Origin of the sequence: Lacibacter cauensis (assembly GCF_007830055.1) — a bacterium.
GTDB lineage: Bacteria > Bacteroidota > Bacteroidia > Chitinophagales > Chitinophagaceae > Lacibacter > Lacibacter cauensis.
Genome location: NZ_VLLE01000003.1, coordinates 1,038,085 through 1,126,121, shown reverse-complemented (window position 1 = coordinate 1,126,121; position 88,037 = coordinate 1,038,085). Strand labels below are relative to the sequence as shown.

The window sequence follows — 88,037 nt, the reverse complement described above, 5'->3', positions numbered from 1 at the left end:
GCTGCACTATATGGTGAAGTTGCGGCTGCACCGTTCACAGTAAACGTTACTGAGCCTTTTCCTCCTGTGGAGCTGAAGCTGATACTTCCGTTTTCACCAAAACACTTCGGATTGGTTCCGTTGGCTGTTAAGGTTACTTTATAAACAGTTATTGTTGCCTGATCACTGTTGCTGCAACCTGTTTGTGAATCGGTATAGGTATAAGTTACATTATAAGTCCCTGCAGTAAGACCTGCAGCATTAAATAAGCCTGAGGCACTTACGTTTGCACCGCTCCAGGTACCACCAGCAGGGGAACCTGTAAGCTGAATGGATGAACCTGCGCAAACCGATGCATCGTCTGCAGTAACTGTTGGCGGAGGAATGCTGGTTATATTAACAAGATTACTTGTAGATGTACAGTTAGGCAAAGCGCCCGCACCAACCACATAATACCCGTTGCCTGCCGGCAAATTGCTCCATGTTAAAGCTGCACCTGTACCGGGTTGTGCCGCTCCAACAGGTTGGTTGGAGCCATTGTACAATTGGTAACTCGCATTGAGTTGAGAAGTAGTAGATGTAATTGTGCCGGTATTGGGATTGGTAGAACAGATGGCACTACCGGTTAATACCAATGGCGGAGGAGTTACACTGAATCCACCGCCTACAAAATCATCCAGCGAAGCTGTAATTGATTGAGACGATCTTGTTTCCAACAGGAAACTGGTGTTACACAAATTCAATACACCCAATGCTGTAAGATCAACCTGACCTTCAAAGAACATATTTACATCGTATGTGCTCTTAAGAAAAGTCCATCCTGTAGGAATGGGAAATTGACCTGTGTTATTTTCTGCAACTGCACCTGTAAGACTTGTTGTGCGTAGATGATTATCTGTGTTCGGAACAATGGTTTGACCCGCAGGGGCAACGCCATCATCATCCCACTGATAAATAGTAACAGTTGCATTACGGCCACCACCGGTAAAATCGGCAAGTACCAACACATCACCATCCACATGAGGTGGACTGAATATATTGTTGCCCGATACTGTTACCGGTCCGGTTCCATTCAGGTATAACCAGAAACCGATCTGGGCATCACCGTTGTTCGAAGTACGATCGCCGGCGAAATATAAAATGCCATCTTTAATGATGGCAGCGCCATTGGCAATGTCGTTCTTTGCTTTTGTTTGACTGATAGACCAGACTAACTGATTGGCCGGAAAGAAATCTTTCGAGCCTTCCGTAAACTGGTTGTCTACAACACCATTACCAAAGGCATCACCCTGGTATTTTTTAATGGCGAAGAGATTAAAATTAGCAGCATTCCAATCGACAGGATTACCGTCAATTACGGGCAGCGTTTGGGCAAATGAATCTCCCGGACTGAATGCCAAAATGAGGATCAGCAGCATCAGCATCTGTCGCCAGAGCCAATTGCCTGCTAACTTGCTTTTCTCATCCTTTCGTTCAAAGGCATGTAGCAGTGTGTTCATTTTGTCGAATTTTTGAGTGAATAATAATCACAGGTAACTATTAGGGATCTTAAAGACAGGACAAAACATTTCACCCTCAGCAACAGTGCATAGAAATACAACCATTGCCGGAGCAAAAACAAATGGAATACTGGAGTTTTGAAAGGATTAATTGGTATTAAGCAAGCTCAATAGGGAACAGACACATAGGGAGGTTATCGGAGTGTTCAATGGGGGGTAGGTTGTTGTGTGGACAGTAAACCTAAAGACTATTTTTTACATCTGCAATACCCAAAAGAGGTTAGGTTCACATATTTTTTTTAGCCATCCATCTGCAATATCAACCGTCTGCACAGCTGCTTTTACCGGCTTCTAAATAACATTATCGATTTTTTGGCGGTATAATTTGTGCCGTTCTTTACTTTTGAATGATATCAATAACTCGTATGAACTACAGATTACTAGGCCTTGCTCTTTTGTTTGTTGCATGTAACAATGAATCAAAACCAAACAATGAAACAACATCGGCAACAACAATAGCCGCACCTGCACAGATCAATTATAAATTATTGAAAGATCACCCGCACGACTCATCTTCGTTTACCCAAGGATTGATCTTTTATAATAATACATTATACGAAAGCACAGGCAACCCGGGAGGCGTATTGCATAACGGTTCATGGGTAGGCACTGTGGACATTGCAACCGGTAAACAAAACAAAAAAGCCATGCTCGATTCTGCTTTCTTTGGCGAAGGCATTACCATCTTCAACAATAAAATTTACCGGCTCACCTGGCAAAACCGCAAAGGTTATGTGTACGATGCTGCAACTTTTAAACTGTTAAACGAGTTCAGTTACAATCATGAAGGTTGGGGTATTACACACAACGGCAAAGAATTAATTGTAAGTGATGGCAGCAGCAATATTTATTTCTGGGATCCGGCTACCTGCAAAGAAATCCGTCGCATCAGCGTGCAGGATAACAACGGACTGAAGAATAACATCAATGAACTGGAGTTCATCAACGGATACATTTATGCCAATGTTTGGCAAACCAACGATATTTTGAAAATTGATCCGGCATCAGGTAATGTGGTGGGCCTGCTAAACCTTGCAGCTCTCAAACAACAGTTCCCCGAACTGAGTGGAGTTTCGGAAAGCGACAAAGTATTAAACGGTATTGCGTACGACAGCAGCAGCAACCGGGTGTTTATTACCGGTAAAAACTGGAGTAAGTTGTTCGAAATTCAGTTGCTCAATTAAATAAGATAAGCGCCGGTTATTTCCGTATCCGTCAGCTCTACGTATATATGCTCTTCCAAGGTAGTGGCAACCGATAACCCAACATAATCGGGCTGCACCGGAAAGGTTTTGTGTGTACGTTCTACCAACACCAGTGTTTGTATTTTGCGTGGCTGAAACTGCAGAAACGGCTTTAACGCATACAGCATGGTTTTACCACTGTTGGCTACATCATCAATTAATAAAATAGATTGATTGTTGAAACCGATTTCCCGGTCGAGGGTTACTTCTACCGGGTATTTTTTATCAAGACTTACTTCTACCAGCTCAACATGAATATTGCTGATGTCCATTACCTGCTCGGCCAGCAGTTTTGCTACAATTAAACCACTCTGGCGGATGCCGGCAAAAAACAACTGCTGCTCATCGTAATTACGTTCTACAATTTCAAACGCAAGGCGGCGGAGTTTGCGGGCTGTACTGTCTTTATCTAAAATGTATTTCTTTTCCATGGTTGTATTGCTGCTGCAATTTACGCAGGAATGAAGAGATAAATTTAGTTTTGTGTGAAGTTGAAAAAGAAGCAATTTTTTGTAGTGAAGCTTTTTTAGGTTGGCAGGGACACCAACTGATTAGGCAAACCGATTAGATTAGTTCTTTGAATTAAGTGCAACGATTGATTTTCTTAGAACTTCTTTATACAATATTGCATCATAAGATTTGTCCCATGGAATTAGCTTATGATAAGCCTTTAGCGCATTTTCAAAACGAATAGGCGCATAACTCGCTTGATAGTTAAGCGTCTTGATCTCTTCGCTGGTAGCGGGCCTCAGACGTTCACCCAAATGATTAACTACGTATATAATTTCAGTCGGCAAACCAACTTTGTAATACGGGAGTGGATATTGGTTTAGATTTTCAATACTACTGCCAACAATTTTCCAATCATCTCCGTCATATAACAACGCATCCATTGTTTCTCCCATTAATAATGGAATTGGTTTTATAATTTCTTTTAGCTCGGGTATATGATTTTTATCATAAGATTCTGCAAATACAATAATAAATAACGTACCCTTTTTAATCAATATTTGACCAAACCCCACATGTTTATCGTCAAGTTCAATAGAAAAAATATCCCCTTCTTTTAATTTTATCCTCATAGTTTCTTTAGTTATGCTTTCATGCCAGCAACTTCTCTCCTTTCAACCTTGTGAAATTTTCTTTTTATCGATTGGTGTCGCCACCAACCTAAAGGAAAAAATTAATTTACCCTATACATAACTTTAATGCTACCTGTAGGCCTCCTTCTAATTTGAATTGCGTATTCAGACAAATCAAATGCAATATCCGAAACATTCTCTCTCTTACGAAAGACGTTTACTGTTTCGGTAACTATCAAGGTGTCCCCTTTAAAATAAATTGAATCTGGAATACGATAAAAATACCTGTGTTTATTGACTTCCCGCAAAAAAGAAATCTTAAGTGTATCCTTACTTAATCTAAAAGAATATTCTCCATCTGTGGAACGAAAATTCAACAATTTATCTGTTTTAACTCTTGCTGTTTCCTTAATAAAAACATCAGAAACAGAGTCACGTAGCATTATATAACAAGACTGCAAAAGTTTTACATTTTGTGTATCAGCATACCTTACACTTTTAGTACAAACTGAATCGTTAACTATTAGTTTGTCTGAACCCTTGACATCTACCTGCACTTTTCTATTTTTTTCAAGACACCCGTATAGCATTACAAGAAAGCTAACGATTATAACTGTTTTTATCATTTATCATCTATTTAGCAGTCCACTAATACTTGCAAAAAAGTTGTCGGATTCTCATATTTAATTTTTATCAGTTGGCGAAAATGCGAACCGATAAGGAGTTAAACCACTATGGCGGAAGCCTGCAAAACAACTTTTTTTTATCGGTTGGTGTCGCCACCAACCGAAATCAAATATCGTAAATTTAATACATGAACCTATTGCATGTACGCCAAGGACAAATGGAAACATCACTCTATTACTTTTATACAGATACGATCCATGATTTTAAACATTTGCTTGCTGATGATGATTGTAAAAGGATTTGTATTGACTCATGGAAATACCTGACAGAAAAAAATCTGATAAGAATTTACGGGTTTGTATAATGCCAAATCATATCCATCTACTGTGGATGATGAATGAGTTAAATGGTAAGGAAAGTCCGGCAGGTAGCTTTGCAAAGTTTACGGCTCATCGTTTCAAGGAGTTACTGCAACAAAAAAGTGAGTTGGCATTATTACCTTATCAATCAAACAAAAAAGATCGGAAATATCAATTTTGGAAAAGAGACCCGCTTGCTATTTCAATTACATCAAAGAAGGCATTGCTGCAGAAGCTGGACTATATTCACAATAATCCTGTGCAGGAAAAATGGAAACTGGCAGATTTACCCGAGAACTATCGTTGGAGTAGTGCAGCTTTTTATTTAACAGGGAAAGATGAGTTTGGTTTTTTAACCCACTATGACGAGTGATTGTTTCGGTCGGTGGAGACACCAACCGATAAGGAAAGCATTACCACCCATTTTTTAGTACACTATTAATCCATTGAAGCGAATCTGGCAGCTCTTTACCAAAATAAATAAAATCATCCCTGATAAATAAACCAAAATTAAGATCAGGATTTAATGTATCTACCGCAACCAGAATATTAAATGGAACTGTTGGCGGTTCTATCCTGTTTTTTACCAACGTACGTGTATTGCTATATTTTTTACCTGCGATAGAATAAGTATAGTGCAGATTAATTTTACGAGATTTTGAAACTGAAGAATACGAATCAACCTTTGCCGGTATAAAGAAAAGGTTATCACTTTCTTTTAAGCTTTTCTTATCCCGTTTTTCGTTAAGCCAATCATTAAATTGAGCAGCACCGATTATGATTACAAACAGCGCCAGCAAACCCAAAGCAACTTTTTTTACCATTATTATTCCTTTATGCTATTCTTATCTTTCTTCCCACTAACATCTTAACTTTCAACTTGCTGCAATTTTCATACTCCAATCTAAGGAAGACCTTATGTAAACGAAACTAAAATTAACTTCCCCCAACCATCTCAGCAATAAACAACCAACTCTTTTTCTTCCCCTCCCCATCTCCCCTTATCTTAGCAATACAAATAACGTTTGTATGCAACTTGTTCAGCAGCTTTTATTTGCCCTTTGCCTGGGTACAGCCGTGTGGCTCTTCAGCAAAAAAGTAAAAGAAATCCGCCATAATATTTTACTCGGTGTGGACGAAGACCTCACCGATAATCCTTCGCTCCGCTGGAAGAACATGCTGCTGCTGGCGTTCGGACAAAAGAAAATGTTCAAGAACCCCTTGGTAGCCGTTATGCATTTTATCATCTATGCAGGCTTCCTCATCATCAACATCGAAGTACTGGAAATTGTACTCGATGGTTTGTTTGGTACACACCGTTTGTTTTTACCCTTGCTCGGTTCGTTCTATACATTCCTCATCAATGCATTTGAAATACTGGCCCTGCTGGTATTGGTGGTTTGTGTAATTTTTTTGATACGCAGAAATGTACTCAAGTTAAAACGCTTCATCAGCAACGACCTCAATGGCTGGCCACGCAGCGATGCCAACTATATTCTCATTACCGAAATTGTGTTAATGAGTTTGTTCCTGCTAATGAATGCAACCGATCGTGCATTGCAGTTAAACGGAGCAGAGCACTATCACCAAACCGGCAACTTTGTGTTATCCGGTTTGCTGGCACCATCGCTAGCAGGCATTTCCGAAACAGGATTGATTGCAATTGAACGCAGTGCCTGGTGGTTACACATTATCGGCATCCTTGCGTTCTTAAATTATTTACCCTGGAGTAAACACCTGCACATTGTTTTGGCATTCCCCAATGCATGGTATGCCCGTTTAACCAATACCGGTACAATGGCCAACATGCCATCGGTACAAAACGAAGTTAAGTACATGATGCAGCCCGAACTGGCTCCAACCGATGCAGCCGCACCGGCTAAGTTCGGAGCCAAAGATGTAATGGACCTCAGCTGGAAAAGTTTGCTCGATGCCTACAGCTGTACTGAGTGTGGCCGCTGCAGTGCAAGCTGTCCGGCCAATACAACAGGTAAGTTGTTAAGCCCAAGAAAAATTATGATGAGCACCCGTGACCGTTTGGAAGAAGTGGGCCGCAACATCAACGCCAACAAAGAATTTATTACCGATGGGAAAACTCTCCTCAACGATTATATAACAGTGGAAGAGCTGCGTGCCTGCACTACCTGCAATGCCTGCGTGGAAGCTTGTCCCGTAAGCATCAACCCTTTAAATATTATTCTTGAACTGCGCCGCTCATTGATTATGGAAGACAGTAATGCACCCGGCGAATGGAATGCCATGTTTGGCAACGTAGAAAACAATTTTGCGCCCTGGAAATTCAGTCCAGATGAAAGGGATAAATGGGCTGAGGAAATGCAGCAAGCGTAAGATGGATATTGTTACCGGCAGAAGGTTTGCATGGCAGCTGCATGGGCGACGCTCCGTTCAACTGATGGAAGTATAGCATCAATGTGTTCTTACCGCTTACTTCCTGCCTTTTGCAATTCATCAGACGAAGACTTCAGACGATGATGCGTTTCTACATCCTACATCAGAAATCAGAAATCCTACATCCTAGTGAATGTTCTTCTCCAATCCTCCCGTAACATCTTCCGGGTGTTCAAGTTTATGAATAGCATCCTTCTTACGCAAGATGCGGTACAATTGAAACAATGCCGTAAACAGAAACACGCCACCAATGATCCAGTTGAGCATGTGTTGCGATGCGTTGAGTCGTTCAACCAGTAACCTGCCGCCAAAAATAAAAATACAGTTGCCGGCAAAAGTGCCCATACCAATACCCACAATATAACTGTTGTAATTCCATGCACCCGGCTTTAAAATATTCTTCGTAAACAAAACGGTACTCCAGCCAAACCAGAAAGGTATTTGCACAGGGTTAATCAAACTCATGGTAAAACCAAGCAAACCTCTGTGCATCGTATTGGAAAGAATCACATTTTTTTCAACCGAAGGATGTGCTGCTGCCCAAAAACTGGAGGCAGCCAATGCCAGTACAATAATTACCGTTACCCATTCCAGTGCCTTTAATAATTTTTCCTGCTTGCGCACCCAGTCCATCGCAACCAGTGAAATACGCACATAAATAATTTCGGCTGTAAGGGAGCCTGCAGAAAACCAGAGTGCAGGAGAAATACCATCGGTAATACCGATTTGCATGGCAGCAATATTGAGTGTTCCCAAGGGCAGCGAACCTAAAAAACTGATGATAAAGCCCCACATTAAAATTTTAACCGGCTGTGGCATAAAACAAATATAAATGCTTAGGGCTAATTTGAACGATTATAATTTCAGTGCAAGCGCATCGAGTTTTTGTACGTGTGCAGCATTGCGCTTAAACATGGCAACACCTTCTTTCAACGTCATATACCCATGGCCTTTTGCATGATTTCTTTTGCTGATGCGCCATAAAATAAACCAATGCCGGATGATTTCTTTCCAGGCAAAAAAGAGGCTGTGTTTAGGATCGTACATATGTGTTGGATCACTTCCGGCACCATTGAGTTCGATGATATGAAAGTTATTGCCCTGGCGCAGATCATCCCAATCATTATACATCACATCCAGTCTTCCGTAATAAAATCCATCAATCTGCTGACAAACAGCATCAATGCTTGCCACAAATGTTGCATCGACTTTCACTGTCCAGTCAACAAACTTCGAACCCCGTGCATGATTACCGTAAGGTGCCAATACTTTTACTTCTCCCTTCTTCAACACCTGCAGAATATCGCTGCCATACATGTGCTTCAATGCATCCATCTGTAAAATATATCTGGGCACATTCAGTATCAATTCGTACAAACTCGATACACCATCACCTACCACTGTCATTGGTTCTTTCGCTACAATACCGGTAATATGTCCCTTCGCTTCTCCCGGAATACGATAATAAAAGATACCAACCTCTTTTGTGTAGGGCGATAATTCCTGTATCATAAAATCAACCGTACAAATGGAAGCATAGCTTTGCAATTCCTCTTTTGTATTAATTTTCTTTACAGCTTTACCCTGCATACCAATTACAGGTTTGGCAATGAGCGGAAAGTTGAACTGATGCTGTTGCAGCATTTGTTCAATTTGCACAAACGGCGTATGCACCGGTACATGAAAAAATAAAGGATAATAACCTGCAGGTAACAGCGGATAAATTTCCTGCTTGGGCTCCATTAAAAAACCACCGTATTGTATTGTTGGGTTGGCTGCCGTAAAGAAAAACTTACCTCCTGCACGTACGCACAACAAGGCAAACACCGGATAGATCCAGCCGTATACTGCTGTAAAACTCCAATATTCCCAATGTAATAAACGAATGAAAAACGGGTGGTGTGTAAACAGCTTAGGTAGACGCATGCAGTTGTGAAATGGAATGGTTGAATTCCTGCGAATATACCTTGCCTTCTGCTAAATCGTGGTAATGCATAAAAGAAAGTTCATCCTGCCGGTGAATTTGCGTAATACTCACAGTGAGCATTTCATTGTTGCGGTTCATCAACACATCATTTGTTCCGTCGCCATCGCCTGCAAAACGGTGAAAATGCAGAATTTCTTTTGAGCCTGTTTCACTGTATTCTTGTTGAAATGCATCGAACCATGCTTTCCGTTTTTCAATTACTTCACTGCTGTACAATGTAACCGACGACCAGATGTGAGCTGAAGCAACATCGAGTTCTGTTATTGCTTTCTCCTGTCCATCCCATCTTGCTTCAAACAACTGTTCAGCCTGTCGTATAACCAGTGTAAAGGGTTCTATTTTCTGCAGGTGAATTTGTGTAAATGCTTCAACCGGACGGGGATGATCAAATACATCTAAAAAGATTAATCCACGGCTTTTGCGGTAAGGCGGTATCGAAACATGATTGACAAAACCACCGTTGAGCAGCACCATGGCGTTGCCGTTTTCGTGCAGGGCTATCCAGGTACCACCGGCATTACCATCTTTCGGAAACAAGAGATGACCACTTGCAAACTTTTGCCACTTAGGCTCTTCTGCACGCAGGCGCACCTGCTTCTCATCTCTGTTGGAAGTAAGATAAAACGATGACTGAACCGGTATGTATGTTACTGTGCACATTGTTCTCTGTGGCGGATGGTGGACGATGCGATACCAAAATCATCAGCTACAACAGCAGTACTCACTTCTTTTATTCCCACACGTATCAATGCCATGTGATGAATGCTGTGTTCGTAATTGTACAACAACTCACGGTAATAATTTGTTGCAATATGCAGTTGCTCTTTTGCTGTTTGATCGTACGTACCGGTAAGCTGCAGATCAATATTTTCTTTGCTGATGTTACAGGAAATATCATGCAAAAAATCCTTCGCCAATAAAATATCTGTTTCAATACGTACATCCCGCTTACGGTCGTCGTAACAAACAGATTGCTGATCGTATCCGTTTAACAGGCATTGATACAGTTCAATAATATGACGGGTGTGCTGACCGATTGTTGAACCCGACAAATAAGCAGACGGTTGCTGGTATTGTTCTGCTGTTAATTGGTCGAGCAACGCAGTCAATTGTTGCATAGCGTTTTTTACTGCAGTAAATAAGTGCATATAGTGAACACGATCTTTTTTAAAAATAGCCATTTTCCGGCAAGCCCATTCAATTTCCTGTTTAAATCAACAACAGGTTTATTTTTTCTACAAAGGGCGATTTCTGCTCTTTCAATGGTTGTTGCCGTTGCGAAACAATAGTCAAGCGACCTGTTTACTTCACCATCAGCAATCCCTTAGAAGATACGTAGCAGCTCAATAGAAAGTTTTATTTATGATGTTTTTACAGCAACGAGCCTGCAACAAAGTCATTGCTTTGCTTGCATTTTGGAAATCAACTCCTGTATGGTTCTGCGGTTAAAATAAAGCAGCAACAGACAAGCAACCATTACAATAACAGCATAAGTAAATAACAGACCGCCATCGCCTTTTACTTCTGTACCGAGTATGGTAAGATGTGAAACAATTGCTCCGCCCATAATGCCGGCTCCCAATAAAGCACCGAAGACGGTTGTTCGTGGGTACAGCAATAATAACGAAGCAATCAGCTCCATCACTCCGGTTGCAATTCGCCCCCACGGCTCAATCCCGATTGTTGAAAAAATATAAACCGATTCTTCGCTTGCAGAAAATTTAAAGAACAAGGTCTGCAGCATAATGAGTGCGGCAACTACACGCAGCACCCAATTAAAAACAGTTGTAATGTTCATACTTGATTTGTTTATTGAAATTTAACTTCTGGCCACTTACGGTTGGCCGAATCGATAAACCGTTGTTGCTCTTTTTGCCAGGTGGTTTTTACTTTTTGATTATAGTTGAAGTAAAGTTTGTTCTCCTGAATATGCCAGGTATCTGCCATGGTTGGCGCTTTATATCCTCTTGCCAAACCGTATGCGCAATAGCCTCCGTACTGCGGCTCGTAGTTGGCAGGGTTAGCTTTGAATAAAGCAAGATGTTCGGCCGAAGCAAACAGCCATTTTACGTTTTTCCAGTTGTACATAAACTTATCGGAGCCGGTTATTGCCTTGCCTTCGGTGTAAAATGCAACAACATCGTAACCACGCAATGCAATACTATCGGGAGCAAAAATTTCAGAAGTTTGTGCTTTCGTCTGCAGCGTTACAAACAGCAGCACAAGCAAAATATATTGTTTCATAAGTTTGTGTTTAATTGCTGATTTTTTTCCAGTTAATATCCGCTTTTGCTTTCAGGTTCGCTTCGTCTTTATTCCATTTAGGCAATGTATTGTTGAAAAAACGATTGTAAAAAAGATAGAGTTTCCCGTTTACAATCTTGAATGTTTCAGGATCAAAATCTACTTTTTCGCCGCTTGCCCCCATGGCATAGGCGCACCATCCACCGTATTGCGGTTCGTAGGCAACTGCATTATTTTTAAATGTTTCTTTATTGGCCGCCGAAGAAAAATGATACTTAATACCCTGGTGCATTACGGCAAATGAAGAAGAGCCCTTTACCGCCTTGCCTTGCTTAAAATAAGCCACTACATCGTAGCCTTTTACGGCTATTCCGTTTTCCAGATTAAAGTCTTTTTGTCGTTGCTGATCCTGCGCCTGCAACGGACCAAATCCGTAACATAGAAATAAAAGAAGAAGTACCTGTTTCATCTGTTTTAATTTATGAAACAAAAGTAGATGCCTGTCTGTGCAGGTTTTGTCGGTTAACTGACAGCTAAGCGCTTTTGCAGATTTTTAACGGACGGAATTTTTATCTGCTGCCTGGTTACCTGCACCAGGCCTGCAGCTTCGAGTTCGTTCAGTAAAGTAGTAACAGTTTGTCTGCTGCTGCCAATGAGTTGCGCAATGTCTTCATGGGTAAGAAAATTCTGAACGGTTTGTTCATCGCCCATAGTATTGTTACCATGCTCCTGTGCAAGCATCAGAAGGAAATTCACAAGCCTTGTTTTTACATCTTTGTTCAACAGATTCAACAGCCGGTTTTCAAGCTTTCGTAATTTTTGTCCAACCTGTTTGGTAAAATGAAAACCAATGGCAGGTTTTGTTTTCAACAGCTTTTCAAAATCTTCTATGTTAAAAGCACATAATGATACATCGGCTTTATAGGCCTGTGCAAACTCACCGTTGAGGTTATTGCGCTCCAATGTAAACTGGCCAAACACTTCGCCTTGCCGGATGATTTCTTTAATCACTTCTTTGCCATCCTCATCAACATAACCAATTTTAATGGTGCCGCCTTTAAGAAAGTATAATTTATTATGATAGGCTGAATCGAAATAAATATACTCCCCCTTTGCTGCTTCAATAAAATGATGATCGAGCCGTAGTTCTTCGTACTCTTCATCCGTTACATGTGCAAAAAGGTCGTAATTACGAATCAATAAAAATTTCTCATCGCTGCCCATAACAACATTCGGTTATGAAATTAATCATATTTCTGCAGCAGCTTAAAGTGTTTCTGCGATTGTTTAATAAAACGGTAACCCTTTGCAAAACTCCAGTAAGGGTGGCCGTTGTTATGGTTGTACTTACTTATTTCGTACAAAGCTTTCCAGTGTTTCAGTATTTCTCTGTACGCATCGAATAAACGCATGTTACAATCGTAAATATGGTTGGGTTCTGCACCACTGCCGTTGTATTCCAGTATCATGAAATTCTTTCCGGCCTTTAAATCTTCAATGCTGGTTGTTTTAATATCGTAGCGGCCGTAATAAAAATGTTTGGAGTACGCACTCAGCTCATCAAATACTTTGTGCAGCTGTTCATCTATTTCCGCATGCAGGTTGGTAAAATGTGCACCCCGGTTATGGTTACCCGCATAAGACAGATAAAAAATATGATCCTTTTCAATTACACGATCGAAACGGTGTGCATGCCGGTGCTCCATTTCTTCCATACGATGTTTCGCCCTCGGATGTTTCTGCACCAGCTGTTGAAGCGTGTCCTCACCATTACCAACTACATGCAACAGTTCTTTGTGTATGAATCCACTCACCGTTCCTTTGGTTTGCGCAGGATGGCGGTAATAAAACACACTCACTTCAACAGGCAGCTCAATTAAATCCTGCACAATGTACTCAACGGGTATACGTTCGTGATATTTACGCAACTGCTCTTCCGTATCAATTTTACGAAACAGGATACCTTTCATTCCCACATCGGGCTTTACAATAAACGGATATTGAAAGCCGGCTGCAGCAATCCGCTCACGCACTTCATCAAACGGCAGATCGTGCATAATATAAATGGTACGTGGTATGGTATGCGGTGGCAGCTGATCGTACATTTCTTTTTTTCCCTCGCCTTCAAAACCACCAAAATCGATGGTAGGATTCGATGGCGTAAAAAACCAGACAGCTCTGCTTCGTGCAATGTACCAGAGCCACACAAAACTGATGGGGAAATAGATTACTGCAAAAGGCCACAGTTCCCAATTTGTCAATCGTTCAAAAAATTTCTTCACCATGAAATTCAAAGATAACCGAGCAGTGTCATATACAGACAAACGATTGATTGCTTTTCATTTGTTTTCTCTTAGTTTTGAAACAAATTAAACCAATATGCGTATTCCTTCCATGGCTGAAATGATGGCGAATAATGAAACGCCCGACGTGCTGTTTTGGGTTGGTTGTGCAGGCAGTTTCGATCAGCGTGCGCAGAAAATTACCAAGGCATTTGCCGCAATTCTAGATAAAGCAGGAATTAAGTTTGCAATACTTGGCAAAGAAGAAATGTGTACAGGTGATCCTGCCCGCCGTGCCGGTAACGAATTTCTGTTTCAGATGATGGCGTACAACAATATTCAATTGCTGAACGGATACGGCATCAAAAAAATTGTAACTACCTGTCCGCATTGCTTCAACACATTAAAGAACGAATACCCTGCTTTGGGCGGCGAGTATGAAGTCATTCATCATACCACTTTATTGCAGCAACTGATTGACGAAGGAAAAGTAAAGATGAAAGAAGAAGGATCGTTCAAAGGCAAAAAAATTACGTATCACGACAGTTGTTATTTAGGACGTACCAATCATATTTACGAAGCCCCCCGCAAAGTGCTGGAAGCTTTAGATGCAGAATTGGTTGAAATGAAACGTTGCCGCAGCAATGGTTTGTGCTGTGGGGCCGGTGGTGCACAAATGTTTAAAGAAGAAGAGAAAGGAACTACCCGTGTTAACTGGGAACGCTCTGCCGAAGCGGTTGAAACTGGTGCTTCAATTGTTGCAGCGGCCTGTCCTTTCTGTAATACAATGATGACGGATGGCGTAAAAGTTGCCGAAAAAGAAGACGCAGTTAAAGTGATGGATGTTGCCGAGCTGGTTGCTGCAAGCATGCAATAGTTTGCAAAAACAAACTGGATGAAAAAACCTCTACAACAATTTAACTGGAAGAATTTCCTGAAAAGAACTTTTCTGTTCTTTCTCTTCATTACGGCCGTTCACCTGCTGTACGAGCTGTTTGGCGGTAACTATGCATTGCGCAGTATTTTCCTCACAAACCTTTACGGTAAATTGCTTACTGCCTTAGTTTTTGGTTTGGCAGATGGGAAAACCTGGAAAAAACAGCAACCAATCGAAAAAGACGAATCGGAGCCACAAACCTTTGACAGTATTGCAAGTGCTGTAAAATTTTACCTGTGGTTTGCTGTGTTCATTGCACTGATCTGCATTGTATTTGTTGCAGCGCTTACCGGGCTCACCTATTTTATATTATATATACTAGGCTCTGAACTCAGGGGGCGAATAACGGAAGTAATTAAACCCTCCCTGCTGCTCATTCTTATCATCAGCATTACATTTACAATATATGATGCTGTTCGTAACTACTATAGGCTTAAGAAAAGAGAACAGAGTCGCTGACAAATAGCCGCCCTGCCTTTAACTTTGCAGTATGAACTTAGCGTACAGCCATCTTTTACCTGCCGATTTTGCACCCGATTCCCGTGTTTGGATTTACCAAAGCAGCCGTATGTTTTCTATGGGCGAAGCTTTACAGATAGAAGATTTGCTGAACCACTTTACCGCTAACTGGAAAAGTCACGGTACACCTGTTAAAGGTTTCGGCACTTTGTTCTTCGGCCAGTTTATTATTCTGATGGCCGATGAAAACGCAACCGGGGTCAGCGGTTGCAGCACCGACAGCAGTGTGCGCTTAATTAAAGAAATTGAGCAATTATATAAGGTAGCCATGTTCGACAGACAAAACCTGGCTTTTGTGGTAAAAGACAAGATCCAGTTACTGCCGCTCAACCAGCTGCAATATGCTGCAGATAATCAATTCATCCAGGCAACCACCCTGTATTTTAATAACCTGGTACAGACCAAGCAGGAATTAGAACAAAACTGGTTAGTACCGGTAAGCGATAGCTGGCTGGCCAAACGCATCAAGCTTCAAAACGCCTGATTCAAAAACCGTTTATCCCGATTACCGCTTTCGGGTAGTCCGTTTCATCCCCGTTTTTGGGCCTTTCATCCGCACATACCTGCAGTTGGCAGAGCATAGTTTTGTCTTAACATTTCCTTCAATCCATCCATCCTCTTTTAGCTCCGTACACCGTAAAAACAAAAGAATTTTGCAGGGTCAATGTAACAAAAAGGCTCATTCCCCGTCACATTGATATAAGTTCTTTGATTGGCTGACATTATTAAAAACACCGAACTCTCAAAAAATATATAATTTTCAAAAATTTTTGAAAATTTAGTTGGAAGATCGCAGCACCTGATATACCTTTGCAGCGTCAAGTTAAGGTACCCAAAGCTCCGGTTAATATAGAAACACCGCCTTTGACAGTTTACTTCGAAAAACATCCCTGCTAAACTGCATTTTGAACAGGTACCAACGAACAACGATCGCAAACAAAACCAAACAAATTGCCTTGATGGCCGGTCAACAAGAAAAAATGACCATTCATCAGCTTAATGAGCCAAACAAGGTATTATGTATTGCAAAGTACCAGTTTTTGAGAGTATCTTTGTTATACAATCGAAAGAAAAGAAAACCCGAAAGGGATAAAATAAAAAGAACCTTAAACATCAAAAACCAGATGACAACAACATTAACAGTGAATTCCGCAAACGGAACACTTAAACAGAACAACAGCTTAGTAACCAGGATGATGCGACTGACAGCATCGTTTGTACTGACTGTGGTAGCATTTGCTACAATGTCTTTTACCCAAGACGACACCACCAAGTATGCTGAAGATGGCTTTCAAAATGCCGACAGCTGCTGCACTGTAACTTTTGTTTACGGCAACCAGCAAATAATGGTTAAAAATGCAAACGCATTTGGCGCTGCTGAAGTTCGTATTAACAATATGGACCTGAATACATGGGTGAACAGCCTGAAAGCTTACTCTTTCAAAAAGTTCAACTACAACATGATTGGTTACGCAGACCAAAAAATTGATGGTTCATTTGCATTGGCTGAAGCATTAAACAAAACAATGGCAGCAAACTACAGTAGAAACATGCAGGCTGAAGGAGAAAATGCTGACAATGCCTTGAACAATGCGTTCGATAAAACCGTAGCTGCTCCCCTCTTTGGAAAAATGCTTCAGTCTGAGATTGCAGCTACTGATGCGGCTACCGATAAATTGGCTGGTGAAGATGCAGACAACAAAGCAAAAGCAGCTGCCTTTACAAAAGCGGTTACCACCACCAGCACCCAGGCTGATGAATTGGTTGACCTGATGCTTTACGGCGCAGCAATTGAAAAAACAACAAGCTTCAGCACATCAGATGCTGACAAAAATATTGACGCAGCAATGTATAAAAGTACATTCAAAACAGTTCGTCCTGCTGATGCAACAGCTGCAGACAGCAACATCGACGCACTGCTCAAGTCAAAATGATAATTTCATGTTTTCTACATGCAGTTGGTTTAGGTTTCGGGGTTGATTTCCATCAACCCTTCTTTTTTTCTTAAACTTTTTCTAATTACAGCAGCGGCAACTGAATTTTACGAATAGCCTCGTAAATTAGCTCTCTCAAAATTTACAAAATGAAAGTGATTATCCCGGCGATTGCAATGCTTTTTATGGCAACGCTTGCAAATGCCCAACAGGTAGTAAACGAAGCCGCTCTTCAAATGAAGATCGAAACGACCAATCCGAATAACGACAATGGAAATGCAGTGAACAGCGATGGTGAAGGAAGAGTGATGATACGGATGGGTGATGGTGAAGTAAAGTCGAAAATGTATTTCAAAAATGGCATGACCAAGATCGAAAGCGATCTGGGTATGGGTACTAACCAGGTTATCATCGACAGCAAAGAAAAGAAAACTACTACCCTGTTTGAAGCAATGGGTCGCAAAATGGGTTTTTATACAACCGATGCTGATATGCAAAGAATGATGGCTGGCGGTACTGGTGGCGATTCTACCCGTCAGCAACGTATGCCCCAGCCGTTTACACCTGAAGTGTTTATTGAGTACCTCAGCGACACAAAAAAGATTGCAGGTATGGAATGCAAAAAAGCACTCATCCGTTATAAAGACCGTCGTGGACAGGAGGTTCAGCAGGAGGTTTGGTACAGTCCGGAGTTTGTTATGGGCGAAGGATTCCGCATCCGTGATGTAATGCGCATGGCCAACGTTCCCGGTTTGGAAAAGCTGAAAGGTTTTCCCATGGAATTTGAACTGACAAGACAAAATGGTGCAAAAGTGCATTACCAGGTTACCAAAGTAGATCTTACAGCGAAAGTTGATGATAAAACTTTTGTGGTTCCTAAAGATTACGATGTAAAACCCATGAGCGAAATGAACCAAGGCAGCCGTGGCGGCAATTTCCAGTTCCGTATGGGCGGCGGTGGCCAATAAAAATCACACAACAACTCTTTTTAAACCTCCTGAGACAGGAGGTTTTTTATTTTTGCAACAGCCGCTCCTGCCCTAGCCCCAATTCATTTATTTTTGCGGCTCAACTAAACAGCATGGCAATTCAGCAAGAGATACAAGAGGCAGCAATTAAAAGTCTGGAACAACTTTACAGCAAAACGTTTACAGCAAAAGATTTTCAAATCAACAAAACGAAACCGGAGTTTGAAGGCGATTATACGATTGTGTTATTCTCTTTGCTGAAACCATTGGGCAAAAGTCCGGATGCATTGGGCAACGAATTAGGCAAACACTTGGTTGAAAACAATGCAGAACTGTTTACCTCTTACAACATAATCAAAGGTTTTTTAAATCTTACAGTTGCTGATACTTATTGGCTGCAGATTCTTTCAAAAAACTACAAAGATGTATGCTTTGGTAAAGGCGCAGTAAAAAATCAGAAGGTGATGGTCGAGTATTCTTCACCCAACACCAACAAGCCTTTACACCTTGGTCATTTACGGAATAACTTTTTAGGCTGGAGTACAGCAGAAATTATTAAAGCAAATGGATATGACACAGTTAAGACTTGTATTGTAAACGACCGTGGTATTCATATATGTAAAAGTATGATCGCCTGGCAGCTGTTTGGTGATGGCGCTACACCGCAAAGTACCCAAACCAAAGGCGATCATTTTGTGGGCGATTACTATGTAAAGTTTAACGATGAATATAAAAAGCAGGTTGAAGAGCTGATTGCCCGTGGCATGAAAAAAGAAGATGCCGAAAAAGAAGCTCCCATTATGAAAGCAACACAGCAGATGTTGTTAGATTGGGAAGCCGGCAAACCCGAAGTAATGGAGCTGTGGAAAGAAATGAACAGCTGGGTGTATGCAGGTTTTGATGAAACCTACAAGCGCATCGGCAGCGATTTCGATAAAGTGTATTACGAAAGCAATACGTATTTACTGGGCAAGAAAACCGTTCAGGAAGGTTTAGCAAAAAATGTATTTATTCAGAAGGAAGATGGTAGTGTGTGGATTGATTTAACAGCCGATGGCCTCGATGAAAAGATTGTACAACGGAAAGATGGCACTTCGGTTTACATCACACAGGATATTGGTTTGGCCCAACAGAAATACGATGAATATAAAATTGACCAGAGCATTTATGTTATTGGCGATGAGCAGAACTACCACATGAAAGTACTGCAGCTTATTTGCAAAAAGCTGGGCTTACCGTACGCCGATGGTATTTATCATTTGAGTTATGGCATGGTGGAGTTACCAACCGGTAAAATGAAGAGCCGTGAAGGAACGGTTGTTGATGCCGATGATCTGTTGGATGAAATGGAGCGTGTGGCACAGCAAAAAACGGAAGAGCTGGGCAAGGTGAAAGATTTTACAGCAGAAGAATTAAAAGAATTGTACCGCACACTCAGCTTAGGTGCGTTAAAGTTTTACCTGTTGCGTGTTGATCCGAAAAAGAAAATGATTTTTAACCCGGAAGAGTCCATCGACTTTCATGGTTACACCGGGCCGTTTATTCAATATACACATGCACGGATCAAATCCATTCTGCGTAAACAAAAAGCCAGCGATACAAACAGTATTCAGCAAACGGTATTGCTTCCGTTAGAAAAAGAATTATTGATTGAACTGGAAAATTATCCAACCGTTATTGCACAGGCAGGTAACGAACACGATCCTTCGCACCTGGCCAACTATATTTACAACATTGCAAAAACCTTCAATTCATTCTACACCGAACATTCGGTGATGAATGCAGAAACAGAAGAGAAAAAGCAACTACGTTTGTTTATATGTGAATTAACAGCCAATGTTATTGCAAGTGGTATGCAGTTGCTGGGCATCAATGTCCCTGAAAGAATGTAAACGACGCATTCAATCCATTCATATAAAACAAAGCGGCCGAAAATTTCGGCCGCTTTGTTTTATGATCATCAATCAAGATTAAATCGCATTCCAACCATCACCCTCCTTCCCATCACCGGTGCATAGTTGTACGACGGATCGAAAGTATATCCATTCGGATTATTCAACGGATCATTCACCCGTTTATCAAACGGATCTTCCGGACGAAGAATGGGATTCTGTGGTATAAAATTCAACAGATTTTTTACTCCAAGATAAAGTTCTACCTGTTTACCGATACGTTGTGTCAACTGCAGATTGGCCAAAGTAAACCAAGGTGAATACTCGGGACGAAAATCGTTCGGTACAATGGGTAAACGCTGCGGACCGAATATTTTTCCTGTAAGATCTAAAGTGAATTTCCACTTAGGCACGCTATACGTAATGGCATAGTTACCCGAAAACCTTGGTGCAAATAATTGTTGTTGCTTTTCGATAACAGCTTGTGCATTGGGTTCTTTTGTAAACACATCCATCAAGGTAATACCCGCCAACACTTTAAAATGCTTCTTAAATGAAATGTCGGTGTTCAATGTAAAACCTTTCGATACAGCATACCCATCAATATTTTTATAAATGATTTTTTGCGGATCGGTATCGTAGTCAGGAATAATCTTGTTGGTAAAGTATGTATAGAATAATGTCGCATCAATCGTAACATAGCCAAACGAAGGAGTAAATGTGCCTGTATAATTTACATTACCATTCCAGCTGCGTTCGGGGTTGAGCGATTCCGCAATAATCACTTCTCTTGCGCCGCTTAATGCAGCATGATCTTCTGTAAATAAATTCACAATCCGAAATCCGTTACCTGCACTGAAACGAAACACCTGGTTATTGTTGCTGCTGAACTTCATTGCAACACGTGGAGAGAAAATGCTGCCCTGCATATTCGTTAATTCATAACGTATACCTGCAAGTAATGTCCAGTTCGGATGAAACTTCCACTCATCCTGTACAAACAAACCTTTCATTTGCTGTACGGAGGGATGATTGGTTGTACCATCGGGTTTCATAGTGGCTATTGTATTATCATCATACCACGTAAACCGATAAGGCAATCCGGCAGACAAACTATGTTTTGCTACATCTTTATTCCAACGCAGCTGTGCAAAACCTGCATGTTGCCTGGCATTGTAAGGAGTAACCCCATAATACGAATTCTGATCGTGCAGGTTGTACGAATATTCTAACAGCACCTGTTCTTTACCCGCTTTTATTCCATAGTTGCCAATCAGTTCAAGCCGTTTGGTATAAATACTTTCGCCATAAATACTATCGCTGCCACGCCATGTTTTATTCCATTGCAGTTCACCACCCCAACGATCTTCAGTTAATAAACGCACCGCAACCTGGAATGGTAATTTATTTTTCCGATCGAAACTCCATTTATTGAATAAAGAAATACGCTTTTGTAACGTTACATCAGTGAAGTTATCGTTATTGATATCGTATCGCTTATCAAAGTGAAACACATTAACTCCAAGCAATGAATGTGCTTTTCCTGCTTTGAATTTTGCACTTACATCTGCATTCAACTCATCGTACGAAGTATAATTGATATCGACATTCAATTGCGATGCAGAGCCGGGATCTTTGGTGATAATATTGATCAATCCTGCAACAGCTTCGCTTCCGTACAGAGTAGAGGAAGGACCTTTCACAATCTCCACACGCTTGATTAAACTTGCAGGAATACCGGAAAAACCATACACCGTCGCAAGATTACTTACCACCGGCATACCATCAATGAGCACCATCGTGTACGGACCTTCCATGCCATTAATATGAATATCGCCTGTATTACACACATTACAATTCAACTGTGGCTGAACGCCGTTCACAATGGATAAGGCTTCAAATACAGAAGCCGTAACATTCTTTTTAAAAAACTTGGGAGAATACGTTTCAACTGCAATAGGGCTGTTCGACTTTTTGATTTCTTTCAACGTTCCGCTGATCACTACTTCACCCAAAGATTTGGTTACAGGCTTCAGTTGAATCAGTACAAATTTTTGTGCGGCAGCAACAACAAGCGTATCAGCTGCATAACCAATTGCTGAAACAAACAACGAATCTCCTTCTGTTGCTGCTAACTTAAACCCACCTGCATGATCGGTTAATACCGATAAGCCGCTCTTCAGATTTTTCACGGTTGCATGCTTCAGTTGTTCTTCCGTCCGCAAGTCGGTTACCTCGCCCGATAAGGTAAATGTTTGCCCCAAAGCTGTTACCGACAACAGCATCAACCCCACAAAAAAGATGTTTTTCCGTTTCATTTTTTAGACTTGTCTAAATTTATGTTTAGACAAATATAGAAAATAGTTGAAAGGAGTCAAACTTATTTTTGAGTTCCGGCCTGCTTCCACAACCAAAGCAGTACAAAGGCGGTTACGGCCGCAGCGGCTGAAAACACCGCAACTGCACCAAAACGAAACCAAAGAAAACCGGCTAAACTGCTGGCTAACAAGGCGGCAATACTTTGAAAACCTGTAAATAACCCAATGGCCGATGCATTTTCATTTACAGGTACAAGGGTACTGATCCACGCTTTGGCAACCGACTCTGTAGCTGCCGCATACATCCCATAACAGGTAAAAAATAAGATAAACAGCCAGGTATTGTTTACAAAAGCAAACCCCATGTATGTAAGTATAAAAAAGAAAAGCCCTGCAAGAAATACTTTTTGCATCCCAACCCGATCGGCCAGTTTACCTGCAGGAAAGGCAAATAATGCATACACAAGATTGTAAAAGATGTACACGCCGATTAATACTGTATCCTGTAAACCGGCTTCCTTCATCTTCAATAACAGAAATACATCCGAACTGTTGAATAAAGCAAACAGCAACAAACCAATCACCAGCTTCCGGTATTGCTGAGGCGATTGTTTCCAGTAACTGAATGTTTGATGAAAAGGAATTGCTTTCTTACCCGCAGTAACTGTTTTCTTTTCTTTCAGCAATAAAGTAAATAATACTGCAACTATGCCCGGTATTGCAGCTATTAAAAACAAGCGTTGATAATTACCGGGATACAGATAAAGAAAACCAAGCGCCAGTAATGGACCCAGCACTGCACCCAACGTATCCATTGAACGATGAAAGCCAAACACAGTTGCTTTATTTGCTGCAGTTGCTTCTGCATTCAACATAGCATCACGTGGAGCAGTTCGTAAGCCCTTACCTGCCCTGTCGGTAAATCGTGCAACAAAGATCCACCACAACTGTGTGCTGAAAGCAAGCATGGGTTTCGATACGGCACTGAACAAATAGCCCAGCTGTACAAATGGTAATCGCTTACCGCTTACATCACTCAACCGTCCGAAATAACTTTTACCCAAGCCTGCAACCGCTTCTGCAAAACCCTCCAGTATACCAATTACCAACACTGAGTAGCCAATGCTTTTTAAATACAACGGCATAACCGGGTACAACATTTCGCTGGCCATATCGGTAAACAGGCTCACCAGCGAAATAAACCAGATCGTTCGTGTTATTCCTTTAAACATCTTCATGCTTACTAAAAGTAACAACAGTTATTGTAAACAAAAAGCCCCGCAAATGCGGGGCTGTATTATCTGCAACAATCTTTCTTGCGAAAGAGTGAAAGAATAAAAAGTAAGATTGGTTTTATCCGTTTCATTTTAATGCATTTAAAAAATAATGTTCGAGACTGATGAACACCGAACGGTTTGCCATACGATGTGCATTGCCCGTTAACTGGTAACGTGCACCCACATTAAACCTGGTAGAACTGTTGAAGATCAATTGTACAGCAGGTGCAATATCAATAAACCCAACTTTTACATCGGTGTTTTGCTGTGCCAGGAACTCACAATATAAATTGAGATTCGTTTGTTTATAGTTCTCGTACTTCAACGGAAATAACAAATAGCCCATTGATAAATTATACTGCAATGCATGATTTGAAAATTGCAATCCTAAATTTAATTTATCCTTTGTTTCCAACTGCCGTACATACGATACACCTGCTGATGCTGCAAATTTATTTACCAGCTGCGTGGCGACAACACCCAGCTGCAAACCGCTGTTATCACCTTCGAGGTTCAGTTCCTGGTAAACTAATGGATTATTGCTCCATGCGCCAGCTGCATATACAGCTGCACGAAAATGTTTGTGCACTTCATCGTTACTGTAAAACCGGTACTTGGTATAAAGCCGTGCACTTTCGAACTGTTGTTTCGATTGAAAGAACATGTTTGAAAAACTCATATTACCTGTAACCATCCAGTTTTTACTTAACCCTAACTGCAGCTCGGGCATAAAACGAAATTCCCGTTCGTTGTTGTGGTACGAACGCATGGTTTTAGTACTCACTTTTGCAACCAATGCCTTTGCCGGAATATTCGATGCCGGGTTTGAAAAAATATAGAGCTCCTGTGCTTTTGCTGCAACCATTGTTGCAAGCAATAAACAAGTAAATAAATAGCGCATAAAGAAAAAGGGAAGCAGAACGCTTCCCGTTTGTTTAAATAGTTACATGATAAACACGCATACCGTTGGCCTGTCCGCTTTTATAGCTTTCTGCTTTGGTAAGACCTGCGTATTTTTTATACTCTTTGGCAGGTAAAAAATTCTTATCAATAATGGTGAAGGTTTGCTCGCCACTCAGCTGTTGATTTTTCACTGCAAGAAAGTGTAATACTTTTCCATCTACAGTTACCTGCTGATCGTTTTGTACGGCAACATTGTTAAACACAGCTTTTACCTGCAGCTTTGCTACAGAAAAACCGGCATCTTCCACTTTCTTACGCAACTGATCAAAATTTATATCAGCACCTTCTTTGAATGTAATAGCAAAAGAGGAAGTTTTAATATCAGACTCTACGCTTTCAACAAACGAAAGTGTTTTCAACGATTTATTGATTGCATTGCTGCACATAGCACAGGTTAACCCACTTGCCTGCAAGCTGGCCGATTTAAATTGAGCCGATGCAGCAGTTACAGCCAACAGTACACACATAAATACAAGAAACTTTTTCATCGGAAATAATTTGGTGATTGAGAAAAACTGCTGATGGTGTTTACCATCAGCAGTAAATAAACGATTCAACTAGTTTAATTAACTGTGCTTGGCACATTTACCATCTTTGCAACAATCAGCCTTAGCTGTAGCGCCTTCTTTTTTGCAGCAGTCTGCACCTTTTTCGCATTTCATATCTGCGCAGCAGCCACCTTCTTTAGCGCAAGTGCCATTTGTACAACAATCGCTTTTGCCGGCTACTTTCTTACAGCAATCCATGTTGCCAGTACATTTACCATCTTTCATGCAACAAGCACCTGCTTCTTTTGCAGCGGTTGTTGTTTTACGATCGTATTTGCAGCACTCGTGTAAACCGTTATAAGCTTCTGCAGGAGCAGTGTACTTTTCATTATCATAACCTGCATCTGCAATTGATTTCTGAATTTTATCGTCAGATGTTTTTGCAGCAGCATATTTAACAGTCAGCATTTTGCTGTCTTTATTCCATTGTGCAAACGTTGCACCGCTTGATTTTGCAGCAGCTTCAATGGTTTCTTTACACATACCGCAGTTACCCCATACTTTAAATACAGAAGTTTTTACGGCAGCTTGTTTACCACTTGTTTTAGACTGTGCTGTTGCAGAAATGCCTGCAAACAAAAAGATGAATACGGCAATAATATTAATTGATTTCATTTTGATTAAGTTGTTGGATTGATAATACTGAATAAAGAGAACCTGTTGCATATACAACAGTATTCATGGAGATAAATCAATCTAAACTAAATCAGGAATGTTTGTACAGCGAGATACACTTTGTTATGTGTATTCGGAGGCGGAGAGGTATAAGCAAGGAACGGAACAGGTGATACACCCTGTTCAGGATCGCTGAGTACAATTGTTTTTTCCGGTAGTACGGCACTGATGCCGGCGAGTTCAAAAGCAAACGTAGAAAACTGGTGCGAATCGCTCAGCTTCACTTTCGTTACTTCATCTTTACAGCAATGGTTTTCGGTTTTGGCCATGCCGCATTTATCGCAGGCACCATCGTTATGATCCTGTTCGTGACCAAAGGATACAGAAGAAAACTTACCCATGCAGTAATGTACATTCACCACCATACCACTGGAAACAGTAAGGTAGAAAAAAGCCATCGTTGCTATGATTAATTTCTTCAACATCAATACAAAGATAAACAAAGTACGTAAGAATATACTGATCCGGATCAGTTAACGAAACCCCAATAAATACCCACCCGCAGAAAATAACCGGGTGTTGGCTGCAAAGGCGTGGCTAAATTATTGTTTAAGAAGCCTGTTGAGCTGCCCACCTGAAAGGTGTTGAGATTTTCGGCCCGCATAAAAATACTAAGGCTGCGGATGCGGAACTGCAGATAAGCCGCCACGTCGGGCAGGTTATTAATGGTTGTATCGTTTTGCAGAAAGAACTGACCAAGCACCGGCGAAAAACCATCGGCCTTGTAAGGCGTATGGTAACGGGCTTCAATACCTGTGCTGATGTTGAGCGTTCGGAAAAATTTTCCTTCAAAGGCAAACCGGCTTCGTGCAAATACCAACGGTACATTTATGGGTGCGTTGGCTGTTGTTTGTTGCACGTAAGCTTCGAGGTACCAGTTCCAGTGTTTACCTACGTGAAACTGCTTTTCCAGCTGCAGCTGCAGAAGATTAAACAACGTAGCTTCCTGTTCGGCCTGCGTATAATTTTTAAAATAGATATAGTTCGATGCAAGGAAATACTTTGCACCAATCTTTAACTGAAACTGCGGCAACTCATACATTGCTGATGCAATGGTTGTGTTTTCTTTTCCAAAGTTGGTTGCCCCGAGGTTGAACTTTTTAAAATTACTTCTGTCGTCGTGTATAAACGAAGGCGTACGGTTAACATTCTGGAATCCGAGTGTTAAGTAGCCCAGCTTCTGTCCGATCAATCGTTTTAATGATGCCTGCACATTGTAATCGCCGCCATTGAAACCGGCTAAATAAAACGTACCCGCCAGTTCCATATCCCATTTCTTGTTGCGGGTTTTGTTGCGGTATTCACCATTAAGAAAAATGTTGGTAAAGCCCGGCTCATTGGTTCCAAAATCGGCATTCAATTGCTGATGACCAGCTGCGGCTTTAAAAAACTGCAGCGGATTTTTAATATCGGGAAAGGTGTAAATGGCAGCTTCATTAGTAAGCACCTGCCAGAAATCTTTTAATCCAAAGGTGGAGGGAAGATTTGTTAACCCGTACAGCTTCTGATAACCTTCGGCATCAACTCTTGCATCGTTGTACTGAAAGGTATAACGGCTTAACTGTGCTGTATGCTGAAAACGGAACCGTGGATAAAAGAGATAGTTGGTTGTAGAATCATTTACAATAACAGAATCCTTTTTACCTAAATCGTAATGCTGACGAACTAAAAAACTATTGACTGTATAACGGTTGCCGGTGTTGATGGTATTGCTGAGCAAACCCGATTGTACTGCATCTGTACCACCAAGATTTGTGGGTATACTAAAACGCTCACGGAAATAAGGCAGACTATCAAGAAATGCAGTGCTTTTAATACCACCGTTCTCCGTTGCACCAATTTTATTACTTGCTGCTATAAAATAAATACTGTAACGCTTTTTAGGCGATGTGTACCAGGTGTTAAAATTGAGATTGCTGTGGTTGGTTTTCTGGTTTCGGAAAATACCCGGCGCATTAATTAACCGGAAGTTGAATGCAAAGTTCCAGTTATAGCGGATGTTTTGTGTATGTAACACACCTATGCTCTGCTCCTGCTGTGCACCCAGCACATAACTCAACTCCGAGTAAGGACGGGTGGTATTATAAAACTTCGTTTCTTCAATTTTAGGTATGTACGCATCGTATGCATGCATACCATGATCCCAGCCGGGCTTCATGTTTGGCGAAAACAGCAACGAACGGGAAGCACTGCCGGTATTGCCCAGGAAAATATGCGTCCAAGGTAAATGCCAACGCTTGCTGAAATCATTCACCGATGAATCCAAGGTTGAAAAACGGGCTGTATCAAGATAGCGAAACACGATTGTAACTGAATCTTCGAGCCCGGTGCGATGCAGCAAAGTGTCTTTAAATGGTCCGCTTGTTTGACCGCCACCACCGCCTCCACCTGGAAAACGTTGTAACATGCCCGGTCGCTGTGCCTGTACAGCTGCAACAGAAACCATAAAGAGTAAAACAAAAAATATCCGGACCATATAAGAAAAACGGGCTGTTAAAGCCCGTGCAAAAATAGTTGAATTGAATTTGTGCTTTACTAAAAGCAACTTAAAGTTCAAGAATAAGCTGTTTTACGATTGCCGTCATTTTTGGTTCGGCAGCCTTTGCAGCTTCCAGCACTTCTTCATGCGTAATTACATTCTCTTCTTCACGAATACCGATATCTGTAATAACACTCATGGCAAAAACAGGAATACTCATGTGTACCGCAACAATTACTTCAGGTACTGTACTCATACCTACCGCATCACCTCCCAGTGTATGAATCATTTTGTATTCGCTACGTGTTTCAAATGTTGGACCGGTTACGCCGCAATACACCCCTTCCTTCACCTCAATATCCATCTTCGCTGCAATGGCTTTTGCTTTTTGGATGAACTCCTTTTTATAGGGTTCACTCATATCGGGGAAACGTGGACCAAATTCGCTTTCGTTTTTACCAATCAACGGGTTTACTGTTAATTGGCTGATGTGATCGTTAATAATCATCAGATCGCCAACCTTGAACGATGTATTAACACCTCCGGCCGCATTACTGATGACGAGTTGCTGCACACCCAAAAACTTCATGACACGAATGGGATACACCACTTCCTGGATAGAGTATCCTTCGTAATAATGAAAACGACCGGCCATTACCACCACTTTCTTATCGCCCAACGTACCAAATACCAGTTTGCCTTTGTGTCCTTCTACAGTCGATACCGGAAAATGCGGAATTTCATTATAACTGATTTCTGTTTCAACCTGCAGTTCATCGGTAAAATGTCCAAGTCCGCTGCCCAATACCACACCTACTGTAGAAGCATCAGCATACTTACTGCGGATAAAGGCTACCGTTTCATTGATCTTGTTGAGTAATTCGCCCATCGTTTCAAATTTTTGTAAGGCGGCAAATATAAGCAAGAAGAACGAGGAAGACAGTACGAACGTTCTCTTTATAACTCGTTTATGCCAGCAAATCGGGGCTTTGGATTTCAGTATTTTTTTCACTGGTTTTTCTGTATTGCCTTATATCTGTTAGCTTATGTTTTTCGGTTTTCTCCATTCGTTCTTTCCTTATCTTCGCCAAAATTTTTTTTACGTATGAACCTCCACGAATATCAAGCGAAGGAATTATTGAAGAAATACAATGTTCCCGTGCAGGAAGGATTTGCCTGCAGTACTGTACACGAAGCTGAAGAAGCTTACCGCCAGATCAAAAACCAGAGCGGAAGCAGTTTTGCAGTTGTTAAGGCACAAATTCATGCAGGTGGCCGTGGTAAGGGTACTGTAAAAGAAAGCGGTATCAATGGTGTGAAGGTTGCAAAAAACATCGACCAGATTACTGAATTTGCAAAAGGCATCCTGGGTGGTACCTTGGTGACCATTCAAACAGGTCCTGCAGGTAAAGTGGTAAATAAAATTCTTGTTGCGCAGGATATGTATTACGATGGACCAAGCGAGCGCAAAGAATTTTACCTCTCTATTTTATTAGACCGTACAAAAAAGCAAAACGTAATCATGTACTCTACCGAAGGTGGTATGAACATTGAAGACGTTGCACACGATACACCTGAAAAAATCTTTAAAGAGTGGGTACACCCCGGTGGTCCGTTACAAGGTTTCCAGGCACGTAAAATCGCATTTAACCTCGGTTTAAGCGGTGAAGCATTTAAGAACTGCGTAAAGTTTGTAACCAATCTGTACAACGCTTATGTTGGTTTGGATTGCGGTATGCTTGAAATTAATCCATTGTTCAAAGCAGCTGATGACAAGATTATTGCCGTTGACTGTAAAATGAACATTGATGATAATGCCTTGATGCGTCATGCAGATGTTGCTGCAATGCGTGATACAACAGAAGAAGACCCAACAGAAGTAGAAGCAGGTAACCACAACCTCAACTTTATTAAGTTAGATGGTAACGTGGGTTGTATGGTAAACGGTGCAGGTTTGGCAATGGCTACCATGGATATGATCCAGTTGAGCGGTGGTCAGCCGGCCAACTTCCTCGACGTAGGTGGTACTGCCAATGCACAAACAGTTGAAGCCGGTTTCAAAATCATTTTAAAAGATCCGAACGTAAAAGCAATCCTCATCAACATCTTTGGTGGTATTGTTCGTTGCGATCGTGTGGCGGCAGGTGTAATTGAAGCCTACAAAACAATCGGCGATATTCCTGTTCCCATCATTGTTCGTTTGCAAGGTACCAATGCTGAAGAAGCGAAAAAGCTCATCGACGAAAGCGGACTGAAAGTACAAAGTGCAATCCAGTTGAGCGAAGCAGCAGAACTGGTGAAGCAGGCTGTAGCGTAACGACATGACAAAAAATAAACTTCCCGAACGCCATACGATAATTGTATGGCGTTCGTTTTTTATTCTTGTGTTTCTTTTAGCATATTGCAACAGCATGTGGCGATATTTTTGAAACAGTTACAGCCATTCACCATCAACCAAAATCGTATGACTATACAGATCCGTAAGCAATTCCTTTTTACTCTGCTTCTTTTTATCTCTTCTTCACTTATTGCACAAGACCGTTTTGAAGTAGTACATCACTACAAACCATTTGAAGTGGAATTAAATGCAGGTTATGCAAGACCGCAAGGCAAAGGAGCGAAAGTAGGTTTTCTGTTAGGCATGGAACCTCGGTTGAATGTGGTTGATAAAGTTTCGATTGGCTTGCGCATGGAAGCAACAGCTATGGCCCGTGGCTATGTTGGTGTAAACGGTACCACGCCCAATGGTAATGGCGAAGCAGGATTAGGTTTACACTTTACACCTACTGTTGAATATTATTTTACCAACCGTCTTGTTCGTCCGTTTATTGGCGGCGGTGCAGGTATTTATAATTTTATGAGCATTGAAGCCAACAGCGACAATGGCGGTACCGTACAAATTCCTACCTCTACCCGTTTCGGTGGCTTTGCCCGTGCCGGTATTGAAATATGGCACCTGCGTGCCGCATTCGAATACAACCTTGTTGGCAAAACCAACAACATCAACAACAACTATCTTGGTATTAAACTCGGCATTACACTTGGTGGTGGTTTGTATGATGAGTACAAAGGTGAATACTAAGCCATGTCTGATTTAGGATTGCTGATGTAGGATTTAGTTGAATCCGAACATGACAGAGGTGTTGGGAATTGGAATTTAGGAATTGGAGGATTGGATTTTCTTGAACCTGTTCCTTTCCCTTGGATTTTGCTTTTTTGGATTTTGGATTTTTCTCCACCGAGTGCCTTGTGCCATTCCTCCTTTATTTTTGCAACCATGTCAACAATTACTATCCGCAATATACAACCCGGCGATAATGCTGCACTGGCAGTTATCATACGCAATTCACTCGCAGAGTTTGGTGCCAATAAGCCCGGCACAGTATTCTTCGATCCAACAACCGATGCTTTGTACGAACTGTTTCAAACACCCGGTAGTGTTTATTTTATTGCCGAGGAAGAAGGAAAACTGTTGGGTGGCGGCGGTATTTTTCCAACCGAAGGTTTGCCAAACAAAACATGTGAGTTAGTAAAAATGTATCTGCACAAAGATGCCCGTGGCAAAGGCTTAGGCAAACGCATGATAGAAGAATGTTTGCATTGGGCGAAAGCGAACGGCTACGAACAGGTTTACCTCGAAACCATGCCCGAATTAAAACAGGCGCTGAAAGTATATGAGTTGTTTGGCTTTGAATATTTAAACGGACCGTTGGGCAACAGCGGACATTTTGGTTGCGACCGGTGGATGTTGAAGGAGTTGTGATCAGAAACTATAGTTAACCCTTAACAAGAAATATCGACCTACTCCCATAAATGTATTCTCTGATTTTGTGTTAGGCGAATTTACCCGTTGAACAAAACGCTTATTGTTTAGCAAATTATGCGCAACCAAATCAACATTTAATTTCTTTGTAAGCGTTAAATTCTGGAAAACACCCCACAAATGAAATTCCTGGTTTTCCGACAGACTTAGATAATTATATTGCGTTCCAATGTAATAATTGCCTTTGAATGCAGTACGGAGTTTAACTAAAACATCAGTGGTATTATTCTTATTAAAAAGGGTTTGTGATTCATTGAATTGTTTGTTTTCAAAGAAATCTTTCGAAAAATCGACCTGCCAGCTAACAGGTATTTTGAAAGATGGAACCCACGTAAGTGTGAAACGGCCAAAAAACATCCTGTTTTCAACTGCCTTACTATTCAACAACTGATTATTGATACTGAAGTTTGCATTACTGCTTAACCTGAAGGTTGAATTAAGCGGAAATATAAACGATCCTATATCAAAATTTACGCCAGCCTGTCTGTTATTTGTAACAAGCGCCCATTCCCTGAGAGTATATTGCGGCTGTAAAATGCTGTTACCAGTGTAATCAGTTTTTCCATACCGAATATTTATGCCTGCTAACAATGAAAACTTAGATACAATTTTGAAGTTTGAGAAAGATAATGCTGCCGTGTAATACTCTTGTGGTAAAACTCTTGTTGCTCCGCTGATGACTGAGGCATTGGCGGTAATCATATTTTGCGAATGAAAATACATAATTGAAGGCAACTCTCTTGCAGATAATAACGAAAGGCGTAAACCTGCAAAGACTTTCAGCTTATAAACATATTCTGCATTTGCCCGCCAAAGGAAAAATTGATCTTTCCCATGCATTGCATTTTTACCAGAACCAACACCACTATTCAAAAGAAATTTTACGGAGCTTTTTCCATTTAATTGATAAACTGTAAGAAAGCTTAAACGATTTTCAAAAAATGAAACACTATTGTCAGAAATTGAAAGTAAAGAATCGTTACTCAACACAGAATTTTCCATTGCTAATTTCTGCCAGTTTGTTTCATAACCAACCCTGTATGTAAGCTTTCCTTTTTTGTGCAGAAATGAAATATTATTTTGCTGGTTAGTGATTGTACCATTGGTTGTCTGTTCAAATAACCGGTATTGATTACCGATACCATAAACCAACTGAAGCCTGTTGGTATTCGTATTAAAGAGCTGCCTCTCAGGAATTACGCTGAAACTACTTTGCAAATTCAGCACACTAAACTCATTAAGTTTTAAAGCACCATTGTAGGTTGTGGCATAGCCATTTCTGTTTGCGCTTACACGCTCGTTTAGTGTATCAGAAAAAAAGCCCGACGTTTTATTCCTGTAAAGATCAGTTGTATTGGCCCATCCCCATTGTGCATTTAAGCTTCCTGCAAACCGCTTCAGGTTATCATGTGCCAGCTCAACATTACCAGCTACATTTTGCCGTTTCTTTTCACTTGACAATTCATTCTGCACATTCCATTTATTCTGCTCATTAAGAAACGTTTCCGAACTTCTTTGCCCGTTAAAAAACAGCGCATTTTCAACTGCATACATTCTTCCAGCCAGCTTAATTGATTTATTGATTCTGAAATGTAATAAAGGCGACGTAAAATAGTTTTTGTTATTAAGTACGTACTCCTTGGCTATATCCGGCGCCGATACAGTTCCGCTATTCACCAGCCCTAACCCGTTCACTATTTTCTTTGAGAGTTCTTCTCTTTGTTGTAAAGCAGAGGCGTTACCTTCTTCCTGATACCGCAACAAACCTGTAGCATCTTTTGCAATGTTATTCGTATTCGCCAGATATACCATTTTGAACCGGCTTTTTAACCAAACAAGCGTAGCATCCGCTTCGTATCTTCCTTCAACAGAACCTGATGCAGAAACACTCCCGTTCAGTTTACCCTCCATTCCTTTTTTCAACTTGAGGTTAATAGCCGCTTGGTTGCTTTCAAGCAAACCGCCCATGATCCTGTTCTTGTTGTAGTTATCAATTACCTGCAGTTTGTCCACCATTTCTGCATTTAAGTTGCGGGTTAGCAATTGATATTGATCTTGTGTTAGATCATCACCATCCAGCAACAACGCTTTTACTTCTTTACCTCGGTAAGTAATTCGTCCGTCAGACTCCACTTTGAATCCTTCAATGTTTCTTATTAAATCTTCAACTTTACGTGTTTGTGGCGTCTGGAAGCTATCAGCCGTATACTCAATCGTATCCTTTCTGATTCTGACTGGCTCCTTATTCTCAATGATAATTTCTTTTAACTGATTTCTAGAACGTAGGAGGGAAAAATCAACAACAAGGAATGTATCCTGACGCTTAAATTGAATTTGCTTTTTTTGGGATTCAAAACCAATATGTGACACTACAATAAAATATTCTACTGTATCATTCAACTCTACCATCAGGGAATATGTTCCATTTACCTTTGAAAACCCAAAGGCAACTGTTTTTTCCTGATCGCCTTGATTTTTTTGCTTTATTACGATCGTGGATTGAGATATTGTAGTAGTTATATCACCTTCTGAAAGTACTTTACCTCGAATTTCTATTTTATGTTGCGCAAACGAATATGGCACAATACCCACAAAAAAGAAAAAGAAGAAGGACCTTTTTATAAATTGTTCTACCCACATGAATCTATACTTACATTTCAAATGTACAAACAAACCAATGCAATAAACTATTTACGGCTATCTCACTTCTTCTCAGTTGTCTGTAAGTAAATCTTCAATTGTGTTTGACGTAAAGGTAGTAGAACCTTTGCAATCACTACAATTAGGATCTTCTACATTACCATGAGACTCGATCGCTCGTTTCACTTTTAAAAATCTTTCCTTGTATAACTTTTTGAAGTCGGCATAGTCGCCTTCAATTTTAGTAGGTACTAACGGCAGCACATCATTCGTCTTTTCAATTTTATGCAGCGTCCAGTAAACCGTGAATGTTTCATCATGAATTTCGGTAATTAGCCCAGGTAAGCCACCAAATTTCCATGGTCCGTTATTTAATGGAACTGTTTCTGCAAACCAAGCAACATATTTTCTGCCGCGAAACGACATAGTCGCTTTTTTACAAACTAAACCACCTATTTCCTTTTGTGATTCATGGATTACCCAATCAAACGGGTGTAGAGAATCAGTATAAGGTTTGCTAGCCCTAATGACAAAGCTAAATTCAGATTCAAATACAAGCCTGTTGTGAGCAAGTTCTTTATAGCAATAAACTTTAATTGTATCTTTTTCAGAATAATATTCGTATTTGGTGGCGCCTTGACTGGAAGAAACTTTTTTCATTCCTGCATTTTCAAAACGATAGGGCAGTTTATATGAAACAGATTGAGTTTCGCTACTAAGAAGTATTGCACTATACTTCTTGTCTTCAGGCATCAATGTATCGTTGAAATTATAGTAGGTTATTCGATACAACTTATTATCCTGAGCAAACGTAGAAAACGAATAAAGAAAGACAACCAATTTAAAAAGTGTTTTCATGTCAGTAAAATTAAAGGGACGTTTTCAGTCCCTTGGTTTTGAAAATTCCTTTAGTTTAAGGCTCGAATTCCATCATGGCGTCCATCAGACAGTCATGGGCTTTAGCTTGAGCACCATTTGGTCCATCCATTGTCTCTGCACAACGATAACAGACAATGGTTTCCCCCTGATAAGTAGTTGTTGCAGTTGCACACTCTTGCATTTGCTTAATACTGGCAGTTTTTGGTAATGAAATTTGTGGCTCGTCTTTTCTCATACGTTTTTCAGCTGCAAAGGACTCAAATGCAGCCATAAAAAGACAACCAATTAAAAATGCTTTTTTCATTTTAGCTTGTTTTGTGTTATAAATACGATTAACACTCTCAATAACAAAAAAAAAAAATGAAACTTCAAAATTTTTATTATAATTTTTATAAATGTGTTATCTTAAAGAATAAGTGTGTCATTCATTACCTATCACCTCCACCTCATACACCCCGCTGAACAAATAAACCGCACCGCTTTTTACATCAACAGCCTTATGCCGTTTACGCAGCTTTTCTTTCTTTTGAAAAATACGTCCGTCTTTTGTTTTGAATAATTGATCGTGTTGTAATTCTTCCACCAGCACTACTCCATCCTTCCGTGCATCGTAGTTACGTAACACACGCATCAAATGCTCTTCACCGCAACTGGTAGCCGATGGATTTTGCAGCGACTTCATCAACGCCTTTTCAATATCAGAGGGAAAGATTTTCTTCAGTAAAAACTGGGCAAGAATTTTTCCGTATTCATGTTTCCATTCTTTACCATGTGCAGCAATGCGGTGTCCGTAAAATTCAAAGGCAAGTAAGTGCGCAATTTCGTGCAGTAGTGTTACAAGAAAAGCATACTTGTTAAGATTACCATTTACACTGATGCGGTGATTTTTCTGGTTGATGGCATGACGGTAATCGCCGAGTATACTGTTGCGTTCTTTGGTAATGGTTAAGTGAATTTTGTACCGGTGCAGGTATTCCAGCACAGGTTCCAACGAACCTTCGGGAACATACGCAGCTAATGCATGTAAAGGAACTTCCTTTTTACTCATTTGCCTTTCTGCTGTTTCATCATACGGAAAATGGTCCGCACTTCAATAAAAGAGTAAATGAAATACAAACCCATGGAAATATATACAGCTGTGCGGTTAATTTTTGTGGCAGTAGATGCATAAATCAATACAGCTGCTGCAACAACAATCATTTTAATCATCAACGATGCATATACGCCACGCAGAAACACCTGTGCATTGTTGGTAGTAAATCCTTTGATATGAAAAAGAAGAGAAACCAATGTAACGGCAAACACAATCAGGTTGCCTGTCATGAGTACATTAAGATCGATATTGTTAGTTGCAAGCCAGTTTCTGCTTAATAAACTGATGCAGCTTACCGCTGCAAATAAACCAAGAATAGGAACGATCAACTTACTTTTTTGTGCATTCATTTCTTCTTCGATGTGTCTTTAACTACCCGCACAAGCAAACCTGTTATAACCAGCACGGGCAACACAAATGCAAATAAATGAAAATTCAGGTTCAGCCAGCCATCTGTTTTTATTCCAAGAAAAACGGCAATACCAAGCGCCGCCATAATCTGCATAGCTAAACCTGAATACTCCAGCAAATAAGCCGAAGTGCTTTTATATTTTTTAGGATCCTTATTGGTCGTTTGCTGCTGCATGTACCTGGTCTTTCGCAATATCTACCACGTTTGCCAGTGGTGCTTTCGATACAGCTTCTGCTCCCATGTGGCATTCGCCGTTAAAGGAAGCAGTTGCATCTACCTGTAACTGACCGGCATAAATATTTCCATTAATCTGGCAGCTGCCTTTCAGGTACAACAGCTCGGTAACTTTAATAGTGCCGGTAATTGCACCCAACACATCGGCTTGTTGTGCAATTACATCGCCGGTAATTTTGCCCGAAGGGCCTACTAATACTTTGGAAGAAGTGGTGAGGTTGCCCACCAATGTGCCATCAACCCGAATATCGCCTTTAGCGCTGATGTTACCTTTAATTTCGGTACCCTGTGCCACTATGGTAGCCACACCTGTTGCGTACTCTTTTTCCGAGGAACTGGATTTGCTGTTGAACATATGCGTTGGTTTTTATTGCGTTGATCGTTCTACTTCCGGTATTTTTAAGGTAGCAGTATCTAACACAGTTGTTTTCACATCGCCCGATAACACTTTTTTCAGGTTTTCAAGATACTGATCTTTATACAACATCGATTTCTCTAACGAATCAATTTTGGTTTTATAAAAGATCAACTCCTTCCGCTGACTTTGCGAACCATACCCCGGTAAATAATATTTGAGGTTGGTAAACGTAATCAGCGCTACCGTAAGCCCCACTAATAATACAAAAATGGTGCTAAGAGTAATATAAACGCTCAACCTGGATAATTTAAACGTCACCACTTCCTCGTACGTATCATCGTTCATCACCACCAAACGGTAACGGTTTCGTAATCGTTTCAACGTACTTTCTGCATCAATTCGTTTTGCCATAGCGTAAATGAGGGCTAAATTTACTGTTTACCAAGGGTAAAAAAAGAATTTCTTCCCTATTTTACCCCGAATTAAAATATTTTTGACCGTATTGAGTTATAAAAAAAAACAAGTAAACGCCTGCATGCAGCCAATTCTTGTACCAAAATTCCGACTGTTCTTCTTCTTGTTCCTGCTGGGCTGCTTTTCTGCATCGGCACAACCCGATTTTACATTGCCGCTGGTAAAACCCAAAAAATACGAGAACAAAACATTGGGTTCGGAAAAAACCGATGAAAAAAAGTTTACACTACCCCGTAAAATTTACCAGAGCACGGTAACGCATTATAACTTTTATTATAACGCTACCAATAAAATAAATGCCATCCTTGAAAGGGCAAAGGCAAGTCACAGGGATGATTATACGCAGCTGCTTCCTTTCTATAATTATTCAACCAACATTACCGCTGCCGATTCGGCCGAACTGGATTCGGTGATTTACAAAGCCACTGCCGGTATTGTACTGCACGATTTGCGCAACAGCTATATCGACGATATGTACCTGCTGATTGGTAAAAGTTATTACTACTGGCAGAAATACGATTCGGCTTACCGCATCTTTCAGTTCATTAATTATAACTTTTTCCCGAAAGGAAAAGACGAATACATTATTGTAGTTGGTGCCAACGATCGCTCTACCAAAGGCGATCTCAACATTGCCACCAAAGAAAAAAACAGTTTGCTGCACCGAGCCTTTACCAAAGCACCCAGCCGAAACGATGCCTTGCTGTGGCTGGCCCGTACGTATGCAGAGGATAATCTTTTTCCGGAAACGTACAGCTTAGTGAATCTGCTGAAAAAAGATCCCACCTTTCCGAAACGCTTGCACGGCAAATTAAACGAAGTACAGGCCTATTCTTTTTACAAGCAAGAGCAATGGGACAGTACCGCTTTTTACTTAAAGAACGCATTGAGCGAAGCAGCCGATAAAACAGAATTAGCCCGTTGGGAATATTTGCTGGCGCAGCTGTATGCAAAAACCAATCAACCCGATCTTGCATCAGACTATTTCAACAAAGCAAAAGCGCATACAACTGATCCTGTATTGTACATCCATGCACGCATTTACGAAGCGCAGCTGGTAAAGAAAGAAGGCGCAACTGCAACAATGGATGAAACATTGGCTGACCTGTTGAAACTATCGAAGAAAGAACGTTTTGATGGATATGAAGATGTATTGTTTTATGCTGCTGCCAACGCAGCATTGCAAAAAGGCGATACCACACAAGCCATGAATTTGCTGAAGCGCAGTGTTACTTACCAAACTGAAAACCCCTCCGTAAAAAATCAGGCGTTTGTACAGTTATCCGAACTGGCGTATCGCCGCAGAGATTATATACTCGCCTCCTCATCGCTCGACAGTGCTAATTTGAACGACCCTGCATTTGCCGAACAGAGTGTGCAGCTGCAAAACAAACAACAACTGTTGAAACAACTGGTGCAATTAATTACCGTTGTAAAACAGCAGGACAGTTTGCAGACTGTAGCAAAAATGCCAGAGAAAGAAATGGACAGTTACCTGCGTTCCCTTGCAAGAAAGCTGCGCCGGGAAAGAGGGCTGAAAGAAGAAATGGCCTACACACCTGCTGTGCTTACAGGTAATCCGCAGGATGTCAATACGCCTTTGTTTACCAACGCCGGCAGTGGTAACAGCTGGTATTTTTATAATGCATCACAAAAGGCAAAAGGATTTAATGAGTTTAAAGCGAAATGGGGCAATCGTCCGAATATCGATAACTGGCGCAGGCAAAGTGCTGTTGATGCCACAGCCTCTTTCGCCAACAACAATAAACCGCAGGCCGATGTGAGACCTGGTGATGAAAACAGCATCGATCCTAATACTATTCCATCGGATGAATTAACAGTTGATGGTCTGAAATCCCGTTTGCCGCTCACCGAAGAACAGGTGTTGGCATCGAATAAAAAAATTGCTGAATCCTTATTTGAACAGGGACAGATCTACAAAAATCAACTGGAAGATTATGCCCAGGCTGCTGCGGTGTTTGAAGAACTGTGGAAGCGTTTCGGCAATTACGAAAAGGAAGAAGAAGTGTTGTTTGAATTATTCTATTGCTACAATAAGCTGGGCGATAAACAACGGGCTGCCTACTTTCAACAGGAGTTGAAAAAGAAATATCCCAATGGCGATCCTGTGCAGAAAATAACTGCCGCCAACAATCCTGTGAAGCCGGGAAAAGATGAAAAAACAATTGTGTACGAACGAGTATACGATCTCTTCATCTCCGGTAAGTTCGATGAAGCAGCACAACAGAAAAAACTTGCCGATTCTGTTTATGGCAATTCATACTGGACGCCGCAGTTGCTCTACATTGAAGCGTTGTACCACATCAAACAAAAAAACGATAGTGTTGCTATTGTAACACTCACCAATCTCGAACGCAATTTCCCCGGTTCGCCCATGGCCGACAAAGCAGCCGTAATGAAGGATGTGGTGAGCAGAAGAGCTGAAATTGAAGATTATCTTACACGCACCAATATTGTTCGCCAAACAGAAGACAGTATTGTTATTCCGTTCGATGAGGGCCCGAAGGTGAACAAGATCGTTCAGGATAAAAAACAACAGGATAATAAGATTGTAACCGGTAATCAGCCAACACAAAACAACGCCAACATTACACGACCGGCAGCACCCGTACAAAAAACGGAAGTAGAAAAAACCGACCGGAATAATGCAAGTAAAATCGGCATCAATCCAAAAACAGCAAAAGATACCACTACGCTTAAACCTATGAAAGAGGTGAAAGTTGAAACCGCCTATATCTATAATTCCAACGAACCTTATACGGTGCTAATTTATTTCGACCAGGTAGACCCTGTGTACATCAGCGAAGCAAAGAATGCGTTTCAGCGGTATAACAACGCTTCGCACAGTGGCGAAACAATTGGCTTGAAAGTAAACGATGCCGATAAAGAAACCCTGTGGATGGAAATGGGCATGTTCTCCGATGTAACCATCGCCATGGGTTATATGGACGAATGGAAGAAGAATGCAAGGCAGATTATTCCCTGGTTGACCGAGTCGAAATATAAGTTTATCGTTATATCAGAACGGAACCTCGAACTACTCAAAACCAGGAAGAATATGGAAGAATACAGGCTCTTCCTGCAGCAGCACATCAAAGATAAATTTTAGTTTTTTTACGACAGTTGCACTCCTTTAATTGTTATAGATTTGTCTGGTACTGAATTTGCAATAATTCAGCTTTTAAAATTCGAATATGCGTACACCCATCAAATATCTCTGGCGTGCATTTTTTATCTGCATTGGCTTATTTGTGGTAATTGTAGTTGGAGCCAATTTTGGTTTGTTAGGTAAAATGCCATCGCTGGAGGAACTCGAAAATCCTTCGGCTTCACTTGCCAGTGAGGTGATTGCTTCCGATGGAACCATGATGGGTAAGTTTTATCTTGAAGACAGAACCAATGTAGAGTACAAAGACATTTCGCCCAACATTGTAAAAGCGTTGGTTGCGGCCGAGGATGAACGCTTTTATGATCACTCCGGTATTGATGGCCGTTCACTGGCAAGAGCTGTCGTAAAGCTTGGTAGTGATGGTGGTGGCAGTACTATTACCCAACAGTTGGCATTGAACCTGTTTGGTGGTCGTGCAAAAAATAAAGTACGCCGGCTGTTTCAAAAAATTCAGGAGTGGATTATTGCTGTAAAGCTGGAACGCAACTTTACCAAAGATGAAATTATAGCACTCTACCTCAACACGGTTGAGTATAGCGACAACGTGTTTGGTATCCGCAACGCATCCAAAACATTTTTCCAGAAAGAACCGGCGCTTGTTACAGTTGATGAAGCAGCATTGCTCATTGGTATGGTAAACGCACCGTATGCTTACAATCCTCGTTTGTTTCCTCCACGTGCTATGCAAAAACGCAATGCTGTAATTAACGATATGGTGCGGAATAAATTTGTTTCGGAGAGTGACGGTGAATCGTTGAAGAGCAAACCCATCAACTTAAAATATAAAAAGCTCGATGAAAGTACAGGTCTTGCCCCCTACTTCCGTGATGTGTTGCGTGATTTTATGAAGAAGTGGGCGAAAGAACATACCAAGCCAAACGGAGACAACTATAATATTTACAGGGATGGTTTAAAAATTTATACCACCATCAATCCACGTATGCAGTTGTATGCCGAAGAAGCAGTATCGAAGCACATGAGTGCATTGCAGAAAAACTACTGGACCTTACCCTGGATAAAAACCAACAGCATCTGGAAAGGACACGAAAAAATTCTGGAACGTGCCATGAAGGAAAGTGATCGCTGGCGCAAGATGGAACAGGCAGGCGCAAGCGAAGAGGAGATCCGCAAAGCGTTCGAAACAAAAACGAAGATGAAGGTATTTGCCTGGAACAGCAAACGTGAAACAGATACGATCATGACACCGTTTGATTCCATTCGTTATCACCGTATGATCATTCAAACCGGTTTTATGGCAATGGATCCGTTTACCGGCGAAGTAAAAGCATGGGTTGGCGGTGTAAACTTTAAAAACTTTAAATACGATCACGTTAATCCTAATACCAAACGCCAGGTAGGTTCAACCTTTAAACCGATCCTGTATGCGTATGCAGTTGAAAATGGTTTTACACCTGAAACGCCCTTACCAAGCGGACCGATTAATCTTGGTGGAAAAATCATTACAGGAACCGGCGGACCAATGGCTATCTGTTTAGCGTTTTCGAAAAACCCCGGTGCGGCTTACTTGATGAATCAGTTTGGTGTAAAACCGGTTATTACGTTTGCCAAAAGCACAGGTATTACCAGTGAAATGCCTCCCTATCCTTCCATTGCATTAGGTGCTGCAGAAATAAGTGTGTTTGAAATGATGCAGGCTTATACCATGTTCCCCACGAATGGCATGACCACGCAACCCATCTTTATCACACGCATTGAAGATCGTAACGGTAATATCTTACAATCATACGCACCCGAACAAAAAGTGGTGCTGAGCGAATCGGCTGCATTTACAATGGTGAAAATGATGCAGGGTGTAATTGATATTGGTACCGGCCGACGTTTGCGTGGTATGGGTTTAACCGGAGAAATTGCGGGTAAAACAGGTACAACCAACGATAATACCGATACCTGGTTTATCGGTTACACGCCACAGTTATTAGCCGGCGGCTGGGTTGGTTGCGATGATCCTTTCCTGAAAATGGTGGGCGAAGGTAACCGTACAGCACTGCCTATCTGGGGTTACTTTATGGATCGTGTACAAAGCGATAAAACATTGGGCATATCCAGAGATGCAAAGTTTGTACAACCGGAAAGTATGAAGGTGGAAACCTTTATGGACTTTGAAAACTTTGCCGATAAATACCGTAACGAACCCGATGCAGAAAATCCGGATGCAGGTAATGGAACATCATCAGACTATAACGATCTGCAGTTAACACCCGATCCAACGCTTGGACCGGAATCGCAGATCAACGAAGAAAACAAAGTGTTACAGGAAGCAAAAAAGCAAGACGATAAAAAACAAGAGCCGAAGAAAGATGCAGCAACAGATAAAAACAAACGTGCTGCGGATACAACAAAGAAAAAGTGGTGGCCCTTCCGCAAAAAAAATAACTGATAAAAAAATGCCCCGGTTAACCGGGGCATTTTTTTTATGACAATGATGTGCTCCATGCCAGTTTATAAATACCATCCCCACCCTTTACACAGGTAAACAAAAAACTGGTGATAAAAGGAATATGAAACTGCTCCTGCTCATTGTTCAGCAAAATGGTACCGCTGAGATAAATAGTGGAAGAAGATGTTTCCAACGCTTCGCTGTCAACAGGTACACGTTGTAAACCATACCCAAGATCGAAACGGCGGTAAGCCAATTGTTCAACCAGGTTTTCTAACAGTTCCAGACTGTCGAGTGTAGCGGCAATGTGAATGTTGTTGTTCATGATCCTTTCTTTTTAGCAGATCAACCAATCGCCTCAATTGTTACCTCTCTTCACGTATATGATGCAGCAACCGCTTGTACGATTAATAAAGAAATGTGAAAGCTGTAAAAAGCTGCTTTTCCAAGTGAGAAATTTATCCCCCATCCATAGCTATATTTTTGCATCTTTGCAACAAACAAACTACTGATTAACATGTGCGGAATCGTTGGCTATATAGGGTCAAGAGAGGCCTATCCTATTGTATTAAAAGGTTTGAAACGACTGGAATACCGGGGTTACGACAGTGCCGGTGTAGCGTTGTTAAACCACGGATTAAACGTCTATAAAAAGAAAGGCAAGGTTGCCCAGCTCGAAGAAGAAGTTATTGGTAAAGACATTCAATCGAATATTGGCATTGGTCACACACGTTGGGCAACACATGGCGAACCCAGCGACCGCAATGCGCACCCTCATCAATCAAAAAGCGGCAAGCTGGCCATGATCCACAATGGCATCATTGAAAACTATGTATCTATCAAAAACGAATTATTGAAAAAAGGATACACGTTCAAAAGCGATACTGATACCGAAGTTCTCCTCAACTTTATTGAAGACATCAAAACAAACAACGAATGCCCGCTCGAAGAAGCTGTACGTATTGCTTTACGTCGTGTGGTGGGTGCGTATGTTATTTTATTAATTGATGAAGATGATCCTGATACCATTATTGCTGCCCGTAAAGGAAGTCCGTTGGTAATTGGTATTGGTAAGAACGAACATTTTCTGGCCAGTGATGCATCGCCCATTATTGAATACACCAAAGAAGTAGTGTATGTAAACGATTACGAACTGGCGATTGTAAAAGCCGATGAACTGATTCTGAAGAATCTCGGCAACGAAAAAATTACACCCTATATTCAAAAGCTCGATCTTGAATTAGCTGCCATTGAAAAAGGCGGTTACGATCATTTCATGATCAAAGAAATTAATGAGCAACCACATACCATTGAGGATTGTTTACGTGGCCGTTTAGATGCACAAAGCGGCCGCATTACCATGGCCGGTGTAGAGAACAATATTGAGCAGTTGAAAAACGCACAACGCATTGTGATGATTGCTTGCGGCACCAGCTGGCATGCAGGTCTTGTAGCAGAATATATTTTTGAAGAGCTCTGTCGTATTCCTGTTGAAGTGGAATATGCAAGCGAGTTCCGCTACCGTAATCCTGTTATCAACAAAGGAGATGTGATCATTGCTATTTCGCAAAGCGGCGAAACAGCAGATACCATTGTGGCGATTGACAAAGCAAAAGAACAAGGTGCGTTTATTTTTGGTGTGGTGAATGTGGTGGGCAGTTCCATTGCACGTTTATCGCATGCAGGTGCTTACACACATGCAGGACCGGAAATTGGTGTGGCCAGTACCAAAGCATTTACGGCTCAGTTAGCAGTATTAACAATGGTAGCGTTGAAGATTGCCATTGAAAAAGGAACCATTACACACGAACGTTACATGCAACTCTTAAACGAACTGCATGCCGTACCTGAAAAAGTAAAAACCTTACTTGAAAGAGCAGACGAGGTGAAAGCGATTGGTTTGAAGTATAAAGACGCCAGCGACTTCTTATATCTTGGTCGTGGATACAATTTCCCGGTAGCATTGGAAGGCGCATTGAAGCTGAAAGAAATTTCGTACATCCATGCCGAAGGTTACCCGGCTGCAGAAATGAAACACGGACCGATTGCATTAGTGGATGAAAAACTGCCTGTTGTATTTGTCGCAACAAAAGATGCGTACTATGAAAAAGTAGTGAGCAATATCCAGGAAATTAAAGCACGTAAAGGACAGGTAATTGCAGTGGTAACAGAAAATGATGAAGTGATTCCTTCGATGAGTAACGACATGATGTATGTGCCGGAAGCTGATGAAATTGTAGCGCCGATGCTGAGTGTAATTCCGCTACAGCTACTCTCTTATTACATTGGTGTAGCCAAAGGATTTGATGTAGATAAACCGAGAAATCTTGCAAAGAGTGTAACGGTTGAATAGTTTGTTGCAGGTTACATGTTTCCTGTTACAGGTCAGGAAACATGTAATTTAAATTATATTACCTGAAACAAGCAACCTGTAACCTGCAACCATTCTTTATGAACCAGATCACCAAACAACCGATTGCCGGCATTGGTTACGAATTTATTCCGAAGCAGTTTCTGCCAAAAGGAAAAGACGAATACTATCTGCGCAATAAACAAAACCGCAGCGGTATCAACTACCGTAAACTTTCTGCACTCGAAATTGAAGTGCTGGTGCGTAACCGCAATGCCTCCGACAACTGGAATAACATTTTGGTATCCGATGCATTCAATCCAGAGCTGGTAAAAAACTGTAAGTTCTTCGGGCTGGTGCGTATTGGAAAACTGGAACCTTACTATCTCGAGTTTCACTCCATCAAATTACAGGTTGGTTTATACAACAGCACCATCATCAGCTGCGATTTTGGTGAAAATGTGGTCATCGATAATGTGCATTACCTCTCCCACTACATCATTGGCAATGAAGTAATCATTACCAATGTGCACGAAATGGGTACCACCAACTATGCCAAGTTTGGTAACGGTATTTTAAAAGAAGGGGAAGATGAAAAGATCCGCATCTGGCTGGAAGTGTGCAATGAAAATGCAGGACGAAAAATTATTCCCTTCAATGGCATGTTACCAGGCGATGCCTGGTTATGGAGCCGCAACAGAGATAACGATCAGCTGCAACAGAAATTCAAAGAGTTTACAGAAAGTAAATTCGATAAGCTTCGTGGTTATTATGGCAAAGTGGGCGACCGTACTGTTATTAAAAGTTGCGATATCATCAAAGACGTTTGGATTGGCAGTGATGCGTATTTGAAAGGTGCCAACAAACTGAAAAATCTCACTATCAATTCAGCACCCGAAGCAAGTTCACAAATTGGCGAAGGCTGCGAACTGGTAAATGGAATTATTGGTGAAGGCTGTCGTATTTTCTATGGTGTAAAGGCAGTGCGTTTTTACATGGCATCACATTCGCAGTTGAAATACGGCGCACGACTCATCAACTCTTATCTTGGCAACAATGCTACTATCTCCTGCTGCGAAGTTTTGAACTCACTCATTTTCCCTGCGCATGAACAACACCACAACAACTCATTCTTGTGTGCAGCAACGGTAATGGGACAAAGCAATATTGCTGCAGGTGCAACACTGGGCAGTAATCACAATAGTCGCAGTGCCGATGGTGAAATGATTGCCGGCCGTGGTTTCTGGCCGGGGCTTTGTGTAAGTATCAAACACAACTCCCGCTTTGCATCGTACACGTTATTAGCAAAAGGTGATTATCCTGCAGAACTTTCTATTCCTTTTCCGTTTGCCCTGGTAAGTAACGATACCGCCAATGATCAATTGGTTGTAATGCCGGGCTATTGGTTTATGTACAATATGTATGCACTTGCACGTAATGCCTGGAAATATATTGACAGAGATAAACGAATCGATAAAACACAAACCCTCGAATACGATTTTCTTGCACCCGACAGCATGAATGAAGTGATGCAAACATTGCAGCTGCTGGAGCAATACGCAGGCAAAAAAGCTTTGGATGAAAATATAGATACACTTGAAATACCGGCGGGCATTGTAGAAAACAGTAAACGCAAAGTTGTTGTACTAAAAGCATCAAAAAGTTACCAGCTCTTTAAAGAACTGATTACATATTATGCTGTTGAGCAGACCTTACAATTTGCATCAACGGTGAAATACAAAACCGCCGATGAACTGTTTGCACAATTGCCGAAAAAACAAAAACGCAGTGAGTGGGTGAATGTGGGTGGCCAGTTGATTCCCGTTACTGAACTCAATAGCCTGAAACAGAAAATTGTTAGCGGTAAAATAAAAAGCTGGGATGCCGTGCATGCATTTTATGCTACGCAGGCACAACACTATCCGCAACAGAAATTACAACATGCATTGAGTTGTTTGTTTGAATTAACAGGCACTGCAAAACTCACAAAAGAAAATTTCGTAGCATACCTGCAAAGCTATCTTGCAACCAAAACATGGATGGTGGAAGGCATTGCATCATCCAGAGCAAAAGATTATACCAGTCCCTTCCGTAAAATGATGTACGAAACAGAAGCCGAGCTGGAAGCAGTAACCGGTAAGCTGAAAGAAAACAGTTTCATCCTTGAACAGCAGGAAGAGTTGAAGCAAACAAAAGCTGCTGTACAAAAAATGGTGAAGCAGTTGAAGCTCTGATGATAAAGTTTTTTTTCACCGCAGAGAAAAAAGAATACAAAGACAAGCGCAGAGGTTAAACTCTCTTCCTCCTTTCTCTGCGGTAAGAAATATCTTTGAAACAACCTCAATATTATTTTAACTAATGAATCGCCTTGTGGATGAATACATCGAAAGCCTGCCCGATGAGAAACGGGAAATAGCCGAACAGCTTCGTGAAATGATCCTCACACTGATTCCGCATGTGCAGGAAAAACTCAGCTTTAAAATTCCCTTCTATCATTATCATGGCATGTTCTGTTACCTCAACGAAGTAAAGGATGGGATTGATCTTGGTTTATGCCGTGGTAAAGATTTGGTTGATGTATTACCACAACTGGAACAAGGCAAACGGGTGATGGTAGCCTCTGTTATTATCCGTAACAAAAAGGAAATTCAAACAAAACAAATTGATGAAGTATTGCTTACTGCTGCGAACTGGCAGGAAGAAGCAAAGCGTTTGAAAATTTCAATGATCAAAACAAAGAAGAAAAAAGCCAAATAAACCTTTCATCCCGACGAAGGAGGATCATCTCCCGGGCAATTGTACAAAAGATCAACAGTTCCCTCGTGTCTTGGGATGACATACAATTCAACAAAAAAGCCGCTTCTTCCGAAGCGGCTTTACTTATTTTATCAAGTGAAATTATTCACCCCAGATATTATCTTTTCCATCGAGCCATTTTTTCACCAAATCAGTTGTAATGGATTTTGGACGCTCTAACGGGAAGCCCAATGCACGATCCCAGATAAGGCTGGCCATTACACCCAATGCACGGCTTACAGCAAACAACACGGTGTAAAATTCATATTCCACCATACCGTAGTGTACCAGCAAAGCACCACTGTGCGAATCAACATTCGGCCATGGGTTCTTTACTTTACCGAGTGATTGTAAAATCGGCGGCACCACTTCATAAATATTCCAAACGGTGTTTACCAGTTTATCATCGGGCATATGCTTTTTACCAAACTCCATTTGTGCTGTAAAGCGAGGATCGGTTTTGCGCAATACAGCATGACCGTAACCTGGCACCACTTTTCCTTCACCCAATGTTTTCTTTACGTAATCTGCAATCTGTACTTTATCCGGTGCATCGGTGCCTAATGCTTCCTGCATTTCGAAAATCCACTTAATTACTTCCTGGTTAGCCAAACCGTGCAACGGACCGGCCAAACCATTCATACCTGCAGCGTAAGCTAAATAAGGATCGCTCAATGCAGAACCAACAAGGTGTGTGGTGTGTGCCGATACGTTACCACCTTCATGATCGGCATGGATGGTCATGTACAAACGCATCAGTTCCATAAAACCTTTGTCTTCGTAACCGAGCATGTGTGCCAGGTTACCCGACCAGTCGAGCAAACCATTCGGATGAATATGATCGCCGTTTTTATATTTCCGGCGGTAGATGTAGGCTGCAATACGGGGCAAACGTGCAATTAACGTCATTGCATCATCAAACACCGGTTCCCAGTAATCTTTTTTATTAATACCCTCTGCATATTGTTTGGCAAAAATACTTTCTGTCTGCAGGGCCATTACACCCACCACAAACATCGTCATCGGGTGTGTTTGCAACGGCAATGCATCAATAGCATCAAATACATGGTTGGGTACATGGCTGCGGCGCATCCAGTTATCGGTAACAGAGTTAACCATTGCATCATCGGGCAAATCGCCGGTCAGCATCAGGTAAAACAAGCCTTCGGGTAATGGCTGCTCGCCACCATTTGGAAATTTCGGCAGCTTTTGTTGTAACTCGGGAATCGTAAATCCACGAAAACGAATACCTTCCTGTGAGTCGAGCAAAGAGGTTTCGGTAACCAATCCTGTTATACCACGCATACCCTGATAAATTTGAGACAGGGTAACCTCTCCGGCCACCTTATTCCCATGCTCTTTCAGTATATTTTTTATCTCGGCACTGGCCGCTTCCGCTTTCTCTTTAAACCGTTCTTTCATGTGTGTATTTATTATGGTTTTAATGGAACACATGTATAACCAACCATCCTGCAATGCCCGGCTACAGTACGAATGAATCCGGGTAACAGCAGATCTAATTCCTGGGTGGTTATTGCATATCCCTGTTTAAGTTTATTCTTGAAATAATCGCTTGTAAGTGTTGTTACTTGCGAATCCGTCAAAGTTAACCAATAAGCACTTTCATAACAATTAACAAATGCTAAAAGTTGTTGAAACAAACGCTATTTAGGTGCACGTTTATACAACCGGTAGGCAATGAAAGCGAAAATTACATTGGGTATCCATGCCGCAATAATAGGCGGAAGATTGCCTTTTGTAGAAAACACCATGGAGAATTTATCAACCACAATAAAGGTTACGCCAATAATAAACGCCAGGGCCAGGTGAAAGCCACTGCCCCCTCTTATTTTCCTGCAGGCAAGAATAGCAGCGATCATCGTCATTACAATTACTGAAATAGCACTGGCATCACGCCGGTAGCGTTCAAACTTAATGGCATTCACCCCTTCCGATCCACGGATCTGCTCCTGCTTAATAAAACGGTTGAGCGCTGGTGTTTTCAGTTTATCTTTTTTAAAGTCATCTTCCGAAATATCGCTGGGCAGGTATCCCATTTTTAAATAGTAGTTCGATAAGGTTTTTACTTCCTCATCAAGCCCGTTGATTTTGCGCTCAACTGCATTTTCCAGCTTCCATTGTTTTTTGGCCGTATCCCACAAAATCGATTCGGAACGCAGGTTGTAATACACCTGGTTATTCTTAACCTTTTCCAGAAAAAAGCCATTGCCGATTTTGGTAGTCGTATCGTAGTTACGCATACCGGCATAGGTGTACGTATCAACCCTGAAATGAATATTGTTGAGATACTGGCGTTGCTGCTTGGCAATATTGCCCATATCTACATACTTGTTCTCGAAATTGGTGCGGATGATGTTAGCAACCGGAATCAAAAAGTGATTGGCCAGTCCAAGCATCAACGCCAGAAAGATCCCCCCTACCCAATACGGACGAAGAATGCGGTTGAGGCTCATGCCCACACTCAGCATGGCTACAATTTCGCTGCGGAGTGCAAGTTTGGATGTAAAGAACACCACCGCAATCAATACAAACACCGGGAACAACAATGCTATGATATGTGGCAGAAACCCATAGTAATACTTGGTAACAATTTCGTTGAAGGTTAGCCCGCTGCGCACAAAATCTTCGCTTTTTTCACTGGCATCAATAGCCAATGTAATCATCGAAAAGATGAGGAGCAGGAAAAAGAAAGTCTTCAAAAACGACTTTAATATGTACCAATCGAGGATTTTCATGAATGCCTGCAAAGTAAGGGCAGATTTTGGAAAAGAAGTGTTAGAAATAAAAACCGGCCGTTTTCTGGAAAAACGGCCGGTAATACTCCCCGACCTTGGGATTAGCTGGCTTTTATTTCTTCAGCAGCCGAAACAACAACTCCGGCTCATTGGTAGTAATATAATCGAAGCCTTCTTTTAATAACCAGCTCATGGTTGTACTATCGTTTACCGTCCATGAATTCAAGGCAATACCGTTTTGTTTCGCTTCCGTAATCCATTGCGGATTTTTTTGAAAGAAAGAGTAATGATAATCGACGCCGTTAATCTTATCGGCCTTTACCTGTGCAGGCGATTTGTTGCCTTCGAGATATTGCAGCACAGCAGTTGCATCCAGCTCACGGATCTTCAGCAGAATATCATAATCAAAGCTGATGTACACAGCCATCGGTTCGGCATGTAAACGTTTTACCAGCTGTACTACTTTTTCAGCAATGCGTTTACCTCTTTCTTTACTGATGCCTGAAGGTTTTATTTCCAGAATTAAACGTGTAGAGGTATTGTTGGCTAATCCTGCTTCAAGGTATTGCTGGAGTGTGGGTAATGGCTCGTTGTTGGACAAACGAAACTGCATCAACTCTGCATATGTTACTTTTTCAATTTCCAGTTTATTGAAATGCGGATCGTGGTTGATCACAAGTGAATCATCGGCCGTCATACGTATATCAAATTCCGATCCTGTACATTTTAAACGAATCGCTTCCTTTAATGCTGCAATCGAATTTTCAGGCAGCTTATTCAGCTTAAAGGCACCACGATGTGCCACCACAGGGTTGGCCGCAAATTTTATGTTTTGTGTTGACTGCTTTGTTGCTGTACAGGATAAACAGAACAACAAACAAAGACTATAGCTGAAGCGTTTCACGTGTTTACTTTTAATTGTACTATTATTGTTTGCGCTGCTGAAATAACCACTGCAACAATTGTGGTTCTGCAAAGGCAGCATCCCAGCTGTTATGATTGGCATCGGGATAAAGCGTAAACTTCACCGAAGCTTTCTGCTGCTTTAATGCGGTTACCATCTTTTGCGAAAACTCCGGCAGCACTACATCATCTTTTCCTCCATGAAACACCCACCATTTTGTTTTAACCAATTGCGTGGCTGTTGCCGGATGCGCACCACCGCAAATAGGAACTGCTGCAGCAAAGGTATTGGGCATGCGTCGTACCAATTCAAATGTACCCATACCACCCATGGATAAACCCATTACATACATCTGCTTTTGCTGAATCCTATAACGCACCTGCAGGTTACCAACCAAACTCATCAGCAAACGTAATGGCGATGTTGGTTCACCATCGGCTACAAAATAAAAACTGCGTTTGCCGTTTTTTGTACCGCTTGTTACAGCCTGCACATTGCTCCAGTAATTGGTTGCCGAACATTGCGGAAACACAACAATGGCCGGGTATTTTTTACGGATGCTGTCCTGCAAAAAGAGTTTGGCACCGTGTGTTAATTGTTTTTCATTATCGTTACCGCTCTCTCCTCTTCCATGCAAAAACACAATCAGCGGATAGGTTTTTGCAGCATCATAATTCTCCGGCAACAGTATACGGTAAGGCAATATATCGCCGTATTGAATAAACCATTGCTTTTCGTAGAGGCTCATATCCTGCGCCTGTACATCAACAAATAAGAGTACGAATAAAAAAGCAAGTATACTTCTGTATTTCATGTTTCAAAATTATGTGGTGAAGTTTAGCTTTATCATTAACAAATGATGAAGCCTGTACACTTTTTTACTTTGCTAAATGCGGACTTTCAAATCCAAGTTTCTTCAACCCATCTTTTATTTCGGGGCAACTCATAAATAAATTCCAGAGTAAACCACTTCTGTAATTTTCCATCATTACTACTGCTGGTCCCTGATCTATTGCAAGGTAACGTGGCAGATACCAATTTTCCGTTTCACTGAAAGCATCATAAAAACCATACACGCCAAACAGTTTGTCTTTTTTGTTTGTGTACCAGTTTTTCATCGCCGCCATTGACTCCTTAGGTGTGTAAGGAAAAGATGATAAAGCTGCTGTTGGCGAAATAACACCGAGATCTCTGTCTTTGGTTGGTGCATGCCCTGCATAGCCTTTCATCGAATAGCTTGAGGTTAAACCCCAACTGTCTGGGCCATAACCTTTGTATCCGTTCAGGTTGTTAACACACCAACGATAATGAATCAACGTATGACCGGTATTGTGTTTCCAGTAATCGGCATACTTGTCTTTCAATCCACGTGGATCAAGACCGAGATATGAATAATGCGCCCAGAACAACGGACCTGCTGCTCCTTCTTTGTTATGATGATTCATCGACAACTTAATATCCTCAAAACCCGCAGGCAGTTCATTGATCTTACCGTTCTTTGCCCATCCTTCATGATACACTTCTGCAGGCACAGCATGTGTGGGCGATGCTGCTGCAAGTACATACATGATCAAACATTCATTATAACCATCCACTGCAAAATTCATCCGCCACGCATGGTTGGGACTCCAATGCCAGTACAATGCATTTTTTCCATTGCGGTACCAATCAAACTCTACTTCTTTCCAGAGTTTATCAATACGTGTGGCCAATGTTTTTTCTGTTGCAGAACCGTTTTGAAAATACTGCCGCACACAAAGCAAGCCCTGGATCATAAACGATGTTTCAACCAAATCACCTCCATCATCGTAACGGCTGAACGGTTTAACTTTTCCTGTTTCGCCATTCCACCAATGCGGCCATGCACCATGGAAGCGATCGGCTGTTTCTAAAAACTGTACGATCTTTTCCAGTCGTTGCCTTCCTTCATCTCTGCTGATAAATCCACGTTCAATACCAACAAGGATAGCCATTACACCAAAACCGCCGCCGCCGCTGGTAACAACGTTTTTATCGTTTTGCGGATAGATATTATCAACATGAAAACGTTCACGGGCCAAACCGCTGGTTGGTTCTGCACCATCCCAGAAGTATTGAAAGGTTGCACGCTGCACGTCGGTAAAAATGGCTTCGTCTTCTTTTGATGCAAATACAGTCTGCGTTGCAGGAACTTTTTTTGCATTGGAACACGCAAGCAAGAAACTGACAAGAATAACCGCTGAAAAAAACCGCATAAGAAAAATTATTGAACGTACAGAAATAAAAAAGCGTACACAGCAACGCATGCAACTGTGTACGCCTAAGAAATAAATTACTTATTGGCTTTACCTAAATTATACAATGCCTTAATAAATGCATCGGGTAAAGTACGGTTGAAGATTCGCAACTCATCCACTTGCCCTGTCATTGGTGCAAATGTAACATCGCTGCTAACCGATTTACCGGGAATACCATTGTAGTTTGAACCAATAATGACTTCACTTGGCTCATACGATTTAAATGAGTTATTACCTGTACCACGATTGGGAAAGTTGCCCACTTTTACACCATTCATCCAGATATTGAATACACCTGTTGTGTATTCGTATGTAAGAATGACGTGTACCCAGCTGTTGAGGCTTACTTTATCCTGTCCCGCACCACTGTTGACGTTATCCTGCGTACCGCCACTTACGGTTGCAAATGTGGGTTGAATACGCAGAACAGAATCGTTTGCTGCATTATAGCTTTGCGTGTTTAATGCAAAGTTGATGTTACCGGTGAAAACTCCCGGACGTGCCAGCTGAAACAGCATGGTACGTTTGCTTCCGTTATTACGGATCTTGATCCAGGTACTGATACTCCAGCTTTTAATTGTATCTGTTTTAAATTTCTGGAACTGCGTAGGGAAATATAAATATCCTGCAGTAAGACTTAGCGATTTACCACGCACAGCATCGGTTACATAACTGTCGCCTGCAGAAGAACCAGGGGCGGTACCGCTTTTCAATTCATTTTTCGTATCATCAAAGCTCCAGTATGCAATCAAGTTATCGGGAAAAATTTCATCCGAACTGTTGAAGCCATCGATCTTACCGGCATAATCGGCCGGGTTTACCGATGGCAGATTATTCGGATTACCATCGGGTTTGCACGACAATGCTGTTACCGTTAGTAGCAATGCGCCTGCAACTGTTTGTTTTATTTGAAATAGTTTCATTGTTTCAGTTTTTAAGAATCAATCAAATTAATAACCGGGATTCTGTGTAAGCTTACCCGCACTTAAATCGATTTGTGTTTGCGGAATTGGCAACAATACATCACGACTGTTACTGAAATTGGTTTTACCTGCAGCCTGCAACACATCTTGCGCAATACCCCAACGTACAAGATCAAAGAAACGATCGTGCTCCATTGCCAGTTCAACACGGCGTTCTTTACGGATAGCTTCACGCAACAATGCCTGATCGGTTGTTGTTACATCGGGCAATGTACCTGCAGGAGCACCTTGTCTTGCTCTTGCCCTTACAGAATTTAATGCTGCCAATGCAGCAGTGGTATTAGCAGCACCGCCCACTTCATTTGCTGCTTCTGCATACATCAATACAACATCGGCATAACGCAACAACCGAACGTTCATCCAGTAACCGAAACGGTTACCGATAGATGTACGTAACGATGGATTGCTGTACACTTTATTGTTGTAGCGGGGATTAGGTAAACCAACAGGTGTTGTTTCACCATAGATAGTTAAGCCCGGCGTGGTAGATGTGCTTGTAAACAAAATCGTTCTTGCCTTACGTGGATCGTTGGGCTCGTATGCCGCTACCAGCTGATCGCTTGGTGTGTTCCAGCCCCAGCCAAGATCCCAGATGCCTGCTCCACGTATACCCTGTATCTGCGCATATTGTACACCGTTATTAGAAGGAATGGCAGCAGTTGCTGTTGCCTGTACTTCAAATACCGATTCTTTGCTGTTCTCTCCTTCTTCTCTAAAAATGCGATCATACGGCGTTGAGAGATCGTACTGACCCGATATCATAACACTGTTGGCTGCAGCCATTGCAGAAGCCCATTTCTGTTGGGTGAGATATACTTTCGCCAGTAAACCATTTGCTGCTCCTTTGGTGGCACGGCCTACAAAGCGACTGTCCCAGCTGAGTGGCAATACCGATGCTGCGAATGTGAGATCGTTTTCAATAAACGCATAGATCTGCGCTGCTGTACTTTGTGCCACGTTATTTTGTGCAGCAGGATCGCTGAACAATGTATCAATCAATGGCACACGACCAAAGAAACGTACAAGATTAAAATACGCATAAGCACGAAGGAAACGGGCTTCACCAAGTGTTTGCTGTTTTACTTCGTTGCTTGCAATAATGCTTGTATTGGTATTGATTTCTTTAATGGTACTGTTGCAACGTGTAATGAGTGTGTAATTACCCAACCAGAGTGTATTACAAAAACCATTGCTTGCTGCTACCGGAAAATTATCCATGGTAATGGCATTGGTACCACCATCAGTTGGTGTACTTCCTTTATCGGCATCATCACTGCGGATGCTGGTAGCAGTTATGAACGATTGGCTGTGCAGGTTAAAACTACGCAGCTCGTTATATGCACCAAAAATAAACTGATCGTATGGACCGGAACCTCCGGGATAAGGATAATTATCTTCGGTATAAGCTCCCTGCCGGTTTGTATCGAGAAATCCTTTACAACCGGTTGCTGCAAGTACAACAACTGCAGCAAACAGAGCTACCTGTATTTTTCTTGTTAAAGGCATGAATGATTTCATATTTCGAATGTTTTAAAGTCGTTTAAAAAGTTACATTAATGCCGAGTGAATAAACGGATGGTACAGGATATGCACCGTTATCGGCACCGCCGCCAAGAATACTTCCGATCAATGGTTCAGGTGAGTAACCTGTAACACGGCTCCATGTAGCAACGTTTTGACCACTCAGGAATACTCTCGCTTTTTTAATACCAACCTTGCTTAATGCAGATTCATTAAATGTGTACCCGATCTGTAACAAACGGATACGGAGATAATCGCCTGGTTCAAGGTAATACGTGCTCATGAGGAAGTTGTTGCCTCTTGTGTTATCCATAATCGGTTCAATGTTCGATGTGCCCGGAGCTGTCCATGCATTTAAACGGTTGGCTTCAAAATTCAATGTAGCAAACGTAGAAGTGCGGCGTTGGGTGTAAATGCTATGCCCTGCTGCACCCTGCATTTCTATTTGAAAATCGAGGCCTTTGTAACCAAGACTTAATGAACCACCATAGCTGTATGGAGGAAATGGAGTTCCGATATATCCACGATCATTATCATTCAATACCCCATCACCATTGCGATCGAGATAAGCAATATCGCCGGGTAATGATGTTACAAAAGCAGGTTGCTTTGCCAGATCGGCTGTTGATTGATAAATACCTGTTTGTGTATAACCATAGAAATAACCAATCGACTGACCCGTGTTGGTGCGGTTTACACCACCATTACCGGTAATCGTAAAGTTGAAATTATTACCGATAGAGTTAACCACGTTCATATTGTAACTGACGTTGGCCGATACGCCGTAAGTAAGATCCTTACCAATACGATCGTTCCATCCTGCAGTTAATTCAACACCCCTGTTGGTGATCTTACCAAGATTGGTGAAGTAGCTGCGTGTTTCGTTTGGTAACGTTACACCGGTAAGAATATCTGTTGTTGTACGATCGTAGAATGTAAACTCTGTATTGAGCCTGTTATCCAATGCACGTATATCAAACCCTACATCTAAACCACGTACCGTTTCCCAACGCAGTTTCGGATCGGGAATGTAAGCTGCCTGGATAGACGTGTAAATATTATCGCCAAAAATTGCAGTAGATGCATTTTGAATACCGGGGCGCCACAAATCATCAGCAAAGCCATTGGCATTACCGGTTAAACCCCAGGCACCACGTATTTTCAAAAAGTCGATTCCTTTTACATTTTTGAAAAAGTCTTCATCACTTACAACCCAACCGGCACCTACACTACCAAACGTACCCCAACGGTTTTCAGGAGCAAACTTCGAGCTGCCATCTCTACGGATGGTTGCATTTAACAGGTACTTGCCTTTGTACGTATAACTTACTCTTGCAAAACCACCGGCAATTGCACTTTCGCCGCCGCCACCACCATTGGAAATGGGGTTGTTTACATTAATAACACCGAGGTACCAGAAATCAGGATTATCAGGAACGTTAACCGATGTATCTCTGCGGAAACCATTTACAAATGAACTGCGGTTATAGATGGTCGTTACACCAGCTACTGCATTAATCGTATGCCCGTTGCCGATACGCTTATCGTAGCTCAATGTATGATCCTGCTGGTAACGGCGTGATTCGCTTTGCTCTTGCGATACCGATGTACGGATGGAGTTATCAACCGTAGTTGTAGTTGCCGCTGTACCTTCTCCAAGATTTATAAAACGATAAGGCAAGCGGTTAAAGCTGCGCCCTGTAAAGAAACTCAGATCGGTGTACACAACTGACTTCCAGGTAAAGCTTTTCAAAAACTTTACTTCGGCAAACAAACTACCAATTACACGAAATCCATTTTCAATAGAACTGCGGTTATTCCTGTTAAGTGCAGCAATGGGGTTACCAACCTGCGCACGCTGGAACGATGGCATACTGTAATATGTATTGGCATCTGCCTGTACAGGTACAATTGGCGCAGCCCACAAGGCATTGGTAATGGATGCAGCCGGCGGATTGTTTTTGTAATGATAACCGCTGATATCGCCACCTACTTTAATATTCTTTGAAATGCGGATCTCTTCATTTAAACGAACAAGATACCGCTCAAACTGATCGTACTTTAACACACCTTCCTGGTTGGTATAACCAATGTTGAGGTAAGTGGTTGTTTTTTCTGAGTTGTTTGATACGCTGAGGTTATGTGTTGTAATAACAGCATCCTGTAACACCAGGTCCTGCCAATTGGTATTAGCAGTATAGTTGGTATAATCGAATGGAGCTGCATTAAGATTCGCCAGTTGTGCAGTATATAATTTTCTAAACCCTGCTGCATCGGTTAAGGCAATTTTATGTTGTACCGTTTGTATACCTACCGAGCTTTGCAGGTTGATGCGTGTTTGTCCACGTGCTGCTTTTTTCGATGTAATAGCAATTACACCATTAGCACCACGCAAACCATAAATTGCAATAGACGATGGATCACGCAGGATGTCGATTGTTTCAATATCAGCTGGATTGAGAAAATCGATGTTATCGTGTAAAATACCATCTACCACATATACCGGACTTGCACTGTTGGTACTGTTGATACCACGAATACGTACCACCGGTGCAGCACCAGCTCTACCTGTGTTCGAGATAGTTAAACCGGGCACTTTTCCCTGTAAGGAAGCAATAGGATTGGTTGCAGGCATTTTGGAAACTTCATCGCCTTTAATAGAAGAAACCGATCCGGTTAAATCACGCTTGCGTTGTGTACCATAACCCACCACCACTACTTCGTTCATGGTTTGTGTGGCAGGCTGTAAAACAATATTAATAACCGGACGGCCACTCACTTTTTCTTCTGTAGTTGTATAACCTACCGAAGAAAATATAAGTACAGCATCATCGGGTACTGTTAAACTGTAAGTACCATCGGCATTGGTGGTAGTACCAATTGTACTGTTGTTTAATGTGACCGATACCCCTGCCAGCGGTTCGCCTGTTGAAGCCGTAACTTTACCTGATACCGTTACTTCTTTCAGTTCCTGTTGCGAACCTGTTTCTTTTAACACTACAAGATTTGTATTAAGTATCTGGTAACCTAAACCGGTATTGCTGAGTACCAATGATAACACCTGGTTAATATCGGCATTCTCAACTTCCACCGATACTTTCGGTTTTCCTTTTACCAATACTTCATCAAACAGGAACCGGTAATCGCTTGACTTTTCAATTGCCTGCAGTACTTTTTTCAACTCAACCGTTTTCATTTTCAGGCTTATTTTTTCCTGCGAATACGTATGAGCCGATACATGCAGACAAAAAACCGTTAACAATAGTGTCGTTAGTTTCATAATCAATAACAGCTTTTTTGATAGCTGATCTGTTTTAAAAACAGACCCTGCTCCTTTTTTTTTCATAATTTCCATTTGAAAGGTGAATAACGATGTCTTCCGCCCGGGAGACAGTTTCAATCTTTTACTACCGGCGGGGTTCTGTTGCAGCAGAGCTCCGCTTTTTTAATTGTTATCAGGATGTGTTGTGGCAAAGCATTGTGCAGTAATCGTTATGGGTTTATGGTAATCGTGTTGTTAGTGCGTTTATACCGGAAACGCCCCGTTATACTCAGGGCTTCCAGTGCCTGGTCGATATTTTCGTTTACGAACGAGCCCGAAATACGTTTATCCAGCAGCTCTTCTGTTTGAATGTTGATTGTTACATTGTACCAACGTTCCATCTTCCGTGCAATTTCCTGTAACGGTTCATCATCAAACACCAACCTGTTTTGTACCCACTGTATTTCGTTAATAGTACTGTCGTTACGGTTAGGTTTAATGGGGTTGATAGAAATTACCGGTTCGGGTTTTCCGGTTGATGCATTTTCCCTGTTACCGGCAGGATTATTTTCAACAATCAGTTTTTCGTTGGGTGTAAGAATAATCTTGTCGTTCGATCGGTTCTTGATCGTTACTTCAATCAACCCACGAATTAAACTTGTTTCTGTAGTGGGATCTTTGGGATAGGCTTTTACATTAAAGGCAGTACCTACTACCTTAATATCAATCGTGGGCGTGTGAATAACAAAAGGCTTTTCTTTGTTCTTCACCACATCAAAAAAAGCTTCGCCACTCAATATCACATCACGGGTTTGGGTACCAAAGTTTTCATCGTATTTAATTTTACTGCCTGCATTTAACCATACCACAGAACCGTCGGGCAATTGCACTTTGGTGCGGGACCCGTTGTTGGTTGTTATTTCGTTGGGTTCTTTAACGGCAACGACTTTACTGCCGGATTTCAGTTGAGAAGAAAATACAAACACAGCAGTTAAAATAGAGGCAGCAACGGCTATGCTGATGTAAATTTTTCGATAGGCCGCAAAATGAGAAGTTCGGGGTTGCTCTGCTTGCGGGTAAGCGTAAAGCACATTATCCTCAAAACCTACTCCCTGCTCCTTCATGCGTTGTACATGCAGGAGATAAGCGTCTTCCTCGTCAGCTGTGTTTGTATCTTTTTCCGATGCCCAGATATCAGCAAGATTTTGTGCAGCATACTGCCATTCGGGGTGTTGTTGCATTAACTGCTCCAGCTCCGTCAGCTCTTCCGGGCTGGCTTCGCCTGCAATCTTTTTTGAAAGTAAAATCCAATACTGTTCCTGGCTCATGAAAATAGATGTCGTTTCTTACTAAGTAAGACAACACAACTATTCGTTTACCCCTAAAGTCGGTGAAATTATTTTTTAAAAAAATTTGCGCTTTCTTTTACAGGCAGCTGCAGGTGCATGCATTGGGCCATACGTCGCATGGCAATGGCCATTTGCGCTTCTACTGTTTTTACAGAAATGTTGAGTAGCTCAGCAACTTCCCGGTACCGCAAACCGTCTTCTTTAATTAACAGGAAAATAAGCCGGCAACGGGCAGGCAGTTCATCGACAGCTTTGCGAATGCGTAAGATCGTTTCCTGCGAAATCATTAATTGCTCAGGATTAAACGATACACTGTTCAGCGGTACCAGCCATTGGCTTGCATCGGCGGCTTCCTGCCGTTTTTGTTTGGCCAGTACATTCAATGCCCTGTTTTTTACTGCTGTATAGATGTATAACAAAGGCGATTCGATGGCAGTTAACTCCTGCCTTTTTTGCCAGAGATTGATAAATACATCCGATACGACTTCCTCTGCATCATCGTTCGATTTTAAAATGCCGTAGGCAAAACGAAGTAAAGGTTTGTGTAAACGGATAAACAACCTGCGGTAAGCCTGCTGGCTGTTCTGCAATGCAATTTCACTAAACAGTTCTTGTATTTGTTCGGTTTCCGTCATAACCGCAGGTAATCGTACCTAAAAGTATAACCTTTGCGTTGTTAATACTGCAGAAAATTTAAAATTAAATTTTCTGCACTTACAGTTCGCACAATTATACTTTTTACAACCTTGTTTTCAACACAGGCACCAATTCATTCTTCCAGCTTACAAAGTCGCCTGCGAGAACATGCTTACGTGCTTCTTTTACCAACCATAAATAAAATGCGAGGTTGTGCACACTTGCTAATGTAAGCCCGGTAATTTCTTTTGCTTTGATGAGGTGTCGCAGATATGCTTTACTGTAGTAGTTGCTGATATGACAATCGATACCATCATCCAATGGAGAAAAATCTTTCTCCCATTTTTTATTATCGATATTGATAACACCTTTGCTTGTAAATAACATGGCATTACGTCCGTTGCGTGTTGGCATTACACAATCGAACATATCTACACCCAATGCAATACACTCTAAAATATTCCACGGTGTACCAACGCCCATGAGGTAACGTGGTTTTTGGATTGGCAATTCATCACAACATAACTCGGTAAACTCGTACATCATTTCTTCGGGCTCGCCAACACTTAAACCACCAATGGCACAACCGGTTAAATTAGTATTGGCAACAAATTGCGAAGATGCTGTACGCAGATCTTTATACGTACTACCCTGCACAATCGGAAACAGGTTTTGTGTATAGCCGTACTTATCGGGAGTGTTATGAAAATGCTTGATGCAACGCTCAAGCCAGCGGTGTGTTAACTCCATCGATTTTTTGGCATAGGTATAATCGCTCGGGTAAGGCGGACATTCATCAAAGGCCATCACAATATCTGCTCCAATGCTACGCTGAATATCCATTACGCTTTCGGGTGTAAACAAATGCTTGCTGCCATCAATATGGCTTTGAAACACTACACCTTCTTCCTTGATTTTTCGATTACCGGCTAATGAGAAAACCTGGTAGCCGCCGCTGTCTGTTAAAATAGGGCGATCCCATCCGTTGAATTTATGCAAACCGCCTGCTGCTTCCAGTACTTCTGTACCCGGACGTAAATACAGATGATACGTATTACCTAAAATAATCTCTGCTTTTACTTCGCTCTTCAACTGCTCAACCGTAAGCGATTTTACACTGCCCACTGTACCCACCGGCATAAAAATGGGTGTTTGAATTGTTCCGTGATCAGTAGTAATCTCTCCTGCTCTTGCTTTCGATTGCGGATCGGTATGTTGTAACTGAAACTGTAATGCGGCCATAAGAGCGCAAAGATAGTACAGACGACAGACAACGGACAACAGACTGCAACTGCACTGCTATTCCATATTCACGACTTAGGACTCCACATATTCCAATATATCTGCAGGCTGGCAATCGAGTACTTTACAGATTGCTTCCAGCGTACTGAAGCGGATGGCTTTTGCTTTTCCCGTTTTTAATATAGAGAGATTGGAAAGCGTTAATCCGACTTTTTCCGATAGCTCATTCAGCGACATTTTCCGCTTCGCCATCATTACATCTAAGTTTACAACAATGGGCATAGGCTATACGGTTAAATCGTTTTCGTTTTGAATTTCAATTCCTTTTTTAAACACCTGTGCAATTACAATCAGCACCACAGCCATAAACAACCATACATCAGCACCATCAATATTCAGTAAGTGTTCCTGAGGCATGGCTATTCCCTTTTTACTGAACCATTTCATTTGTCGTATACTCCACATCGAAAAAAAACCTGCTCCTAAACAGAGATAAGCAATATTCAACACCACACGTGTAACGGCTGCATTAAATGGTTTGTCGAGGCTGAACTTTTTGTCGTAAAACATTTTTACAAGCAGGTAAAAGATCATCGCCTTCATTACAGCTACCGTAACTACTAAACTCATCTGTGCCACAAAGTGCCCCTTATCATAACTATACAGTTGTGAAAGATCCGCTCCGTTCCAGAAATGTTCTGCTACGATAGGTTTGTACATGGCGTACACTGTGTTAAATAGGAGCGCCCCCGCCTCGATACATAAACCGATAAAAATGATCCAGGAAAGTATTTCCAATACTTTTAAAATGTGGCTGGTTGTAATTCTGATTTCCATAAGCTGTGTTTTTATTGACTCGACAAATATCAATATAAATTTATTGAAAAACAATAAATATTTAAAATAAATAGGAAAATTCTGTCTCTTATTCTTACACAGGCTATATAAAGATTAGAAAAACAAAATGAGCCAATGCATTTGCAGCTATGAAACCATATCCTCCTGCATTCATTATTTCAACGCCCACAGCTATCCAACAACCGCTATCTACTTTTATGCTATTTTCGCAGCTGCTTATGAGTGTGCACTGGCCCGAAATCGTCTTCATTGTATTTTGTTTGATAACCGCTGTACAGGTTTTTTATTACCTGTTCTTCTTCAGTCGTTTTGCGTTTTATAAAAAACCAAAGCGTGAAAGTTCCATGCAGCATGCGGTATCGGTAATTGTTTGTGCCCGTGATGAGGCGCAGAACCTCGCCGATAACCTGCCCGATGTGCTGCAACAGGATTATAAAAGCACGTTTGAAGTAGTTGCGGTGAATGACAATTCGTTCGACGACAGTAAGTATGTACTGGAATATTTATCGAAACCTTTCCGCAACCTGCGACCTATAGAGTTGAAACAGGAAGCCCGTTTAATACAGGGTAAAAAATTTCCACTGTCGATGGGTATTAAAGAATCGAAATACGAGCTCTTACTCTTAACAGATGCCGATTGTAAACCTGCCAGTAACAAGTGGATTGAACTGATGCAGGATGCATTCAGCAATGGTAAAGAAATTGCATTGGGCTATGGGGCTTACTATAAAAAACCCGGACTGCTCAACAAACTCATCCGCTTCGAAACATTTTTATCGGCACTGCAATATTTCTCGTACGCATTAGCAGGTATGCCTTACATGGGCGTTGGCCGTAATCTTGCTTACCGTAAAGAACTGTTCTTTCGTAACAAAGGTTTTTCATCGCACAATCAATTGCCGGGTGGTGATGATGATCTGTTCATTAATAAAGTAGCTACAAAAACAAATACTGCTATTGTTATAGATGAAGAGGCGTTTACGTTTTCTGAACCCAAAACAAGCTGGAGTCAGTGGCGCAGCCAGAAAACAAGACACTACAGCACCAGCAAACATTACAAAAGCAAACATAAATTCTGGCTTGGTTTGTATGCAGCTGCACATTTTTTATTTTATCCTTTACTGGTTGTTGCTGCCATCTTTTATTGCTGGTGGATTGCATTAAGCGTATTTGCGTTCCGGTTAATTGTACAAGGTATTGTGTACAGCCGCAGTATGCAAAAGCTGAATGAAAAAGATCTTATCTGGCTATACCCCTTGCTCGATATCTGGCAATGGTTTTATTATCTTTTCTTTGCAAATACTTTATTTAAAAAACCGGGTAACAATTGGAAATAGTAACGAAATATTTCGCCGACTTTTCAGAAGCACAGTTGCAGCAATTACAACAGTTAAAAGCTGTTTATACCGAGTGGAACGAAAAGATCAATGTCATTTCCCGCAAAGACATCGACAGCCTTTACGAAAAACATGTACTGCATTCGTTAAGCATCGCCGCTGTTTTTAATTTTCAGCCCGGTACACAAATCTGCGATCTCGGAACAGGAGGTGGATTCCCGGGTATTCCGTTGGCCATCTTTTTCCCGGAAGTACAGTTTCATTTAACCGACAGCATCAATAAAAAATTAAACGTGGTACGGGAAGTAGCAGCTGCTGTAGGTTTAAAAAACGTCACTACCCAACATACCCGTACCGAAGAAATAAAAGACCGCAAATTCGATTTCGTGGTAAGCAGGGCTGTAGCGCCATTAAAAGATCTGTGGAAATGGAGTGTACCCATTTTAAAAGCCAAAGGCCAAGGCAAAGCAGCTACCGCATTTGATGAACCAATGTATGGTGGACTGATTTGCTTGAAAGGTGGCGATCTTACGCAGGAAATACATGAAAGTGGTTTGCACCCACTTATTTGGGAAATTGAGCAGCTTTTTACAGAAGATTTTTTTAAAGAGAAATACGTGCTTGCTGTAAAACGTTGAGCTAAAAGCAGTAGTTTTCACCTAGCAAACGGCACTTGTTTACCGCAAATACTACCACTTTGTGGTATTTCCTCTTTTGTTCTAAATCAACAACTTTGCACTATGAATAAAATTGCTGTGTGTATTGTAGAAGATGTTACAGACATCCGTCAGGCTTTGGAGCAAATTATTGAATTAAGCGACAACTGCGTACTAGCGGCCTCCTTTTCCTCCGGCGAAGAAGCTTTGATTAAAATACCAATCATTCAACCTGATGTGGTGTTGATGGATATTGGCCTGGGTTCTACCAACGGCATTGATCTTGTAAAAGAACTGAAACCCCAGCATCCGGAAATTTTGTACATGATGTGTACCGTATACGAAGAAGATGAAAAGATCTTCGATGCACTGCGTGCAGGTGCAAGCGGTTATATTCTTAAAAAATCTTCCCCTTCGAAATTATTGGATGCAATCGGCGAACTGGTAGATGGCGGTGCGCCTATGAGCAGCCAGATTGCTTTGAAAGTAGTGAATGCATTTAAAGACATGCCCGTAGTTGAAGCAGTTGTACCTGGCGGAGATAATGAAGAAACATCGGTTTTGACAAAGAAGGAAAAAGCCGTGCTGGAAAAACTGGCGCAAGGTTTAATTTATAAAGAAATCGGTAACGAACTCGATATAAGCCCCGAAACCGTACGCAAACACGTGTACCACATTTACGAAAAGCTGCATGTAAATAACCGTGTTGAAGCCGTTAACAAGTTTTATGGTCGTTAATCCTAACATCAAGAGTAAATAAACAGGGTGCTTTTTTAAGCACCTTTTTTGTAAGCAGACCATAGTAAACAAACCCTAGACCCAGAGTTTTTCAGTTCATCTCTTACTTACCATCAATAAAAAGCGGCTGCCCGTAAACGAACAGCCGCCTATTTTAATGCCGTAGTTAACTTACCAATTTAATTCAAGCTTATTGTTTTTACGATCTACATCAGCCATCCGTTGTGTAGGATCAATTTCAACAACCTTCAAATCACGTAATGGTTTATCAAATTCAATTACATAAGTTGGGTGAGTCCATTTCCAAGCATCATGAACAATACGTGGCGTATTGTCTTCTGCCGGCTTTGCACCAAACATTAAGTAAGCAGGTATGTAATGCAGTTGCTGTGTACCGTCTTTAAACGTAAGCACCAGATCAATCGGCATGGGAATCTCTTTAATGCGTTTAATACTGATTTTTGTTTTACCGCCTTCTTCCCACAAACTGTCAATTTTATAGTCGATTGTTTTGGTACTATTCACCCAATATTCTTTATACCAGTCGAGTTGCAAACCACTTACTTTTTCTGCCACACGCATAAAGTCGTTTACATTCGGATGTTTAAAACGCCATTGCTTGTAATACTCCAGCAGAATTTTATTACGTACAGAATCGCCCACCACATAGCCCAACTGATTGAGGAATATCGCACCTTTCGAATACGATGCAATGGAATAGGCAAAGTTGGTATTGAAATGATCGGCATGCGTAGTCATTGGTTCTTCCAATCCACTTTTTACCAAGGCAAAGTAGGCGTTGTAATTATCGTAATGATACTTTGGCAACTTAGTATCGTTGTGTGTAGTACCATTCTTCTTTGGCATTTCAGTAAAATAATAATCTGCAACCAGGCCGGTAGCATAATCAGTAAAACCTTCGTCCATCCATGCATATAAACTTTCATTGGTACCCATCAGCATCTGGTACCAAGTATGCATCCACTCGTGAAACACTGTACCAACGCCCGGACCTGCAAGCAAAGTAGCCATCGGGTATTCCATACCACCATCGCCACCTTGTATAAATGAGTATTGTTTGTAAGGATAAGCACCAAAATTCTTTTCGATAAACGGCATTACAGTTACAGCAGCATCTGCCACTTTTTCCCAGGCCTCATCATTTTTGGCATCGTTCGGTTTGTAATTATACAATACATGAATAGTGCGGCCACCACTTACCTGACGGGCTATATGCTTGTATTCTGCATCTGCAGCCCACACAAAATCATGCACGTTTGGTGCTGTAAACTTCCAGGTAAGTTTTTCACCTACCGGACGAACTACTTTAACACCCGGAGCTTCATAACCATACCCTATCTGATTAGCATTGGTTAAATAGCCTGTACCGCCAATAAGGAAATTTTTATCGATGCTGATGTTTACATCAAAATCGCCCCACACCCCATAAAACTCACGTGCCACATAAGGATTGGGATTCCAGCCGTCGTTATCGTATTCGCATAATTTCGGATACCATTGACTCATGGAAAATTTCACACCATTGGCTGCATCTCTTCCGCTCCGACGTACCTGTAAAGGCACCTGCGCCTCCCACTCCATTTCGAGTACCACCTTTTGCTTTGGTAAAATAGGTTTACTTAGTTTAACTTCCAGTATAGTTTCATGCTCAATGGTTTGTTGCACTACACCGTTCATTTTAAGCACTTTTACTTTCTGGTAACCGATTTCATTTTCTTTCAGATTAAGAATACGATCTCGTACACGACCATCCCAATCGGGTCGGTTGCTTACCATCTTTTTTCCAAGCTCACGGCTGCGTGTATCCATCATACTGTTTGGCTGAAATGCATTCCAGTACAAATGATAAAACACTTTATCTAAGGTGTCGGGGGAGTTATTGGTGTACTCAAGTTTTTGCTTTCCGGTGTAACGGTTCGTGGTTACATCCATGTCAATATCCATTACATACTTTACACGCTGCTGCCAACGGTTGGTTTGTGCAAAGGTTGTAAACATGGCCAGGAAAGCGGCCAGCGTCCAAACAGTTTTCTTCATGCTCAAAAAATTTGAGCCGTAAATATCCTGAAAAATCCTGTTTGGAAAAGCTTAAATGATGAGCGGAGGAGAATAGGCTATTTTGTTTATAGGCTTAGCAACTCTTCATATAACCTGCCCTTAACATCAAACACTAATTTCTTTTTATTGAGTGCTGATTTTTGTACGATGATAAAATACTCGTTGGCATTTTCTCTTGGCTTTGTAACAGCAACTACATCTTTCACCGGCCAGTCCTTATACTTGCTTTTATTAAAGCCTTCCTGTACAACTTCGGGCAAAGCTTCCATTTTTACCTGTTCTTCTGTACTCACCCAATCACCCTTAGGTGCATAGTTTGCTTTCAGTTTTCGATCGCCTAACGTAAACCGTACAGAATGATTATCCAACCCGTTTGTCCATTTCAAATCCTGTGCATCGGGATATTGCTTGTCGAAGGTTTGCTTTACAATATCAGGAACAGAAAATAATTGCTGTGCGTCAACAGTAAAATTGATCAGCATAAAGGAAAGCAGCAATGAAAAAATCAATTTCATAATTCAACATTTTATGCTGCAAGTTACGCAGCTATTTTGCCGCAAATTGTTAAGAGTACGTTGAATGTAGTGAGAGAAAATAAAGACGGCTATTCTTTGCCGGCAACAACCATAACAATTTCGCCTTTCACCGTTTTTGCTGCGAAATAATCGTGTACTTCTTTTAATGTACCACGTTTGTTTTCTTCGAACTTTTTGGTGAGTTCACGACTTACTGAACACAAACGCTCTTCGCCAAAATACTGCATCAGGTCGGCTAATGTTTTTACAAGACGATAAGGCGATTCGTAAAAAATCATCGTGCGTTCTTCTTCGGCTAATTGTTTCAGGGCCGTCATGCGTCCTTTCTTTTGCGGAAGAAATCCTTCAAATACAAAACGGTTGGTGGGCAGGCCGCTGTTAACCAGCGCAGGAACAAATGCTGTTGCACCCGGTAAGGTCTCTACCGGTATTTCGTTTTGTACACACGCACGTACTAATAAAAAAGCGGGATCGCTGATGCCCGGCGTTCCGGCATCGGTTATTAAAGCAATCTTCTTCCCTTCCTTTAACTGATCGATGAGGTGTTGCACAATTTTATGTTCGTTGTGCTGGTGGTAAGGCGAAAGTGGCTTTTGTATATTGTAGTGATTCAGTAAAACCGAACTGGTACGTGTATCTTCTGCAAGAATAACATCCACCTCCTGCAATACTTCCAATGCACGAAGTGTAATATCCTTGAGGTTACCGATGGGAGTTGGAACAAGAATCAACATGAAACAAGTATGAGGTAAGAAGTACGAGGTACGAAGTGTTCAGGTTCTACTTGCTGCTTCTTACCTCTTGTATCGTGTTTAGTTCACAGAAATTTCGTATTGCTCCATTACCGGATTGGCAAGGAGTTTTTTAGCCGCTTCTTCAGCAATGGCTTTTGCTTCATCTGCAGTAGCAGCATCAATCTGCATGCTGATGTTTTTACCAATGCGTACATCTGCCACACCTTGTAAGCCTAAATTGCTCAATCCGCCCATAACGGCTTTCCCTTGAGGATCTAATAAATCTTTCAGCGGCATTACTTTTACCTGAACTGTGTACGTCATTGTAGTATAATTAAATTATGAGATTTGTTTACGAAGCAGCAAAGATAAAACAACGTAGGTTAAATAAATGAGTGGAATAGCCGCCCATTGAAAAACAATTGCCAGCACAACAGCCAGAACCAACAGAATTACTTTCGGCTGATTGTTTTTGAAGCTGTAATCTTTAAACTTCAGGCTCATGATGGGTAAATCGCTTACCATCAGGTAGCTGATCAAAACTGTAAAACTGTACAATACCCAGCGGTTAAGGATAACATCTGTAAGGTTCCAGCTGTTATACCATATGACCAGCGGCAATGCTGCCACTGCAAAACCGGTTATCGGCGTTGGCACCCCCCGGAAAGAAATGCTCTGGCGCTCGTCGATATTAAATTTGGCCAACCGCCAAACAGCACAGCAGGCTATGAGCAACGCAGGTAACAGCATCCAGATAGAAGTATCTAAAGCCGACTCTTCCTTTAAATAACTCATGCGCAAAAGCTGGTACATAATCATGGCAGGAGCCACACCAAAGGTTACCGCATCGCTCAACGAATCGAGCTGCTTGCCCATTTCGGAAGAGGCCTTCATCAGTCGTGCAAGAAAGCCATCGAGAAAATCGATGATGCCTGCTGCAAAAATGAAGAAGGAAGCATAGGCCAATTTCTCTGGCATATTTATTTGAAAGCTACCAGCTTCTGTTGCAATGATCGACTCTCCCGGCTGCAGAATAAGTATGATGGCGATACAACCACAAACGAGGTTGAGTAATGTAAAGAGATTGGGAATTTGTTTCATGTTTAGTCTACAGTCGACTGTTTACGGACCACAGCCGAACGTTTTAAATTAATCATTCAATGAATTAATAAGGGCCTGAATCATTTTTACTAAGCTTTCTATCTGGCTATACAATTTTGAAAACAGTTCATCTTTTACATAACCTCTACGTTTTGCTAAATACAAACATCCAACTACTTCTAAAGCCGATCTGTTTGCAATCGAAAGAAACCGTTTGAACTCTGCATTTGATAAGCCTGTTGAACCTTCAACGATGTTAAGTGACACCGAATTACCCGCTCTTCGCATCTGGCTTGATAACGAATACAATTCGTATGCAGGAAAATCCTTCACCAATAAATCAATTTCATCAGTAAGTTCCAATGACAATTGCCACACTTTCAGATTTTCAAACTTAAACGCCATACTATTCTTTAAGAACTTAAAAAATCAGAACCAGCTATCGTCTGTCGACTGTCAACCATCGTCCGATTTATTTCGTCATCAATGCTTCTATTTCTTCAACGGTAATAGGAATATTCTTCATCAGATCTTTGTTACCATTCTTCGTGATCCAGAAATTATTTTCAATACGCACACCCATTTGCTCTTCTTCAATATAAATACCCGGTTCAATGGTAAATACCATACCTGCTTTAATGGGTTGGGTTTTTGTACCCAAATCATGTACATCAATACCAAGATGGTGCGAAATACCATGATACAGATATTTACGGTAAGCTCTGTTCTCTGCATCTTCATTCTTCACATCAGCTTTTGAAATCAACCCAATTTTGATGAATTGTTTGGTTGCCTCATCGCCTACTTTGTTGGTATAATCAACAATGGTAATGCCCGGCTTTAAAATGCCGGCAGCATATTTATGCAAATGCAAACAGGCATTGTACACTTCTTTCTGGCGCTTGGTAAACTTACCGCTTACAGGCACAGTACGTGTAAGATCGGCACAGTAGCCACCGTACTCAGCACCAAAATCCATTAATACCAACTCTCCATCTTTACACTCTTGGTTATTGCTTACATAGTGTAATGTTCTTGCACTGTCGCCGCTGGCAATAATGCTGCCGTATGCTGGCCCCGTTGAACCTTGCGATAAAAATGAATGGTAGATTTCCGCTTCAATTTCGTTCTCCAATACACCCGGCTTAATAAACTTCAGCAAACGACGGAATGTAACATCGGTTATATCCATCGCCTTTTTCATCAGCTCCACTTCATCGGCTGTTTTAATGGCACGCAGCTCCCGCATAATTTTTGCAGCACGTTGAAAACTGTGCAGCGGATATTTCTCTTTCATTTCATCAATGAAACGATAATCACGGCTGCGGATAGCCGAAGCTTTACGGTCGTTTTCGTTGCTGCTTAAATAAATATGATCGGAAAGATGAACCCATGTTTGTAGCAAAGCTTCAATACTATCTAACCAAACAATGGTTTGAATACCCGAAATTTCTCTTGCTTCATTTGCACGCAGGCGTTTACCATCCCACTTTTCTTTTAACTCATTCGGACGAACAAGCACCAACACCTGTCTGAATTTCGGATCCGGATTATCAGGAAATAAAATCACCATACTATCTTCCTGCATAACACCGGTAAGCCAGTACAGATCACTGTTTTGTTTGTATGCATGCAACGCATCACCATTCATTGGCCACTCGTCGTTACTAACAAAAATGGCAATTGAGTTCGGCAGCATTGCTTTTATAAATCGTTCACGGTTTTTTGTGAAGAGTTGAGGTTTAACGGGTTGAAATTTCATACAACAAATATTAGGGCTGCAAAATAAGGTATCGGCCTTGGCCGCCCAATTCTAATGGTCATTAATACACAGGAAGTTAAAAACTAACACACGTTTGGCGAATATTTATAAATCCTCTATTCCCTGTTAGAAATATTTTAATATCCTCCACTTTAAAATTTAGTAATTAGATTTTATCTAACTAAACCACCTAATCGTTAGAAATAATAAACACGGAATCGATTGCGGAATTTTTCTGTGAGGTTCGAAGCCTTTAATTTTGGCTCTGCCATATAACGTTAACTATTGATTATGTCGATACCAAGTGTATTCTTACCTGAGCAAAAATTGCTGAAGCTCGGGCTTACATTATCCAGCAATATCCATTACCAGCTTAGCGCTGATGAACTGACCGAGCAAACCGTAAACAGAGGCCAGGGACAATTAAACAACACCGGGGCTCTTTGTATTCATACGGGAAAATTTACAGGTCGCTCCCCTAAAGACAAATTCATTGTACAGGATGCCCTTACAAAAGACACGGTGCATTGGAACGATTTCAACAACCCTATCGACGAAAAATATTTCCATATCCTCTACAAAAAGATGATGGATTATTTAGGTACGAAAGAGGAAATATGGGTGCGTGATTCGTATGTGTGTGCCGATAAAAATTATCGCTTGAACATTCGTGTAGTAAACGAAAATGCCTGGAGTAATCTGTTTGCTTATAATTTGTTTTTACGCCCAACCGATGAAGAACTGGAAAGCTTTGAACCCGATTGGCATATTATACAGGCTCCTTCCTTTTTTGCCAACCCGGAAACCGATGGCGTGCGCAACAGCAATTTTGCCGTTGTGAGTTTTACGCACAAAATGATTTTGATTGGAGGAACGGGTTATACCGGCGAAATGAAGAAAGGCATTTTTACCGTATTGAATTATTTGTTGCCGCAACAAAAGAATGTGCTGAGTATGCACTGCAGTGCCAATGTTGGTGCAGCAGGCGATGTAGCGGTTTTCTTTGGATTAAGCGGTACCGGTAAAACAACATTGAGTGCTGATCCTGCACGTAAATTAATTGGCGATGATGAACATGGATGGGATCATGATGCTGTTTTCAACTTCGAAGGTGGATGTTATGCAAAGTGCATTGATCTTACAGAAGAAAAAGAGCCAGAAATTTTCCATGCCATTAAGCCCGGTGCATTGGTAGAAAATGTTGGTTTCTTTGATGGAAGCAATGAAATTGATTTCACCAACAGTTCCATTACTGAAAACACAAGGGTAAGTTATCCGCTGCATTACATCAGCAATGCACTGGAACCAGCCGTTGGTGGTTTACCCAAAAATATCTTCTTCCTTACCTGCGATGCTACAGGTGTACTGCCTCCTATTGCCAGGCTTACAAAAGAACAGGCGATGTACCAGTTCATCAGCGGTTATACTGCTAAAGTAGCGGGTACGGAGGCAGGTGTTACTGAACCAAAGTCTACTTTCAGTGCATGTTTTGGTGCTCCGTTTTTACCATTGCATCCTGCAAAATATGCAGAGCTGTTGGGCAAAAAAATGAATGCGCACAATGTACATGTGTGGCTGGTTAACACCGGCTGGACAGGCGGTTGTTATGGCGTTGGTAACCGTATTAAACTTTCGTACACACGTGCATTAATTACAGCTGCATTAAACGGCAAGCTGAATGATGTTGCGTATGAAACGATGCCGGTGTTTAACCTGGCTATACCAACAGCTTGTGAAGGCATACCTGCTGAAATTTTGAACCCACGTAATACCTGGAACGATAAGGCTGCCTACGATGCAAAAGCCATTGCATTGGCAGAGCAGTTTACAACGAATTTTAAAAAATATGCTTCCGGCTGCAGTGCAGATATTCTTGCTGCATCACCGCAAGTGTAAGTGGTCGTAATCGATTGTTTGCTAAGAACAAACCCCGCTATTCCTGGCGGGGTTTATTTTTATTAAGAGAATTTATTTTGCCACTCAAGTTCTTCTTTCTTTTTATACGCATACCGCTGCTTCAGGTATGTTGTATACCCATTTGCCCAAAAGATGGAAAGAATGACGATGGAATAAATTAACAGGAAAACGATGATTAACGAAAAGGAAAGTGTAAGAATAAACAGGATGTTCATCAACAACACCAATACAGTGCTACTGAACAACAGGGGTAATGTAAAGCGGCTTTTCGCCATTAAAAAAGAGAAGGCTGTGATACTGATCAGTTCCACAAACATTACTGCAAAAGCCAGCCAGTTTTCAGAACCTACTGCAAACATCTGAAACAAAGAAACAGCCGACATCAGTACGCCAAATAAACCGGCATAAAAACAAAAGCTGTTTTTACTTTCCTGTTCGATGTTATGCAATGTGCAACTGATTTTTTTGTGTTAGAATAAGCCGTACAACTGCGAATCAATTTTATTAATGATCTCGCCAAAATGCTCTTCATTTTCAGCAAACTTATTATGGTCTACATCAATCACCAGCAACCCTCCTTCTTTGTAATTATCAATCCACTTGTTGTAATACTCGTTTAACTTTTTCAAGTAATCGAGACGGATATTTTCTTCATATTCACGACCACGCTTTTGTATTTGAGCTACCAGTGTTGGTACCGATGCTTTCAGATAAATTAACAGGTCGGGTGGCGATACCATTGTTTTAAGTGTAGAGAAAAACGAATAGTAATTATCAAAATCACGTTTGCCCATTAAACCCATGTCGTGCAGATTCGGTGCAAAAATATTGGCATCTTCAAAAATGGTACGATCCTGAATCACGGTTTCTGTACCACGCTGAATTTCCAGCACCTGGTTCAAACGGTTATTCAAAAAGTAGATCTGCAGATTAAAACTCCACCTTGGCATATCCTCATAGAAATCGTTGAGGTAAGGATTATGGTCCACATCTTCAAACTGCGGAATCCATTTGTAATGCTTTGCCAGCATTTCCGTTAAAGTTGTTTTACCGGCTCCAATGTTGCCGGCAATTGCCACGTGCTTTGGTTTTTTACTTTTCGCCATAAACTTTTTTAAATGCCAAAAAAACAATCAACAAAATCCAAGAATGTTCAATGTAGATAATCTTTTTGGATTTTGGTTTTCGGAATTTGGGTTTTTTAGTAATAATTCAATCCCATTGCATCCCTTACCAATTCAATGGTTTTGTGTGCACTGATCCGGGCTTTTTCAGCACCCTGCAACATCACGTTCTTCAGGTACGCATCATCGGCCTGAATGGCAGCTGCTTTTTCACGAATAGGTGCCACAAACTTTGCCATATCCTCCCCTAACTGCTTTTTCATATCGCCATAGCGGATAACGCAATTGTTGAAATCATCCTCAAACTTCTGTACTGTATCGGGCGTACTTACCAGGCGCATGAGCTGAAAGATATTTTCAATGTAATCCGGCTTTACAGAGTTGGGTTCTGTTGGCCCCGCATCTGTTTTCGCCTTCATAATTTTTTTGCGGATGAGGTCATCATCATCTGCCAGATAAATCGTGGCATTCTGGTTTTCGCTCTTACTCATTTTGCCTGTACCATCAAGGCTTGGCACTTTCACCAACTCACCACCGAAATTAAAAGCCAATGGTTCGGGAAACACATCGCCATAACGATGATTGAAACGGTTGGCGAAATTGCGGGCCATTTCCAAATGTTGCTCCTGATCTTTACCAACAGGTACATACTTTGCACGATGCAGAATAATGTCTGCGGCTTGTAATACAGGATAGGTTAACAAGCCAGCGTTTACGTTTTCGGGGTGCTGACGAACCTTATCTTTAAACGTTGTGGTTTTTTCCAGCTCACCTTTATAGGCCAGCATGTTTAAATACAAATACAATTCTGCCGTTTCATACACATGACTCTGACAATAGAACGCTACTTTTTCCGGATCTAATCCACATGCTATGTTTTCAGCAAATACACGTCGTACGTTTTCCTTCAATTCTTTGGTATCGGGATGCGTGGTGAGTGAATGCCAATCAGCAACCATGAAATAACACTCATACTCGTTCTGCATTTTTACATAATTCCTCATTGCTCCGAAATAGTTGCCCAAATGCAGATAACCGGTGGGCCGGAGGCCACTCATCACTATCTCTTTTGTAGTACTCATATATGTAGTTGCGCTTGTTTTGTAAGTGGGCGAAGATAAAACTTGTTAACGGCAGGGCATAAAAAAATCTCCCGTTGTACGGGAGATTTTTTCGATTGATTCTATTGCAATTAATAGCTTCTCAGTTTCAGTTCTACACGGCGGTTTTGAGCTTTGCCTGCTGCTGTTTTATTATCAGCAACCGGACGATCCTGACCATAACCTGCCGATGTTAAACGGCTTTTATCAATACCTTGTGCTACCAGGTAAGCTTTTACGGCAGCAGCACGGTTTTCAGACAATGTTTGGTTTTTAGCAGCGTCACCGGTGTTATCGGTATGCCCTTCCACATCTAACTGAAGAGTAGGGTTTTCTTTCAAAATCTTCGCTACTTCGTTTAACGGAGCATATGATTTCTTCGCTAACTGATAGTTACCTGTTGTAAAGAAAATATTACGGGCTGCAAATTCAACCTTTGTTTTAATTTCTTCTTTTACTTCGGGGCAACCTGCGTTTGCAGCAATACCTGCAACAGAAGGACATTTATCTTCCTCATCATTTACACCATCCTTATCGCTATCAGGAACAGGGCAACCATTGTAGCGGGCTACACCTGCCTGCTGCGGACATTTGTCTTCTTCATCGTTGATGCCGTCTTTGTCGCTATCAGGAACAGGACAACCATTATAACGGGCTACACCTGCAACATCTACGCACTTATCATCTTTATCTGCAATACCATCTTTATCAGTATCGGGGCAACCACGTAAAGCAGCTACACCAGCCACATCAGGACAAGCATCATCCACATCTAACACGCCATCACCATCTTTATCTTTTGGTGGTTCCGGGGCAGGAGGTGGCGGAGGCGGAGCTACCTGGCGCTCCTTCAATGGCACACTAAAACCAAATGAATGAACAAGGCCATAGTTTCCTTTTGAAGTTACAGGTATACGATAACCTGTGTTTAATTGTAAAAAAGCAAAATCTGCAAAACGAAACTGTAAGCCAAGACCCAGTGGCATGTATGCCATAAAGTTTGTTCTTTCTTTTGCAGCACCAATGCCGGCTTGTACATATGGAACTACAACATAGTTATCTGGCAAAAGTTTCACGTTAAGATTTGCATCGAGTTCCAAATACAAATTATCTCCAGATCCAGGCTGTACGCTCCGGGTAGGATAGGGAAAAAAAGAAGTACCTAAACGGCCCATGAAATCAATTTGATTGGTAATCCCTTGCATGTAGTTAAGCGTTACACCAGGGCTCATCCTATTAACTTTACTGTATTGTTTGTCTCTTAAAACCGGAGCAAGCCCCCTGTTTTGAATATCTACACCTGTTTTAAAATCAAAAAGAGTAAACTGAAACCCGATAGAAGGCTGTTTCTTAAGATCCGTTTTTTGTGCAAAAGCAGCTGAACAACCGCCGATGACAAAAAGCAATAAAAGCAATTTTTTCATAATATCAATTGTTTTGGATTGAGCAAAAATAACGGTAGGTAGCATACCGATAAAATAAATTAACTCACAAAAGTGTGTCTTCTTAAAAACTTAACGGGAAACAGGCTTTTTACCCAGCACTTCAATTTTAACCCGTGTAAGCCCGCTTTTAATAAACCCAAGCTTGGTAGCAGCAGCCCTTGACAGATCAATAACCCGTTTATTGCGATGATGCAGGCGGTCGTTGATTTTGACAACAACAGTTTTACCGTTGCGCAAATTGGTTACCCGTACATAGGTTCCCAGGGCAAGAGTATTATGCGCAGCCGTGAGCTTCTGTTGACTGAAAATTTCGCCGCTTGAGGTTTTACGCCCATTAAATTTATTGGAGTAAAAGCTGGCAAGACCGTATTGAATTTTTGACTTACCTGTCGCTTTTTTGGTGGGCTTGGAGCTGTCTTGCTGTGCAATTGCTGCCACCTGTATAAACAAGAACAACAAACCCGACAGTAAAAGAGATTTTGGCATCAATCGTTATTTTGTTGAGAAATAAGCTTCACGAGCTATTTTGTCTTCGTTATAGATGTCTTCAAAAAAAACAAGTCTGCCATGTTTAACTGCTACGGTAAAATAACGGAAATAAACCGGCAGTTTACTTTTTACTTTTACCACATGTTTTTCTTTTCTGTCGAGCCACACACGAATCGAATCGCTCTCAACTCTTGACGCATCGAACTCGTAATTCATACTGTCTAAACCGGAAATATAATAAGTGAGCTTCTCCCACTCCTGTACACGCACACAACCATGACTTAATGCCCGCTTATCGTTTTTAAATAAATAGCGTTGATTGGTGTCGTGCAGGTAAACCGAATACTTATTCGGAAAATTAAACTTCATAATTCCTAAAGCATTATCATCGCCACTACCCTGCACAATACGAAACGGTATTCCTTTTTTGTACTTCGTCCAATCAATTGTATACGGATCAACCTCCTCACCCTCCCAGGTCATCAACGAGTAACCTTTCTTTGCAAGGTAACCGGGATTCTTACGCAAAGCCGGCACAATTTCTTTCATGATGATGCTGTTGGGAATCGTCCATTGCGGATAAACAACCATATCGCTAATGCGGCTTGTAAGCAAAGGTGTACGGGTGATTGGTTTACCTACCACCACTCTGCTTTCAAGACGAAGTGTGTCCTGATCCCACAACTGTAATTGATAAGCAGGCAGGTTTACCCAAATGTAACGTTCGGGCATTTCTGCAGGTAACAATTTATAACGGTCGAGGTTAATGGCAATGCGTTTGAATTTTTCCTCATCGGTATTGTTCAGATAGCGTACTACCTGCGCACCAAACCTGCCATCTACAGTAAGCTTTTTATTTTTCTGCAGTTTGATCAATGCATCTTTTAACTGAATACTGTCAACTTCTTTTATCTGCCAGCTCAGCATACCCTCTTCCTGTAAACGTTTGGTAAGTGATTGTACAAACTCTAATGAATCTTTGTAAGGATAAGAAACATAAGTAAACTTATGCTGGAAATCGGCACTATCAAGAAACGATTGAAGACCATTTTTCAAATCCACATAACCTTTATGCTTTGGTTCTAGAGCCTGCAATATGCCCGAAAGCTGTTTGCCTTCTTTTACCTGTTGAATAAGCGATGTATAAAAACCATCTGTTATTAACGAATCGGTTCTGGCCGACAAACTATCAGGCTTTAAACGTCCGATGTATAAGTGCTTAGCTATAGCAAAAAAAGCATCTGTTAACAACACATCCGCTTTCGACCATAAGCCAGCATCTCTCCGATCGCCTGTTGAAGCAGTATCGGCAGCAAAACGATCAGCCAAAGTTTGCATTACCCCATTGTGGTATTGATTGGGAAATAAACCATACCGCTTCGATTCTTTAATAAACAACATCAACGAATCGGCTGCCGGTAAAAAAGCTTCATTGCTGCACCATAAAGCTTTATAATCTGTTTCGGAATAATACTTTTTAACATCAGCAATTAAGACAAACGTCGTCGTATCGTCAAGCTCACCTTTATCCCCGATTGCAGAAAGATATTCGTTGATATTTGTTTCAACCCGCTGGTTCATTTGTGCCGGCTCCTCAACAATATCTTTTATCTCTCCCGGCTTCCCCTCCGTACAGGAATAACAGAAAACGAGTAGACAGATGCCTAAACAATAAAACCAGGGATCGAATGCTTTTCTCATGTATTTATTACATTTATTCTTCCATTACCAATCGGTTAAGCAATGGTTGTTTTTCAGATAATTAAAATAACAAAACGGTTGCACATAGCAATCGGACTGATCTGCTTTTTTTTAAGCAGCACAACGAAAGCTGAAGCACAGACAACTGTAACAAGTTCGTATGGTGTTCGCTACATTGCATCGGAAAAAAGTTACAAGCATACGTTAAAAAAAGACAACCATAAACAAATGGTTGAATTAAAAACAAAAATGCCGGGTTTAGTTTACGATTTACGTTATGCTACTGTAAACAATTTCGTAAAACTACCGCTGTACCCGGTAACAACCACATATACCTTTTTGCGCTTGCCTGCTGCCAACGCCTTGCAACAGGTGCAGGAAGAATTGAAACAAAAAGGATATGGTCTGAAAATTTTTGATGCCTACCGTCCTTATTCTGTTACCGTAAAATTCTGGGAGTTGATCAAAGACGAACGCTATGTTGCAAATCCTTCAAAGGGAAGCGGGCACAACCGTGGGCTGGCAGTTGATTTAACCATCATTGATTTGAAAACAGGTATTGAATTAAATATGGGAACAGACTTTGATAATTTTAGTGATACAGCACATCATTCGTTTACACAATTAAACACAACTGTATTACAAAACAGGAAATTGTTAAAAGACATAATGCTGAAACATGGTTTTTCTGCATTGGAAACAGAATGGTGGCATTACTACTGGCCCAACGACAGGAACTATGAAGTGCTGGATCTTGACTTCAAGAAACTGAAAAAGCTTGCTAATTAAGTTCAACCACATCTACCACCGCATCTATATTGATCATTCCGTACACATGCGGAAAAGTATCTTCTGTTGATGGACTCCATTCGAATACAAAACGACTCGTCAACTTATCGGTATCGATCACCAGTTTTACAAGATTAGTTTTGCCTGCAAAATAACGTTCAAGCACACCTGCCACCTGGTTTTCTTGTGAACAATGGATAAAACCTTCGGCTTTTAAAGAGGGAGATTCGTAAGCACCAACTTGCTTTGCCGCATTCCATTCGGCAGCTGTAGTAACATGATAAATAATAGGCATCGTTAACGTTTTACTTCGTTCAGTTCAATAAGGTAACCATCAGGATCGGCAACATAAATCTGTACTGCACCATCAAAACGAACCTGCTTGTGAAAGCTCATCTTGTGTTGCGTTAAATATTTTTCAACAGCAGCAATGGATGTAACAAACAACGCAAAGTGACTGCCATTGCGATCGTTCTTTACTTCAAAATCTCTTCCGGCCAGTAAATGAATCTGTTGATCTGCTCCCAACTTGAACCACGAACGGATAGCTTTTAAAGAATCAGGCACAGCAACAGGTTCTAAACCCATAACGTCTCTATAAAATTTTGTACTCGCTGCAATATCTTTTACATGCAGGGCTACATGATTATGTTTCACCACTTCAATTTTTGCATCGGTTTGTGCAAAAGCGGAGCCGGTAAGAAGCAAGGCAAAAAAAGCAATCGATATTTTTTGAAACATGATATAAAGTTAAGAGACGATTCGTTTGATCCGTTGCTCCTGCAACATGAGATCGGCTAATACAATCGCTGTTGCAGCTTCAACAATTACAGGGGCACGCAACGCAACACAAAGATCGTGACGACCTTTAATAGAAAAATTTTCTGTCTGCGCTGTATCCCAGTTCAAACTGTTTTGTTCTTTAGGCGTAGAAGAAGTTGGTTTGATGGCCAAACGAAACAGCAGTTCATTTCCATTGCTGATGCCGCCTACTACGCCACCTGCATGGTTGGTTCTTGTTTTACCACTCATATCTTCAATCGCATCGTTGTGTTCGCTGCCGAACATTTTTGCCGCAGCGAAACCTGTTCCGAATTCCACACCACGTACCGCAGGTATAGCAAACATCATCTGCGCCAATACTGATTCTACAGAATCAAAATAAGGTTCACCCAAACCAACAGGTAAACCTGTCACTCTGCATTCAACCAAACCACCAACAGAATCTTTTGCATCAATAGCATTCTGCAATCCTTTTTCTAAATCTTTTTCACCACCTATTTCTGTTACCTCAGCATGAATTGTAATACCAGGCATCAGCTTTTTTGCAATGGCGCCTGCTGCCACTAAACCTGTTGTAAGTCGTGCACTGAAATGCCCGCCACCACGGTAATCTTCATGACCACCAAACTTTTGATGCGCTACCCAATCGGCATGACCCGGGCGTGGAATGCTGCGTTGCTTTGCATAATCTTCGCTACGGGTATTATTATTTTCAAAGAAAATCGCAATCGGGAAACCGGTAGTTTTATCATTAAAGGTTCCGCTTTTGAAAAACGGATAATCCGCTTCCTGGCGGGGCGTTGTTCCTTTTTGTTTGCCGCCTTTTCTTCGTTCGAGATCGGGCAAGAGATCATCGGCTGTTAAAGCCAATCCTGCCGGACAACCATCAACCACAATACCTACACTTTCGCCATGCGATTCGCCAAAGATGGATACACGAAATAATTTACCAAATGAGTTCATAAAAATTATGGTCGAACTTTCTTAATTAAAAGTATTATTAAATAAACAATTCTATCTAAGATAAGGGCACTCACAAAAGAACAAATAAATATAGGTAGCCAGAAATTCATAAACATTTCGAAAAAACCACCTACTTCAAACTGCCAAAAAAAATAAAGTAACCCAGAAAGAAACAAGTCAAATACTTTTCTTAAGAAAATCTCAGAACTGCTTAATACTGGGCTGTTTTTAGAACCAACAGCAACTAACAAAGTCCAGACAAAAAAAGGAAATAATAAAACTGTTGTGCTTACAACAATAGGTATATTAAACCCTTTAAATAAAAACCGAACTAACTTCAACTGCTACTGATTTATTGAATCAGTAAGATACGGAAGCTTTTAATAACTTAAGATGCTCATAAAAATCAGGATACGATTTATTGATTGCTTCTGCTTCTTCAATTATTACATCACCTGCAGCTTTTAAACCAGCAACTGCACAAGCCATTGCAATACGATGATCGTGACGGGAATGCACAGTAGCACCTTTTAATCTGCCGCCGCCATGAACGATCATGAGATCATCCTGCAACTCAATTGTTACACCCAGCTTTGCAAATTCTTCCTGCAGTGTTAATGCACGGTTACTTTCTTTATGTGTTAAACGTGTGGTGCCTTCAATCACCGATTTGCCTTTGCAGTAAGATGCCAAAGCAACCAACGGCGGAAACAGATCGGGACATTCGGTTGCATTAAAATGGAAAGGCTTTAATGGTGCCGGACCAATTTCAATCTGTTCGGGCTGAATAGAAATAATGCAACCGCAATCCATCAACGCCTGTAACACGGCTTTGTCGGCCTGTGGAGAAAACACATCCAATCCTTTCACGACAATGTTTCCGGCAATTGCACCTGCAACAAGTAAGAAAGCAGCACCACTCCAATCGCCTTCTACGGTGTAGTGGTGAGTCGTGATCCCGATAGCTATCGGGAGTGAGTCGTGAGTGGACGGAGCAAAATAAAACGATTCGTAATTTTTATTCTCCGGCACTTTCAAACCAAACTGTTTCATTACATCGAGCGTAAGATCGATGTATGGTTTGCTTTTAAGATTGGTCACAGTGATCGAAACATCACTTGCATTGCTGGCTGCATACGCCAGCAACAAGCCCGTTAAGAACTGTGAGCTGAGTGAACCATCAATGGTAATATTTTCCGGAACGATCGGCCCTTGGATATTCAACGGCAACTTACCTTCATTACTTTTCACCTGCACACCCAGCTGTGGCAATATCTCATCAAAGAAATCCATTGGCCTTGTCACCAAACTGCCGCTGCCGTTCACCGTTAGTGCATGATTGCTCAATGCCACCAGTGGTGTAAACATGCGGATGCTTAATCCACTTTCGCCGCAATTGATCTCGCTGCTTACGGGTTGCACACCATTGCTTTCAATAATGAGTTCATTCCCATTGTTGGCAACAGTACCACCCAGGCGTTGGGTAATATCCATCGCTGCTTTATCATCGTTACTATGACCTGGATTTTTAATGATACTTTTTCCTTTCGCCACCAATGCAGCAGCGCATGCACGCTGCATCGAACTTTTTGATGCGTTCGACTGAATGGTTCCCGTAATAGTTGATGGATGTATTGTAACCTTCATGATTCAAGTGCAGCGAATCACTTTAAAAATGATGCGCCGTCTTTACTTATAAATTTTCAATTAATTCTTTCAGCTGCACCAAAGGAATATTCATCACTTTGGCTTCGCCTATTTTATTGAGCACAACATATTGCATTACATCCTGTGCTTTCTTTTTGTCTTTCTTCAATGTTTCAAAAGCTTCTGCCTTATCAAACAAAAAAGAAGAAGTGAGTCCGTATTGTTCAATAAGCCTGGTGAGGCGTTGCGTTTCGGCAGAAGAAAAATTGTTGATCGTTTCCGAAATTTTTGCTGCTGCAATCATTCCGATTGTTACTGCATGACCATGCATCAGCAAATATTTATTCTCAATTGCATGTCCAAGCGTATGTCCAAGATTCAACAACTTGCGATCAGCTTTTTCAAACTCATCTTCCTGCACCACTTTGGTTTTAATTAAACAGTTACGTTCAATTAACTGCTGCAATGCTTCTTTGTTGCTCTGGTAGTATACGATTGAATGTTGCTCCAGCTCATCAAACATCGCTGCATCTTTAATAGCAGCATGCTTAATGACTTCTGCAAAACCGTTTTCCCATTCTTTTAAGGGCAACGATTCCAGCAACGAAACATCATACAATAAAAACGAAGGCTGACGGATAGTACCCACCATGTTCTTGTAAACTCCTACATCAATTCCATTCTTACCACCAATGCTTGCATCAACCATGGCAAGAATAGTTGTAGGAATAAAGCCGCAGGCAATACCACGCATGTACACCGCAGCAATGTAGCCAACCATATCGGTTACCACACCACCACCAACACCCACAAGTGTTGATTTACGATCGGCACCCAATTCGATCAACTGCCGAATAACATCATCAACTGTTGCTTGTATTTTATGCGCCTCACCTGCTTTCATTACAATGGTTTTCCAGCCATTGAATTTTGCAGGGTGTGCAGCAAAAACATTTTCATCGGTAATGAGCACAGTGCTGTGGCTATCTGCAATTGCAGACAGTTGCTCCATACTGCCGTTGAAATAATAATCAACCGATGCGGTAGAAAATTGGTAGGTCTGTTTTACCATAATATGATTGCCACAAAGGCACTAAGGCACAAAGAAAAAAGATGAACTGTCCTTCGACTTCGCTCAGGATTGAATAAAACGTACAAGTGTGCGACGCAACTGCAGCAACATAGCATTACTGCAGCCCACTCACAACTCATCATTCACCACTTACGAATCCAACACCTTCTTCTGATGGTTAATGCTTTCCATGTGCACCGCATCAAAATACTTGGTGATAAACTCTTTGCTCAAACCTTTACGTTCGCCTTCTCTGTAAGCACGCTCCAGAATTTCGTTCCAGCGGTTTGTTTGCAAGATGGTGATATTGTTATCTTTTTTGTACTGACCAATGCTTTCAGCAATTTTCATACGCTGACCAATGATCTGCATCAACTCGTCGTCCAAATGATTGATCTGCTGACGCAATTTTTCCAATGCAGCATGATATTCTTCCGATGCCACATCTTCTTTACGCCAGATGATGTTACCGATCATTTCACCCAAACGCTCAGGAGTAACCTGTTGTTTCGCATCGCTCCATGCATTGTCTGGATCAATATGACTTTCGATCATCACACCATCAAAGTCGAGATCAATTGCACGTTGTGCAGTTTCCTGCAAAATATCTCTGCGTCCGCAAATATGCGAAGGATCATTAATGATCATCATCTCAGGATTGCGACGTTTCATTTCAATCGCTAAATGCCACATCGGTGCATTGCGGTATTCGGTATTACCATACGAGGAAAAACCACGATGGATCAAACCAATTTGTTTAATACCTGCACGTGCAACACGCTCTACTGCACCACTCCACAACTCCAAATCAGGATTGATCGGGTTTTTGATCAACACAGGCACATCCACACCACGTAACGCATCAGCTACTTCCTGTACGCTAAAAGGGTTCACCGTTGTACGTGCACCGATCCATAATACATCAACATCAAACGTCAACGCATCTTCTACTTGTTTAGCAGTTGCTACTTCTGCTGCGGTTGGTAAGCCTGTTAACTGTTTTGCTTTTTGTAACCAGGGTAAACCTTTTGCGCCAATCCCTTCGAACATACCGGGTTTGGTACGAGGTTTCCAGATACCTGCACGCAGAATATCTACTTTACCTGTTGCGGCTAACTGTTGCGCTGTGGCAACCAGTTGCTCTTCTGTTTCGGCACTGCAAGGACCACTGATCACCAGCGGACGTTTATTCCATGCTGCCTGCACTTTTTCTTTCATGTTTGCTTCTAATGTTTGCATTGTTATTGGTTGTAAAGTTAAGTTTTATGTTGCGAACACTTGTTCTGCTATTTGGCTGCTGTTGTCTTCGAATCATCCAGTGAATGATTCGCTCACTTCAGCGTTCTTA

At 41.4% G+C, this 88,037-nt stretch carries 86 protein-coding genes; 22 read left to right on the top strand and 64 right to left on the bottom strand.

The genetic code is table 11. The features are described 5' to 3' along the window. Positions 1 to 1,478: hypothetical protein (locus IQ13_RS10180; protein WP_144886229.1), on the bottom strand; the 1,478-nt coding region annotated here is incomplete at its 3' end. Positions 1,479 to 1,903: 425 nt separating this feature from the next. Between IQ13_RS10180 and IQ13_RS10175 the strand changes: the two genes are divergently transcribed. Beyond that, positions 1,904 to 2,722, top strand: a complete 819-nt coding sequence (locus IQ13_RS10175; RefSeq protein ID WP_158637365.1) for a glutaminyl-peptide cyclotransferase — start codon at positions 1,904 to 1,906, stop codon at positions 2,720 to 2,722. Here IQ13_RS10175 and IQ13_RS10170 read toward each other — a convergent pair. From IQ13_RS10170 to IQ13_RS10160, 3 genes are all read right to left on the bottom strand, one after another. Next, positions 2,719 to 3,213, bottom strand: coding sequence for a phosphoribosyltransferase family protein (locus IQ13_RS10170; protein WP_144886227.1), 495 nt, complete (start codon positions 3,211 to 3,213; stop codon positions 2,719 to 2,721). The genes IQ13_RS10175 and IQ13_RS10170 overlap by 4 nt on opposite strands. Before the next feature lie 138 nt (positions 3,214 to 3,351). Then, positions 3,352 to 3,864, bottom strand: a complete 513-nt coding sequence (locus IQ13_RS10165) for an Imm26 family immunity protein (RefSeq protein WP_144886226.1) — start codon at positions 3,862 to 3,864, stop codon at positions 3,352 to 3,354. A gap of 101 nt (positions 3,865 to 3,965) precedes the next feature. Continuing rightward, positions 3,966 to 4,490: a hypothetical protein gene (locus IQ13_RS10160; RefSeq protein ID WP_144886225.1), complete on the bottom strand. Its 525-nt coding sequence runs from the start codon at positions 4,488 to 4,490 to the stop codon at positions 3,966 to 3,968. 313 nt (positions 4,491 to 4,803) lie between these two features. Here IQ13_RS10160 and IQ13_RS10155 point away from each other — a divergent pair, with 313 nt between their 5' ends. Continuing rightward, positions 4,804 to 5,223: a transposase gene (locus IQ13_RS10155; RefSeq protein WP_199758224.1), complete on the top strand. Its 420-nt coding sequence runs from the start codon at positions 4,804 to 4,806 to the stop codon at positions 5,221 to 5,223. A gap of 40 nt (positions 5,224 to 5,263) precedes the next feature. Here IQ13_RS10155 and IQ13_RS10150 read toward each other — a convergent pair whose 3' ends face one another. After that, positions 5,264 to 5,674, bottom strand: a complete 411-nt coding sequence (locus IQ13_RS10150) for a hypothetical protein (RefSeq protein WP_144886224.1) — start codon at positions 5,672 to 5,674, stop codon at positions 5,264 to 5,266. Between the two features lie 205 nt (positions 5,675 to 5,879). On the opposite strand from IQ13_RS10150, the gene IQ13_RS10145 reads away from it, so the two are divergent. Then, positions 5,880 to 7,199, top strand: a complete 1,320-nt coding sequence (locus IQ13_RS10145; protein WP_144886223.1) for a 4Fe-4S dicluster domain-containing protein — start codon at positions 5,880 to 5,882, stop codon at positions 7,197 to 7,199. A gap of 186 nt (positions 7,200 to 7,385) precedes the next feature. On the opposite strand, the gene IQ13_RS10140 is transcribed toward IQ13_RS10145, so the two are convergent. The 9 genes from IQ13_RS10140 to IQ13_RS10100 all read right to left on the bottom strand — a co-directional run bounded on the left by IQ13_RS10140 (position 7,386) and on the right by IQ13_RS10100 (position 13,775). After that, a complete protein-coding gene (locus tag IQ13_RS10140) occupies positions 7,386 to 8,078 on the bottom strand; it encodes a LysE family translocator (RefSeq protein ID WP_144886222.1) in 693 nt (230 codons plus the stop codon). 36 nt (positions 8,079 to 8,114) lie between these two features. Beyond that, on the bottom strand, positions 8,115 to 9,185 hold the full coding sequence (locus IQ13_RS10135) for an ATP-grasp domain-containing protein (RefSeq protein WP_144886221.1): 1,071 nt from the start codon (positions 9,183 to 9,185) through the stop codon (positions 8,115 to 8,117). Further along, the gene (locus IQ13_RS10130; protein WP_144886220.1) at positions 9,172 to 9,906 is read right to left on the bottom strand and encodes an NRDE family protein; all 735 of its coding nucleotides are present in this window, start codon (positions 9,904 to 9,906) and stop codon (positions 9,172 to 9,174) included. The genes IQ13_RS10135 and IQ13_RS10130 overlap by 14 nt, the downstream gene beginning before the upstream one ends. After that, positions 9,894 to 10,364: a DinB family protein gene (locus IQ13_RS10125; protein WP_144886219.1), complete on the bottom strand. Its 471-nt coding sequence runs from the start codon at positions 10,362 to 10,364 to the stop codon at positions 9,894 to 9,896. The genes IQ13_RS10130 and IQ13_RS10125 overlap by 13 nt, the downstream gene beginning before the upstream one ends. A gap of 278 nt (positions 10,365 to 10,642) precedes the next feature. Then, the gene (locus IQ13_RS10120; RefSeq protein WP_144886218.1) at positions 10,643 to 11,044 is read right to left on the bottom strand and encodes a DoxX family protein; all 402 of its coding nucleotides are present in this window, start codon (positions 11,042 to 11,044) and stop codon (positions 10,643 to 10,645) included. 11 nt (positions 11,045 to 11,055) lie between these two features. Then, positions 11,056 to 11,490 (bottom strand): YHS domain-containing (seleno)protein, encoded by a 435-nt coding sequence (locus tag IQ13_RS10115; RefSeq protein WP_144886217.1) that lies wholly within the window; start codon positions 11,488 to 11,490, stop codon positions 11,056 to 11,058. A gap of 10 nt (positions 11,491 to 11,500) precedes the next feature. Then, positions 11,501 to 11,959 carry a YHS domain-containing (seleno)protein gene (locus IQ13_RS10110; protein ID WP_144886216.1) on the bottom strand — a complete coding sequence of 153 codons (459 nt, stop codon included), beginning with the start codon at positions 11,957 to 11,959 and terminating at the stop codon, positions 11,501 to 11,503. Positions 11,960 to 12,012: 53 nt separating this feature from the next. Beyond that, positions 12,013 to 12,714 carry a Crp/Fnr family transcriptional regulator gene (locus IQ13_RS10105; protein WP_144886215.1) on the bottom strand — a complete coding sequence of 234 codons (702 nt, stop codon included), beginning with the start codon at positions 12,712 to 12,714 and terminating at the stop codon, positions 12,013 to 12,015. A gap of 20 nt (positions 12,715 to 12,734) precedes the next feature. Continuing rightward, entirely contained in the window at positions 12,735 to 13,775 is a 1,041-nt protein-coding gene (locus IQ13_RS10100) for an ATP-grasp domain-containing protein (protein ID WP_144886214.1), read from the bottom strand. A 94-nt stretch (positions 13,776 to 13,869) separates the two neighbouring features. On the opposite strand from IQ13_RS10100, the gene IQ13_RS10095 reads away from it, so the two are divergent. From IQ13_RS10095 to argS, 6 genes are all read left to right on the top strand, one after another. Further along, positions 13,870 to 14,649 (top strand): (Fe-S)-binding protein, encoded by a 780-nt coding sequence (locus tag IQ13_RS10095; protein WP_144886213.1) that lies wholly within the window; start codon positions 13,870 to 13,872, stop codon positions 14,647 to 14,649. Positions 14,650 to 14,667: 18 nt separating this feature from the next. After that, complete coding sequence (locus tag IQ13_RS10090) at positions 14,668 to 15,168, top strand: hypothetical protein (RefSeq protein WP_144886212.1); 501 nt, start codon at positions 14,668 to 14,670, stop codon at positions 15,166 to 15,168. Positions 15,169 to 15,199: 31 nt separating this feature from the next. Continuing rightward, positions 15,200 to 15,712, top strand: coding sequence for a hypothetical protein (locus IQ13_RS10085; protein WP_144886211.1), 513 nt, complete (start codon positions 15,200 to 15,202; stop codon positions 15,710 to 15,712). 640 nt (positions 15,713 to 16,352) lie between these two features. Then, a complete protein-coding gene (locus tag IQ13_RS10080; RefSeq protein WP_144886210.1) occupies positions 16,353 to 17,162 on the top strand; it encodes a hypothetical protein in 810 nt (269 codons plus the stop codon). Between the two features lie 149 nt (positions 17,163 to 17,311). Then, the gene (locus IQ13_RS10075) at positions 17,312 to 18,130 is read left to right on the top strand and encodes a hypothetical protein (RefSeq protein WP_144886209.1); all 819 of its coding nucleotides are present in this window, start codon (positions 17,312 to 17,314) and stop codon (positions 18,128 to 18,130) included. A 113-nt stretch (positions 18,131 to 18,243) separates the two neighbouring features. Further along, positions 18,244 to 20,022 carry an arginine--tRNA ligase gene (gene argS / locus IQ13_RS10070; RefSeq protein ID WP_144886208.1) on the top strand — a complete coding sequence of 593 codons (1,779 nt, stop codon included), beginning with the start codon at positions 18,244 to 18,246 and terminating at the stop codon, positions 20,020 to 20,022. A gap of 68 nt (positions 20,023 to 20,090) precedes the next feature. On the opposite strand, the gene IQ13_RS10065 is transcribed toward argS, so the two are convergent. The 8 genes from IQ13_RS10065 to IQ13_RS10030 all read right to left on the bottom strand — a co-directional run bounded on the left by IQ13_RS10065 (position 20,091) and on the right by IQ13_RS10030 (position 29,171). Then, a complete protein-coding gene (locus tag IQ13_RS10065; RefSeq protein ID WP_144886207.1) occupies positions 20,091 to 22,340 on the bottom strand; it encodes a TonB-dependent receptor in 2,250 nt (749 codons plus the stop codon). Between the two features lie 62 nt (positions 22,341 to 22,402). Continuing rightward, on the bottom strand, positions 22,403 to 23,578 hold the full coding sequence (locus IQ13_RS10060; RefSeq protein ID WP_242009526.1) for an MFS transporter: 1,176 nt from the start codon (positions 23,576 to 23,578) through the stop codon (positions 22,403 to 22,405). 124 nt (positions 23,579 to 23,702) lie between these two features. After that, positions 23,703 to 24,518: a hypothetical protein gene (locus tag IQ13_RS10055; RefSeq protein ID WP_158637364.1), complete on the bottom strand. Its 816-nt coding sequence runs from the start codon at positions 24,516 to 24,518 to the stop codon at positions 23,703 to 23,705. A 34-nt stretch (positions 24,519 to 24,552) separates the two neighbouring features. Further along, positions 24,553 to 25,068 (bottom strand): heavy-metal-associated domain-containing protein, encoded by a 516-nt coding sequence (locus IQ13_RS10050; protein ID WP_144886205.1) that lies wholly within the window; start codon positions 25,066 to 25,068, stop codon positions 24,553 to 24,555. A gap of 78 nt (positions 25,069 to 25,146) precedes the next feature. Beyond that, positions 25,147 to 25,743: a heavy-metal-associated domain-containing protein gene (locus IQ13_RS21490; protein WP_199758223.1), complete on the bottom strand. Its 597-nt coding sequence runs from the start codon at positions 25,741 to 25,743 to the stop codon at positions 25,147 to 25,149. An 86-nt stretch (positions 25,744 to 25,829) separates the two neighbouring features. Beyond that, positions 25,830 to 26,228 carry an HYC_CC_PP family protein gene (locus IQ13_RS10040; RefSeq protein WP_445352033.1) on the bottom strand — a complete coding sequence of 133 codons (399 nt, stop codon included), beginning with the start codon at positions 26,226 to 26,228 and terminating at the stop codon, positions 25,830 to 25,832. Positions 26,229 to 26,272: 44 nt separating this feature from the next. Then, positions 26,273 to 28,279, bottom strand: coding sequence for a putative porin (locus IQ13_RS10035; protein WP_144886203.1), 2,007 nt, complete (start codon positions 28,277 to 28,279; stop codon positions 26,273 to 26,275). A gap of 70 nt (positions 28,280 to 28,349) precedes the next feature. After that, positions 28,350 to 29,171, bottom strand: coding sequence for a purine-nucleoside phosphorylase (locus tag IQ13_RS10030; protein ID WP_144886202.1), 822 nt, complete (start codon positions 29,169 to 29,171; stop codon positions 28,350 to 28,352). 216 nt (positions 29,172 to 29,387) lie between these two features. Here IQ13_RS10030 and sucC point away from each other — a divergent pair, with 216 nt between their 5' ends. The 3 genes from sucC (at position 29,388) to IQ13_RS10015 (ending at position 32,045) form a co-directional block, all read left to right on the top strand. Next, positions 29,388 to 30,599: an ADP-forming succinate--CoA ligase subunit beta gene (gene sucC, locus IQ13_RS10025; protein WP_144886201.1), complete on the top strand. Its 1,212-nt coding sequence runs from the start codon at positions 29,388 to 29,390 to the stop codon at positions 30,597 to 30,599. 147 nt (positions 30,600 to 30,746) lie between these two features. Next, positions 30,747 to 31,364, top strand: coding sequence for a hypothetical protein (locus IQ13_RS10020; RefSeq protein ID WP_144886200.1), 618 nt, complete (start codon positions 30,747 to 30,749; stop codon positions 31,362 to 31,364). Between the two features lie 195 nt (positions 31,365 to 31,559). Continuing rightward, the gene (locus tag IQ13_RS10015; RefSeq protein WP_144886199.1) at positions 31,560 to 32,045 is read left to right on the top strand and encodes a GNAT family N-acetyltransferase; all 486 of its coding nucleotides are present in this window, start codon (positions 31,560 to 31,562) and stop codon (positions 32,043 to 32,045) included. On the opposite strand, the gene IQ13_RS10010 is transcribed toward IQ13_RS10015, so the two are convergent. The 8 genes from IQ13_RS10010 to IQ13_RS09975 all read right to left on the bottom strand — a co-directional run bounded on the left by IQ13_RS10010 (position 32,046) and on the right by IQ13_RS09975 (position 38,132). After that, entirely contained in the window at positions 32,046 to 34,745 is a 2,700-nt protein-coding gene (locus tag IQ13_RS10010) for a peptidase associated/transthyretin-like domain-containing protein (protein ID WP_144886198.1), read from the bottom strand. A 72-nt stretch (positions 34,746 to 34,817) separates the two neighbouring features. Continuing rightward, positions 34,818 to 35,603, bottom strand: coding sequence for a GLPGLI family protein (locus IQ13_RS10005; protein WP_144886197.1), 786 nt, complete (start codon positions 35,601 to 35,603; stop codon positions 34,818 to 34,820). Positions 35,604 to 35,658: 55 nt separating this feature from the next. Continuing rightward, entirely contained in the window at positions 35,659 to 35,928 is a 270-nt protein-coding gene (locus IQ13_RS10000) for a hypothetical protein (RefSeq protein ID WP_144886196.1), read from the bottom strand. Positions 35,929 to 36,045: 117 nt separating this feature from the next. Continuing rightward, a complete protein-coding gene (locus IQ13_RS09995; RefSeq protein WP_144886195.1) occupies positions 36,046 to 36,672 on the bottom strand; it encodes a SprT-like domain-containing protein in 627 nt (208 codons plus the stop codon). Further along, the gene (locus IQ13_RS09990) at positions 36,669 to 37,067 is read right to left on the bottom strand and encodes a hypothetical protein (RefSeq protein ID WP_144886194.1); all 399 of its coding nucleotides are present in this window, start codon (positions 37,065 to 37,067) and stop codon (positions 36,669 to 36,671) included. The genes IQ13_RS09995 and IQ13_RS09990 overlap by 4 nt, the downstream gene beginning before the upstream one ends. After that, entirely contained in the window at positions 37,064 to 37,303 is a 240-nt protein-coding gene (locus tag IQ13_RS09985; protein ID WP_144886193.1) for a hypothetical protein, read from the bottom strand. The genes IQ13_RS09990 and IQ13_RS09985 overlap by 4 nt, the downstream gene beginning before the upstream one ends. Further along, positions 37,281 to 37,718 (bottom strand): bactofilin family protein, encoded by a 438-nt coding sequence (locus IQ13_RS09980; RefSeq protein WP_144886192.1) that lies wholly within the window; start codon positions 37,716 to 37,718, stop codon positions 37,281 to 37,283. The genes IQ13_RS09985 and IQ13_RS09980 overlap by 23 nt, the downstream gene beginning before the upstream one ends. A 12-nt stretch (positions 37,719 to 37,730) precedes the next feature. After that, on the bottom strand, positions 37,731 to 38,132 hold the full coding sequence (locus IQ13_RS09975; RefSeq protein WP_144886191.1) for a hypothetical protein: 402 nt from the start codon (positions 38,130 to 38,132) through the stop codon (positions 37,731 to 37,733). 124 nt (positions 38,133 to 38,256) lie between these two features. Between IQ13_RS09975 and porW the strand changes: the two genes are divergently transcribed. Both porW and IQ13_RS09965 read left to right on the top strand, forming a co-directional pair. After that, complete coding sequence (gene porW, locus IQ13_RS09970; protein WP_144886190.1) at positions 38,257 to 41,325, top strand: type IX secretion system periplasmic lipoprotein PorW/SprE; 3,069 nt, start codon at positions 38,257 to 38,259, stop codon at positions 41,323 to 41,325. Between the two features lie 85 nt (positions 41,326 to 41,410). Beyond that, positions 41,411 to 43,783, top strand: coding sequence for a transglycosylase domain-containing protein (locus IQ13_RS09965; RefSeq protein ID WP_144886189.1), 2,373 nt, complete (start codon positions 41,411 to 41,413; stop codon positions 43,781 to 43,783). A 34-nt stretch (positions 43,784 to 43,817) separates the two neighbouring features. Here IQ13_RS09965 and IQ13_RS09960 read toward each other — a convergent pair whose 3' ends face one another. Beyond that, the gene (locus IQ13_RS09960) at positions 43,818 to 44,108 is read right to left on the bottom strand and encodes a hypothetical protein (RefSeq protein ID WP_144886188.1); all 291 of its coding nucleotides are present in this window, start codon (positions 44,106 to 44,108) and stop codon (positions 43,818 to 43,820) included. Positions 44,109 to 44,300: 192 nt separating this feature from the next. On the opposite strand from IQ13_RS09960, the gene glmS reads away from it, so the two are divergent. From glmS to IQ13_RS09945, 3 genes are all read left to right on the top strand, one after another. Next, a complete protein-coding gene (gene glmS / locus IQ13_RS09955) occupies positions 44,301 to 46,136 on the top strand; it encodes a glutamine--fructose-6-phosphate transaminase (isomerizing) (protein ID WP_144886187.1) in 1,836 nt (611 codons plus the stop codon). A 98-nt stretch (positions 46,137 to 46,234) separates the two neighbouring features. Beyond that, on the top strand, positions 46,235 to 48,367 hold the full coding sequence (locus tag IQ13_RS09950; RefSeq protein WP_144886186.1) for a DUF4954 family protein: 2,133 nt from the start codon (positions 46,235 to 46,237) through the stop codon (positions 48,365 to 48,367). Between the two features lie 124 nt (positions 48,368 to 48,491). After that, positions 48,492 to 48,890 (top strand): DUF1801 domain-containing protein, encoded by a 399-nt coding sequence (locus IQ13_RS09945; protein WP_144886185.1) that lies wholly within the window; start codon positions 48,492 to 48,494, stop codon positions 48,888 to 48,890. A 141-nt stretch (positions 48,891 to 49,031) separates the two neighbouring features. Here IQ13_RS09945 and IQ13_RS09940 read toward each other — a convergent pair whose 3' ends face one another. From IQ13_RS09940 to IQ13_RS09880, 13 genes are all read right to left on the bottom strand, one after another. Further along, entirely contained in the window at positions 49,032 to 50,351 is a 1,320-nt protein-coding gene (locus IQ13_RS09940; RefSeq protein WP_199758222.1) for a citrate (Si)-synthase, eukaryotic, read from the bottom strand. Between the two features lie 242 nt (positions 50,352 to 50,593). Continuing rightward, complete coding sequence (locus IQ13_RS09935; RefSeq protein ID WP_144886276.1) at positions 50,594 to 51,685, bottom strand: LptF/LptG family permease; 1,092 nt, start codon at positions 51,683 to 51,685, stop codon at positions 50,594 to 50,596. Between the two features lie 112 nt (positions 51,686 to 51,797). After that, positions 51,798 to 52,589, bottom strand: coding sequence for a glycerophosphodiester phosphodiesterase family protein (locus tag IQ13_RS09930; RefSeq protein ID WP_242009524.1), 792 nt, complete (start codon positions 52,587 to 52,589; stop codon positions 51,798 to 51,800). A 22-nt stretch (positions 52,590 to 52,611) separates the two neighbouring features. Further along, positions 52,612 to 53,403: a carboxylesterase family protein gene (locus tag IQ13_RS09925; protein ID WP_144886182.1), complete on the bottom strand. Its 792-nt coding sequence runs from the start codon at positions 53,401 to 53,403 to the stop codon at positions 52,612 to 52,614. Between the two features lie 64 nt (positions 53,404 to 53,467). Continuing rightward, positions 53,468 to 54,823 (bottom strand): endo-beta-1,2-glucanase, encoded by a 1,356-nt coding sequence (locus IQ13_RS09920; protein WP_144886181.1) that lies wholly within the window; start codon positions 54,821 to 54,823, stop codon positions 53,468 to 53,470. 77 nt (positions 54,824 to 54,900) lie between these two features. Next, positions 54,901 to 55,788: a LamG-like jellyroll fold domain-containing protein gene (locus IQ13_RS09915; protein WP_144886180.1), complete on the bottom strand. Its 888-nt coding sequence runs from the start codon at positions 55,786 to 55,788 to the stop codon at positions 54,901 to 54,903. Positions 55,789 to 55,815: 27 nt separating this feature from the next. Beyond that, the gene (locus tag IQ13_RS09910) at positions 55,816 to 57,366 is read right to left on the bottom strand and encodes a RagB/SusD family nutrient uptake outer membrane protein (protein WP_144886179.1); all 1,551 of its coding nucleotides are present in this window, start codon (positions 57,364 to 57,366) and stop codon (positions 55,816 to 55,818) included. A 22-nt stretch (positions 57,367 to 57,388) separates the two neighbouring features. Further along, positions 57,389 to 60,649 (bottom strand): TonB-dependent receptor, encoded by a 3,261-nt coding sequence (locus IQ13_RS09905; RefSeq protein ID WP_144886178.1) that lies wholly within the window; start codon positions 60,647 to 60,649, stop codon positions 57,389 to 57,391. A 212-nt stretch (positions 60,650 to 60,861) separates the two neighbouring features. Then, entirely contained in the window at positions 60,862 to 61,959 is a 1,098-nt protein-coding gene (locus IQ13_RS09900) for a FecR family protein (protein WP_144886177.1), read from the bottom strand. 68 nt (positions 61,960 to 62,027) lie between these two features. Continuing rightward, the gene (locus tag IQ13_RS09895) at positions 62,028 to 62,615 is read right to left on the bottom strand and encodes an RNA polymerase sigma-70 factor (protein ID WP_144886176.1); all 588 of its coding nucleotides are present in this window, start codon (positions 62,613 to 62,615) and stop codon (positions 62,028 to 62,030) included. A gap of 103 nt (positions 62,616 to 62,718) precedes the next feature. After that, positions 62,719 to 63,858, bottom strand: coding sequence for a tRNA guanosine(34) transglycosylase Tgt (tgt, locus tag IQ13_RS09890; RefSeq protein WP_144886175.1), 1,140 nt, complete (start codon positions 63,856 to 63,858; stop codon positions 62,719 to 62,721). A 75-nt stretch (positions 63,859 to 63,933) separates the two neighbouring features. Continuing rightward, complete coding sequence (locus IQ13_RS09885) at positions 63,934 to 64,140, bottom strand: helix-turn-helix domain-containing protein (protein WP_144886174.1); 207 nt, start codon at positions 64,138 to 64,140, stop codon at positions 63,934 to 63,936. Between the two features lie 3 nt (positions 64,141 to 64,143). After that, positions 64,144 to 64,695, bottom strand: a complete 552-nt coding sequence (locus IQ13_RS09880; protein WP_199758221.1) for a DUF2975 domain-containing protein — start codon at positions 64,693 to 64,695, stop codon at positions 64,144 to 64,146. Between the two features lie 149 nt (positions 64,696 to 64,844). On the opposite strand from IQ13_RS09880, the gene IQ13_RS09875 reads away from it, so the two are divergent. From IQ13_RS09875 to IQ13_RS09865, 3 genes are all read left to right on the top strand, one after another. Further along, positions 64,845 to 66,053, top strand: coding sequence for a glycosyltransferase (locus tag IQ13_RS09875; RefSeq protein WP_242009523.1), 1,209 nt, complete (start codon positions 64,845 to 64,847; stop codon positions 66,051 to 66,053). Then, on the top strand, positions 66,044 to 66,691 hold the full coding sequence (gene rsmG, locus IQ13_RS09870) for a 16S rRNA (guanine(527)-N(7))-methyltransferase RsmG (protein ID WP_144886173.1): 648 nt from the start codon (positions 66,044 to 66,046) through the stop codon (positions 66,689 to 66,691). The genes IQ13_RS09875 and rsmG overlap by 10 nt, the downstream gene beginning before the upstream one ends. A 102-nt stretch (positions 66,692 to 66,793) precedes the next feature. Further along, positions 66,794 to 67,447, top strand: a complete 654-nt coding sequence (locus IQ13_RS09865) for a response regulator transcription factor (RefSeq protein ID WP_144886172.1) — start codon at positions 66,794 to 66,796, stop codon at positions 67,445 to 67,447. A gap of 171 nt (positions 67,448 to 67,618) precedes the next feature. Here IQ13_RS09865 and IQ13_RS09860 read toward each other — a convergent pair whose 3' ends face one another. From IQ13_RS09860 to IQ13_RS09830, 7 genes are all read right to left on the bottom strand, one after another. Next, on the bottom strand, positions 67,619 to 69,505 hold the full coding sequence (locus tag IQ13_RS09860; protein ID WP_144886171.1) for a M1 family metallopeptidase: 1,887 nt from the start codon (positions 69,503 to 69,505) through the stop codon (positions 67,619 to 67,621). Positions 69,506 to 69,591: 86 nt separating this feature from the next. Further along, entirely contained in the window at positions 69,592 to 70,041 is a 450-nt protein-coding gene (locus IQ13_RS09855; RefSeq protein WP_144886170.1) for a PepSY-like domain-containing protein, read from the bottom strand. Positions 70,042 to 70,130: 89 nt separating this feature from the next. Beyond that, entirely contained in the window at positions 70,131 to 70,796 is a 666-nt protein-coding gene (gene rsmI / locus IQ13_RS09850) for a 16S rRNA (cytidine(1402)-2'-O)-methyltransferase (RefSeq protein ID WP_144886169.1), read from the bottom strand. A gap of 78 nt (positions 70,797 to 70,874) precedes the next feature. Then, positions 70,875 to 71,120 carry a phosphoribosylformylglycinamidine synthase subunit PurS gene (gene purS / locus IQ13_RS09845; protein WP_144886168.1) on the bottom strand — a complete coding sequence of 82 codons (246 nt, stop codon included), beginning with the start codon at positions 71,118 to 71,120 and terminating at the stop codon, positions 70,875 to 70,877. Between the two features lie 15 nt (positions 71,121 to 71,135). Continuing rightward, positions 71,136 to 71,897 (bottom strand): CDP-alcohol phosphatidyltransferase family protein, encoded by a 762-nt coding sequence (locus IQ13_RS09840; protein ID WP_144886167.1) that lies wholly within the window; start codon positions 71,895 to 71,897, stop codon positions 71,136 to 71,138. A gap of 48 nt (positions 71,898 to 71,945) precedes the next feature. Continuing rightward, positions 71,946 to 72,302, bottom strand: a complete 357-nt coding sequence (locus IQ13_RS09835; protein WP_144886166.1) for a four helix bundle protein — start codon at positions 72,300 to 72,302, stop codon at positions 71,946 to 71,948. Positions 72,303 to 72,369: 67 nt separating this feature from the next. Then, positions 72,370 to 73,659, bottom strand: coding sequence for an aminopeptidase P family protein (locus tag IQ13_RS09830; protein WP_144886165.1), 1,290 nt, complete (start codon positions 73,657 to 73,659; stop codon positions 72,370 to 72,372). A gap of 291 nt (positions 73,660 to 73,950) precedes the next feature. On the opposite strand from IQ13_RS09830, the gene pckA reads away from it, so the two are divergent. Further along, entirely contained in the window at positions 73,951 to 75,555 is a 1,605-nt protein-coding gene (gene pckA, locus IQ13_RS09825) for a phosphoenolpyruvate carboxykinase (ATP) (protein WP_144886164.1), read from the top strand. A gap of 62 nt (positions 75,556 to 75,617) precedes the next feature. Here the strand turns inward: pckA and IQ13_RS09820 are convergent, their stop codons facing one another. The 6 genes from IQ13_RS09820 to IQ13_RS09795 all read right to left on the bottom strand — a co-directional run bounded on the left by IQ13_RS09820 (position 75,618) and on the right by IQ13_RS09795 (position 81,435). Beyond that, complete coding sequence (locus tag IQ13_RS09820; protein WP_144886163.1) at positions 75,618 to 76,025, bottom strand: hypothetical protein; 408 nt, start codon at positions 76,023 to 76,025, stop codon at positions 75,618 to 75,620. 21 nt (positions 76,026 to 76,046) lie between these two features. After that, positions 76,047 to 76,682 (bottom strand): deoxynucleoside kinase, encoded by a 636-nt coding sequence (locus IQ13_RS09815; protein ID WP_144886162.1) that lies wholly within the window; start codon positions 76,680 to 76,682, stop codon positions 76,047 to 76,049. A gap of 95 nt (positions 76,683 to 76,777) precedes the next feature. Beyond that, on the bottom strand, positions 76,778 to 77,782 hold the full coding sequence (trpS, locus tag IQ13_RS09810) for a tryptophan--tRNA ligase (RefSeq protein ID WP_144886161.1): 1,005 nt from the start codon (positions 77,780 to 77,782) through the stop codon (positions 76,778 to 76,780). A gap of 110 nt (positions 77,783 to 77,892) precedes the next feature. Next, a complete protein-coding gene (locus IQ13_RS09805; protein WP_158637363.1) occupies positions 77,893 to 79,224 on the bottom strand; it encodes an OmpA family protein in 1,332 nt (443 codons plus the stop codon). 90 nt (positions 79,225 to 79,314) lie between these two features. Beyond that, entirely contained in the window at positions 79,315 to 79,731 is a 417-nt protein-coding gene (locus IQ13_RS09800; RefSeq protein WP_144886159.1) for a septal ring lytic transglycosylase RlpA family protein, read from the bottom strand. A gap of 6 nt (positions 79,732 to 79,737) precedes the next feature. Next, on the bottom strand, positions 79,738 to 81,435 hold the full coding sequence (locus IQ13_RS09795; protein WP_144886158.1) for a L,D-transpeptidase family protein: 1,698 nt from the start codon (positions 81,433 to 81,435) through the stop codon (positions 79,738 to 79,740). A 78-nt stretch (positions 81,436 to 81,513) separates the two neighbouring features. Here IQ13_RS09795 and IQ13_RS09790 point away from each other — a divergent pair, with 78 nt between their 5' ends. Continuing rightward, positions 81,514 to 82,224 (top strand): M15 family metallopeptidase, encoded by a 711-nt coding sequence (locus IQ13_RS09790; protein WP_242009522.1) that lies wholly within the window; start codon positions 81,514 to 81,516, stop codon positions 82,222 to 82,224. On the opposite strand, the gene IQ13_RS09785 is transcribed toward IQ13_RS09790, so the two are convergent. From IQ13_RS09785 to IQ13_RS09755, 7 genes are all read right to left on the bottom strand, one after another. Next, complete coding sequence (locus IQ13_RS09785; RefSeq protein ID WP_144886156.1) at positions 82,217 to 82,519, bottom strand: DUF952 domain-containing protein; 303 nt, start codon at positions 82,517 to 82,519, stop codon at positions 82,217 to 82,219. The two genes, IQ13_RS09790 and IQ13_RS09785, sit on opposite strands and share 8 nt — an antisense overlap. Positions 82,520 to 82,521: 2 nt before the next feature. Continuing rightward, the gene (locus IQ13_RS09780; RefSeq protein WP_144886155.1) at positions 82,522 to 82,965 is read right to left on the bottom strand and encodes a VOC family protein; all 444 of its coding nucleotides are present in this window, start codon (positions 82,963 to 82,965) and stop codon (positions 82,522 to 82,524) included. A gap of 9 nt (positions 82,966 to 82,974) precedes the next feature. Next, positions 82,975 to 83,970 carry a chorismate synthase gene (locus IQ13_RS09775; RefSeq protein WP_144886154.1) on the bottom strand — a complete coding sequence of 332 codons (996 nt, stop codon included), beginning with the start codon at positions 83,968 to 83,970 and terminating at the stop codon, positions 82,975 to 82,977. A 5-nt stretch (positions 83,971 to 83,975) separates the two neighbouring features. After that, positions 83,976 to 84,311: a hypothetical protein gene (locus IQ13_RS09770; RefSeq protein WP_144886153.1), complete on the bottom strand. Its 336-nt coding sequence runs from the start codon at positions 84,309 to 84,311 to the stop codon at positions 83,976 to 83,978. A 19-nt stretch (positions 84,312 to 84,330) separates the two neighbouring features. Next, positions 84,331 to 85,617, bottom strand: coding sequence for a 3-phosphoshikimate 1-carboxyvinyltransferase (aroA, locus tag IQ13_RS09765; RefSeq protein WP_144886152.1), 1,287 nt, complete (start codon positions 85,615 to 85,617; stop codon positions 84,331 to 84,333). Between the two features lie 46 nt (positions 85,618 to 85,663). After that, positions 85,664 to 86,689 carry a 3-dehydroquinate synthase gene (aroB, locus tag IQ13_RS09760; RefSeq protein ID WP_144886151.1) on the bottom strand — a complete coding sequence of 342 codons (1,026 nt, stop codon included), beginning with the start codon at positions 86,687 to 86,689 and terminating at the stop codon, positions 85,664 to 85,666. Between the two features lie 150 nt (positions 86,690 to 86,839). Beyond that, positions 86,840 to 87,928: a chorismate mutase gene (locus tag IQ13_RS09755; protein ID WP_242009521.1), complete on the bottom strand. Its 1,089-nt coding sequence runs from the start codon at positions 87,926 to 87,928 to the stop codon at positions 86,840 to 86,842. Positions 87,929 to 88,037: the final 109 nt, after the last annotated feature.

Bases quoted from the DNA above. Each gene is read 5' to 3' on its own strand.
- IQ13_RS10175 (WP_158637365.1), top strand. From the start codon at position 1,904: ATGAACTACAGATTACTAGGCCTTGCTCTTTTGTTTGTTGCATGTAAC.
- IQ13_RS10170 (WP_144886227.1), bottom strand. From the start codon at position 3,213: ATGGAAAAGAAATACATTTTAGATAAAGACAGTACAGCCCGCAAACTC.
- IQ13_RS10165 (WP_144886226.1), bottom strand. From the start codon at position 3,864: ATGAGGATAAAATTAAAAGAAGGGGATATTTTTTCTATTGAACTTGAC.
- IQ13_RS10160 (WP_144886225.1), bottom strand. From the start codon at position 4,490: ATGATAAAAACAGTTATAATCGTTAGCTTTCTTGTAATGCTATACGGG.
- IQ13_RS10155 (WP_199758224.1), top strand. From the start codon at position 4,804: ATGGAAATACCTGACAGAAAAAAATCTGATAAGAATTTACGGGTTTGT.
- IQ13_RS10150 (WP_144886224.1), bottom strand. From the start codon at position 5,674: ATGGTAAAAAAAGTTGCTTTGGGTTTGCTGGCGCTGTTTGTAATCATA.
- IQ13_RS10145 (WP_144886223.1), top strand. From the start codon at position 5,880: ATGCAACTTGTTCAGCAGCTTTTATTTGCCCTTTGCCTGGGTACAGCC.
- IQ13_RS10140 (WP_144886222.1), bottom strand. From the start codon at position 8,078: ATGCCACAGCCGGTTAAAATTTTAATGTGGGGCTTTATCATCAGTTTT.
- IQ13_RS10135 (WP_144886221.1), bottom strand. From the start codon at position 9,185: ATGCGTCTACCTAAGCTGTTTACACACCACCCGTTTTTCATTCGTTTA.
- IQ13_RS10130 (WP_144886220.1), bottom strand. From the start codon at position 9,906: ATGTGCACAGTAACATACATACCGGTTCAGTCATCGTTTTATCTTACT.
- IQ13_RS10125 (WP_144886219.1), bottom strand. From the start codon at position 10,364: ATGCAACAATTGACTGCGTTGCTCGACCAATTAACAGCAGAACAATAC.
- IQ13_RS10120 (WP_144886218.1), bottom strand. From the start codon at position 11,044: ATGAACATTACAACTGTTTTTAATTGGGTGCTGCGTGTAGTTGCCGCA.
- IQ13_RS10115 (WP_144886217.1), bottom strand. From the start codon at position 11,490: ATGAAACAATATATTTTGCTTGTGCTGCTGTTTGTAACGCTGCAGACG.
- IQ13_RS10110 (WP_144886216.1), bottom strand. From the start codon at position 11,959: ATGAAACAGGTACTTCTTCTTTTATTTCTATGTTACGGATTTGGTCCG.
- IQ13_RS10105 (WP_144886215.1), bottom strand. From the start codon at position 12,714: ATGGGCAGCGATGAGAAATTTTTATTGATTCGTAATTACGACCTTTTT.
- IQ13_RS10100 (WP_144886214.1), bottom strand. From the start codon at position 13,775: ATGGTGAAGAAATTTTTTGAACGATTGACAAATTGGGAACTGTGGCCT.
- IQ13_RS10095 (WP_144886213.1), top strand. From the start codon at position 13,870: ATGCGTATTCCTTCCATGGCTGAAATGATGGCGAATAATGAAACGCCC.
- IQ13_RS10090 (WP_144886212.1), top strand. From the start codon at position 14,668: ATGAAAAAACCTCTACAACAATTTAACTGGAAGAATTTCCTGAAAAGA.
- IQ13_RS10085 (WP_144886211.1), top strand. From the start codon at position 15,200: ATGAACTTAGCGTACAGCCATCTTTTACCTGCCGATTTTGCACCCGAT.
- IQ13_RS10080 (WP_144886210.1), top strand. From the start codon at position 16,353: ATGACAACAACATTAACAGTGAATTCCGCAAACGGAACACTTAAACAG.
- IQ13_RS10075 (WP_144886209.1), top strand. From the start codon at position 17,312: ATGAAAGTGATTATCCCGGCGATTGCAATGCTTTTTATGGCAACGCTT.
- argS (WP_144886208.1), top strand. From the start codon at position 18,244: ATGGCAATTCAGCAAGAGATACAAGAGGCAGCAATTAAAAGTCTGGAA.
- IQ13_RS10065 (WP_144886207.1), bottom strand. From the start codon at position 22,340: ATGAAACGGAAAAACATCTTTTTTGTGGGGTTGATGCTGTTGTCGGTA.
- IQ13_RS10060 (WP_242009526.1), bottom strand. From the start codon at position 23,578: ATGAAGATGTTTAAAGGAATAACACGAACGATCTGGTTTATTTCGCTG.
- IQ13_RS10055 (WP_158637364.1), bottom strand. From the start codon at position 24,518: ATGCGCTATTTATTTACTTGTTTATTGCTTGCAACAATGGTTGCAGCA.
- IQ13_RS10050 (WP_144886205.1), bottom strand. From the start codon at position 25,068: ATGAAAAAGTTTCTTGTATTTATGTGTGTACTGTTGGCTGTAACTGCT.
- IQ13_RS21490 (WP_199758223.1), bottom strand. From the start codon at position 25,743: ATGAAATCAATTAATATTATTGCCGTATTCATCTTTTTGTTTGCAGGC.
- IQ13_RS10040 (WP_445352033.1), bottom strand. From the start codon at position 26,228: ATGTTGAAGAAATTAATCATAGCAACGATGGCTTTTTTCTACCTTACT.
- IQ13_RS10035 (WP_144886203.1), bottom strand. From the start codon at position 28,279: ATGGTCCGGATATTTTTTGTTTTACTCTTTATGGTTTCTGTTGCAGCT.
- IQ13_RS10030 (WP_144886202.1), bottom strand. From the start codon at position 29,171: ATGGGCGAATTACTCAACAAGATCAATGAAACGGTAGCCTTTATCCGC.
- sucC (WP_144886201.1), top strand. From the start codon at position 29,388: ATGAACCTCCACGAATATCAAGCGAAGGAATTATTGAAGAAATACAAT.
- IQ13_RS10020 (WP_144886200.1), top strand. From the start codon at position 30,747: ATGACTATACAGATCCGTAAGCAATTCCTTTTTACTCTGCTTCTTTTT.
- IQ13_RS10015 (WP_144886199.1), top strand. From the start codon at position 31,560: ATGTCAACAATTACTATCCGCAATATACAACCCGGCGATAATGCTGCA.
- IQ13_RS10010 (WP_144886198.1), bottom strand. From the start codon at position 34,745: ATGTGGGTAGAACAATTTATAAAAAGGTCCTTCTTCTTTTTCTTTTTT.
- IQ13_RS10005 (WP_144886197.1), bottom strand. From the start codon at position 35,603: ATGAAAACACTTTTTAAATTGGTTGTCTTTCTTTATTCGTTTTCTACG.
- IQ13_RS10000 (WP_144886196.1), bottom strand. From the start codon at position 35,928: ATGAAAAAAGCATTTTTAATTGGTTGTCTTTTTATGGCTGCATTTGAG.
- IQ13_RS09995 (WP_144886195.1), bottom strand. From the start codon at position 36,672: ATGAGTAAAAAGGAAGTTCCTTTACATGCATTAGCTGCGTATGTTCCC.
- IQ13_RS09990 (WP_144886194.1), bottom strand. From the start codon at position 37,067: ATGAATGCACAAAAAAGTAAGTTGATCGTTCCTATTCTTGGTTTATTT.
- IQ13_RS09985 (WP_144886193.1), bottom strand. From the start codon at position 37,303: ATGCAGCAGCAAACGACCAATAAGGATCCTAAAAAATATAAAAGCACT.
- IQ13_RS09980 (WP_144886192.1), bottom strand. From the start codon at position 37,718: ATGTTCAACAGCAAATCCAGTTCCTCGGAAAAAGAGTACGCAACAGGT.
- IQ13_RS09975 (WP_144886191.1), bottom strand. From the start codon at position 38,132: ATGGCAAAACGAATTGATGCAGAAAGTACGTTGAAACGATTACGAAAC.
- porW (WP_144886190.1), top strand. From the start codon at position 38,257: ATGCAGCCAATTCTTGTACCAAAATTCCGACTGTTCTTCTTCTTGTTC.
- IQ13_RS09965 (WP_144886189.1), top strand. From the start codon at position 41,411: ATGCGTACACCCATCAAATATCTCTGGCGTGCATTTTTTATCTGCATT.
- IQ13_RS09960 (WP_144886188.1), bottom strand. From the start codon at position 44,108: ATGAACAACAACATTCACATTGCCGCTACACTCGACAGTCTGGAACTG.
- glmS (WP_144886187.1), top strand. From the start codon at position 44,301: ATGTGCGGAATCGTTGGCTATATAGGGTCAAGAGAGGCCTATCCTATT.
- IQ13_RS09950 (WP_144886186.1), top strand. From the start codon at position 46,235: ATGAACCAGATCACCAAACAACCGATTGCCGGCATTGGTTACGAATTT.
- IQ13_RS09945 (WP_144886185.1), top strand. From the start codon at position 48,492: ATGAATCGCCTTGTGGATGAATACATCGAAAGCCTGCCCGATGAGAAA.
- IQ13_RS09940 (WP_199758222.1), bottom strand. From the start codon at position 50,351: ATGAAAGAACGGTTTAAAGAGAAAGCGGAAGCGGCCAGTGCCGAGATA.
- IQ13_RS09935 (WP_144886276.1), bottom strand. From the start codon at position 51,685: ATGAAAATCCTCGATTGGTACATATTAAAGTCGTTTTTGAAGACTTTC.
- IQ13_RS09925 (WP_144886182.1), bottom strand. From the start codon at position 53,403: ATGAAATACAGAAGTATACTTGCTTTTTTATTCGTACTCTTATTTGTT.
- IQ13_RS09920 (WP_144886181.1), bottom strand. From the start codon at position 54,823: ATGCGGTTTTTTTCAGCGGTTATTCTTGTCAGTTTCTTGCTTGCGTGT.
- IQ13_RS09915 (WP_144886180.1), bottom strand. From the start codon at position 55,788: ATGAAACTATTTCAAATAAAACAAACAGTTGCAGGCGCATTGCTACTA.
- IQ13_RS09910 (WP_144886179.1), bottom strand. From the start codon at position 57,366: ATGAAATCATTCATGCCTTTAACAAGAAAAATACAGGTAGCTCTGTTT.
- IQ13_RS09905 (WP_144886178.1), bottom strand. From the start codon at position 60,649: ATGAAACTAACGACACTATTGTTAACGGTTTTTTGTCTGCATGTATCG.
- IQ13_RS09900 (WP_144886177.1), bottom strand. From the start codon at position 61,959: ATGAGCCAGGAACAGTATTGGATTTTACTTTCAAAAAAGATTGCAGGC.
- IQ13_RS09895 (WP_144886176.1), bottom strand. From the start codon at position 62,615: ATGACGGAAACCGAACAAATACAAGAACTGTTTAGTGAAATTGCATTG.
- tgt (WP_144886175.1), bottom strand. From the start codon at position 63,858: ATGGCCGCATTACAGTTTCAGTTACAACATACCGATCCGCAATCGAAA.
- IQ13_RS09885 (WP_144886174.1), bottom strand. From the start codon at position 64,140: ATGCCCATTGTTGTAAACTTAGATGTAATGATGGCGAAGCGGAAAATG.
- IQ13_RS09880 (WP_199758221.1), bottom strand. From the start codon at position 64,695: ATGGAAATCAGAATTACAACCAGCCACATTTTAAAAGTATTGGAAATA.
- IQ13_RS09875 (WP_242009523.1), top strand. From the start codon at position 64,845: ATGAAACCATATCCTCCTGCATTCATTATTTCAACGCCCACAGCTATC.
- IQ13_RS09865 (WP_144886172.1), top strand. From the start codon at position 66,794: ATGAATAAAATTGCTGTGTGTATTGTAGAAGATGTTACAGACATCCGT.
- IQ13_RS09860 (WP_144886171.1), bottom strand. From the start codon at position 69,505: ATGAAGAAAACTGTTTGGACGCTGGCCGCTTTCCTGGCCATGTTTACA.
- IQ13_RS09855 (WP_144886170.1), bottom strand. From the start codon at position 70,041: ATGAAATTGATTTTTTCATTGCTGCTTTCCTTTATGCTGATCAATTTT.
- rsmI (WP_144886169.1), bottom strand. From the start codon at position 70,796: ATGTTGATTCTTGTTCCAACTCCCATCGGTAACCTCAAGGATATTACA.
- purS (WP_144886168.1), bottom strand. From the start codon at position 71,120: ATGACGTACACAGTTCAGGTAAAAGTAATGCCGCTGAAAGATTTATTA.
- IQ13_RS09840 (WP_144886167.1), bottom strand. From the start codon at position 71,897: ATGAAACAAATTCCCAATCTCTTTACATTACTCAACCTCGTTTGTGGT.
- IQ13_RS09835 (WP_144886166.1), bottom strand. From the start codon at position 72,302: ATGGCGTTTAAGTTTGAAAATCTGAAAGTGTGGCAATTGTCATTGGAA.
- IQ13_RS09830 (WP_144886165.1), bottom strand. From the start codon at position 73,659: ATGAAATTTCAACCCGTTAAACCTCAACTCTTCACAAAAAACCGTGAA.
- pckA (WP_144886164.1), top strand. From the start codon at position 73,951: ATGTCGATACCAAGTGTATTCTTACCTGAGCAAAAATTGCTGAAGCTC.
- IQ13_RS09815 (WP_144886162.1), bottom strand. From the start codon at position 76,682: ATGGCGAAAAGTAAAAAACCAAAGCACGTGGCAATTGCCGGCAACATT.
- trpS (WP_144886161.1), bottom strand. From the start codon at position 77,782: ATGAGTACTACAAAAGAGATAGTGATGAGTGGCCTCCGGCCCACCGGT.
- IQ13_RS09805 (WP_158637363.1), bottom strand. From the start codon at position 79,224: ATGAAAAAATTGCTTTTATTGCTTTTTGTCATCGGCGGTTGTTCAGCT.
- IQ13_RS09800 (WP_144886159.1), bottom strand. From the start codon at position 79,731: ATGCCAAAATCTCTTTTACTGTCGGGTTTGTTGTTCTTGTTTATACAG.
- IQ13_RS09795 (WP_144886158.1), bottom strand. From the start codon at position 81,435: ATGAGAAAAGCATTCGATCCCTGGTTTTATTGTTTAGGCATCTGTCTA.
- IQ13_RS09785 (WP_144886156.1), bottom strand. From the start codon at position 82,519: ATGCCTATTATTTATCATGTTACTACAGCTGCCGAATGGAATGCGGCA.
- IQ13_RS09780 (WP_144886155.1), bottom strand. From the start codon at position 82,965: ATGTTTCAAAAAATATCGATTGCTTTTTTTGCCTTGCTTCTTACCGGC.
- IQ13_RS09775 (WP_144886154.1), bottom strand. From the start codon at position 83,970: ATGAACTCATTTGGTAAATTATTTCGTGTATCCATCTTTGGCGAATCG.
- aroA (WP_144886152.1), bottom strand. From the start codon at position 85,617: ATGAAGGTTACAATACATCCATCAACTATTACGGGAACCATTCAGTCG.
- aroB (WP_144886151.1), bottom strand. From the start codon at position 86,689: ATGGTAAAACAGACCTACCAATTTTCTACCGCATCGGTTGATTATTAT.
- IQ13_RS09755 (WP_242009521.1), bottom strand. From the start codon at position 87,928: ATGCAAACATTAGAAGCAAACATGAAAGAAAAAGTGCAGGCAGCATGG.